This is a genomic window from Candidatus Neoehrlichia procyonis str. RAC413 (genome assembly GCF_000964795.1).
Lineage (GTDB): Bacteria > Pseudomonadota > Alphaproteobacteria > Rickettsiales > Anaplasmataceae > Neoehrlichia > Neoehrlichia procyonis.
Genome location: NZ_LANX01000001.1, coordinates 749,731 through 865,073, shown reverse-complemented (window position 1 = coordinate 865,073; position 115,343 = coordinate 749,731). Strand labels below are relative to the sequence as shown.

81 protein-coding genes and 5 tRNA genes (1 of these 86 running past the window's edge) are annotated in these 115,343 nt (G+C 28.1%); 44 read left to right on the top strand and 42 right to left on the bottom strand.

The window, feature by feature from the left end; all coding sequences use genetic code 11:
- From NLO413_RS03180 to NLO413_RS03170, 3 genes are all read left to right on the top strand, one after another.
- Positions 1-244, top strand: partial view of an MlaE family ABC transporter permease gene (locus tag NLO413_RS03180; protein WP_045809062.1) — the final stretch only. Its footprint begins 557 nt before the window's first position; the window shows 244 of its 801 coding nt (coding positions 558-801); its start codon lies beyond the left edge, outside the window; the stop codon is at positions 242-244.
- 4 nt (positions 245-248) lie between these two features.
- The gene (locus tag NLO413_RS03175) at positions 249-992 is read left to right on the top strand and encodes an ABC transporter ATP-binding protein (protein ID WP_045809061.1); all 744 of its coding nucleotides are present in this window, start codon (positions 249-251) and stop codon (positions 990-992) included.
- Positions 993-1,507: 515 nt separating this feature from the next.
- Positions 1,508-3,283, top strand: coding sequence for a hypothetical protein (locus NLO413_RS03170; RefSeq protein ID WP_198138898.1), 1,776 nt, complete (start codon positions 1,508-1,510; stop codon positions 3,281-3,283).
- A gap of 557 nt (positions 3,284-3,840) precedes the next feature.
- Here NLO413_RS03170 and NLO413_RS03165 read toward each other — a convergent pair.
- From NLO413_RS03165 to glnA, 3 genes are read right to left on the bottom strand one after another with little or no spacing between them, the layout of a single operon-like run.
- The gene (locus NLO413_RS03165; RefSeq protein WP_045809059.1) at positions 3,841-4,824 is read right to left on the bottom strand and encodes a polyprenyl synthetase family protein; all 984 of its coding nucleotides are present in this window, start codon (positions 4,822-4,824) and stop codon (positions 3,841-3,843) included.
- Between the two features lie 15 nt (positions 4,825-4,839).
- Positions 4,840-5,856, bottom strand: coding sequence for a phospho-N-acetylmuramoyl-pentapeptide-transferase (gene mraY, locus NLO413_RS03160; protein WP_045809058.1), 1,017 nt, complete (start codon positions 5,854-5,856; stop codon positions 4,840-4,842).
- Positions 5,857-7,275, bottom strand: a complete 1,419-nt coding sequence (gene glnA, locus NLO413_RS03155; RefSeq protein WP_045809057.1) for a type I glutamate--ammonia ligase — start codon at positions 7,273-7,275, stop codon at positions 5,857-5,859. It lies immediately after the preceding gene.
- 200 nt (positions 7,276-7,475) lie between these two features.
- Here glnA and NLO413_RS03150 point away from each other — a divergent pair.
- The 4 genes from NLO413_RS03150 (at position 7,476) to NLO413_RS03135 (ending at position 10,410) form a co-directional block, all read left to right on the top strand.
- Positions 7,476-7,548: transfer RNA gene (locus NLO413_RS03150), tRNA-Lys, on the top strand.
- A 21-nt stretch (positions 7,549-7,569) separates the two neighbouring features.
- Entirely contained in the window at positions 7,570-8,820 is a 1,251-nt protein-coding gene (tyrS, locus tag NLO413_RS03145; protein ID WP_045809056.1) for a tyrosine--tRNA ligase, read from the top strand.
- A 32-nt stretch (positions 8,821-8,852) separates the two neighbouring features.
- The gene (hemA, locus tag NLO413_RS03140; protein WP_045809055.1) at positions 8,853-10,064 is read left to right on the top strand and encodes a 5-aminolevulinate synthase; all 1,212 of its coding nucleotides are present in this window, start codon (positions 8,853-8,855) and stop codon (positions 10,062-10,064) included.
- A gap of 151 nt (positions 10,065-10,215) precedes the next feature.
- A complete protein-coding gene (locus NLO413_RS03135; RefSeq protein ID WP_045809054.1) occupies positions 10,216-10,410 on the top strand; it encodes a hypothetical protein in 195 nt (64 codons plus the stop codon).
- Between the two features lie 462 nt (positions 10,411-10,872).
- Here NLO413_RS03135 and NLO413_RS03130 read toward each other — a convergent pair whose 3' ends face one another.
- Positions 10,873-11,232, bottom strand: coding sequence for a YraN family protein (locus NLO413_RS03130; protein ID WP_052690383.1), 360 nt, complete (start codon positions 11,230-11,232; stop codon positions 10,873-10,875).
- Between the two features lie 66 nt (positions 11,233-11,298).
- Here NLO413_RS03130 and secF point away from each other — a divergent pair, with 66 nt between their 5' ends.
- Positions 11,299-12,204 carry a protein translocase subunit SecF gene (secF, locus tag NLO413_RS03125; RefSeq protein ID WP_045809052.1) on the top strand — a complete coding sequence of 302 codons (906 nt, stop codon included), beginning with the start codon at positions 11,299-11,301 and terminating at the stop codon, positions 12,202-12,204.
- A 41-nt stretch (positions 12,205-12,245) separates the two neighbouring features.
- Entirely contained in the window at positions 12,246-13,988 is a 1,743-nt protein-coding gene (gene mrdA, locus NLO413_RS03120; protein WP_045809051.1) for a penicillin-binding protein 2, read from the top strand.
- 903 nt (positions 13,989-14,891) lie between these two features.
- Here the strand turns inward: mrdA and NLO413_RS03115 are convergent.
- The 4 genes from NLO413_RS03115 to NLO413_RS03100 all read right to left on the bottom strand — a co-directional run bounded on the left by NLO413_RS03115 (position 14,892) and on the right by NLO413_RS03100 (position 18,668).
- Positions 14,892-14,963: transfer RNA gene (locus NLO413_RS03115), tRNA-Cys, on the bottom strand.
- A gap of 3 nt (positions 14,964-14,966) precedes the next feature.
- A complete protein-coding gene (locus NLO413_RS03110) occupies positions 14,967-15,869 on the bottom strand; it encodes a class I fructose-bisphosphate aldolase (RefSeq protein WP_045809050.1) in 903 nt (300 codons plus the stop codon).
- 249 nt (positions 15,870-16,118) lie between these two features.
- Positions 16,119-17,336, bottom strand: coding sequence for a pyruvate dehydrogenase complex dihydrolipoamide acetyltransferase (locus NLO413_RS03105; protein WP_045809049.1), 1,218 nt, complete (start codon positions 17,334-17,336; stop codon positions 16,119-16,121).
- Positions 17,337-18,326: 990 nt separating this feature from the next.
- Positions 18,327-18,668 (bottom strand): hypothetical protein, encoded by a 342-nt coding sequence (locus NLO413_RS03100; RefSeq protein WP_052690382.1) that lies wholly within the window; start codon positions 18,666-18,668, stop codon positions 18,327-18,329.
- 307 nt (positions 18,669-18,975) lie between these two features.
- Here NLO413_RS03100 and guaA point away from each other — a divergent pair, with 307 nt between their 5' ends.
- The 3 genes from guaA to gshA all read left to right on the top strand — a co-directional run bounded on the left by guaA (position 18,976) and on the right by gshA (position 23,514).
- Positions 18,976-20,541 (top strand): glutamine-hydrolyzing GMP synthase, encoded by a 1,566-nt coding sequence (gene guaA, locus NLO413_RS03095; RefSeq protein WP_045809048.1) that lies wholly within the window; start codon positions 18,976-18,978, stop codon positions 20,539-20,541.
- Positions 20,542-20,580: 39 nt separating this feature from the next.
- Positions 20,581-21,816, top strand: coding sequence for a citrate synthase (locus NLO413_RS03090; protein WP_045809047.1), 1,236 nt, complete (start codon positions 20,581-20,583; stop codon positions 21,814-21,816).
- A gap of 486 nt (positions 21,817-22,302) precedes the next feature.
- On the top strand, positions 22,303-23,514 hold the full coding sequence (gene gshA / locus NLO413_RS03085; protein WP_045809046.1) for a glutamate--cysteine ligase: 1,212 nt from the start codon (positions 22,303-22,305) through the stop codon (positions 23,512-23,514).
- A 758-nt stretch (positions 23,515-24,272) separates the two neighbouring features.
- Here the strand turns inward: gshA and holA are convergent.
- Entirely contained in the window at positions 24,273-25,295 is a 1,023-nt protein-coding gene (holA, locus tag NLO413_RS03080; protein WP_045809045.1) for a DNA polymerase III subunit delta, read from the bottom strand.
- Between the two features lie 263 nt (positions 25,296-25,558).
- Here holA and NLO413_RS03075 point away from each other — a divergent pair, with 263 nt between their 5' ends.
- From NLO413_RS03075 to smpB, 9 genes are all read left to right on the top strand, one after another.
- On the top strand, positions 25,559-26,782 hold the full coding sequence (locus NLO413_RS03075; RefSeq protein WP_045809044.1) for a lipoprotein-releasing ABC transporter permease subunit: 1,224 nt from the start codon (positions 25,559-25,561) through the stop codon (positions 26,780-26,782).
- Positions 26,783-26,789: 7 nt separating this feature from the next.
- Positions 26,790-27,545, top strand: coding sequence for an LITAF-like zinc ribbon domain-containing protein (locus NLO413_RS03070; protein ID WP_156965563.1), 756 nt, complete (start codon positions 26,790-26,792; stop codon positions 27,543-27,545).
- Positions 27,546-27,553: 8 nt separating this feature from the next.
- A complete protein-coding gene (locus NLO413_RS03065; protein ID WP_198138897.1) occupies positions 27,554-28,774 on the top strand; it encodes a hypothetical protein in 1,221 nt (406 codons plus the stop codon).
- Between the two features lie 52 nt (positions 28,775-28,826).
- A complete protein-coding gene (locus NLO413_RS03060; RefSeq protein WP_045809041.1) occupies positions 28,827-29,075 on the top strand; it encodes a DUF1467 family protein in 249 nt (82 codons plus the stop codon).
- A 672-nt stretch (positions 29,076-29,747) separates the two neighbouring features.
- Positions 29,748-30,299, top strand: a complete 552-nt coding sequence (atpH, locus tag NLO413_RS03055; protein ID WP_045809040.1) for an ATP synthase F1 subunit delta — start codon at positions 29,748-29,750, stop codon at positions 30,297-30,299.
- Between the two features lie 19 nt (positions 30,300-30,318).
- Positions 30,319-31,842: a F0F1 ATP synthase subunit alpha gene (gene atpA, locus NLO413_RS03050; RefSeq protein ID WP_045809039.1), complete on the top strand. Its 1,524-nt coding sequence runs from the start codon at positions 30,319-30,321 to the stop codon at positions 31,840-31,842.
- A gap of 20 nt (positions 31,843-31,862) precedes the next feature.
- Positions 31,863-32,363 carry a transcription elongation factor GreA gene (gene greA, locus NLO413_RS03045; protein ID WP_045809038.1) on the top strand — a complete coding sequence of 167 codons (501 nt, stop codon included), beginning with the start codon at positions 31,863-31,865 and terminating at the stop codon, positions 32,361-32,363.
- Positions 32,364-32,373: 10 nt separating this feature from the next.
- The gene (ribB, locus tag NLO413_RS03040; RefSeq protein WP_045809037.1) at positions 32,374-33,006 is read left to right on the top strand and encodes a 3,4-dihydroxy-2-butanone-4-phosphate synthase; all 633 of its coding nucleotides are present in this window, start codon (positions 32,374-32,376) and stop codon (positions 33,004-33,006) included.
- A gap of 2 nt (positions 33,007-33,008) precedes the next feature.
- Positions 33,009-33,452, top strand: coding sequence for an SsrA-binding protein SmpB (gene smpB / locus NLO413_RS03035; RefSeq protein ID WP_045809036.1), 444 nt, complete (start codon positions 33,009-33,011; stop codon positions 33,450-33,452).
- Between the two features lie 723 nt (positions 33,453-34,175).
- Here the strand turns inward: smpB and NLO413_RS03030 are convergent.
- Positions 34,176-36,635 carry a valine--tRNA ligase gene (locus NLO413_RS03030; protein ID WP_045809035.1) on the bottom strand — a complete coding sequence of 820 codons (2,460 nt, stop codon included), beginning with the start codon at positions 36,633-36,635 and terminating at the stop codon, positions 34,176-34,178.
- Between the two features lie 527 nt (positions 36,636-37,162).
- On the opposite strand from NLO413_RS03030, the gene NLO413_RS03025 reads away from it, so the two are divergent.
- A complete protein-coding gene (locus NLO413_RS03025; protein WP_045809034.1) occupies positions 37,163-39,076 on the top strand; it encodes a heme lyase CcmF/NrfE family subunit in 1,914 nt (637 codons plus the stop codon).
- Between the two features lie 544 nt (positions 39,077-39,620).
- Positions 39,621-40,445 carry a CAF17-like 4Fe-4S cluster assembly/insertion protein YgfZ gene (gene ygfZ, locus NLO413_RS03020; protein ID WP_052690380.1) on the top strand — a complete coding sequence of 275 codons (825 nt, stop codon included), beginning with the start codon at positions 39,621-39,623 and terminating at the stop codon, positions 40,443-40,445.
- A gap of 412 nt (positions 40,446-40,857) precedes the next feature.
- On the opposite strand, the gene purF is transcribed toward ygfZ, so the two are convergent.
- The 10 genes from purF to NLO413_RS02970 form a co-directional block, all read right to left on the bottom strand.
- Positions 40,858-42,249 (bottom strand): amidophosphoribosyltransferase, encoded by a 1,392-nt coding sequence (gene purF / locus NLO413_RS03015; protein ID WP_045809033.1) that lies wholly within the window; start codon positions 42,247-42,249, stop codon positions 40,858-40,860.
- 594 nt (positions 42,250-42,843) lie between these two features.
- Complete coding sequence (gene pth, locus NLO413_RS03010; RefSeq protein ID WP_045809032.1) at positions 42,844-43,398, bottom strand: aminoacyl-tRNA hydrolase; 555 nt, start codon at positions 43,396-43,398, stop codon at positions 42,844-42,846.
- Between the two features lie 10 nt (positions 43,399-43,408).
- Entirely contained in the window at positions 43,409-44,041 is a 633-nt protein-coding gene (locus NLO413_RS03005; RefSeq protein ID WP_045809031.1) for a 50S ribosomal protein L25/general stress protein Ctc, read from the bottom strand.
- A gap of 73 nt (positions 44,042-44,114) precedes the next feature.
- Positions 44,115-44,819 carry a ComF family protein gene (locus NLO413_RS03000; protein WP_232295911.1) on the bottom strand — a complete coding sequence of 235 codons (705 nt, stop codon included), beginning with the start codon at positions 44,817-44,819 and terminating at the stop codon, positions 44,115-44,117.
- A 611-nt stretch (positions 44,820-45,430) separates the two neighbouring features.
- Complete coding sequence (gene dapE, locus NLO413_RS02995) at positions 45,431-46,576, bottom strand: succinyl-diaminopimelate desuccinylase (RefSeq protein ID WP_084229814.1); 1,146 nt, start codon at positions 46,574-46,576, stop codon at positions 45,431-45,433.
- Between the two features lie 618 nt (positions 46,577-47,194).
- Complete coding sequence (locus NLO413_RS02990; RefSeq protein ID WP_045809029.1) at positions 47,195-48,901, bottom strand: cation:proton antiporter domain-containing protein; 1,707 nt, start codon at positions 48,899-48,901, stop codon at positions 47,195-47,197.
- Between the two features lies 1 nt (position 48,902).
- Positions 48,903-49,472 carry a thioredoxin family protein gene (locus NLO413_RS02985; protein WP_045809028.1) on the bottom strand — a complete coding sequence of 190 codons (570 nt, stop codon included), beginning with the start codon at positions 49,470-49,472 and terminating at the stop codon, positions 48,903-48,905.
- Positions 49,473-49,566: 94 nt separating this feature from the next.
- Positions 49,567-50,022, bottom strand: coding sequence for a protoporphyrinogen oxidase HemJ (gene hemJ, locus NLO413_RS02980; protein WP_084229812.1), 456 nt, complete (start codon positions 50,020-50,022; stop codon positions 49,567-49,569).
- Between the two features lie 730 nt (positions 50,023-50,752).
- The gene (locus NLO413_RS02975) at positions 50,753-51,793 is read right to left on the bottom strand and encodes a pyruvate dehydrogenase complex E1 component subunit beta (protein ID WP_269744835.1); all 1,041 of its coding nucleotides are present in this window, start codon (positions 51,791-51,793) and stop codon (positions 50,753-50,755) included.
- Between the two features lie 156 nt (positions 51,794-51,949).
- Positions 51,950-54,055, bottom strand: coding sequence for a hypothetical protein (locus NLO413_RS02970; RefSeq protein WP_045809025.1), 2,106 nt, complete (start codon positions 54,053-54,055; stop codon positions 51,950-51,952).
- Positions 54,056-54,311: 256 nt separating this feature from the next.
- Between NLO413_RS02970 and tldD the strand changes: the two genes are divergently transcribed.
- The gene (gene tldD, locus NLO413_RS02965; RefSeq protein ID WP_084229857.1) at positions 54,312-55,733 is read left to right on the top strand and encodes a metalloprotease TldD; all 1,422 of its coding nucleotides are present in this window, start codon (positions 54,312-54,314) and stop codon (positions 55,731-55,733) included.
- Positions 55,734-56,533: 800 nt separating this feature from the next.
- On the opposite strand, the gene ychF is transcribed toward tldD, so the two are convergent.
- The 3 genes from ychF to NLO413_RS02950 form a co-directional block, all read right to left on the bottom strand.
- Positions 56,534-57,625, bottom strand: a complete 1,092-nt coding sequence (ychF, locus tag NLO413_RS02960) for a redox-regulated ATPase YchF (protein WP_045809023.1) — start codon at positions 57,623-57,625, stop codon at positions 56,534-56,536.
- A gap of 63 nt (positions 57,626-57,688) precedes the next feature.
- Positions 57,689-58,201, bottom strand: coding sequence for a 2-C-methyl-D-erythritol 2,4-cyclodiphosphate synthase (gene ispF, locus NLO413_RS02955; RefSeq protein ID WP_045809022.1), 513 nt, complete (start codon positions 58,199-58,201; stop codon positions 57,689-57,691).
- Between the two features lie 510 nt (positions 58,202-58,711).
- Complete coding sequence (locus tag NLO413_RS02950; RefSeq protein WP_052690379.1) at positions 58,712-59,461, bottom strand: IspD/TarI family cytidylyltransferase; 750 nt, start codon at positions 59,459-59,461, stop codon at positions 58,712-58,714.
- A 430-nt stretch (positions 59,462-59,891) separates the two neighbouring features.
- On the opposite strand from NLO413_RS02950, the gene NLO413_RS02945 reads away from it, so the two are divergent.
- A complete protein-coding gene (locus tag NLO413_RS02945; protein WP_045809021.1) occupies positions 59,892-61,277 on the top strand; it encodes a hypothetical protein in 1,386 nt (461 codons plus the stop codon).
- A 316-nt stretch (positions 61,278-61,593) separates the two neighbouring features.
- Here NLO413_RS02945 and purE read toward each other — a convergent pair whose 3' ends face one another.
- Together purE and NLO413_RS02935 are read right to left on the bottom strand one after the other, a co-directional pair.
- Positions 61,594-62,097, bottom strand: coding sequence for a 5-(carboxyamino)imidazole ribonucleotide mutase (gene purE, locus NLO413_RS02940; RefSeq protein WP_045809020.1), 504 nt, complete (start codon positions 62,095-62,097; stop codon positions 61,594-61,596).
- Positions 62,081-62,647, bottom strand: coding sequence for a TlpA family protein disulfide reductase (locus NLO413_RS02935; protein ID WP_156965562.1), 567 nt, complete (start codon positions 62,645-62,647; stop codon positions 62,081-62,083). The genes purE and NLO413_RS02935 overlap by 17 nt, the downstream gene beginning before the upstream one ends.
- 99 nt (positions 62,648-62,746) lie before the next feature.
- Here NLO413_RS02935 and rodA point away from each other — a divergent pair, with 99 nt between their 5' ends.
- The 5 genes from rodA (at position 62,747) to NLO413_RS02915 (ending at position 65,435) form a co-directional block, all read left to right on the top strand.
- A complete protein-coding gene (gene rodA, locus NLO413_RS02930) occupies positions 62,747-63,850 on the top strand; it encodes a rod shape-determining protein RodA (RefSeq protein ID WP_045809019.1) in 1,104 nt (367 codons plus the stop codon).
- Positions 63,851-64,000: 150 nt separating this feature from the next.
- Positions 64,001-64,120, top strand: a complete 120-nt coding sequence (locus NLO413_RS04985; protein ID WP_084229810.1) for an FtsW/RodA/SpoVE family cell cycle protein — start codon at positions 64,001-64,003, stop codon at positions 64,118-64,120.
- Between the two features lie 353 nt (positions 64,121-64,473).
- On the top strand, positions 64,474-64,770 hold the full coding sequence (locus NLO413_RS02925; protein ID WP_045809018.1) for an integration host factor subunit alpha: 297 nt from the start codon (positions 64,474-64,476) through the stop codon (positions 64,768-64,770).
- Positions 64,770-65,132, top strand: a complete 363-nt coding sequence (locus tag NLO413_RS02920) for a MerR family transcriptional regulator (RefSeq protein ID WP_045809017.1) — start codon at positions 64,770-64,772, stop codon at positions 65,130-65,132. The genes NLO413_RS02925 and NLO413_RS02920 overlap by 1 nt, the downstream gene beginning before the upstream one ends.
- A 224-nt stretch (positions 65,133-65,356) precedes the next feature.
- Positions 65,357-65,435 (top strand) — tRNA-Pro (locus NLO413_RS02915).
- Between the two features lie 428 nt (positions 65,436-65,863).
- On the opposite strand, the gene NLO413_RS02910 is transcribed toward NLO413_RS02915, so the two are convergent.
- The 3 genes from NLO413_RS02910 to NLO413_RS02900 form a co-directional block, all read right to left on the bottom strand.
- Entirely contained in the window at positions 65,864-66,328 is a 465-nt protein-coding gene (locus tag NLO413_RS02910; protein WP_156965561.1) for a hypothetical protein, read from the bottom strand.
- A gap of 845 nt (positions 66,329-67,173) precedes the next feature.
- On the bottom strand, positions 67,174-67,815 hold the full coding sequence (locus NLO413_RS02905; protein ID WP_045809015.1) for a hypothetical protein: 642 nt from the start codon (positions 67,813-67,815) through the stop codon (positions 67,174-67,176).
- A 662-nt stretch (positions 67,816-68,477) separates the two neighbouring features.
- A complete protein-coding gene (locus tag NLO413_RS02900; protein ID WP_045809014.1) occupies positions 68,478-68,930 on the bottom strand; it encodes a hypothetical protein in 453 nt (150 codons plus the stop codon).
- 659 nt (positions 68,931-69,589) lie between these two features.
- On the opposite strand from NLO413_RS02900, the gene NLO413_RS04960 reads away from it, so the two are divergent.
- Positions 69,590-69,712, top strand: coding sequence for a hypothetical protein (locus NLO413_RS04960; protein ID WP_269744822.1), 123 nt, complete (start codon positions 69,590-69,592; stop codon positions 69,710-69,712).
- A 647-nt stretch (positions 69,713-70,359) separates the two neighbouring features.
- On the opposite strand, the gene NLO413_RS02895 is transcribed toward NLO413_RS04960, so the two are convergent.
- From NLO413_RS02895 to NLO413_RS02880, 4 genes are all read right to left on the bottom strand, one after another.
- Positions 70,360-70,785, bottom strand: a complete 426-nt coding sequence (locus NLO413_RS02895; RefSeq protein ID WP_045809013.1) for a hypothetical protein — start codon at positions 70,783-70,785, stop codon at positions 70,360-70,362.
- An 808-nt stretch (positions 70,786-71,593) separates the two neighbouring features.
- Positions 71,594-71,950 carry a hypothetical protein gene (locus tag NLO413_RS02890; RefSeq protein ID WP_045809012.1) on the bottom strand — a complete coding sequence of 119 codons (357 nt, stop codon included), beginning with the start codon at positions 71,948-71,950 and terminating at the stop codon, positions 71,594-71,596.
- Between the two features lie 813 nt (positions 71,951-72,763).
- Entirely contained in the window at positions 72,764-73,753 is a 990-nt protein-coding gene (locus NLO413_RS02885) for a hypothetical protein (protein ID WP_045809011.1), read from the bottom strand.
- Positions 73,754-74,427: 674 nt separating this feature from the next.
- Positions 74,428-74,799: a hypothetical protein gene (locus NLO413_RS02880; RefSeq protein WP_045809010.1), complete on the bottom strand. Its 372-nt coding sequence runs from the start codon at positions 74,797-74,799 to the stop codon at positions 74,428-74,430.
- 630 nt (positions 74,800-75,429) lie between these two features.
- Between NLO413_RS02880 and NLO413_RS02875 the strand changes: the two genes are divergently transcribed.
- Both NLO413_RS02875 and murC read left to right on the top strand, forming a co-directional pair.
- Positions 75,430-75,517 (top strand) — tRNA-Ser (locus tag NLO413_RS02875).
- Positions 75,518-75,539: 22 nt separating this feature from the next.
- Complete coding sequence (gene murC / locus NLO413_RS02870) at positions 75,540-76,937, top strand: UDP-N-acetylmuramate--L-alanine ligase (protein WP_045809386.1); 1,398 nt, start codon at positions 75,540-75,542, stop codon at positions 76,935-76,937.
- Between the two features lie 1,247 nt (positions 76,938-78,184).
- Here the strand turns inward: murC and trpS are convergent.
- The gene (trpS, locus tag NLO413_RS02865) at positions 78,185-79,177 is read right to left on the bottom strand and encodes a tryptophan--tRNA ligase (protein ID WP_045809009.1); all 993 of its coding nucleotides are present in this window, start codon (positions 79,175-79,177) and stop codon (positions 78,185-78,187) included.
- A gap of 2 nt (positions 79,178-79,179) precedes the next feature.
- Complete coding sequence (locus tag NLO413_RS02860; protein ID WP_084229808.1) at positions 79,180-79,848, bottom strand: nucleotide exchange factor GrpE; 669 nt, start codon at positions 79,846-79,848, stop codon at positions 79,180-79,182.
- Positions 79,849-79,941: 93 nt separating this feature from the next.
- Here NLO413_RS02860 and ribD point away from each other — a divergent pair, with 93 nt between their 5' ends.
- Both ribD and NLO413_RS02850 read left to right on the top strand, forming a co-directional pair.
- Entirely contained in the window at positions 79,942-81,015 is a 1,074-nt protein-coding gene (gene ribD / locus NLO413_RS02855; protein WP_045809008.1) for a bifunctional diaminohydroxyphosphoribosylaminopyrimidine deaminase/5-amino-6-(5-phosphoribosylamino)uracil reductase RibD, read from the top strand.
- Between the two features lie 685 nt (positions 81,016-81,700).
- Complete coding sequence (locus NLO413_RS02850) at positions 81,701-81,994, top strand: hypothetical protein (protein ID WP_045809007.1); 294 nt, start codon at positions 81,701-81,703, stop codon at positions 81,992-81,994.
- A 1,004-nt stretch (positions 81,995-82,998) separates the two neighbouring features.
- Here NLO413_RS02850 and NLO413_RS02845 read toward each other — a convergent pair.
- The 3 genes from NLO413_RS02845 to secG all read right to left on the bottom strand — a co-directional run bounded on the left by NLO413_RS02845 (position 82,999) and on the right by secG (position 88,211).
- Positions 82,999-85,212 (bottom strand): midas domain-containing protein, encoded by a 2,214-nt coding sequence (locus NLO413_RS02845; protein WP_045809006.1) that lies wholly within the window; start codon positions 85,210-85,212, stop codon positions 82,999-83,001.
- A 1,046-nt stretch (positions 85,213-86,258) separates the two neighbouring features.
- Complete coding sequence (locus NLO413_RS02840; protein ID WP_045809005.1) at positions 86,259-87,884, bottom strand: CTP synthase; 1,626 nt, start codon at positions 87,882-87,884, stop codon at positions 86,259-86,261.
- Between the two features lie 9 nt (positions 87,885-87,893).
- Entirely contained in the window at positions 87,894-88,211 is a 318-nt protein-coding gene (secG, locus tag NLO413_RS02835) for a preprotein translocase subunit SecG (protein ID WP_045809004.1), read from the bottom strand.
- Positions 88,212-88,907: 696 nt separating this feature from the next.
- On the opposite strand from secG, the gene NLO413_RS02830 reads away from it, so the two are divergent.
- On the top strand, positions 88,908-89,843 hold the full coding sequence (locus tag NLO413_RS02830) for a tyrosine recombinase (RefSeq protein ID WP_045809003.1): 936 nt from the start codon (positions 88,908-88,910) through the stop codon (positions 89,841-89,843).
- Positions 89,844-90,818: 975 nt separating this feature from the next.
- On the opposite strand, the gene NLO413_RS02825 is transcribed toward NLO413_RS02830, so the two are convergent.
- Positions 90,819-91,493 (bottom strand): ABC transporter ATP-binding protein, encoded by a 675-nt coding sequence (locus NLO413_RS02825; protein ID WP_045809002.1) that lies wholly within the window; start codon positions 91,491-91,493, stop codon positions 90,819-90,821.
- Between the two features lie 1,253 nt (positions 91,494-92,746).
- Between NLO413_RS02825 and NLO413_RS04905 the strand changes: the two genes are divergently transcribed.
- The 5 genes from NLO413_RS04905 to NLO413_RS02800 all read left to right on the top strand — a co-directional run bounded on the left by NLO413_RS04905 (position 92,747) and on the right by NLO413_RS02800 (position 105,079).
- Entirely contained in the window at positions 92,747-94,960 is a 2,214-nt protein-coding gene (locus NLO413_RS04905) for a hypothetical protein (protein ID WP_198138896.1), read from the top strand.
- A 1,096-nt stretch (positions 94,961-96,056) separates the two neighbouring features.
- Positions 96,057-98,300 carry an NADP-dependent malic enzyme gene (locus NLO413_RS02815; RefSeq protein WP_045809001.1) on the top strand — a complete coding sequence of 748 codons (2,244 nt, stop codon included), beginning with the start codon at positions 96,057-96,059 and terminating at the stop codon, positions 98,298-98,300.
- A gap of 94 nt (positions 98,301-98,394) precedes the next feature.
- Positions 98,395-101,013 (top strand): AsmA family protein, encoded by a 2,619-nt coding sequence (locus tag NLO413_RS02810; RefSeq protein ID WP_045809000.1) that lies wholly within the window; start codon positions 98,395-98,397, stop codon positions 101,011-101,013.
- Between the two features lie 339 nt (positions 101,014-101,352).
- Complete coding sequence (gene lnt / locus NLO413_RS02805) at positions 101,353-102,894, top strand: apolipoprotein N-acyltransferase (RefSeq protein WP_052690377.1); 1,542 nt, start codon at positions 101,353-101,355, stop codon at positions 102,892-102,894.
- 694 nt (positions 102,895-103,588) lie between these two features.
- The gene (locus NLO413_RS02800; protein WP_232295910.1) at positions 103,589-105,079 is read left to right on the top strand and encodes a proton-conducting transporter transmembrane domain-containing protein; all 1,491 of its coding nucleotides are present in this window, start codon (positions 103,589-103,591) and stop codon (positions 105,077-105,079) included.
- 516 nt (positions 105,080-105,595) lie between these two features.
- On the opposite strand, the gene NLO413_RS02795 is transcribed toward NLO413_RS02800, so the two are convergent.
- The 3 genes from NLO413_RS02795 to NLO413_RS02785 all read right to left on the bottom strand — a co-directional run bounded on the left by NLO413_RS02795 (position 105,596) and on the right by NLO413_RS02785 (position 106,907).
- Complete coding sequence (locus tag NLO413_RS02795; protein WP_045808998.1) at positions 105,596-105,901, bottom strand: hypothetical protein; 306 nt, start codon at positions 105,899-105,901, stop codon at positions 105,596-105,598.
- A 239-nt stretch (positions 105,902-106,140) separates the two neighbouring features.
- The gene (mlaD, locus tag NLO413_RS02790) at positions 106,141-106,593 is read right to left on the bottom strand and encodes an outer membrane lipid asymmetry maintenance protein MlaD (protein ID WP_045808997.1); all 453 of its coding nucleotides are present in this window, start codon (positions 106,591-106,593) and stop codon (positions 106,141-106,143) included.
- A 20-nt stretch (positions 106,594-106,613) separates the two neighbouring features.
- Positions 106,614-106,907: an NADH-ubiquinone oxidoreductase subunit NDUFA12 family protein gene (locus NLO413_RS02785; protein WP_045808996.1), complete on the bottom strand. Its 294-nt coding sequence runs from the start codon at positions 106,905-106,907 to the stop codon at positions 106,614-106,616.
- Positions 106,908-107,867: 960 nt separating this feature from the next.
- Here NLO413_RS02785 and nrdR point away from each other — a divergent pair.
- The gene (gene nrdR, locus NLO413_RS02780) at positions 107,868-108,329 is read left to right on the top strand and encodes a transcriptional regulator NrdR (protein ID WP_045808995.1); all 462 of its coding nucleotides are present in this window, start codon (positions 107,868-107,870) and stop codon (positions 108,327-108,329) included.
- Positions 108,330-108,408: 79 nt separating this feature from the next.
- Positions 108,409-108,481 (top strand) — tRNA-Ala (locus NLO413_RS02775).
- A 244-nt stretch (positions 108,482-108,725) separates the two neighbouring features.
- Here the strand turns inward: NLO413_RS02775 and NLO413_RS02770 are convergent.
- Entirely contained in the window at positions 108,726-110,657 is a 1,932-nt protein-coding gene (locus NLO413_RS02770) for a hypothetical protein (protein ID WP_045808994.1), read from the bottom strand.
- Positions 110,658-111,237: 580 nt separating this feature from the next.
- On the opposite strand from NLO413_RS02770, the gene NLO413_RS02765 reads away from it, so the two are divergent.
- Positions 111,238-115,002, top strand: a complete 3,765-nt coding sequence (locus tag NLO413_RS02765) for a hypothetical protein (RefSeq protein ID WP_045808993.1) — start codon at positions 111,238-111,240, stop codon at positions 115,000-115,002.
- Positions 115,003-115,343: the final 341 nt, after the last annotated feature.

Here is a 115,343-nt window from a genome sequence, read left to right as displayed (position 1 = left end):
TCTAGGTTATAGTCATGATATGTATGTAAAAGGAATAATGGATTTTGTACACATGAAGGATATAACTTTAGGACTAATAAAAGCATTATCATTTGGTTTTATAATATCGTTTATTGGATGTTATAGTGGTTATCATTGTAGTGGAGGTGCAAGAGGTGTTGGAGTTGCTACAACTTCAACAGTAGTTATGTCATCTATGCTTATTATTTTTTTAAACTATATTATCACTGTATTTTATTCATAATATTATGAGATATTCTATTTCTTTACTAGATTTACATGTTTCTTTTCAATCGCATTATGTATTAAGAGGTGTTAATCTTAATGTTTTTGAAGGAGAATCTATAGTTATTATAGGAGAGTCAGGGAGTGGGAAGTCGGTTTTAACTAAGGTAATGATAGGATTGATTGAGCCAACTTCTGGAAATGTAATAATAGATGGTATAGATATTAAAGATAAACAAAATTCAGCTAAAAGCTTTAGTGTTTTATTTCAGAATTGTGCATTATTTGACAGTTTAACTATATGGGAAAATATTGCTTTTAATTTTCGCCAAAGGTTAAAGATAGATAAAAAAGCTGCTAAGGAACTTGCAGTTTTTGGATTAGAGTTAGTGGGACTAAAGTCTGATATTGTAGACATGTACCCTATAGAATTGTCTGGTGGGATGAAAAAAAGAATAGCATTAGCTAGAGCAATTATTAGTGAACCTAAAATTATGATTTTTGATGAACCAACATCAGGGTTAGATCCTGTAATGTCGGAGGTAGTTACCAATATAATCATGCGTTGTCATAAAGAATTTAACTTAACAGTTGTAACTATTACGCATGATCTTAGTAGCGCATTTAAAATAGCGAATAGAATTGCCGTGTTATATGAAGGTAAGATTATCGCATGTGATACAGTTGCAGAGCTAAAAAATAGTAATAATCAGTATATAAGAAAACTGTTTAGTATTGTTGAAGATAATCTGCGTTTGATTAACTAAAAACAACTTTTAATTGAATAATACTATCGTGGTTACACTTTATATTAATGAAGTTTATGGCTGGTAAAATGTTACATAAAGATGAAGTAGATAGTAGAAGTAAATTTATATGAGAAGTTATACTATTCTTGATATTAGTAGCATGTAAAATAGTAGATAGAGTTACTGTGTTGTAGAATTGTTAATAATAAATTTTAGTTATAAATGTAAAGAGTATTAATTTTTATTATCGATATAAGTTACGTTAGTAATTTGTTAGTTAATATGCTTAAAGTATTCGATACATAACAATTTATATTTTTTTATAGTAAGTTGCTTTGTTTATATATAAGGTATTATAATGAATTAATTAAGTTAAGTTTTTAACTTTTTATATTATAGATAAATGTTTATGATGAGCAATATGTCATTATATAGTGCAAAGTTATAAAATTTTATGAAAGAGTATTAACATGTTAAGTTTTAATAATGTAACTAATGCTATAAGTTACGCACAAGAACGAATTGTGTCCGTAATGAGAAATAAGTCAATTATAGGTAAAATATATAAATACGATGTTTCTATAATCAACGATATCGATAAGATGAATGTTAGCGATATATTTCATATTATGGATCAAGGTACAATCTTGCATGAATTGTTTTGTGCGCTATATGTGTGTTTTGAAGATAATAGTGCATATAATGGGATGTTTAATATTATAAAAACACATTATTATAAGTTTAAGCAGTATGAAATATTAAAAACTAATAAAGCACATAATACATTAGATTATGAGAAAAATTCTTGTCAGAATAAGGATTTAGAAATACAAAGAAAATTTAAACAAGATCAAACAGGCTTTATACCTGTAGCCGAGTGTATATGTGATATTATATATGATAAGATTGTAAGAGCAATTAACAATAAAGAAATTAGTATAAATGCTGTAAATGATTTTTTATCATGCGAAGCTAGCATATTAGATAATCATGAAAAAGTTAGCTGTATTGATATTTTGAGCAGAGTATACATAAATTCTTGTTATAGTGATGATGTAGATAGTTATGTGTATTCTTTATGGAAAAACTTTTTATTGAAATTTGCTTTATATAAAATAGATGGTTATGGTAGAAATACTTTGCAATATGCAATTTTATTGTGTGATGAAAAAGATCAAGAAAGATGTATTGTAGAAATAATAAAACCTATTATTGATTATCATAAAGGTATAGAGTCAATACTTGACGAAGAAGGTAATAACATTATGCATTATGCTGTTGGTTATGCGTCGTGTAATTATAAGATAATACAATATATAGGAGAATCTTTTCCAGATTTAATAAATGTTGAAAATAATAAAGGAGATGTACCATTACATTTACTAGTTGCAATGATGCCAGTTTATATATTTTTGAATTCTTTCAAGGTTTTTCGTCAATTTTTTATGGTTAAAAAATTATATGATGCTTGTAAGGAGACGCATCATAGCAATGCACCCATTCGACAAATGATGCAAAAGGTTAGGGAATATAGCCTTATGATACAGCAAGTTAAACTTCAGGAACAAAAATTGAATATGCAAGTTTATGAGGCGTTTTTATTATTATTTAATAATACTTTATGTTGTCAAATAATGAAGCAGAGTATAATACAAGGGATGCTGATTTTCTACAAAGAAAGCTTAGATTGGCTAATGGATTATAAAAAATCAGGTAATTTGTTATGTGAAGAATATGGCAATGCAATAATGCAATTATTGAAAAATCATACTCATTCTTCAATTAATGCTCCTATATCAATTAATGAGTTTATTGACTATGCAGTACAAGACAAAAATTATGTACAGTTTATAACACATGGTATATCGGATAATTCTAAATCTTTATTAGATATTCAATTTTATAAACATACAAAAAAAATAAATAATATTATGATGAAGTACTATTCAACAATGAGTATACCATTTAAACAGTGTGATTATGCAAAGCAAATAATTTTTAAAAACTATAAAAATAATGTAAGGGGCCTTTTTATAGGTATGCTTATAATTCAGGGGGCTTTTTTCAGCATTTTTGTTGTATCACTTATACAAAAAAATAAAATGTTTGGCATGAGTTGTTTACCTTATAGACATGTAATGCTCTTTTTTGTTATGGTTGGGGCATGTATGATCACTACGAGTATTACATATTTAGAATATCAAAAGTGTAAGTATGAAATGCAAAGTATGATTATGAATATAAGTAATGATATTTACAATATTAATCTACAAAAACCTTGCATAACAGTGGAAAAAGATAGTGTATAAAAATGAACATGAGCTAATACAAATTTATATGAGCATATTTGTAGTATGGGAAATCATTTGCTAAATTTGTGTAAAATGGTACTAGTGATAAACAAGTAGTATTTTTAGGGTAATATATTAAAATTTTTTAGTAATAAACATAAGAAACAATAAATTTAGTACATTTATTATTTTGTTATGTAATATGTATGAATATTTTTGTTATATTAAAAAAAAAGATAAGAAAAGTATAGAAAGTATATATATTCTCATGGTAAATAATACATATACGGATGTGTGAGTACTTTGCATTTGTTACATGTAGTATATTAAATATAACAGTAACAGAGAGCTATATTATAAAGATGGCTACATATTCATAGCATTAGTGAGTGTTACGTAAGATAATTTTATTAATAAATAGATATCTCTTTATTAAATGTATTCTCATATAAGTAAATTATAAATAATAAATAGTAACGTTATTGTTACAATACTTATTATTTTAATATTTATCGAGGTACTTTTTGTTTTAATTGCTTATCTCATAGGAGAATATAAAATGTATATTTTTTATATTAAAATTGCCTATATACTATGCTATCAAGTAACTTTTGAAGTTGTAACTTACTTTGAGATTCACTAAAAATTTCTAAATTGTATTTTGCTTTATTTATGTAGGTTTGTGCAAGTTTGATAGATTCATGTATAGCATCATGAGCTTTAATATAGGTAAAAGCCTGTTCAAAATTTTTGTGTTTACTGGTTATGAGTTGATTCCAGAACTTTTTTTCTTCTTTCGTAGCATTTTTATATGCAATAATGATTGGTAAAGTTATTTTCCCTTCATAAAAATCATTTCCTTTGCTTTTCCCAAATTTATCGTTTTCTGCAGTGTAGTCAAGTATATCATCAACGATTTGAAACGATATACCAAGATTGTACCCAAAAGCTTTTAAAGCAAGTTGCTCTTTTTTAGTTGCATTGGATATTAAAGCAGCAGATTCACATGTGGCCGAAAATAAAGATGCTGTTTTTGTAGCGATTATTTCTATGTATTCTTCTTGTGTTATGTTAAAATTATTTTGGGTAAGCATTTGTTTTATTTCTCCAGTTATAATAGTACTAGATGTTTGGGATAAAATTGATAATAGTGGGAAACTATTACATAGTGTGATCCATTGAAATGCTGATGCAAGTAAAAAATCTCCGACTAAGATGCTTGCTTTATTTCCCCATATAAAATTTGATGTATGTACTCCTCTTCTAAGTTCACTTGAATCTATAACATCATCATGTAATAGTGTTGCATTATGTATAAATTCTATAGCAGCAGCAGTGTAGATTTTTGTTCTTTCGTGATAATTAAACATCTTACATATTGTAAACAGGATTATTGGACGTATGCGTTTACCACCAGATTGCATTAAGTGACATATAATATCAGTTATTAATGAGATTTCATTATGACTTTGACTTATCATTAAATCTTCCATGTGTTTAAGATCATCAATTACTTGCATTTTGAGGTTATTTAATGAATTGTGAAATTGATATATCATAGAGTGAACTGAATATTATGACGATAAATGAATAAAAAAGGTTAACGCGATGATTAAAAAAATAAATGAAATAATCCAGAATTTTACAACAATAGTTGATTCTTTAAATCCTTTCAGTTCAAAATGATGATGTAAAGGTGTCATTAAGAAAGCTTTTTTACCTTTTGTAATCTTGTAATATACTACCTGTACTATTACTGATAATGTTTCAATAACAAGTAATGCTGCTGCAATAGAGAAAATGAGCTCGTATTGTAGCATTACGCTGATTAATCCAAGAGCTCCTCCTATTGATAAGCTGCCTAAGTCTCCCATGAATATTTTTGCTGGAAATGTGTTAACCCATAAAAAGCTTAAAGAACTTCCTATAATTGCAGAGCAGAATATTAAAATGTTATTTATTTCTGTATGATTGCTTGTAAGATAGGCAACAACTCCTAAAAAAGCAAATAACATTATAGATGGGACTATTACTAGTCCGTCTAATCCATCAGTAAGATTGACTGCATTTGAAGTGCCTACAATAGTTGTGGTTACGAATGGTACATATAGATATCCTAAATTTACTAGTGTACTAGATAAAAGATGGGTGTGCGTAAAATTTTTAGTTGTTAACCCTGTTATTATTATGCCTATAAGTGCAATTAAAAATTGAAAAATTAGCTTTGTTTTTACTTTTAGGCCGTGAGAATTTTTTTTTTTTATTTTTAACCAATCATCTATACCACCTAATATGGCAAATGTAACAAATACAAATAATATTACCCATATATCGTAACTTGTTAATTTACAAAATAGCAGGGTTGAAATGATACTTGGCATTACAATAATTAAGCCACCCATAGTTGGGGTATTTTTTTTAATTAGTAAATGTTCTTTGGGGCCATCATTACGTATAGGCTGTCCATTTTTTTGTAGTTTTTGTAAAATACTGATGATGCACGGTAATGTAATAAATCCTATGCATAAAGATATCAGTAGGCAAGTCAAACAATAAGTTATGTTTGTAGTTATCGCTAAATACGAGAACATTTATAGACTATAATAATTAATAAACTCTATAGGATGTGGGTAAGAATATAATTCCTGGGCTTCTATTGTTTTAAGCTTAATATATGAGTCAATCTGTTCATTCGTAAATACATTGCCCTCTAATAGGAATTCTCTATTATTATCAAGGTGTAATAAAGATTCTTCTAGAGAGTTAGCAACAGATGGAAATGCTGATAACTCTGCTTTATCTAAAGTATATAAATTTTTTTCAATAGCTACTCCCGGATCTATTTTATTTTTTATACCATAAAGTCCTGCCATCAATTGTGATGCAAAGCATAAATATGGATTAGCTAAAGGGTCAGGAAAACGTACCTCAATTCTTTTAGCTTCCATATTACAGTTAGGCACGTGGGGAATACGAATAGCAGCTGATCGATTCTCGTAAGAATATACTAGGCAAATAGGTGCTTCAAAGTGCGGTACTAGCCTTTTGTAACTGTTTGTTGATGGATTAGTAAATGCATTAATAGCTTTTCCATATTTGATAATTCCACCTATATAGTGAAGGCATGTCTCAGATAGACTACCATCCTTATTAACGAATATATTTACACCATTTTTCCACAAAGATTGATGGCAATGCATACCGCTTCCATTATCATTATGTACTGGTTTTGGCATAAAAGTTGCAGTTTTATTATAGGAGCTTGCAACATTACGTACAATGTATTTACATTTTTGTACGTTGTCAGCACTTAATACAAGCTCATCATATTGGAATCCTACTTCACATTGAGATGTAGCCACCTCATGATGATGTAGCAAAGGTATCATTCCAATTTCGCTAAGCATTGTTAGTACTTCTGAACGTATATCATGTAGAGCATCAATGGGAGGAACAGGAATATATCCACTTTTAGGTTTTTGATGATGGCCATGATTATTGTAAAATTTTTTGTTGTCACTAGAGGAAATGTTACTTTCTGAAGATTGTAGCTTGAAATATGCTTGGTAAGCGTTTATGTTAAATTTTACATCATCAAACACAAAGAATTCCATTTCTGGTCCAAAATAGCATTTATCTGCAATAGATGTAGAAAGCAAATATTGAGAAGCCTTTTTTGCAGTATATCGTGGGTCTTTAGAGTATTCTAATTGATTATGTGTATTGATAACGTTGCAAATTATAACTATGGTTGACTGTGCACAAAAGGGATCAACAAAAGAAGTTGTTACATCTGGAAGAAGTATCATATCAGATTTTTCTATAGATTGCCATCCAGCAATTGATGAGCTATCAAAATTAATACCTGAAGATAATGTTAAAACATCTAATGAACAAGTACTGCGTGTTATATGGTGCCACTTGCCTAATAAGTCTGAAAATCTTAAATCAACGAACTTGATAGAGTGCTTATCTATGTAATTTAAAAAATCCTCTATCGAAAGAAACATAATGGTTTACCAAGTAGTATTGTTAGCAGAAGTGTATCAAGTTTCATAATGCTCCGCAATATTAGAATGTACTGTATAGTAATTATTTTGGTAAAATAATAAACATTTGGTAGGAGTTTGTTGTTGTTTGTGTGGAAAAAATCTTTACTTTGCTTAATAAAGAGTTTATCTTTAAAGGGTAGTTCATTCTGTTGTTATAAGATCCCGTAGCTCAGTCGGTAGAGCAATTGACTTTTAATCAATGTGTCGCGCGTTCGATTCGCGCCGGGATCACTTTGTATAATCTGTACGATCATGAAAGTTAAATCTGACTTTTTAAATTTATTATGTACACGTAAATATTTGTATCAGTCTACTAATTTATTAGCATTAGATCACTTGATGCACTCAGAGAAAATACATGCATATGTAGGATTTGATTGTACAGCTAAGGGGTTACATATTGGCAGTTTGATACAAATTATGATTTTAAGGCATTTGCAAAAGTTTGGGCACAAACCAATAATTTTGCTAGGAGGCGGTACAACAAAAATTGGGGATCCTTCAGGTAAAGATAAAACTAGAACAATGTTATCGTCTTCTGAAATTTTAAATAACATGCAGGGTATACGCAAGACTATTAAAAAATTTATTGACTGTGATTCATGTGAAAAGTCTTCAGCAATTATAGTAGATAACTCTGAATGGCTAGATGATATGAATTATATTAAATTTTTATGCGATATAGGCAGTAAATTTTCTGTTAATGTTATGATGAATTTTGAGAGTGTTAAAACACGGCTTGAAAGAAAACAAAATTTGAGCTTCTTAGAATTTAATTATATGTTGCTTCAGGCTTATGATTTTGTTGAACTGCATAGAAGATATAATTGTATGTTACAAATAGGAGGTTCAGATCAATGGGGTAACATTGTAAGTGGGGTAGATTTGGGAAGGAAATTAAAATTACCTGAACTTTTTGGTATTACTACATGTTTATTGTTGACATCTTCAGGTAAGAAGATGGGTAAAACAGCAACGGGTGCAGTATGGCTTGATGAAGAAATGTACAGTCCTTATGATTACTGGCAGTACTTTCGTAATATACATGATGAGGATGTTGGTCGTTTTTTACGTTTTTTTACGGAATTGTCGGATAGTGATATAAAAGAGCTTGAAAGCTTAAGTGTGAAAGAGATTAACTCAGTAAAAAAGATATTGGCTACAGAAGCTACAAAGATATGTCATGGAGCTGAGGTAGCTAGTTGTGTTGCTGATTCTGCAGTTAAGATATTTGAGCACAATGACGATACATTGCTTCCGGTTATACAGATAAGTAAAGAAGACATAGTTTCAGGTATGTCTATAATTAAGTTATTGCAACTTTGTGGTATTGCAACAAGTAATAATAGAGCACGTAAATTAATAAATGATAGAGGATGTAAAATTAATGGAATTGTTGTGGAAGATTGTGCCCAGATGTTGTACATTGATCAATTCTATGCAAAAGGATATGTAAAGTTATCCTCTGGAAAGAAGCGTCATTTAAAAATAGTAGTAAAATGATAACTAAATAAAAGTAGTTTTGGAAGTGTAATATGATAGATTATGAAAAAATATTTTGCGATAAAATTATAAATATAAAAGCTGAAGGTAGGTATAGGGAATTTACTGGATTCTCACGGATTTCTGGACAATTTCCTTATGCTGTTGAGTACCAAATGGATAATAAAGTTACCCTTTGGTGTAGCAATGATTATTTAGGTATGAGTCAGAATAAGGAAGTAGTATCTGCTGTCAAAAATTTAGATGTTAATATAGGTGCAGGGGGTACACGAAATATTGCTGGTACTACAAAAGAAGTTATAGAGCTGGAAGAATCGTTAGCAGATTTGCATAATAAACCTTCGGCTTTAACATTTGTTTGCGGTTATGTAGCTAACCAGACAACTATTAGCACATTGCTTTCTATTATTCCTAATATTGTAGTATTTTCGGATGAAAAAAATCATTCTTCTATGATAGAAGGTATTAGGTTTGGAAATAGGGTAAAGTATATATTTAGACACAATGATACTGAACATTTAGAGGATTTATTAAAATCTGTTGATATATCTCTTCCTAAGATTATTATATTTGAGTCTCTATATTCCATGGATGGGGATATTGCTCCTATAAAGGAAATTTGTGATCTAGCTGATAAATATAATGCAATGACTTATTTAGATGAAGTACATGCTGTAGGTATTTATGGCAAACGTGGAGGTGGAATATCAGAACGTGAAGGATTACAAGACAGGCTTACAATTATTCAAGGTACCCTTTCTAAAGCCTTTGGCGTAATGGGAGGTTATATAGCGGCTTCAAGGAATTTAGTAGATGTTATTAGAAGTTTTGCTCCTGGTTTTATTTTTACAACAGCAATATCTCCATTGATTGCTTCATCTGCTAGAGCAAGTGTAGAATATTTAAAGGTAAGTAATGTTGAAAGAAAAAAACATTATGAGGTTGTGAAAAAAGTTAAGTCTGCCCTTTTTAGTGCTGGGATTGACTTCTTATATACTGATACACATATCATACCAATTATTGTAGGAGATGCATTAACATGTAAGAATATTTCTACTGCTTTATTGAAAGATTATCAGATATATATTCAGTCAATTAATTACCCAACTGTTCCTATAGGGACTGAAAGGCTTAGAATTACTCCAACTCCGTGTCATACTGATCAAATGATAGAAAAGTTAATAGAAAGTTTGCTCAGTGTTTTACATAAGTTTTCTGTACATTTGATTAAGAATTATGCTTGAGATTCTTTAATGAAGTATATTTATAATGAATTGTATACTTTAAAATTTTAGGAGATCCAGGCAATTTTGGCCTGAATGATTAAATCTATTCTTATAGTTTTGGAATTAGTTTCCTGATTGTATTGTATGATTTAATGCTATATAATTAAGAGTGGAAGATATTTTACTACTTTATGAAAAAGTAGTATTAGATTATGTGTTCAATAAATTGATTATTATTGAAAAATTTATTGATTGTAATTCATATGAAGCATCTTTAGTAATTATAATTCTGTATGGTGAGATGATCTTAATTATAAAAAGTCCCACTTTTTCTATAGATGTGGAAATGCTTAAGGTTATTTAACTTCATAGTATTGTGGTTGATTAAAATAAAAAGTTAGAGAAGGGGTGGAGAATGTGTATTTAAGATATGTGTCTATTGAAAAGTATGGCATGAATCATATACAATATTATTAATTATATTACTAAAAGTACAAGAATTGCATAAATTAATAATTATCTAATATATAAAACTAATTATGTAAGAGAAACTGTGACTTACAGATTTTTCATATTTATAATACTTTTGAATACATACTAATATTAACAGGTTTGTTTTAGTCAGCATGGTTGCTAGCGGTTATATGACTCTTATACTACGATTCAGAACATATATTGTATGTTTATAGTTTTTATTACTTGTAGAATTAAATTTTGTAAATGAATATATTTTAGCATTGAGGACTAGTAATATTAATAGTGTATTACTCTAAAATAGTAAATTGTGTAGTGTAGGTTAATCTATAATGTATAAAATATGTGCGGTTTAATTCTTGTTTTCTGTCCAGGCATTTATAATATGTATAGGTTTGTGTTGTAATGATACAAAGCATGCATCAAATCTTATTTGATAAGCATTGAACTTTGGATAGTAATAGATAAAATGTCTAGCAGTTTTTATAATTGCGTGACGTTGCCTATAAGTTATAGGTATGCCTGCACAGGAAATAATGCTGGTTTTTACTTCTATAAATATTAGGATATTTTTTTTAACTGCAATAATATCTATTTCTCCTAAAGGGCACCTGTATCTGTGCTTTACTATGGTATATAGTTTTAGTTTCAGAAATAATATTATGACGATTTCTCCTATATATCCAATTGTATATGGTTTTATTAAGCTCATGATATTTTACTTGAGTGAGCTGCTTAAATAACATAAAATAAGGCTTTGTAAACTTAATTTTGAATTGTGGCTCTACGTATCATTTCTGATAGTACGAACATTGATTTTGTTAGATATAGTACTTATGCACTTTTTTGTAGTGCTATGCTATTATTATTTGCTATTACTATTGTCCTCTTTAGAGGAATACATATAGGAACAGATTTTGCTGGAGGTATGGTTATTGATTTACGTATAGAAAATGAAAATGTTACTTTAGGAGATCTAAGGAGTATTTTACAAAAAAATGGGTTAAATGGTTTTTCTATACAAGAATTAAATAGTAATAATAAGGAATTTTTGTTGAATTTTAAGAGTTTTGATGATTCAAATGGTTCAGAGATAGTTTTACAAGTTAAAGAAGCGCTTAAAAATATTTCAGGTAATGTAATATATAGAAAAATAGACTATGTTGGTCCGCAAGTAGGGCATGAACAAATTATTGAAGGGATTTGTGCTTTGATATGTTCCTTATTAGGTATGTTTTTATATTTGTGTTGCAGATTTAAATGGCAATTTGCTGTTGGAGGAGTTGTAGCATTGATTCATGACGTTGTTTTAACTTTGGGCATGATTAGTGTTGTTGGTATTGAATTTAACTTGACGTCAACTGCAGGTTTATTAATGATAGTAGGATACTCAATCAATGATTCTGTAGTGATTTATGATAGAATACGAGAACTAGTAAGAACATCTCAGCATAGTAAAAATTTGCATGATATTATAAATATTAGTATTAATTCTACATTATCACGAACTATATTAACTTCAGGTACTACTTTATTAGCTACTGTACCGTTAGTTCTATTATGTAAAGATTCAGTAAGGGATTTAAGTATTATAATATTTTTTGGTATTACAGTTGGTACTTATTCTTCGATTTTTATCTCAGTAACTCCATTTATGAGGAGTTTACAAAAAGAATATAAATAGAGTGCTTTAATTGGTGGAATTGTATTCATATTTAATACAAAATGAAAAATAGGATTATAAAAAAACTATATAATCGTAGGATAATTATACTTATGGGGTTGCAGTTAGTAACGGTTTCTGTATTAACATCACGGTTATACTATCTCCAGATTGTTAAAAGAAATAAATATCAAATTTTATCAGATAATAATAGGATTAGAGAAACATTTCTTTTGCCAATAAGAGGTAAAATTCTTGATAGAAATAATGTAGAATTAGCAACAAATAAGTTATTGTATAAGGTGTTATGTGAGATTCAATGTGTTAAAGATGTTGATGGTTTATTGGTGGAGTTGTTAAAGCTTACTAATAAGCCTATCAAATCAGAGCTAATTCATCAGATGAAAAATAATAAAGCTAATATTATTACAATTTATGAAGAGATTGATTGGTATGAGTTATCTAAAATAGAATTTAATATAGAAAAGTTATCTGGTGTATATGTAGTGCCTTTCTATAAACGTTATTATCCTTTTAGCAATGATTGTGCACATATTATTGGATATATTAAAAATATACAAGGTAGTGATTATAATCAATACAATGAAATTAGAATGGGGGTTACCGGAATAGAATATACCGATGATAATAGATTAAAAGGTGCTCTTGGATTTGTGAAGCATGAGGTTAATGCAAAAAGGAAAATAGTACGTGAGTTATCACGAATTGAAAGTATTTCTGGTAATAATGTTAAGTTGACATTGGATATTTTATTACAAAAAACAATATCTCAAATGTTAAATGGTAATAACGGTGCTGTTGTAGTGCTAGAGATTGAGACTGGTAATGTACTGGCGTTATGTAGCTCACCATCTTATGATAATAATATGTTCATTAATGGACTATCTTATAAGTCTTGGAATAAGATTAACAGTAATCATTCTCTTCCATTGATAAATCGTGCTATTGCTTTACAGACTGAACCTGCTTCTACTTTTAAAATTATTACTGCTCTTGCAGCTTTAAAGGATAATGTTATTGATGTTAATAAGAAAATTTTGTGTACAGGAAGTTTATTTGTTGGAGGTAGAGAATTTCATTGCTGGAATCATAGAGGTCATGGATGGATAAATATGAGAGATGCGATAGCTTCATCATGTAATGTTTATTTTTTTACTATTGCACAATATATTAACATTGAAATAATATCTAATATTGCTACAACATTTGGATTTGCACAAATGTTTAATACGGGATTACTAGAGGAAGTTATGGGTATTGTACCTGATAAAGGTTGGCGAGAAAGTAATTTGTCGACTGCATGGAAACTAGGAGATACTTTAAATATAGTAATAGGTCACGGTTATTTGTTGGTAACACCTTTGCAATTAGCAATAATGATAGCTAGAGTAGCGAGTGGAAGAAAGGTTATACCAGTATTTCACTATGATAAGAAATATCAAAAATTTCTTCAACTTGATGTTAATAATGAACATTTACGTTTTGTACAAAATGCTTTGTTTAAAGTTGTGAACTCTTCAATAGGAACTGCGTCAAAATATTTACGAAGAGCAGGTGTGCCAATATTGATTACAGCTTCTGGGAAAACTGGTAGTGTTCAAGTATCAAATATAAAAAGTGATGTAAAAAAAAGGGATCATGGGATATTTGTTGGTTATGCGCCGTTTAATTCTCCTAAGTATGCAGTTTCAGTATTTATGGAGCATACAGGAGGTGCAGGTAAATCTACAGTATTAGCTCAAAACGTTTTTAATTACATGCTAGTACATGGATTCTTTGATTAGAAAAGCGTTGTTATTGTATTGTCTGCGTAAAACTAAAGAGCATGTGAAAAATATTAAGATCTTGCTAATAGTTATATTAAGTTGAATTTAAATTTTCACTAAAATAACAATGTAATTTTAGTGAAAATTTTGGATATGTACTATCACAGTTTGTTATGCTTATGTTTAAAGATTATTGTAATATCGTTAATATTTGAGTGTTATAATCATAACATTCAAACATTTTGTTAATTATAGTATATATTTAAGCAATAGTATTGTTAGTGCATTGCATGTTATTACTAGTAGGTACTTTTTATAAGTATTGTACTTGATAATTGAGTATTAGAATTTTTTATTAGTACGAAAAAGGTATGTATTTATAAATAATCTACTTTTCTTTTTATTTTGCATTAATTGTTGTATTTCAAATTTATTGTAATTGATTGTAGCTGACTTATAAATTGAATGTGTTTTATATAGTATTTTAACATAAAAATATATATTTTAAGTTTGAGTTGTGAAAGAAATTAAGGAATGACCATAGGGCTGTAGACTATTTTAGCTATATAAAAAGTAATATTAAATTTTTTGTTATTTAGTAAAGTTTTGCTTTATGAAACATATTTATCATGTGTTAATCAAGATCTTAAACATGAATCTACAAATTTTAGTCTAAATCTGCTTGTATATTAGCTAGATATTTAGTGATTTTTTATATTTTTATTTTAAGGATTTTATAAATTACATAGAAATATAAACAATAAATACCTAATTTATTTACTTTTTATATAAATAATGAGATAGCTAATTTTTTGAAGAAAGCTGCTTTTGTTACTTATCACATGATATAACATTTTTCGTTTTAGAGAGAGTGATTAAGATTATTTGATTGATTTTATTATACTTACGAAAAAAAAGGAGAGGCCGGGACCGGAATTGAACCGGTATAAAAGGATTTGCAGTCCTCTGCATAAGCCACTCTGCCACCCAGCCTTATTATCCATTATAAATTTTTACTATATTGTCTACCATTGAAATAGCATCTTTTTTTGTTCTTTGAAAAGAATTACGACCTATAATCGAACCATCTCCTTGTCCATATTTTATTGCTTGGCACTCCTTATATAAGCTATCATCGTTTTTTACTTCTCCACCTGAAAATATTACTATTCTCTTACCATTAAAACAGGATTTCTTAACATATGCAACTCTTTGTGATAGAGAGGAAATATCACAGTTAATACTTTCTTTCTCAATATGACTTGTTGGTAGCTTGACTTTTATGATGTTTGCACCAAGCAATGCAGCAATATGAGCACCATATGCAATTATATCAACTGCAGTTTCACCTGCTTTTGAGATATCTCCTCCGCGTGGATATGACCATATAACGACTGCTAAACCATAAGATTTAGCTTCATGTATTAGGCTCTTTGCTTTACATATCATTGACAAGAAATGATGCGAACCTGGATATATTGTAAGACCTATTGCTACGCATCCTAATCGTAAAGCATCATGGACTGAAGCAGTAATCACTTGAGTAGGATGACTATCTTTTGGTAAAAGAGCACTAGAGCTATTTAATTTTAAAATAAGGGGTATAGACCCTGCATAGGTAGATGCTCCACATTCTAACATACCAATAGGTGCAGCATATGCACTGAATCCACATTCGATTGCTAACTGAAAATGGTAATATGGGTCATAAGAATCAGGATTTTGACTAAAACTTTTTGTAGGACCATGTTCAAATCCCTGATCGACAGGTAATATTATAAGTTTTCCACTATTTCCAAGTTTTCCATGAAGTAACATTCGTGCAAGATTAGTTTTTACCCCAGGATTTTCACTATCATAAAAGCCTAAAATAGATTTAACTTTATTACTTAATTCCACAATAAACTTACCCAAGTATAGAAACTAGCATGTAATTGAATGAGTAACTTACCCACTCTATAGTTTAACAAATTTTTTATTTACTACAAGTATAAAACTATAGTAAATATACAGAACTTATTATAACTCAGAGAGGAGGGTTCTTTTTTACTTTTAAAATGTGTTGTATCTTTTTCCTATGATATTGTGTATATAGGTAGTTAAACTTAATGCATAATAACATTAATTAACTACTTACTAAAAATGTTCTTATATGAACATTGTAATAGGATTTTCTATATAATTTTTAAAACAATTAAAGAACTTTGCAGCTAATACTCCATCAATTACCCTATGATCAATTGATAATGTAACAGTCATAACATTTGCAATAATGATATTACTATCTATAACAACGGGTTGCTGCTTTGATTGTCCTACTGCCATAATACATGATTGAGGAGGGTTGATAATTGCTATAAATTCTTTTATTTCAAACATGCCAAGATTAGATATAGTTATACTGCCTCCTTGAAATTCTTTAAGCTGTAACCTACCATTTCTTGCCTTTGCAATTAAGGCTTTTGCTTCGTGTGATATTTCAGATAAAGATTTCTTATCGGCATTAGTAACTATAGGTGTAATTAATCCTCCATCATCTGTAGATACAGCAAATGATACATCAATATTTGTGTGTTGTAGTATTTTATCATTTATCCATGATACGTTTATACTAGGAAATTTCTTTATACTTAGAGCTGTAGCTTTTATTATGAAATCATTAACAGTGATTTTATTGTTAATGTCTATGTTGTTAACTTCAGCTTTAAGTTTTAGTAAATTGTTAACGTTGCAATCTATTTTTAAGTAAAAGTGGGGTATTGTTTGTTTAGACTCTGCTAACCTATGTGCAATAACTTGCCTTGTATTGCTAACTTCGATAAAGTAGCTGGTAACGTCATTATTACGTGTACAATTCTGATAATTTTGTATTGCTTCTAAAACATCTGCTTTTATTATTCTGTTATAAGGACCCGTACCTTGCTTTATCGTACTAAGATCAATAGAAGATTCATAGGCAATTTTTTTTGCTAAAGGGCTTGCTTTAATTCTTGTTTGTTGCTGCCTTGTATTATTGGCTAAATTATCAGTATTTATTGTAGAAATATTTGGTTCACTAGAGACATGAGGATGATTTGTTAATGATTCTTGCTTATAAGATTTTATTAATTGTAGATCATTGTCATCAATACCGACAAGAGCAATTAACTGATTTACAGGCACATTCTTACTACCTTCTTGTGATAGTATGATTCCAATTATTCCATCTTCATCAGCATATTCAAATTCCATCACTGCTTTATCGGTTTCAATGTCAGCTATAACTTCTCCTGCCTTAACTGTGTCGCCTTCCTTCTTGTACCATTTTACTATGGATCCACTTTTCATAGTAGGGGATAATGCTGGCATGAGTATTTCTATTGGCATGTCACATTTTTAATGTATTAATAAAAAGTTCTTTACATTATTAAGAGCTTTATGTCAATTGTAATCGTAAAGCAATTCAGAATATGATTAAGATATTGATAATAACTGATAAAAAAGCTGTAATACATAATTTTGTACTTATCAGTTTTTATGATTGGCTTTGGATATCATGCAAGAGGTTATTTGTGTATTAGTACTATATACACTACTATATGGGTGGTAAAGTTATCATGATATTTTAGATTTTGTAAATTATCACGGCTATGATATTTAGAAAAATGATTTTGTTGTAAAAAATAATATTGGTAATGTTGGTATATTTTTGGAATAAGATATATGAACTATATTTCAGTGTATAATGTCTTTTTATGGCCTTGTACTTTGTAAAGCTTATAGTGGATGATTAACTTATTAAGGTAGTATATTTACATACATGATTGTAGTGATATGCCTGATTAAATAAAAAACCCAATGATAAATACAAATATTGGGGATCTATTATTTACTGTATCATAGATGTTCTAGTTTTGAATACACTGTATGTAGTTTATGTACAGAACTCTGATTAATAAAAATGCTCAAGAATAAGGTTGTAAATAGGTTATGAAGAATTTAACACAAAAGTAATATCTGCATATATATGTTATATTTAATGGTTATTATGGAAAATAATTATTAAAGTGATAAATATGGCTGACTTATGGTCTTTCTTAGATACTTTTTAAAACAAGATTAAAAATCATATAAACTAAAAGTTGGTAAGAGTGATAAAGAATATGTGCATATGAGAATAGTAGTATTGTGATAAATGGGTGGAATTGTTTTATAGATTGCTTTTATTATGGAATGCTAAAAACCTGTATTTTTATAGAATTTAAATAATACCTAAAGTACATTTCGGCAGTTTATATTTTTCTTGTATTTGTAAGAGTTCTTGTTTAACTAAAAATGTAAATGTTTAATGTAAATTAACCCTATAATGTTTATTTCTCAATGAGAAGCATTAATAATTTTTTGTATATGTGGCAACATTATTTTCATAAATTTTTTTGTTAGATCTTCTTGTAAATTATCAGGTAATCTTTTTTCTTGTGATGCAACGTCTATTAATGGTAGTAATACTTGGTTTAATTCTGGGATCACATCTTGAATTTCTTTTTTCATCAAATTTCTCATATTTTGATCTATTATATCTCCGCATTCATCTTCTATACATTTGATAACATTGTCTATATCTTGATCTGTAGGTTGATTTTCTTGGGACGTTGCATGTGTGGTTTTAGAGGTTTGATTTTTTGCATTTTTAGAAATATGTGATGATTCGGGATACATATTATACCTTACTTTAACTATGATGTTATTGTATCGTGTATTTATTAATAAATTATGATTTGTTCAGGGTGAATTGTTATAAATGTTAGCTAAATAATGTTAGCAAAATATTAAAGATAGTAATTTAAATTAAGTAGTTTTGCTGTGTTAGTAGTTTTATTAATAAAACTTTACATTATTATGTATATGCAGTATCACTCATAAAAAAACTTTACTAGCTAAATGTCTAGGATATTGTTACATTTTGCGTGTTTTCTTATTAGTATGTTGCTGCAAATTGTAAAAGGCCAAATTTATAAGGTGTTGTATGTCTAAAATAGCTATCATCGACTTTGGTTCGCAAGTAACACAATTAATAGCAAGGAGAATAAGGGAACTAAATGTTTATTCTGAAATTTTCTCTTATGATGATAATATTAATATAAAAGATTTTAGTGCTTTTATTTTGTCCGGTGGACCAGGATCAGTGCGTAATATATTGGAAATACCTAAAATTGTTTTGGATATACTTGCACTAAATCAAAAGACATGTGTTCCAGTATTAGGAATATGCTATGGTGTGCAAATTTTGGGGTTATGCTTTAATTCTTTAGTAGTGTCTGGTTATAGAGAATTTGGAAGAGTACAGCTTAGAATTGTTAAAGAATCAATGATTATAAAAGGAGTATGGGCTCCTAATGATAAAGTGGATGTATGGATGAGTCATTCAGATAGTTTATCAACTATTCCTCAAGGGTTTGAAGTAATTGCTTATAGTGTTTCTAATGATGTAATAGCAATGATTAGTAATGAAGAACGTAAAATTTATGGTATGCAATTTCACCCCGAGGTTACTCATACATGTAATGGTATGAAGTTGTTTGATAATTTTTTAAATATTGCTCAATGTAACAGAAATTGGACAATATCATCTTTCTTTCAAAAACAGATGAACACTATTAGAGATAATGTTGGAGATAAAAAAGTAATTGCTGCGATTAGTGGAGGCGTGGATTCAAGTGTAGCTGCAGTATTGTTGCATAAAGCTATTAAAGACCAGTTGCATTGTGTTTTTATAGATAATGGATTACTACGTAAAAATGAAAGTATAAAAGTAAGGGATATTTTTACTAATAAACTTAACATACCAATATGTTTTTTGGATGAATCGGAATTGTTTTTAAGTAGATTAAGTGGAGTAGTTTATCCTGAGGAGAAGCGTAAAATTATAGGAAATACGTTTATTGAAGTCTTTGAATTATATGCAAAGAAGTTAAATAATGTAAGTTTTTTAATGCAAGGTACAATTTATCCTGATGTAATAGAATCAGGTACTGCAAAAGGTGTGAAGATAAAATCACATCATAATGTTGGAGGGTTACCTGAAAAAATGAATTTTTCACTTATTGAACCTTTAAGATATTTATTTAAAGATGAAGTTAGGTTATTGGGTGAAACACTTGGAATTCCAAATGAAATATTGAAAAAGCACCCGTTTCCTGGTCCAGGATTATCGGTGAGGATAATAGGGGAAGTAACTTGTGAAAAAGTGCGTATTCTTCAAGAAATAGATGATATTTACATTAATCTTATGACAGAATATGGATTATATGATTGTATATGGCAGGCTTTTGCTGTGTTGTTGCCATTAAAAACCGTTGGTGTTATGGGTGATAGTAGAACTTATGGCTATATTTGTGCATTAAGAGCTGTTACTTCAAGTGATGGTATGACTGCAAATAGTTTTCCTTTTGATGAAAATGACAGTAATAAGTTAAAATTTTGTGATTTTTTACAAAAAGTTAGTAATGCTATTGTAAATAATGTAGAAGAAGTAAATAGAGTAACGTACGATATAACATCAAAACCTCCATCAACAATTGAATGGGAATAACTTCGCTTTTTAATATGTCATGATTATATTAGGTATTGTATGGTTAAAAAAGCAGTATTAAGTTTGGATGATGAACAGGTAGAACTACAAGTATTGCATGGTAGTTATGGACCAGATGTGTTGGATATAAGTTCTTTATATAGGAGTTGTAAAGTTTTTGCCTATGATCCAGGCTTTATGTCAACTGCTGCTTGTGTGTCTAAAATTACTTTTATTAATGGTGAAGAAGGTATATTGCGATATAGAGGCTATAATATTGAACATTTAGTAAATATGCAACATAGTTTTTTAGAAATTGCATATTTATTATTTTATGGTGCTTTACCTAATAAGGATGAGTTTGAGGATTTCTCTTCTAATGTTATAAAAGAATACTCTATACCTCAACAAGTGTGTGATGTCGTACAGTCTTTTCCAAGAGATTCACATCCTATGGCTATTTTAAATGCATGCTTTGCTGCATTATCAGCATATTATCATGGTTCAGAAATAGTGAACGACTGTTTAAAGTGTGCTACTTTATCAATTGCTAAAGTGCCTAGTATTATAGCTACAATTTATAGACATGTAGTTAATAAAAGTATTGTTTTATCTCATAAAAATTTAAGTTATAGCAATAATTTTGCCAGTATGATGTTTTTGGATTTTGATGATGATGAAGTAAATAATGTTATCGCTAGAGCTTTAGATATTATATTTATTTTACATGCAGATCATGAACAAAATGCATCTACGGCTGCTGTAAGGCTTTCAGGATCTGCAGGTGGAAATTTGTTTGCTTGTCTTAGTGCTGGTGTTGTAACTTTATGGGGACCAGCTCATGGTGGTGCAAATGAAGCAGTTGTTAAAATGTTGATAGAAATAGGTGATCCCAAAAATGTGCAACAGTTTATCCAAAATGTTAAGGATAAAAAAAGTAGATTAATGGGTTTTGGCCATAGGATATATAAAAATTATGATCCAAGAGCGCGTATTATGCAGGATATATGTAATAAAGTTTTAGAAAGTTTGAGGATTAATGATCCACTTCTAGAAGTAGCATTGCAGTTAGAGTCTATAGCTTTGAAGGATGATTATTTTCTTGAAAGAAAATTATATCCTAATATAGACTTTTATTCTGGTCTTATTCTTAAAGCAATAGGTATACCTATAAATATGTTTACAACATTATTTGCATTAGCTAGAACTGCTGGATGGTCAGCGCAATGGTGCGAAATGAAAAGTGATAATAATAATAAAATATGTAGGCCGCGCCAATTATATACAGGAATGTAAATACTTTAACGTATTTGTGATTGCAATAAACAAATACATTTTATAATGAATGATTTTTGCTATATTAATATGGGCAATATTGTGCATGTTTAATAGTATTAACGGGTATTTCTTAAAATTAATAGACGTAACTATTTGTAGTATACTTATATTTTTATTTTAGTAATTATTTGGTTTTTACATTTTGGCTAGTAGGTATTTGTTGAGTTATTTAATACTTGACATAATTTCAATTTGTGAGTACCGAAATATGACATAAATTAAGTTAGTAATGCGCATTATAAATTATATAGAATGCGTGATAGTATATAAAATTTTTATAGTTATTAAGTTATTATTTATATTCTGTAATGTACTTATTAATTTGTTGCATTAGAGTCTTTATTTTTGCTAGACTGCTTATGTTAAGATGTTAATGTAATATTACTGTTTGTTACTGTGTTGCTTTATATGGGTTGTTAAAATTGTTGTTGTAGATAAATATTAATGCTTGATAAAATATTAGAAAGTGTGCTTGCAAGGTATGAGCGGGAAATAGAAAATTGGTTTTCGGAGAAATTTTTATGTTATCCACCAATTTTAAATACTTCTGTTGATTTACGAAATTCAGGATATAAAATTGCTCCTATTGATACCAACATTTTTCCTGCAGGGTATAATAACTTTAATACTAAATCAAAAAATTATGCTGCAAATTTGTTACGTAAGTATTTACTTAAGTATGATAATTGTAAAAAGATATTAATTATTGCAGAAGAATGTACACGAAATTTAAAATATATAGATAATATTATTGCACTTAAAAATATAGTAAATATTGCTGGATTTTATGCTGTAGTAGGAATGTGTAATATAGGTCATGATATTCAGGTTAATTCTTCTGCAGGAAAGATCTTAAATGTTCAATGTATTGTTAATCAAACAGGGATAATTCAAACTAATTGTGGGTTTGTTCCGGATTTAGTTTTAATAAATAGTGATATGACAAATGGTATACCTGATGTTTTGCAAAATTTGTCGTATCAGTATGTAATGCCATCATTGTGTTTAGGGTGGTTTTGGAGACGTAAATCAAGACACTTTAGTATTTATAAAGCTATATCTTTAGAGTTTTGTAAAGAATTTGGTATAGATCATTGGTTGATTTATGCATTATTTGCAAGTTATGAAAATTTGTGTTTTTTTAATAGCCAAGATATAGAAAATATTGCTAATGGGGTTGAGAATTTAATATCTAAAATTAAGGAAAAGTTTTTACTTTATAGCATTAAAGAATTACCGTATGTTTTTGTTAAGGCTAATAATGGTACATATGGTATGGGTATTATTACTGCCTATGGAGGAGATGATATATTTAATCTTAATAAAAAAAATCGTAATAAAATGCGGAAAATCAAAGGCGGTAAAATTGTTAACAGCGTACTTATTCAGGAAGGTATATTAACTATTGATCGATTTAATGATTATGTATCTGAACCGTTAATATATTATATAGGAGAAGATCCTGTATGTTGTTTATATCGTTATAATACAAAAAAAGACATATTTTCTAATTTGAATTCTTCCGGTTGCTGTTTTATTGATATAGGTTATCAAATGGTAAAAGAAAAAAGGAAAATTTGGTATTTGGTAAGTAAACTTGCAGTTTTATCAGCAGCAATTGAAATGTATGAATATGAAAAGGATATGGCAATATGAAAGTAGTATTGTGCTGGAAAGTATTCAAAAAAAAAGTGAATGCACAAGCCTGTATTGAATGATTGGCTTTATGGTAAGTGTTTTATAACTTCTACAAGTTTTTTAAATAATAAGTATTGTTATATGTTTTTAAGCTATTGTAAAATTTTATGATATTACAGATTAGCATTTTCTAATAGTAGAATTGTTATGGTAAGTTTGTATAGTAACTATTTATTATGCTGATATTGACTTTGTTATATAGTTTTCAGTCGCTGCTACAACAAAAGTTTGTTTAATATAAATTATGGTTCTTTTTGCAGAGAAGAAACTTTAGCTTGATATCTATATTAGAAATGGCAGTATATTTATAAATTTGAACAGTAAATTGGTAGTGTATTAATTTGTGTAATTTTACTAGACATAAGTTGATTTTGTAATATTTAATATAAAGTTAATGCTGTGTTCTTAATTCCAATGTGATAAGCTTAATTAATATGAGAAGGTTTTTAATGTTGGGTAGATTATTCCTAGCTAATATTTTATATATACATACTGTGTAACTGATTTTGATTATTATTGCTGTTGATATTTAACAAAGAATTATAATGGATAGGTAAATTGGGTAGTTACCATTAACTTATTAAATATCAGAGAAAAAAAGTGCTATTTACTTTTTAAGTATGGTAACATCATGGTAGTTACAAAAAAGAATTCTTTATTGTAATGTTATGATAGTGATTATAAGATTGCTATGACGCTTATTTTTGAATGTTAATTTAATTTTTACTAATAACAGTGGAATTAATTATGGTTGTCATGTAATACTTAAAAATAGTTTTTTGGATTGACTCAGATTTCTTGCATTGTATTTCTATCTCTAATAGTTTATTGAGTATATCATTAATATTTTGATATTTAATTATGGTAAGATGTTTTTTTACTGTTGGTATTAGCTTGAAAAATATAGGGGGATATATTTCTTGAATGGCTTTATGTACTGATTGACCGCTTTGTACTTGTCTCGATAGGTGTTCTAATTGCATGAAATACTTTGCTATAACTCTAGTTAGAGTTATAGGTGTAAACTTACTTTGTAGTAGCAGATCAGTAATTTGAATAAAGTTGGGAATGTTTTTTTCAACTATAGAAATGTATAAGCTTTCTAGTGTGGGATTTAATTCTGTGGAAAGGCTTTTATTTATATCTTCAATAGTAAGTTTTTTTTTATTTCCAATGTATAGCAAAAGTTTGTTAAGTTGTGATAATATTTCTGATTCATTATTATAGAAGTATTTGTAAATGTATTGTATTACAGTGTTGTCATATTCTATTTTATTTGTGGATAAAAAATCTTTAATAATATAATCAAGGTTTTTATTGTCATTTTTATAGCATCCTATAGATGCTGAATCAATGGAATTATTGTAATAAGTTTTTAATGGAGATGGATTTGATAGTTCTCCAGCTATAATTATTATATAATTTTGTTCAGAATTATTTTGATTGATAATATTTTTAAGTTCTTCATTAAAGGGTTCTTTTGCATTTGTAATAATGAGCAATTGTTTAGTATAAAACATTGGTATTGTTGTTAAGTTTAAGAGTAATAGCTCAGGATTTTTGTTAATTGTTGTGAATTCTATTTTGGTTATTGCATAATCATTATTACTATTAATATGATTAACTATTTTTTTAGTGTAAATATTAATTTTACAGTTATCATTGCCATACAGTAGTACTTTACAAAACATTTTTGGATTACGTAAAAAATTCTGTAACTTTGATGGAACAATTTTCATTTTTATTACTGTTATTTTTTAATACTGGAGAATAGCTATATGACTATATATAATAAACTTTATTGTGCTTATAATTACCCTATCATAAATTCTATCCTATATACATAAAATTACACTGTAAAATTTTTTTTGTGCTACACTAAAATTTGTAGTTTTGCCATGTAGATAATTTTCATTTTATTATAATTGATGCATACTTTTATATGAATTGCTACTTTTTTTTAATCATGATATAAGTAAACTTTATAAAATTGCTTGTAGAAGTGTCCTTAAGACTAGAATTAACGTTAGCATTGCGGTATTTACGAGCAAAAAATAGATATTGGTTTTGTTCGATGGTTACTATGCTCTCAGTTTTGGGTATAGCATTAGGTGTAGCTGCATTAATTGTTGTTATGTCAGTAATGCACGGGTTCTCTACACAGTTGTTAAATAGTATTTTGGGTATGAATGGGCATATTACTGTTTATTGTGACGGTGATGATTATCGTAGTGTTGCTAATTCTATTAAAAACATTGAAGCTGTAACAGCAGTAATCCCTATAACTGAAAATCAAGTAATGATTCAATCAAATAATAAAGTTTTAGGAGCTGTAGTAAGAGGTATTGATCAACAGGATATAATAAATAAAAAAGTTCTTTTTAATAGCATAGTAGATGGAAGTGTAGATAAATTTAATCAAGGGGTAATACTTGGTGCAAGATTGGCAGAAAACTTACAAGTGAAATATGGAGATAGTGTTACTATAATTTCACCAGATGGTTTTATGACAATCTTAGGATCAATTCCAAGGGTAAAAACATATAAAGTAGTAGGATTGTTTGATATAGGGATGTATGAGTATGATAATACATTTATATATATGCCTATAAAATTTTCACAAATTTTATTTAAATATGGCAATAAAGTTAGGTATATTGAGGTGTTTTTGAAAGACGTAAATAAGTCTTCGGAAATATTAAAGTTAATACAGAATAAAGTCAATTATAAGCTTGAAGATTGGAAAATACAACAAGGACAATATTTTCGTGCATTACAAATTGAAAGTAATGTGATGTTTTTAATATTAACGCTAATAGTAGTTGTTGCAGCATTTAATATTATTTCTAGTATTTCAATTTTAGTACAAGATAAGAAGCAAGCTATTGCAATTATGCGAACTATGGGTGCAAGTAGATGGTGTATAATGAGAATATTTTGTATATGTGGTACTCTAATAGGAGTAGTGGGTACGGTAATTGGCTGTATGATGGGTATTGGATTTTCCTTAAATATTAATAGAATAAGAATATTTTTTGAAAGTGTAACACATAGTAGTCTTTTTGATCCTATAGTGTATTTTTTAAGCAGTATCCCTTCGGAGTTGTTAATGGAAGATGTGGTACGCATTTCTGCATTAGCTATAGGTATTGCTTTTATTATAGCGATACCTCCTTCTTTAAAAGCTGCATATCAAGATCCAGTAAATATTTTAAAATATGAATAGGGCTTTAATGACGAGATATACATGGATATGGTGTATAATATTATGCACTTTTTCTTTTTGGTTTGGAGCTATTATTTTTTATTTACTAGACATCAAGAAGGATTTGAACATTTATAATCAGCACTGTATGCAGTTGTTTGATAAATTTGATGCAAAGGTTATGAATAGTGAAGCAATGATATTATCAAAAATAGACAAAATTAGAATGTCAATTGCCAAGAATAATTTGGTTGTAGGTAAAGATGGCTGCGTAAAGGAAAAATGCCTGTCAAAATTATTATTATCTGTTATAGATCTAAGAGAGTCGTTCTTTAATAGTACTTTAACAAAAAATAAAATTTATACAGTTAAGCAAATTTTACAAGAAATTGATGATCATGATATTGAAAGTGCAATAAATACAATAGAGGAGTTGCTTAATAAAGAAATTAGCACTTTTATTAAATTAAAAGGATCTTTTAAAATTATAATTAATAATTATCATTATAAAAATGCTAGTTCATTTGAAAAACTTTTATCAAAATGGATTTTGATTAAGAATAACAATAATAAATTATGGAAAAACTTAACAAAGTTGGAGTTTTATATCAGTAATAATTACTGGACTGATGCATTGGATTTTGCAAAAAGAGAATTACATTCCTTTCATGACTTACAGTTATGGATTACTCAACTTGAAGATTTAGTGATTATTGAAAAGAGTATATCAGTAATATATAATCAGCTTTTAAAACATATTATTGCAGCTTCTGGTAATACATGACTACTTGTATGTTAATTTTAATTATTGCTATTGTTGCAGGATTATGCTCCGTAAATTATGAAGGAATGTTTTGCAAAATAGAATGCCTTGGCTATAGCATTGAATTGAATATAGTAGTTATGCTATTTCTATTAAGTATTGTTATATTTTTATTGATTATATTAGCACGTATCATTACATATATTGTTTTGCGTGTATATAATATAAAAGTATATTTTTTGCACAAAGAAATAGATTCCTTTATAACTGGGAGTTCATATTTATGTTTTGGTGAAAGTCATGAAGTTAAAAGGTATGTAAAAAAATTTAAAGGTTTTAGCAATAAATTTAATATATTTAAGGCCTGCTTATATTTTAAAATAGGGGAATATGAGGAGGCAGAAAAATATTTTGCATTGGCACCTCAAGCTTCTCTTAATAAGTTTCTAGGGTTGTTATTATTGGGTTTTGTAAAAAAAGAAAAAAGTAAATATTGCCAATTACAACTTTTAAAAAAACTTAACCAAGTTTTTATTAAACAATTTTGGTCAGTGATTTTTAGAATAGAAATTTGTTGTATTGAAAAAAAGTGGTGTGCTGCAATAGTAGAGTTAAAGTATGCCATAAAATCTCATGTATTATTACCATATGATGCTGCAAGAATGCTAGCAGTGGTAGGTTATGCCGCAGCTGATCAATGTTATCGTAATGAAAAATATAGAGAGGGATTAAAAATTTTAAATGATGTAGAAAGTAAGTGTGTTAAAGATTTATTTATTACTATTTTAAAGGCAAAATTATACATAAAAATTGATAATAAACAAAAAGCTATAAATTTGCTTGAACATCAGTATAAAGTTAGTGCACATAAGCATGTGGCTATACTTTATTTGGAGGTATCTGATGATAAAAATCAAGCTACTGATATATTATATAAGATATCTCCAAATTATTACTTTAGTAAATATTTGATGGTACAAAAATCAATAAACTTACGGCAATATAATGTTGCCTTGCAGTATTTAAATGATGCGCTAAATAAATATAAGTACATATCTTTTTATTTGCTAATGATTAAATTACGCTTAAATTTGCATGATGATTATAAGGAATCTTTATGGTGTTTTGAGAATCTGAAAAACGCTATACCTGATCTGCATTGGCGTTGTACTGTGTGTAATTGTTCGGTATCGGAATGGTATTATGAGTGTAGTTACTGTCAAGCTTTTGATTCGATTAAGTGGATGTAGTTTAGTAATATAAGTTGTGTTTTGAATTGAATATGTAAGAATATATATTGTTATGGCTATAAATATTGCTGTATTTTTTGTAATAGCATGGTGGATTATCTTTTTTATAATTTTACCTATTAAAGTGAAAATAGATGAGAATTTGCCAGTAGGATTAGCAAGTGGTAGTCCTGCAAAGGCTTATTTATTAATAAAAGTTGTTATTGCTACAATTGTTGCTATACTCCTAGCCGTACTGTACTATTATTGTCGAATTAATGGATATATTAATTTAGAATATTTATATAATTGGGTGCCGTGATATAGTACTTTATAAAATTTCAACAAAATAAAATAGGATATTTAAGTGAATGATGTGAGACTAATGTTAATTGTAGCTAAGTATTTTATAAAAAATTTGCAAGATGAAATAGATATGTAATCATTTTAGGACAAAGCGTTTACTACTGAAACACCTACATCTTTAAGCCCTGATACCTTATATGCATTATGATCAAATTCTACAGCATATAATGAGTTATTATAACTTCTGCAGTATAGACAACTTCTCAAAAAGCAGTGTATTGAATTAATTTTCAATATTTATTGGTGTTTAACATGATTTTGTAAGGTGGTGGTAATAAGATGAAGATAAGAATATCTGTAATACAGATGCTCAGATATATAGTTGTTACTACGAATAGCTTTTATTTGTAAACACAAGATATTTGTATGTAATTGAACTAATTGTGTGATTTAAGATGTATTTTATTGGATTAATTATGTGCTAAAGTATATGTTATAGTTAAAATATAAGTCGTCTGTAACATTATGAGATATGTTACTTAAGTTATAATATGGTTATTTGTAAATTTTAGGAGATATGTAAGTTGAATATAATTGAATTACATAGGTATATTATAAGGAATACAAAATTCTTGACTATATTATGGTGAAGTGTATAATCCTTTAGCTGTTTATACTGCTAAGTATTATGAATCAACGGAGTTCTTGTTACGTAGTTTTTTGTTATGCGAAGGTATTATTTGATTTATCTCAAAGTAATATTGATAAAATGTGTAATGATGTAAAGGTTATTACTGAAGTTATTAAAGTTGATAAGGTATACTCGTTTTTAATAAGCCCAATTGTATCAGTGGATGATAAAAGTGCTGTTTTTAATGCAGTAAGGGATTATTTAGAGAAAGTGTTGCTGGATTTTCTATGTGTAGTAATGGAAAATAGGCGATTTCCTTTGTTATTAGCAATATTTGAACAGTTTTTTGTTTTAGTAAAGCAATATAAAAAAAGATTTGATGTAGAAATAACGTCACCTTATTTATTATCAAAAAAGGAGGTTAGTGGCATTATTGATGTTTTGAAAACTAAATATGGTACAGTTGAAAATATTATTAATAATGTGAATCCTGAAATTTTAGGTGGTTTTATTGTTAGAGTAGGCTTTAATGTAATAGATGTTTCATTAAATAACTATTTACAAAATTTGTCAGAAATAAGTAAAATTACTATATGTAGCGTTGGTTAATATTTTTTAGGTGAAAGTAATGAACATTGTGTCATCAGGGGAAGTATTACGTATTATTAAAGAAAAAGTTGAAAATTTTAGCAATCCTATAAAAGAAGAAAGCATAGGTGAAGTTATATCAGTGAAAGATGGTATAGCTGTAGTTTATGGATTGGAGAAAGCAAAATTTAGTGAAGTGGTAATATTTAATAACGGAACTAAAGGAGTAATATTAAGTTTAGAATATGATACTGCTAGTGTAGTAATTTTCGATGATGATAGAAATATTAAGGAAGGGGACATTGTTAAGTGTACTAATTCTTTGATGGATGTTCCAGTAGGATTTGAAATGTTAGGAAGAGTTGTTGATCCACTGGGAAATCCTATAGATGGTGAGGGGGATATAAATTTTAGTGAAAGACTTCCTGTAGAAGCTAAGGCACCTGGTATAATTGATAGACAACCTGTAACTGAACCTTTGCAAACAGGTGTAAAAACCATAGATATGTTGATTCCAATAGGAAGGGGACAACGTGAATTAATTATAGGCGATAGAAAAACTGGGAAAACATCTATTGCAATAGATGCTATTATTAATCAAAAAGCTATTAATGATGCAGTCAGTGAAGATGAAAAATTGTATTGTATATATGTTGCTATAGGGCAAAAAAATTCTTCAATAGCTAGAGTAGTTAATAAACTTAAAGAAAGTGGAGCAATGAACTATACAACAGTTGTTGCTGCTGGAGCTGCTGATCATGTACCTATTCAATATTTAGCTCCATATTCTGCTTGTGCAATGGGAGAGTTTTTTCGCGATAGAGGAATGCATTGCTTAATTGTATATGATGATTTATCAAAGCATGCTGTTGCATATAGACAGATGTCGTTATTGTTAAGGCGTCCTCCTGGTCGAGAAGCATATCCTGGAGATGTTTTTTATATTCATTCGCGATTATTAGAAAGAGCTGCGAAAATGTCTAATGATAAAGGTGGTGGTTCTTTGACGGCACTGCCTATTATTGAAACACAGGCAGGTGATGTATCTGCTTATATTCCCACGAATGTTATTTCAATAACTGATGGGCAAATTTTTCTTGAGTCTGAGCTTTTTTATAAAGGGATTCGTCCGGCTGTTAATGTTGGACTATCTGTTTCAAGAGTTGGTTCTGCTGCACAAATAAAATCTGTCAAGCAAGTTGCTGGTTCTGTAAAATTAAGTTTAGCTCAATATCGTGAATTAGAAGATTTTGCGAAGTTTGGTTCTGACTTAGATTCTCATTCACAAAAAATGTTAGAAAGAGGAAAGGTAATGATGGAGTTGCTGAAGCAGCCACAGTATTCTCCTTTGTCTATTGAAGAGCAAATCGCTGTTATTTTTGTTGGTATTAATGGATGTTTTGATGGTGTAACAATAAGTGATATTGGTAAAATTGCACAAAGATTTTTGAGTGAATTACGGCTTAATTACAAAGATGTTCTAGGTGGCTTGTCAAAAAGTATAACTGATGATATAAAGAATAAGTTGTTAGAAATTATAAGGAGTTTTACTTGCGTTTTTTAGTAGGTTAAGGTAGATAAATTATGGCTGATTATATTACTACAAGATTTCCTATTACAAAGAAAGGCTTTGAAAAGCTGGAATCAGAATTGGAGTTATTAAAAAGTGAAAGGCCTAAGATTATAAAGTCTATTTCTGATGCTAGGGAGTTAGGTGATCTTTCTGAAAATGCAGAGTATCATGCTGCACGTGAAAGACAAGGGTTAATAGAAAGTAAAATAATGGAATTGGAATCAAAAAAATCTAGAGCTGAAGTGATAGATGCATCAGAGTTATCAGGTGATACAGTTATGTTTGGAGCAACTGTAACGCTTTCTATGTGTAATGAAGATAATGATATTGTTAGTGTTACTAAATATCAAATAGTTGGAGAGTATGAAGCTGATGTATCAAAAAATATGATTTCTATTAAATCTCCTTTAACTATGTCTCTTTTAGGAAAAAAGAAAGGTGATATTGTGGAGGTGAAAACTCCTAAAGGTGACTATAAAATGTATAAAATTATGAATATAGAATTTATTTAGAAGGTCATTAATGAGTGTTAACAATTTAGAAAATTATATTTCTTTTGTTGACCACGTTATAGAAGATGCTGCCAATGGTAAGTCTTTTATTTTGATGGATGATGAAAATAGAGAAAATGAAGGTGACTTAGTTATTTTGGCAGAGAAGGTAAACTGTGAAGCAGTTAATATGATGATACAATATGGTAGTGGTATTGTATGTTTAGCTATGACAGAGTATTATAGGAAAAAGCTTAACTTGGATTTTATGCCTCGTACTAATGTTAGCGATAATTGTGCTGCGTTTACTACTTCTATAGATTCTAGATATGGAATTACTACTGGAGTATCTGCTCAAGATAGAGTTACTACGATATTGACAGCTATACGTGAAGGTGCTACAAATGATGATTTAGTAACACCAGGGCATGTTTTTCCGATTATTGCAAAAAAAGGTGGGGTACTTGAAAGGCCAGGACATACAGAAGCAAGCGTTGAAATTGCAAGATTATCTAAATGTGCAGAAGCAGCAGTCGTATGTGAGCTTATGAATCCGGATGGTACAATGTCAAAGTTTTTTGAAATTGTAGATTTTGCTTGTAAACATAATATTAAAATTTTAACAATTAGTAAGCTGATTGAGTATTTGAATTCAAGTTGTTAAATATGGAAGTAATAGTAGAAAATCGTAAAGCAAGGTTTAATTATTTTATTATACAAGAATTTGATGCTGGTGTGGTTTTGATAGGTAGCGAAGTAAAGTCTCTTCGTCAAAGAAAAGTAAGTATTACTGAAGCTTACGTTGTCGAAAAGAATATGGAGCTATGGTTACATGGATTACATATTTCGGAATATAATCGTTCAAGTTATCGTAATCATAGTCCATTGAGGCCGCGAAAATTACTTCTTCGTAAAAAGCAAATTTATAAAATAGCGGGTAATCTTAAAGCTTCAGGGTTAACAGTAGTACCGCTGTTAATATTTTTTAATGATAAAGGCTTGGTAAAAATTAAAATTGCTATTGTAAAAGGTAAAAAACTTTATGATAAAAGAGAAGTAATCAAAGAGAGGGATTGGAGTAGAGAGAAGAGTAGAATCATGCGTAGTTAGTTTATACAATTTATATTATAGTAAGGTTGGTAAGTATATTTGTGTGTGAGGTATATTTACTTTGTAAGTGTTTTTATGAAATTTCCTAATTAAAACTATAAATACTATTTTTGATAGAGAATGGATTTTTGAGTTTAGAGTTGTACGTATTTTGGATTGAACATATTGTTGTAAGCTAAGTGAAAAATTCCAGATTTTTGAAACTGGGTTAACGTTTATTACTAAGCTGTGGAATGCAAGTAAATTCGTTTCTATATTTATTTGTATTACCATAGTCTTAACATAACATATGTAACAGAACCAATGGATAAATGGATACTATCAAAACTATACAAAGTAATATTAAATACAACACAACAACTTATTAACTGCTTTTAATATTGTTGAAGAATTTTTCTGAAAAGATTTTTGTAATAATTATTGAGAGTCACAAAAGAAAGAGAGCATACGGTCAAGATGTTAACTCTCACAAAAAATATCACAGAGTAATAAAAAGATATACAGAATTAGCTTATATGTTGTACATTTTTAAGTGACACGTTCAACATAAAGAAGGAATTATATAATATCATAGGTGATGAGTGTGATGATAAATTAAAATTTTTGGATATAATTTTTTTATACAAAAATTTTGTACGTAAAAGATTTGGTTATTAATAAGTATAATGATAATTATAAATTTTTATGATAATTTGCTATGTTATATCATAAATGTATTTTACATTATGTAAAAGTTGCAGAAACACTTAAAGTAGTATTTTGTAAGGAATGTAAGGTAGTATTATACAGTACATTATTTGCGTTACATACATATTTTAAGTCTTTAGTGAATGATTCAGAAAAAAGAGAAGAATCTTGGCAGTTGACTGTCAGTGTATCTATTTGATATTTAACAGAAACTTTCATATCGGATTTGAGCTTTCTTACTTGATCTAGTATTTCTATAAATTTATTTCCTAGTTGTTCATATAGCGTATCATGTAAGCTTGCTTCTTTAATAGGCCAGTTGTTTTGATCATGAACGGAACCGCATTGATAGAGATTACTATAAATTTCTTCTGTGATATATGGGATAAATGGTGCTAATAGTTTAAGTAAGGTTTTAAGTGTGTAAGATAAAGTATGAATAGCACTTAAATTTTCTTGTGAGGTAACATCTTTGCCATATGCTCTTTTTTTTGTGAGCTCTAAATAATTATTACAAAAATCTTTCCAGAAAAATTCTTCAACAGTATTCAATGCGAGACAATATTCAAAGCAGTTAAGTTGTTGTGTTGTATTTAGTATTACTTTGTATAGTTTTGATAGTATCCATTTATCCATTGGTTCTGTTACATATGTTATGTTGGGATTTTGGTAATGCGAAATAAATATAGAGACGAATTTACTTGCATTCCACAGCTTAGTAATAAAACGTTGCCCAGTTTTAATAACGTCATGAGAAAATGCTGTATCTGTTCCAAGTTTAGAATTTGCTGCCCAGTATCTTACTGCGTCGGCACCATATGTATTTAATATATTGTATGGATTTATGGTATTTCCTTTTGATTTACTCATTTTTGTTTTATCTTCTGCTAAACACCATCCACTAATCATGATATTTTTCCATGGAATATCATTATTATGATGGTAAGATTTTAATATAGTATAAAATGCCCAAGAACGTATAATTTCATGGCTTTGAGTTCTTAAATTTGCAGGAAATAAAAAAGGTAAGCTGTTTATATTTTGTAATTTTTTTTTGTCAATGCATTTGACATGAAACTGTGGAGAGAGTGAACTGGTGGCCCAGGTATCCATTACGTCAGTTTCTGCTTCTATTTCATCTTTACTGTATCCATATGGAAGATCTATTGTTGGATTTACTGGTAAATCTTGAATGTTTGGGATAATGATTTTTCCTAGCTCGTCTGCTCGTTTAGAATACCATACAGGGAATGGTACCCCAAAGTATCGTTGACGTGATATACACCAGTCCCAATTTAAACTATCTACCCATATTTTTATACGTTTACTCATAGATTCAGGATACCAATTAATTTTTTGAATTTTTTTTAGTATCTCATTTTTATAATCTAGTGTTTTTATGAACCACTGATAATTGAGTAAAATTTCAATAGGAGTTCCTGATCTTTCTGCACATTTAACGTTATGTACGATTGGTTGCTGAGAAATAAGTAGATTATGCCGTAGTAAGAATTCTATTGTTGCTTTACGGGCGCTAATAATAGATAAATTATTAATTGCTTGGACAAAGGCATGTGCTTTTTCTGTAGATGCATGTAAATTGTGAATTTTTCCCACCTTGTTGATTATGATCTTAGTATCTAATTTATGAGTTTGCCACCAGTAAACATCCATTTCGTCACCAAATGTACAGCACATAACCAATCCTGTTCCCTTATCTATTTTTACCTTATTATCTGGTAGAATTTTTACTTTATTTTCAAAAATAGGTACTATAGCATATTGTCCATTTAAGTGGGTATACCTATGATCTTTGGGATTAAAAAATATTGCTACACATGCTGGTATAAGTTCTGGGCGTGTAGTTGCAATATTGATTGTTTCTCCACTTTCTGTTTTAAAATTAATTATGTTCATAAAAGATGAAACTTCTTTGTCTTCAATTTCTGCTTGCGCAATTGCTGTGTGATCTACTGTATCCCAAAAAATGGGTTGTAATTTTCTATATAATTTATTTTTTTCATATAAGTCAATGAAGGATATTTGTGATAGTGTTTGAATATCTTTGCTAATGGTATGATACTCTAATTCCCAATCGTAACTGATACCTAAGGATTGAAATAGTTGTTTAAATTGACATCTAAAATCATAAGAAACTTGTTGGCACATTTTAATAAAGTCTTTTCTTTCAAGATCTTTTGCTCTTACTTTTTTAGTTTTTTCAACTAATCTTTCTGTAGGCAACCCATTGTCATCAAATCCTATAGGATAAAATACATCTTTTCCTGTCATACGTTGATATCGTGCTATAAAATCGGTATGACAGTAACTAAACACATGTCCTATGTGTAGTTGACCTGATATTGTAGGGGGAGGAGTGTCAATCACAAAATTGTTATTTTGAGAATTTTTCCATTTATATAATTGTGTATTTTTCCAAAGAGTATTAAATTTTTCTTCTATAGCTTTAAATGAGTATTTATCACGTAGTTGCATATATTTAATTTTATTTTATTAATGAAGTATAGAAAATAGTCATTAGTGATGCAATAACTTTGTAATAGTAACAAAAGATGTATTTATTACTAATTGGTATTAGTTATTTTTTTTTGAGATGTTTAATTTTAATGTGGTATTTATTTTATAAATAGTTGTATTTTGTTAAAGTTTGATGAGTTCTTACAAACAAAAATTTTATTGTAATATAATAAGTGTTTAGTAAGTAATAATCTTAAGTTTATGATGTTTAGTTGTTATTTTAAGCATGTACTGGTATACTAATTATGTAATTGATAAAATTAATTATTTATTCAAATTTTGTAATTAATGGCCCAGGTTATAATTATTTGGTGAATTGTTTTGCTAAATATTTTGTTATAAATTTGTAGAGTGTTGTTTATAGAATTTTCTTAATACTTGATTAGTGTCATAAGGTATTTTGCTCTATGTTGTTAGATAATAACAATTGTTACTGTACTGATGGATATAGCTTATATTTTTTTAACAGCTGAACGTAGTAGTTTATGTTAAATTTTGTAGATAGTGTTGTAAATTTACCATTATTAGCAACGTGTATATTATCTGCAGTTTATCCAGCTGCTTCGTATTTATCATTTACTTTTAGTAAGATATTTACATATGCAATTTTTTTTTTAGTTAGCTTTGCTGTAGGCTTATTAATTTATGTTCATGTAACAGATAATTTTTCTTTTTGTAATGTTTACTATAATTCTTATATAACTAAACCCTTAATATATAAAATATGTGGTGTATGGGGTAACTATGAGGGTTCGATTTTACTATGGCTTTGGATGCTAAGTGCACATGCATTATTATTGGAATTGTTGTTAAAGCCAGAAGATTTAAAGAGAGTTGCTATATCAATACAGCACCTATTGTATTGTGGGTTCTCATTATTTGTGATGATAACATCTAATCCATTTACTAGAATGATAACAACTGAACTTGATGGATTAGGGTTTAATCCTATGTTGCAGGATATAGGATTAGCTGTACATCCTCCTATATTGTTTTTTGGATATGTTGGATTTAGTACAGTTTTTTCTATAACATTGTCTAGTATTATGGTACAAAAAAAACCTCAAGAATGGGTGCGTATAGTAAATCCTTGGGTATTAATTTCATGGTCTTTTTTAACTTGCGGTATTGCTTTAGGAAGCTGGTGGGCATATAGAGAATTAGGATGGGGAGGATTTTGGTTTTGGGATCCTGTTGAAAATTCTTCACTAATGCCATGGTTATTAGGAATAGCATTAATACATATAATATCTTTAGTTAAAAAATTTAATATATGTTGTAGTTTTGCATTTTTGTTATCGATACTTACATTTGGGGTTAGTTTAATTGGTACATTTTTGATACGTTCTGGAATTTTAGTTTCTGTCCATACTTTTGCAAATGATCCAGAGCGAGGAATATATATATTAATATTGATAGGTATTATTGTAAGTGCAAGTATTATAATATTGATGGTTTTTTTTAAAAAACCAGAGGAGAGCTGCTGTTTCTCTTATGTTTCAAAGATTACTGCGATAATGATAAATAATATATTATTCTTTACGGCCTTTGTTGTGGTATTTGTTGGTACTATATATCCTGTTATTTTAGAATTATTAACAGGTGAAGTCATTTCGGTAGGTTCCCAATACTATAATATGATTTTTAGCGGGTTAGTTATTGTATTATTATTGTTAATGGTTTTTGTCTTAGAGTTAAGCTGGCAGGGAAATGATAGTGTAAAAATAAACCTTAAATATTTTTTGATAATTTTTATGATATTGCTTTTAATCTTTTTTAAAGGTGTTGTTGTTTCTATATTGTTACTATCGGTATTGTTGATTATATCTTCTTTAAAAGATTATAGTATTAAAATTAAATTATTTAAAGTGTCTTTGGATGAGTCTGTAAAGTTGGCTATATCTTTGAACGGCAGATATTATGCAATGCTTATCTCTCACATGGGATTTTCTATCCTAATATTAGGAGCAATATGCTCTACGGTTTTTCAAGAAACTAAAGAACAATATATGAGAGAAAATAGCCGTGTAGGCATTCATGGCTTTGAGATTATTTTATCAAAACTTTCTCTTATTAAGCAAGCTAATTATGAAGCAGTTAGAGGATTATTTCTTATAAAAGATAATGATAAATTAATAGGTAAATTACTGCCCGAGAATAGATTTTATATGGTTGAGAGAACTAGGAATACTGAGAGTAGTGTATATCATAATTTTTTATCAGATATTTATATAATAGTAGGTGATATAGATGTACATAAAGGTATTGCTGTAAAGATATATTATAAACCTTATATTAACTTGATATGGATCGGGGTTTGTATGATAGTACTTGGTGGAACGATTATAGGAGTTGTTACTTTTAAAAAAAAAGCCTCTAATATTACAGTTAGTACATAGAAATGTAATATGATAGAAGATTTGTATATAATGCGTTATATTAATGGATAGTTTGTAGGCAATGGTATAGTGACTCGCTACTTTAATAGCGAGTTTATTGTAAACATAATATGAATATTACAGCTTAGATGTTTATTATATGCTGTAGTAATTGCGGTATTTATAAATTTAGTGCTATAGCTACATGATATTAGCAAAAGGAATTGTAATGAAATATTACTATTTTTTATATATTTGTAGTTTAGTTATTATGTTGTACAAGAACGTAAATGTTTAAAACAGGTAGATGTTGTTGTAATTAAGACCTGCTTATGTGAGGATAATGTATTTTACACACTTTATCATGGTAATATAATTGCATAATAAGCAGGAATGTGCCATAATTTTTGTTGTTTTAAAGGTATGTTTTATATATTAGTATCGAATTATTTTTATTTCTGTTACAATATCTTGATGGCCTGGTTCAGGAATAATTTAAGGTATTGAGTGCTTATTAACTTTATTAATAAGGTACACACCTAAAATAATTATTGAGGTATTGATTGTGAAGTTTACTACATTATTGAGTCGTAGTATAATAAAAATTTCTGGTCCTGATGCTAAGCAATTTCTTAACAGCATAATTACAAATAATATATTTAAGGTTAATGCAAGGAACTCTATTTATTCTTTGCTATTAACTCCTCAGGGAAGATATATGTATGATTTTTTTGTAGTACAAAAAGAAGACGATTTATTGTTGGAGTGTGATAGTGCAGATAAAAATGACCTTATAACACAGCTTATGCTATATAGATTACATAAAAAAGTAAAAATTCGAGATTGTTCTAGAGAGTATAAAGTTGGTATAATAATAGATTCTGAAGAAGGTCATTGCGGAAAAACTTATATTACGGATGGGTTAATATTTATTAATGATCCTAGGAATGCTAATATAGGAACGCGTGTTATTATGCCTATATTAAAAAACGTATGGTATCAAGATATAGGTTTACAAGAATATGAAATACTAAAGATACAACATACAATACCAGATTGTAATAGGGATATGAAAAAGAAAAGATCTTTTCCTTTGCATTTTAGGATGGATGAGCTTAATGCTATTGATTTTAACAAAGGATGTTACATAGGACAGGAAGTAGTTGCACGTATGTATCGTGCTGGTGCTAAACAAAAGACTTATACGATTACCTCTTCAGATAAATTACCTACAGACGTAAAAGAAGTGTTTTTTCAGAATGAATTGATAGGTGAATTGTTATTTAGTATACAAAATATAGGATTATGTATATTGCAAACTGATAAAATAGTAGATCAACAAAGAATTATGAAAGTTGGTAATGTTGAAGTGAATATATATAAAAACTGATTTTATGTTAATTAAATTGGAAATAGTAAATGTTTTATTGATTTTTTATGAAAATAAATTATTTTAATTTCATGTAAACATTAAGTTTGAGTTGTTTGTAGAGATAGTACTAAGTTTCATTAATGTTAGAAAGTTCTACTTGATTTTAATATATTGTATTATGAAGTTGCAGTTATATTTTATTATAAAATACGGTCTTATAAAGATAAGTAAGAACTTATATCTGTTATCGCAGGTACTTGGTTGTATTTATAAATATTGTGGTTTTTCTAAAAAAGTGTTTAGTTAATTCTTTATTTTCTAAATGTAAATATGTAACTTTGTTAAAGATATTTGTAATTTTATATTATTTTGTAAGTTTGTTGTTTTTTATAATATGTTGTGAATATATTTAAAATTTTAATCTTTTGTATTATTTTCCTATAGGATAATAGCCAGTGAAACATGCATCACAGTACTGAGGATTTTGAGTATTACGGTGTGTATTGCGAATTGCTTTGTATAATCCGTTTATACTAAGAAATGCTAAACTATCGCACTGTAAAATTTCTACTAGCTCAGTTATTGAAAAATTATTTGCTATAAGCTTTGATTCATCAGGTGTATCTATACCGTAGAAGCAGGAATATTTAGTAGGAGGACTAGATATTCGTAAGTGTATATGTTTTGCTCCTGCATTTCTTAGTAAGGATATTATACTTTTTAATGTTGTACCGCGTACAATACTGTCGTCTATTAGTATTATATTTTTATTCTTTAATATAGCAGAATTTGCACTGTGTTTGAGTTTAGCACTCATGTTACGTATTTGAACAGTAGGCTGTATGAATGTACGACCTATGTAGTGACTTCTGATCATTCCAAATTCAAAAGGAATTTTTGTATGTGATGAATAACCTATTGCTGCTGGTATGCCAGAATCTGGAACAGGTACTATCATATCAATGTTATTTGGTGGGGGATTTTCAATTGCTAGTTCTATTCCAATGTTCTTGCGAGTTTCATATATTGATCGGTTTTCCATTATGCTATCGGGACGAGCAAAATATATGTATTCAAATATACAAAAGCTTGGTTTATTATACTGTAGGGGAAATAGACTTGTAATTTTATTGTCTTTATTAATAATAATTAACTCTCCAGGATTGATATCTCTGACTGCATTAAACCCGATTATATCAAGAGCACAAGTTTCTGATGCTAAGGCATAAGATTTTTTACAAATTCCTAGTGTTAGTGGTCTTATTCCTGCGGGATCTCTTATTCCTATTAGTGTATTTTTTGTCATGATTACTAAAGAATATGCTCCTTTTATTTGTTTTAGAGCAAATATTATACTGTTGACAAGAGTATCTTCATTACTTGTAGCGACTAGATGTACAATCACTTCTGTATCTATTTCTGATGAAAATTTACAGCCTTGCTCAATAAGATTATGACGTATTTTCTTTGCATTGATTAGATTTCCATTATGAGCTATTGCTAATTTACCGAACTTGCAATTTGCAACTATAGGTTGCATTTTGGTTTTATCACTGCTTGTAGAGTAACGAACGTGTCCTATTGATAAGGTTCCTGGTAAAGCATCTATAGCGTTTGTTTTGTTAAGTATGTCATTAACATAACCGTGTGAATGATATGTATGTAAATCATTATTATCTGATTCATCAGATGTAACAATTCCAAAGGATTCTTGTCCTCTGTGCTGTAATGCGTGCAAGCCTAATATACAATTTAATCCTGCATGGCGGTTATTTTTTATTGCAAATACCCCACATTCTTCGTATATTTCATTAAATTGCATAACTTTTCAGTTCAATATCTATATTAATAGTGTGGCATACATGTAATTTATGTGATAGATCTTGAAAATAGAAAAAAGATTTATCATTACATACAATATATTAACACATTTTAATGTTGATTATATCATTAAAATAAGGTTCGATATAATAAAAGTGAATAATGTATAGGAAAACTATACAATAAAAAATTTATTATCTGTTTTTGTACTTTTAAATTCTTTGTATTTGGAAGTTTATATGGTAATTATAATATGTTATTAACTATGTTTAATCTTGCGATATTATTGAATTTAGTGTAACTATAGGATGTACAATTGTGTTATTCTTTATAAATTATTAAATACTAAGATAGTTTATTGTATTATGGTGTTCTTGCTTTATTTAATATAATGAAAAATGTGATATTAAGATAAAGTAATGAAATTTATATCATATTGTTATATTTTTAAAGTGTTTATTATATTGCTTACAATTCTATATGGTAGCGCTACTGTAGTGTTATAATCACCCGGTAAATACGTTTGATGTTTAATTTTAATGTGCCATGTTAAATTTAGAATCAAAAATATTAATGCAAAGACATAGGATTGTGACTATATTAACAAACTTTGTACAAATTGAAATTTATCATCTGTGAGTAATAGGTAGATATGTTGTGAAATATTATGAGCCATATTTCTCACTTCATTTATGTTATGAAAATTAGATAAAACATAATATTCAAGCTTCATTGGATGATTTGGTTTACCAATACCAAATCTTACTCTCCAATAATCTTGACCAATTGTTTGGGTAATTGATTGTAATCCGTTATGTCCTGCACTGCTACCTCCCTTTTTAAGTTTTATTTTGCCAAATTGTATATCAGCTTCATCATGGAAAATGATAACATTATCAAGTGTAATTTTATATATGTTTACAATTTGAGCAACAGACTTGCCGGAATTGTTCATAAATGTTTGAGGCTTTAGTAACATTACTTTATGTGTCCCTATATTGCTGATTGACAATAAAGCATCGTGTTTTTTACAGAACTGAGGAAAACTGAAATAATCTGCTATAGCATCAACTATTATGAAACCAACGTTATGACGCGTTGACTCATATTTTGCACCAGGATTACCAAGTCCTACTAATAAAGTGAACATAATATAAAAATTACTTGCTTTCTGATGTACTATCAGTGGTACTAGTTTCAGAATCTTTTTCGTCTTGTTCAATTTCTGCACTAGATATTGTAACTATAGCAGAATCTTCTTCTTTCATTATTACTGTTACTGCATCAGGAAGATTTAAATCGCTGACATGAATTGAATGTCCTACAGCCAAATCAGATAAATCTATTTCTATTGCTTGAGGAATTGCTTGAGGAGAACACTTTAGAGATAAAGTACGATGCAATATATTTAAAGTTCCACCACGTTTTACACCTATACACTTATGTTCATTAAGTAGCGATATAGGAACATCTACTTTAACTTCTGTATTTTTACCAACAAATTGAAAATCAACATGCTGAATAATATCACTTACTGGATGTTTTTGTATATCTCTTAGTAAAACATATTCTTTGATGTTATCAATTTCTAATTCTATTAAATGTGTAGTTAAAGAAAATAATCTACATTTACTTAAAAAATCCTTATAAGGCAGGCTTATACTGATAGGATTACGTCCTTTACCATATATAACTGCTGGAATCATACCATTTCTTCTAAGAGCGCGAGAAGGACCTGTACCAATACTTAAACGTGTATATGCATTAATTTTTATTATGTTTTGCTCTATCATTAAATATCCTTAAAATTAAGCTATGTAATTTACTGCTATAATAACTTAATATTATTATAATATAAAGGTATTTTTATGTACGCAAGGTTCTACTTAATGTTAATGCTTTAACCTCTTTTGCTCCAGATTCAATAAGTTTTTTAGCACATGTTTGAATTGTAATGCCGGTTGTTACTACGTCGTCAACGAGTAATATCTTTTTTCCTTGAATGGCATTTATGTTATTGATTTTAAAAGACTTTTTTATAGTTTGTCTTCGCATGTTGATTGATAGATTATATAAAGGAGTTGTATGATATATTCTTTTTAATGCAAATAATTCTACAGGTAATTTACAAAGTTTACTTATACTGTTAGCTAATAAGGCAGCTTGATTGTATTTTCTGTAAAGTAATTTTCTTTTATGTAATGGGATTGGAACAATAATATCTGTTTCTGGAAATAAATAATGACCTTTTGTATACATCCATTTAGCATACGTTTTTATATGGTATAAATCGTCGAAGAATTTAAAATTTAATATTATATTTTTACTATATTGATTATAAGCAAACACAGATTCTAAATTTGTAATGTATGATTTGCCAAGTGAACATTTGGTACATACTTTTATATTATTCTGTAGAGAAGTGCCACAGGTTGTACAGTAATTATCATTTAAAAAATCAATAGCGTTTTCACATATATTGCATAAACTATTTTTACTATGAGCAATGTTACATCTACAATTAATACAAGTTTGTGGGAAAATTAAGTCTATAATTTTACTAAGAATCAATGCTTAATATCCTTGTACTAATGTTATATTTATAACATTGATGAACTTTTTTTGAAATAAAATTTCTAATATTATACTACTGATAGAGTGATATTATTATAGAATATAATAGGAATATTATGCACGTTGTTATATCTTATATAATATTTATATATTAGATTGTATGGGAACTGTGTTTTCTTGACTTCATATTGACATGTAAATTAGAGAATAAGAGTTATACTGTACGTTTATTATATGTTTAGTTAATCTGTATATTTGTGTAATTGATAAAAATTATTATATTTTCTTTTTATCAATATTGATATGCTCTGCTAGTTAAATAATATATAGGAGAAAGGGCTATTTCAGGATTCTTATTGTAACATGAATTTAACGTAAGGTACGTAAGATAGCTAGTTACTTATGTTTTTAGAATATCGTATTATGACATTATTTAAGATATAGGGAAGTTTAATTTTTAGCGAAGCATGTTTTTATTTATTCATTAAGTTTTATACAATAATCAACATAGTTTACGTAAATATTACACTGCTTATGTGTCCTACTGAATTATTGATACTTAGGTTAAGTGGGTATAAAAAAGAAGACTTTAACGTCATGTTAGATAATTAACATGTATTGTTATGCATTGAGAAAAATCTTTCTATAAAATTTTTATAAATTGTGGATAATAAGATAATATCTGATACTGGAGCACTTTCGTTAATTTTATGTGCGGTTTTGTTAAGTAATCCAAGTTCAGCTACAGTACAAAAATTTTTGATAAATCTTGCATCTGAAGTGCCACCGGAAGTACTTAATACTACTTCTTGGTCTGTAGTTTCTTTAATAACGGATACTAAGGCATGTGTATACTTATTAGGGTTGCTAATAAAAGGTTCAGCAGATAATTTGTAAGATAGAGAGTATTTTTTTGTAATGCTAGAACAAATATCATCTATTATTTTAAAAATAGATTGAGCGCTATGTTGATTGTTAAAACGAATATTAAAATGTGCTGTAACTGAATCTGGAATAATGTTAGTTATTGTATTTTTTGTATTAATATCTGTGATTTCACAATGCGAGGGTTGAAAATATTCATTTCCATGATCGAGATGTATATTTTTTATTTTATGAATAATATATATTATATCATTTATAGCATTATGTGCAAATTGTGGATAAGCAACATGTCCTTGAATACCGTGACATGTAAGGTGAAAAGTAATAGAACCGCGACGACCTATTTTTATGGTATCACCTACTTGTAAATTACTTGTAGGTTCGCCAACAATACAAAAGTCTATTTTTTTATTATTTTGTGTCATCCATTGTAATACTGCTGGTGTTCCATATTCGTATTCTGTACCTTCTTCATTGCCGGTAATAATGAAGCTTATAGAACCATTTGTTATTTTATAATTTAGTGCTGCAGATATAAAAGCGCATATTGCTGCTTTCATATCAACAACACCACGTCCATACAATACATTATTATGTATGGTTGCAGAAAAAGGGCTAAAGGACCATTTTTGTAAATTACCTACAGGTACAACATCTGTGTGTCCTGCAAAGCATAGATTGGGAGAAGTATTACCTAATTGTGCATATAGATTTTTAACTTGTATATTATCATTTCCATAATTTAACATATTGCAAGTGAATCCATGATTTTCTAATACTTTAGATATAAAATTAATTGCATCGCTACAATCTGGTGTAATACTTGGAAAAGAAATTAACTTGCGTGACAGCGTTATAGGATCATACATAAACAAATAATTTTTGTAGGTGATTGGCATAATATATGTTTTTTTTTTATATGTAAAGTTTATAGAAATTGTGATATGTGATTCTACATTTAGGTTCCTTATGATTTGTAGGAATTTTAGTTAGTACTTTTTATGGGATATGTTGTTTATTTTTGTTAGAGTATATATAAAGCTCTTAGATATTGTATATTAACTATTTAACCGTGTATATAGCCTTAAAGCTTTTAAACAATATTATATAATTGATATTTTTATAATAGGAGATTATAAGTAGGTGTAAAAGTTTATAATATATATTTTTACTATTGTTAAATAGAAGCTACTAGTTTATATATGGAATGAGACGGCAATATGAGTATTATACGCTGTTTTTGATACAGCAATGTATTGTAGTTGTTGAATTGACGTGTAGTATAGAAGATTATCAAAAAAACTTTGTATGGTTTGTTTAGTACTTATTTTAGTGAAGTATTAATATTTAAGTTGTAGCTAGCTTGATTTATGTGTAAAATTCTTGTATGGATATAGTATTTTTATAAAGTAAGTTGCCTAACTAATAAAATGTGAAACTATATTGTCTTATTTTTATAAATAAATATTTTTAAGATATAAAATAAGTTATTCTTCAGTATGTTTTTTTGTAATAAAGTATCCGCCAGTTCTAAAATTATTTTTAAGTGATGATATAGCATTAGCACTAAATCCGCTAATACCTAAAGCAACTGCACCTAATTGTAATCCAGTTTCACATGTTTCAGGAATTAAATAATGTGCTCCAAGGTCCTGATAGGTTTCAGCATTTGTAAGATCAGGAAGCCGTACCGCGATTATAATATTAGGAAAATTTTTAGCAACTAAAGATATTATTTTTTTTGTGGTTACATCATTGTTAATTGCTATTATGATTATTTTTGCACGCGATATACCCATTGATTCCAAGGTACTTAATTTTGTTAAATTACCAAGGTATACAGGAAAGCCCTCATCTCTTCCATTTTTTACAACATGTGGCTGAATATCGGATGCAATGTAATGCACTTGTTCTGCTGTTAATACTCTTGCAACCATACGTCCTACTCTTCCAAAACCTACTACTACTACATGCTGATCTAAGTCTTGTGTGTCTAATAATAACTCTTGAGATGAGAAAGAAATCTTATTTTTATTTATAAGATGTGATATCCAGTCTCCTAATGTAGCAAGTAAAGGAGTGAAAGCCATTGTTATAGTAGTAATCATCATTAAGATTTGTGCTAAATCACTTGATAGTACATTTTTTTCTGCTGCAAGACCAAATAAAATAAATGCAAACTCACCACCTTGAGATAATAACAATCCTGCTTTTATTGCTGATGCTATTTGAAAACGGAAAAATTTACATAATATGAAAATTATTGAAGACTTAATAATAATTAACAAAAAAGATAATAATATGATAATTGATAATTTGCTTATTAATAGTGTGATGTTGATTGACATTCCTACAGTCATGAAAAAGAGTCCAAGTAGTAGTTTTTTAAATGGCAATACAACTTGTTCAACATCGTACCTATATTCTGTTTCTGCAACAAGGAGTCCAGAAACAAAAGCTCCTAGTGCCATAGAAAGATTAAAGTTTTCTGTAATAAATGCTGCACCTAAAACGATTAAAAGAGTTGTAGCAATGAAAATTTCAGAGCTTTTAATTGATGCAATTGTGCTAAACAAAGGCCTGAGTAATAATCTGCCAGTAATAAAAATCAAAGCTAAAGCGACCCCAGCTTTTAATACTGAATATAATAACATTATTGTTATACTATTTTTAGATTCTCCGGCTAATAGAGGTAGCATTACAATTAGTGGTACTACTGCAAAATCTTGTAACAGTAATACCGCAATAGATAACCTACCAATTTGCGATGCTTGATGCCCTTTTTCTTGTAGTACTTGTAAGACAATTGCTGTTGAAGATAGTGCTAAAGCTCCGCCTATTACTACTGAACCTTTATAATCTATGTTAAACATACGTGCAATGCCCCATATTATTACAGCAGAGACTATTACTTGTAATGTTCCAAATCCAAAAACGTGTATACGCATTGCAATCAATCTATCGAATGTTAGTTCAATGCCTATTAAAAATAGTAGGAATACAACACCAAATTCTGCAAGGTTGTTAATGATAGCAGAGGATTCTATTAGGTGAAATCCATGAGATCCAATAATAGTACCGGCAACAAAGTATCCAAGAACAGGACTAATATTCAATTTCCAAAACACTACTACAATTATAACAGCAGCAGAAAGTAATATTATTATATCTAATAAATACTTAGTATCATGCATATTATTTATTGAAAGAATACCACTTTATTGAACAACCAATGCTTGGCTTTTGTTGTTTAGGTGCTTTTCCGGTTTCAGAAATGAACTTTATAGCATCAAATAAATCACTGTTTTTATTATTAGATTCTGCTGCATTTGTATTAGTAGCATCAAATCTCCCTCTATAACGTAATTCAAGCTGACTATTGAATCCGAAAAAATCAGGTGTACATACAGCACCATAACTTTTTGCCACTGATTGTGTTTCGTCAATCAGATATGGAAAAGAAAAATTATTTTCTTTAGCAAATTTAATCATATTATCATAAGAATCTTCTGGGTATGATATAAAGTCATTTGGCATTATAGCTACAGAACTAACATTGTAGTCATTAATGAGCTTTGTAACATCCCGTACTAACCTACTAATGATAGATTTTACGTAAGGGCAATGGTTACAAATAAACATTATTAGCAAGGCACTTCCTTTATGACATTTACTAAGATTATAAAATTGACCATCTATAGATTTCAAATAAAAATCCCTTGCAGTAAACTGCAAATCCACACTAGGAGTATTAAGTGCAACCATGAATTTTTCTCTTGGAAAACATGAAAACAACCCTACCTCATTGTAGAATACAGAGTATTGTAAAGTCAAATAATATTTTTATAAACTTATTTTACTAGCGGAAGGGCTTAACTACTACCATTATAACAATAATAATTATTATTAATGTTATAATTTCATTTATTATTTTAAAATATAAAGCATTTTTTGTGTTTTTGTCATAATAAAAATTTTGATAATGTTTAGCAAGTATCATATGGATTATTAACATTAACATTATAAAGGTCATTTTAATTTTGAACCATGTTGTATTATATGCTTCTGTAGTAATGGTAAGTACTATGCCAAAGAATACGCTACAAATCATTGCTGGATTGATAATAATTTTTAATAATCTATGTTCCATTACTTTAAGCATGTTGCTTCGATTAGAATTGTATGGCACATTAGCATGATAAACATAAAGTCTTGGTAAATACAACATACCAGACATCCACATAATTACTGATATAACGTGAAAAGCTTCAATCCAGCGGTGATATTGTGATATATAAAGGATTATTTCATACATTGTTTTGCCTTTGCAACATAATTAATTATTATATAATGTGAATCTAAAGATAGTAATTATTTTATTAGTTACGTTATAAAATATGAGACTAAATAAAGTTATAAGTTGCACCTTATATTATACGAGTATAGAAAAAGAAATATACATGTTTAAAATTAAGTACTTATACGTATGATTGTAAAAAAGTATCGCTTATAAGCAATGAATGTAGTAATTAAGTGCTTGATATTTTTCTACTTCAGATTCATTAATTAAAATATTGTAAGATATTGTATTTACAAATTTATCAGCGAGAAGAAAAAACAATTTATGAAGATTACAAGATGATGTGTTAAAATATTTTAAAATTTTCTAAGGATATAGAAGAAAATTTCAGAATAAAATATAAAGAATTATATAATTATTCAATAAGTTCAATTAATCTGTAACAGCATTTGCTTCATAATAATATTTATAATTATGAAATCATTAGTTAATTTATTATGAGAATAATAATAGGTAGTAACATATATTAAGGTTATATCAATTTTTTGTGTTATATAGCATATTATTTTTGCATATAGTGATTTAAGTATTCTAAAAGTGATCTCTTTTTATAAAGATCACTTGGATAGTGTAACTATTGTTAGCATATGGAACAAGGTAAATGTAATAGCATATGCATTATCTTTTTATAGTCTTCTTTTTTGCATTTTAATTAGTAGATATATATTATGTTTATCTACTTCAATTATATGTAATAGTTGTTATTACGAGTACATAAGCTAAGCGCTGCTTCAACTATATCATTAACTTGTGGTAATGCAAGTTGTTCTAGGTTTTCAGCATATGGTAATGGAACGTCTTTTCCGGTAATTCTTAGCAACGGGGCATCCAGGTAATCAAAAGCATGTTCCATTATTAATGCTGCGATTTCAGCACCAATTCCCGCAAATGGCCACCCTTCCTCTATGGTAATAATTCTATTGGTCTTTTTTACAGAATCTAATATTGTATTGGTATCAAGAGGGCGTAAAGTCCTTAAATCTATTACTTCTGCACTTATACCTTTTTCACTTAGTAACTTTACTGCGTCTAATGCGTTTTTAACTTGTAAAGAGAATGTTACGATAGTAATATCATTTCCTTGGTTAATTACAGATGCTTTTCCTATTTCAGTAAAATAATTTTTTTCAAGTACTTCATCTAAAACTTGGTGTTGGTGTCCGTATGCTATTTCATTTTCTAAAAATATTACAGGATTTGGATCTCTAATTGCTGATTTTAGTAGTCCTTTACAGTCTGCAGCAAAGTAAGGCGATATAACTTTTAACCCTGGAATATGTGCATACCAAGAAGCATAACATTGAGAATGTTGAGCCCCCACACCAGCAGCAGCACCGTTTGGTCCCCGAAAAACAATAGGGCAACTTAACGCTCCACCAGACATATAGTAAGTTTTTGCTGCAGAGTTTATAATTTGATCTATTGCTTGCATAGCAAAATTAAAAGTCATAAATTCTATTATAGGTTTTAATCCAGAAAATGCTGCTCCTACACCTAGTCCTGCAAAACCATGCTCAGTAATAGGTGTATCTATAACTCTGTTTGGACCAAACTTTTGTAATAGATTTTGTGTAACCTTATATGCACCCTGATATTCACCTACTTCTTCTCCCATTATGAATACTGTGCTATCATGCTCCATTTCTTCTTCAATAGCACTACATAATGCTTCTCTTACAGTTATAGTGTTCATGTACTCCCTAGAATTTACTGAAGGATATTTTATAAGAAAAAATTTATATTGCAAGCATATTAAAAGCGATACATTTTAAATGGGAGGCTTGTCTTTTTTTATAGTAGTAAAAAAAGCTGATACCCTATGTAAAAGTCATATAATGCGTATATTTACTTAATATTTATGTATTTGTGAAATATTATTTACTTACGGGTTGTTGAATATTTGAGTTTCTGGTGCGAAGTACATTGTAAAAGGACTTACATCTGAAAGAGCATTTGGAGAAGAGCATTTTTGATGTGAATGATTTTCTATATATTGCATTATTTGTATTGTGATAATTGATAATGATATTAGTAATACTGATCCTAATGCAACAGCTATATCAACAAGTGTTCTCTGGGTGATGTGAATATAGCTAATCCTTACATAACTATAATACAAAATATCTGCTAATGCAACTGTGAAAATAAAAGCACTAGCTATAGTATTAGCTTGACTAAGCTGTGGTAACTTAGATAGTAACTTATTTTTACTGCTACTTGCTTTTTTTGCTGTATTTGATGAAGTACTTTTCATTGTAAGTTGGCTATTTTGATTTTGTGCCAGTGAAGTACTTTGTAATGTACTTGGTTGCGTGTCTATGGGATGATATGTATGAGTATTGCCACCTAATAAGGGTTGTTTATTTTTTTGATTTAGTACCGGTAAATTACTTTGCAATGTGCTTGGTTGCGTGTCTGTGGGATGATATGTACGAATATTGCTATCTAATAATGGGTAGCCCTTTTTTTGATTTAGTGCAGATAAAGTATTTTGCGATGCGCCTGTTTGTGGGTCTGTGAGATGAGATGTATAAGTATTACCATCTAATGCAGTTGCAGTATCTTTTGGAAGATTATTAGGTTTTTGGTGCTGTTTTAATAAGGTGCATTCATCAGCATGTTGTCCTAGTATATCTTCTGTATCTGTAGAATTATCATCCTTTAATGTGAGTGCAATGCTAATGAGTTCCTCATGTGATTGATTTTGTGTGGTATATTTGACTTGCTGAACAGCAGTACTTTGTGGTTTTATGTTAGAAGTTATAGCTTTGTCTGTAATTTTTATTGTGAATTTAAAATTTTGTATAATATATAACACTTGTGTATTGTGTATTTCTTGAAGTTTTTGAGAACCTTGGGTACAAGAGTTTATAATAAATGCTGCAATAGTTTTTTTGTTGGAAAATGTGAATTTATTATTTGATGATAAAATTTGAAATTGCATATCGTAATAATTTGAAAAGCTATTTAAAAGTAAATTTAGGTATGTGTCCAATTGGGAAAATAAATTTGACTCTACATTATTATATTGAGCAAGGGATATGCAAAACTCATGTTTATCATTAGAGTTAGTACTGTTGTTTAATGTAAAAGGTAATATATCACCAAAATGCTGTAAGTGTTTAGTATCTACTTCATGAAATGTTAAAGAATTTGACACATATTGTGTTTGTGTAACTATGTTTGGGATATGTGTATTTTCTTTGTCAGTCATTATACATACATTAATTGTATTTTGTGATGGAATAATATAGCTGTTAAATATAAAAGCTGTGTTGTAGGTATTTGTGTGTATATTACTGTTGGGGTTAATAGTATTGTATGCTTGTAATATTTGATATAGTTGTAAATTGCGAACTATGTAATCTGTATTAAAATGCTTTATATATTGAAGAGCATTTTGTATTAATAAAGGATGTATCTCAACAGTAAGTGTAAATATTACTTCTTTATTTTGTAATATATTGAAAAGTTGATGAAAAGCGTTAGTATGCTGTAATATGATATGTGACTTACTTATTATACTACTAGATTTTTGCGAGGTGCAGGCAATTATTTGATCTATTGGTATTGGTTCTGTTTTTAATTCTAAGTTGTATGTATGTGATAATGTTACTATGATATGAGGTAACATACCAGATGTATCTATATTATTTAAACTATTTAATGTATATATAGATTTATGCACACTTGGTAGTATAAAAATTGGAATAATGTATAAGTTGAACAAGTCATTAACTTTTTTTATTATAGTACAGCTTTCCGTATGTGGAATAGTCTGGTTTGTGTTACATGTATATACAATACTTAAGAATTCTTCTGCATGATAAGTGTTAACATTATGATGATGACTTAGTTTGAAATTATATAATTTGTTTTGTATATGTGATTTATGTTGTAATTTTAATAAAATGTTTTTTATAAGGGTGTTTTGAGTAAGTTCTTTCGTAATTGAGGATTCACCGGAATAAATAGTTGATAGATTCATAATAAGAGTTAATAGATTAATATAATACTGTAACTAATTTATACTTTTTAAGATAAATCGTAAAGTAGTTTTTTTTTTATATCATGTGTCCAAAAAAAGATTTGAACTTTCATGGTCATAAAAATACTAGCACCTGAAGCTAGTACGTATACCAATTTCACCATTCGGGGTTGGGTTTATAGGAACTTTATAATTGATTGTTAAAAAGCACCTATTATACTTGTTTAATATACAATAAAAGAGTATAAATATGGAAATGTTTGATGTAGATAATATATTATTTGATTCTTATTCGGTAAATTTAAACAGTATTTATGATATTGTAAAAGATGCTTTGTACAAGTCAGATGGAGGGGAGTTATTTTTAGAATTATGTCAGTCAGAAACTATAGGTATTGAAAATGGCACTATAAAAAATGCTGATTTTAATGTTCGTAAGGGATTTGGATTTAGATCTTTTTATGATGGTATTACTTCTTTTGTATGTTCTTCTGAAATAAGTGAAATAGAAATAAAAAAAGCAGCGAAAATAATAAATTCTATGAAGTTTAATAACACAAATAATAAAGTTATTTTAAATAAACCTGGCTTAACGTTATATTCTGATGTTAATCCTATTAGTACAATGTCTTTTAATGATAAAGTTACACTTTTGCAAAATGTTGATAGTTATTTGCATAGTAAAAGTCAATACGTAAAACAAGTTAGGGCTTCTGTTAGTGCCCAATGGCAAGTTGTACAAATTATTAAACAAGATGGTACTAAGGTTAGTGACGTAAGACCACTTGTTAGGTTTAATGTCTATGTTCTTTTGGAAAAGGGTAATAGAAAAGAATGTGGCAGTGCCGGACATGGTGGAAGGTCAAGCTATGCTGATTTTATTACAGAGAAAAAATGGCAAGAAATTGCTGATGAAGCACTACGTCAATCTTTAGTAAATTTAGAGGCTATTTCTGCACCTGCTGGTGAAATGGTTGTAGTATTGGGCCCAGGATTTCCAGGTGTTTTATTACATGAAGCGGTAGGTCATGGTCTAGAAGGTGATTTTAATCGTAAAAAAGTTTCTGCTTTTTCAGAGTCTATAGGTAAGCAAGTTGCAGCTAAAGGTATTACAGTAGTTGATAATGGCACAATGGAAAAGTGTAGAGGTTCTATTAGTATAGATGATGAAGGTAATCCATCGAGCTATAATGTATTGATAGAAGATGGTATTTTATTGTCGTATATGCAGGATGATATGAATGCTAAGCTTATGGGTACTGTTTCTACAGGTAATGGTAGACGACAAGGTTATCAAAATGTAGTAATGCCTCGTATGACAAACACGTATATGCTTTCGGGTAATTATAATGCAGATGAGATTATTACAAGTGTTAAAAAGGGACTTTATGCTGTAAATTTTGGTGGAGGACAAGTTGATATAACATCAGGTCAGTTTGTTTTTTCAGCGTCGGAAAGTTATTTAATAGAGAATGGTAAAATAACTTATCCTGTAAAGGGAGCTACATTGATAGGAAGTGGTCCTGATATTTTGACAAAAGTGTCAATGGTTGGAAATGATTTAAAACTTGATCCTGGAGTGGGTACTTGCTCTAAAAATGGGCAAGATATTCCTGTAGGTGTTGGTCAACCTACAATAAAAATAGATTTAATTACAGTAGGTGGTACAGAGGTATAAGAGGATAATGCTGACCTTAAGTGTGATTGAATGTTCATGTGACTGTGAAAATCTTTTGCATGTATAATTCTGCTTTGCAAATAGTATGTTTTATAATGATAAATTAAAATTTAGGTAGGTTTAAGAAGAAAATAAGTTAAATGTTTACATATTATTTTGCTTGCTAGAAAAATCATTGATTAAATGTAGTTAGTTATTTTATGTAGAGTATGGATTGAACAATACTATGTACAATATGTTATGTATAAATTGTTGTAACTTGAGTATTGAATGTTATATTGTATTTTTGTATGTAGTAAAGGTACACTTAATATTGTGGAAAGTAGTAAGCAATTATAAGTGGGCATTTTTGTGGTATTTTTTTAATGTATCCATTTTATTTTTTAAGGGGTTCTGTGCTAGAAATGTTTAGTTACTTAATGAATAAGAAACATTTTTCTATTGTAAAAAAATGCTGAGCTCTATTATGAGTGGTTTTACGTAATAAAAGATTTTTAATCAGGTTTGTTTTTAAGTATGTGGAATAGCTGTTGTTAATTTAATGAATGTTATTTACTGATTAACTTATTGGAAATTTGGATCTTAAATTTAGTAACTATTTGTTGCTTCAAAATAGTAAAGACATAGATAATTGTATTGTGCAATAACATTGTAACTATACACTAACTATTGAAATGTATGTAATTTAAGAAGTACATAATTATGGGAATGGTACTTTGTTGTGCTATTTTACAGTTTTTTCTTTACTAAAAACAAAATAAGACTATACGTAAATTTGCACTTATTGTTATGCGTGAAACTTATTTATTAACTCTGAAATGTATTATATCTCCGTCTTGCACTATGTATTCCCTTCCTTCTAACCTTACTTTTCCGGCTTCTCTGCATCCTATCACTCCATTATATTTTACGTAATCATGAAAGCTTATAGTTTCTGCTTTTATAAACCCTTTCTCAAAATCAGTATGAATAACACCTGCCGCTTTGTCCGCAGTTGTACATTGTTTAATTGACCATGCTCTTGCTTCTTTGGGTCCAATAGTAAAAAAAGTAATCATGTTGAGTAATTTATAGATAGTTTTTATTACAGTGTTGAGCGCAGATTCTTGAAGACCAAATTCAGAAAGAAAAATCTGCTTTTCTTCTTCAGTATCAAGTGTTGATATTTCAGTTTCAAGTTTTGCTGATATACAACAAACTTGATTATTGTTTGCTTCGGCCATTACTTTGACTTTTTTTGAGAAGTCATTGCCATGTGCTACATTAATATCTTCAACATTACAAACATACATTAGAGGTTTTGTAGTAATTAATTGTAATTGTTGTAATTCATTATAGTCAATGTTTGTAGCACTCTTTGCAAGTTTTCCATTTTCCAAAACCTTTAGTACTTCTAGTATAATATTCAGTTTTTTTTGTGATTCTTTATTTGATTTAACAGCTTTTTCTATAGCTGGTAAACGTCTTTTTAGGCTTTCGATATCAGCCAAAATTAATTCTATTTCAATAATTTCTGCATCATGTATGGGATCTACAATTTTATGAACATGAGTAATATTGTTATCTTGAAAACATCTTAACACATGGATGATAGCATCAACTTCTCTTATATGTCCTAAAAATTTATTTCCTAGTCCTTCGCCTTTGTTAGCACCACTAACTAACCCTGCAATATCTACAAACTCAACTTGATGAAATATAATTTTTTGGGATTGAGCAATAGAGGCTAATACCTTTAGCCTATCATCATGTATTATTGCTTTTCCTATATTTGGTTCTATTGTGCAAAAAGGATAGTTAGCTACTTCAGCTAACATAGTTTGTGTAAGTGCATTAAATAATGTTGATTTACCAACGTTGGGTAATCCAACTATACCGCAGTTTAATCCCATGTATGTATATTATATTAAAAACGATTATTTATATCATTAATTGATATATAATGATACTATAATCTATGTAATTAGTGTACAGCCAACTATAGCTTGTGCAGCGATACCTTTTTCTTTTCCTATAAAACCTAATTTTTCAGTTGTAACTGCTTTTATGTTAATTGCATTGAGGTCTATTTTTAGTAGATTTGCTAGGTATTTTTTCATTTGCAATGCATAAGGCATGATTTTTGGTTGTTGGCAGATAATAATAATATCAATATTTGAGATAATATATCCTTTGTCTTTAGCTTTTTTTTGTGCCTCTAGTAAAAATATGCTGGAATTTATTTTATATAGTTTTGGGTTTGTATTTGGAAAATGCTGTCCTATACTGCCACATCCTATACATCCTAAAATGGCATCTGTTAATACATGTATTCCTAAATCACCGTCCGAATGTGCATTAATTTTTTTATTATGATGTATTTTTACTCCACATATAGTAATAAATTGCTCATTTGCATCATCTGTATTAATTAATTGATGAACGTCATACCCGATTCCTACTCTAAAAAGAGGTTTATTATTAAGCATAAGTTTGTATAAAAGTGAATGGTAATTGTATTATTGTAATTGTTATTACTGTACAATAATTATGTATATAGATGAAGTTTTTTATGTATTTGTATAATTTGGTAAATTTATAATTTATTTTATATTATTCTTTTACTTAAAGTTAAAGAGATAAATTATTATTGCTAGTAACAAGAAAATTATTTTAGGTAATTTACCTTAAAAATATATATTTGTATAATTAATGCCTTTCTTTTAGCAAGGCTAATAGTTTTAGTATTAAAATTATTATGCATTATTGTACAATAATATATATGTTAAGAAACGGTAGCTTTATATATACGTTGATCTAAGTATTGTAAGGTGCAATATTTTTTATTAAAATTTAAAATAAACAATAGTTAAGTTGGATGTATTAATTAAGTTGTAGGTTTAGTTGTTAATGTTTTTATTGTATGTATAACTAGCATGATATTTCATTAGCTGATTTATGAGGCCTACCTAAATAGGCATGGGTTATTAGTGATTTTGCTACAAGAGAATATTATTTTGAATGTACATTCTTGCTTTGTATAAGTCCTCAGAAGTAGTAATCTTTATGTTGTGATAATAACCATCAACTGTTGTTACGGTAACATTAGTAGTATTATATTCTAGTAGTATAGATGTATCATCAGTAAAGTCTTGATACGGGTCTATTCTATATGCTAATTCATGACAAGTTAATATATTTTGATATTTGTAGGCTTGGGGGGTTTGTATAATTTTAGTAGAATCTCTATCAATATTACTATTACTTGTTATGATGTTGTTATGTACTGTTTTAATAGTTTCATTTATTGATAATGTTGGTACAGCTCCTATATATTGGTCTAGCATTTTTATAAGGTTACCCAATAAATCATGGGTTATAAATGGGCGGCATGCATCATGTATAAGTACAAAATCAGGTTTAATATGTGCTATACTTTGCAATCCTAACCTGGCGGAATCTTGTCTTCTATTCCCGCCGTATACAGGTAATAAAAGTTTTTTGCTGACAATATCAGAAACAACACTATTATATAGGTTTTCATGCTCTTTTTTAATGACAACTTGTATATAATCAATATTGGGATGGTTAAGCACATTATTTATTGTATGATAGAGCACTGAATAATTATCAAGTAAGTTATATTGTTTGGGTAAAGCAGCATGACACCTATTACCTGTGCCTGCAGCAACAATGATTATAGCAACTGCTGCCATTTGTTTTACTCTATGAGGGGAATTATAAGGCATATATCTTAATGCTATCAAATAATAAGTTTATTATCAATAACATATTAATATATTTATGTAGAGTTTTTACATAGATGTATCCATATGGTTATAGATATCAGTATTTAAGTAGTGTTGTTTTACACATGATAAATGTTAGTTTATTTTCAATTATGAGTTGTTATGTTATATTGCTAATTTTACTTAGTTTATTAATATAAAAAATAGGTTATTGATAATTGTTTTGTTGTATTCTGTACTTAAGATGTTTTAATATAATTTCTTGATTTATGGTTAATTATTTACTACACTTCAAGATTGAGCTTTAGATGTAAAAATACTAAACTACGGTATTTATTTTGGTATATATCAAATATATATCAAAAACTGTAGATAAATCCATACATTAATTTAATATTTTATGGAGTAATGAAGGGGAAGGAGTTGTTATATGTTGACTGCTAATGAAGTAGAGGATTGTAATGGAGGATTGTTGCAAGAACGGAAAATGCGTGATTTATATTCAGTTCGTTTTTTCTTTATAACAAAGTCATTGCTATTTTTTCTTTCTATAATACTGAGTGCTGCTATTTCTATAATAGTAAGCAATGAGTTTTTATTAAGATCAGTTTTTTTGCAAGGAATAGGGACTGGTTTAAAAGGGATAGGGACTGGTTTAAAGAGTATTCTTTATGCTAATAATATTCCTGTAATGGTGAAAATATCTTTGTGTATTGTTATGCCAGTGATTTTATTATCTTTGTGTTTGATTTATTTTATGGTCAAGTGTAGAGGTATAAATGAAGAGATTATTAAGAGTTACGGTGGTACTTTATTGAGTAATCAATTGATTGTTGATGATGCTTTGTCAAAACTACGTGTAAAGGTTATAAGACAAGAACAAGATTTTCAAAATCTAAGAGAAGAGCTTCTTAATGCATTAGCTGTAAAGCAAAAAGTGATAGAAAATTTTTTTTCATTTACATCTAGTCAAGTAGATGAACAGAGGTGTGCTATTGAAAAAAATAACGAGCACTTTCTTGTGATTAGTGAGATGCTAAAAGATAGTTGTAGAAGCATTGAGAAATATTTAACAGCTAGTAATGCTGTAATTAATGATGATGTAAGTAGTATGCAAAATTTACTAGATAAGTTGAATGTTATGGCCAGTTCTCAAGTACAAAATTGTATTAAAGAACTTGTATCATTTAATGCACAACGTGTACAGAGTTTAGTGATATTTAACGAAATGGGTACACAATTAAGGTATCCTATGCATAAAGCTTGTTTTTTATTAAAACATTTAGTGAAAGATTTTTCTAGTGTATTGGACGTATATAATAAGCAAGAAATAAAAGCGAAAACTTTTTTTGAATTAACATTTAGTAAAAATGATCTGCTGTCTCAGGCAGTACATGGTTCTACAGCTTTATTGTGTCGTATTTCGTATTATATTAAGAAATTAGAGCAAGAAGGATGCAATGTTTGTGCTAAGGTTGAAATATTAGAATCTTGTATAAAGGCAATGTGCGAGTTTAAATATAAAGGTGAAATTGGAAGAAAATTATGGCCACTTATAGATGCCGATTATGTTATAAGTCCGGAACATAAATTTAAGTTTCAGTATTATCTCAGTTATGGTATCGATGAAATATGTTGCTATACACAATTAATGTTAGCTATTATTAAGTTAGGAAAATTATGTGATAAAATTAGAGAAGATTCTCAAGAGATACACGATCTGCAGAAAAATGTATGTGAAATTTTACATATAAAGGATATTGAATCAATTGCTAATAGTAAACAAAGCAACATAAAAAGAAGATTAAGTTGTTAGTTTTATGTACTTCTATAAATATATATATCCTGTAGGTGATATTGCTAAAGATGGGGGGAGGAAAGTTATATTAGGCATTTAGTGAAGTTACTTGTGTAATATTTAGGATGTTGTGTGCTGATTCAAGATTGAATAAACATGTAATATATTTTAAATATACTTATGTTTGTTAACATATAGATATTATTATAATTTGTATAAGATAGAGACAATTTTTAAAGAAGTATATGCACATGTAATTTATTTGTAATAAAACTTTACTGCTAAAATTGTGTAACAAAATGTATTACGAAAGTATTAATGAAATATATGTCTGTTAGTAATTTGTAGATGGAGATTCAGTGATAGAAGATGACAGATTATTTTTCCATTGCATGAGCTTATTAGCAATTGTATTATTGCTTATCCCTAAAATAGATGCTGCCATTAACGCGGCATTTGTTGCTCCAGAAGGTCCTATGGCCATTGTTGCTACAGGAATACCTTTAGGCATTTGAACAATAGATAACAAGCTATCTATTCCATTTAAAAACTCACTTTTTATAGGGACACCTATTACTGGGATTGTAGTGAGTGATGCTACCATTCCTGGTAGGTGAGCAGCACCTCCTGCTCCAGCTATAATAACTTTTAGTCCTATATTTTGTGCTGATTTTGCAAAATTATAAAGTCTGTCTGGTGTTCTATGTGCAGATACTATAAGAGTTATAAATGTAATATTTAGCTCTTCTAGCATTGATACCGCATTACTCATTGTTGGGAAATCTGACTGACTTCCCATTATTATTGCAATGTCCTTACCTTTAGCGCAATTGATCATATTGTTGTTTATTTGTAATTTTTTCTATATATGTATTCATTTTATTTATATTAGTGATATTTGTTATAGGGGCATTGTTGTTACTAAGAATTGCAATGTAAGGTATTTTCCCGTTAAAGTATATTCCTTTACTCATTAATGCATGCAGTAACTTATTTACGTAGCTGGGCGTCACGTTATAAGGAATGAAGTTTATTTTTTTTTGTTCTTGTAGAAAAGATATAAGTTTATTTTTATTTTCATCTAGCGATATCATTATAGGGGTAATTTTTTTATTATTTTTGAGAGTTTTGTTAATCTCTGGAATTTTTTGTATACAGCTTTTACACCAGGATGTGTATAACGTTAAAAGAGTAATGTCTGAATTCATATGTGACATTAACTTAAAAAGAGATTCATCAGAGTTAATTTCCTGTACTGTTATAGGAGGACTTTTAGTGATTGCTACGTGGAATGAAAAATTATTTATTGCCAATAATACAATAATTGATGTAATACAAAAGAAGATAACGAAGTACTTGTTGCTGATTATATTGATAATTTGTTTCATTTTTAGCTATTATGTTAACATGTTACTTATTATGAAGCCTAAAAGAAAGACTGACAAGATTTTTTACTATAATATCACTACTTAATTAATGTTTTTGTAATGAAAATTTATAAAGTTGTTGTACAACATTTACCAAAAATTAACTATCTTTTAATAGTTAATGTGGTGTTATTATTTTTAATAGGTATTAGCATACAATATTCTGCTTCTGGCGGGAAATGGGCACCTTTTGCAAGCCATCAATTAAGTATTTTTATATTATCATTGCCGTTGGTGGTAGTAGTATCGATGATAAGATTGGAGTGGTATATTAAGTACGCATATTGCATATATGTATTAGCTTTGTTGTTATTGTTGATGATTCATATGTGTGGGATTTCAGTAATGGGAGCAACGAGGTGGATTAGATTTGGTGGTTTGAATATCCAGCCATCTGAGTTTGCAAAAATTGCCTTAATACTTGTACTTGCTCGATATTTTCATGATAAAAATTTTTACCAACTAATGGAATTAAAAAACATTATGGTATGTATGGCGATTATTTTACCACTTATGTTATTAGTTTTAAAACAACCTAATCTTGGTACTGCTAGTATAATGTTTGCAATGTCATTATTAGTTATGTCTGTTGTCGTTAATAGTCAGTATTTAGTGTATTTTTTTGTTATGTGCATAGTTGTCTCACCTATTATGTGGAATTCTCTTCATTTTTATCAGAAAAGTAGAATCATATCTTTTTTCAGTCCTGAAAAAGATCCTTTAGGTGCTGGGTATAATACATTACAGTCACAAATAGCAATAGGCTCTGGAGGGATATATGGGAAAGGGCTTGTTAATGGTAGTCAAGCACAATTAAATTTTTTACCGGAGAAACAAACAGATTTTGTATTTACAGTATTTAGTGAAGAGTGGGGATTTGTTGGTGTTATTATATTATTTATGTTATACAGTCTTCTTGTTAATACGGGATTGTATATAGCTTTATGTGCTAAAAATGTTTTTCATAAATTGGTATCTGTAGGTATATCTATGTTTTTTTTTCTACACTTTGTAATTAACATAGGAATGGTTACGGGGATGTTACCAATTGTTGGTGTACCATTACCTTTTTTATCGTATGGAGGGAGTGTTACATTAACAAGTATGATATTAGTGGGCATGTTGTTGTCTATACATGCGAGTAATAAGTCGAGTTATACATAGACTTTATACTTTTTTTCAAATAATAATGTAAAATAAATGACTTTTGTTATACGAGATTGTATATAGCTTTATGTGCTAAAAATGTTTTTCATAAATTGGTATCTGTAGGTATATCTATGTTTTTTTCTACACTTTGTAATTAACATAGGAATGGTTACGGGGATGTTACCAATTGTTGGTGTACCATTACCTTTTTTATCGTATGGAGGGGAGTGTTACATTAACAAGTATGATATTAGTGGGTATATTGTTGTCTATACATGCGAGTAATAAGTCGAGCTATACATAGACTTTATACTTTTTTCAAATAATAATGTAAAATAAATGACTTTTGTTATACGAGATTGTATATAGCTTTATGTGCTAAAAATGTTTTCATAAGTTAGTATCTTTAGATATATCTGTGTTTTTTTCTACACTTTATAGTTAGCATAGTAATTATGGGGGATGTTACCAATTGTTGGTATGTATAATTACCTTTTATCGTATGGAGGAGCATGCATTAATAATGGTAGGTATGTTGTTGTCTATAACATGTGAGTAATAAGTTGAACTATATATAGACTTGATACTTTTTGCAAATAATGTAAAATGTATGACTTAGATTAGTGATTTATAAATATATGACTCAGACTCTTACGAAAGCAAAAATTGCAGAAGTCATTAATAAGGAAATAGGGTTATCTCGAGAGGATTCTTTATCAATTGTTGGGGAAATTTTGGATGAAATGGTATCATCGTTAACAAAAGAACACGTACTTAAAATTTCTTCTTTTGGTACTTTTAAAGTATATAAAAAAAAAGAACGTATTGGTCGCAATCCAAAAACTTTAGAAAATTTTATAATTAAAGAACATAATACAATCTCATTTTATCCTTCTATACTTGTGAAACAATTCATTAATTCTGATGAATCATAATGAAAGAAAGCTTATCTGATGATATAACTTTATGTAAAGAGTATAAAAAGAAGCTTTATACAATAGGGGAAGTTGCAAGAATGATAGGTGTTGAACAATCTGTATTAAGGTTTTGGGAAGAAAAATTTTGTCAAATTAATCCTATTAAACGTAGAGGGCGAAGATTATATGATCAAAATAATATAGAGTTGATAAAAAAAGTTAAATATTTATTATATGATAGCGGATATACTGTTAAAGGTGTTCAACGAAAACTAAAAACACTTAATGATGGTGAAAATATGATATATGAAAAACAAGTTTTACTGACTTTATTGAGAGATATGATAAAATTAAGAGATTCTTTGTTAAAGAAAATTTGATGAGACGCTATAATGCTTAACTTAGCATTATTATTTAAATAGCTAAAGTTTATTGTTGTAGCATAGCTGGTTTAATAATTTTAAATGGCTGTGAAATTTAGGGGGAAATAATAATTCTGTATTTGTTAGTTGTATAATGAATTACTTAGGTAGCAATTATGTTAAAAATAAACTTTGTTACCCTTGCTAGAAATATAGTAAAATTAAAATTTTTTTTAAAAGAGCGGAATGTAGCGCAGCTTGGGTTAGCGCGTCAGTCTGGGGGACTGGAGGTCGTGGGTTCGAATCCCATCATTCCGACCAAAATGTATTATTTGTATTATAGTTTTTAAGCTTGATGGCATATTAGTTATGGGAATTATTTTATATATATTTTTATTTGAGTGTTTTTTTAGTTATTGTATAGTATATTATCTTCTAGATGAACGACCTTGTAAAAATGTAAGCATGCACTACTTTGATTAGTATTTATATAAGATGTGTTGTAGGTAGATTACATAGTTAAAATCAATGTAGGCTTTAAATAATATAGTGTGAAAATATATAAGCTTAATGGTATTATTACAAATATTTATATAATTATTTTGTAAAGTGTTAATAATAAAATGGTGCCAATTGTAAATTGGCTATAAAATAACTTTTATAGTATTTTCAGCTACGGATCTGTTTTCCGTATCTGTATTTTGATATATCATAATGTGTATTAACGATTGTAGCTATTTTGTATTGTATTAGTTTGTAGTGTTAAACATCTCTGGAAAAATTTCTCTTAATTTTTGAGATTTCATTGATATATATGATCCATTATCAGATATGCCTAGAGGATTAGTATGTTCATGATCATATTGTAAGTTGTTTGTATTGGATAATATAATGTCTACATCAAAAGACTTATTGCTTGTATCTATAGTACCTGTAATATTTGCATCATTAAAAGTTAATGTGTGATTGTAAAAATTAATGTCTACTTGTGTAGGAGCATCTGCATTATTAAATATGGCAATGGTATGAGGGTCATGCATTCTGTAATTACAATACTTAACTATAGTACTGAAATCAGGATTTTGAACTGTAAAATCACTATTGTTAATATGTATGTTACTTACATCAATGTTTTTTAGATGTACATGGGCATGTATTTGTGCTATTGATTCGCCTAAATTCTGACAGTTACATTCAGGTGATAGCATAGTCATTTGTAAATATCCATATAATAACATCTTTTTTAAAGAGTAAGGATAAGTAAAAGGTTTTAAATTTATGTGAAAATGTAATTCTTTTTTTAAGGAATGGGAGTCATGATATATTGAGTTTTAATAACGAAAGAAGAATTATGAAATGTATATGCTAATTGTTTTTAATAAGAATGTTAAGTAGCTTTTATGTTTTAATGCTAAGATTTATAGAATTGATAATATTTTCTTAATTGTGCTTAAGTGTAAATATTATGCTGAATAGTATAAAGCATATGATTTTCTTAAGACAATATGATGAAGTTAATTTTATGGAGTGTCAGATTTATATAATGTGTTTAAATAAAATTTGTAAAGGTTTGTGAAGATTTTTATAGTAAGTTATGCTGTTGATAATTTAAGTTTTTTATCACAAATTATGTTTTTAGTAAGCCTGATATATCAAATATTTTTTTCATTTATGGGCGATGGTTACAGAGGATTTATTAATATGAGCTGTTTGTACGTTATATTATGAAATTATCAAAATGTATGTATTGAGTTAATCGTTTGGAAATTTGCTTAAAAAGCGATAGTTTTTTGTTTATGGTTGTATCTATATTCTTGAATTTAAGTGTTTGTTTAGTAGCATTGTTTTTTAAAATAGTTTTTATGAGAAGATTTGAATCTTTGGATTGGTCGTGTATCGTATTTTTATTCAATTTTTTTGAATGTATTAAATTATTATAGCAACTATATAATGAGCTACGGTTTTTTTTAAACCGTAGCTGTAAGAAATTTTTACATTAATCTGAAGAGTTTATTGTGTTAATATTCTCTTCTTTTAATTATGATAATTTAGTTTTTGATTACTTTATATTAGTTTGACTTTCATTATTTTGTATAATTTTAGTGTTGGTGTTAGGGTGTAGTACTGTTTCTAATTGTTGATTAATAGTAGTATGTGTGTGTGCCAAATCAAGTTCTGTATTGTGACCAAGTTCTCTATGATCATCATCATCATTAAGATGTGTTATTTCGTGAGATTCTTGTGTATTAATATTAAAGTAGTCAGGTTCTATTTTACTAATTGTTAACTGTAAATTGTTGAAATCAATTTCTGTATTGTCAGAGATAATAGATTTATATAATTGCATACTTTCTTTAGGGTTAAATTTGAATTCAGAATAAAAAGTTTTATCTTGCAGATTTATATCACTTAATTCTACAACTGCATTTCTAATAGTTAGTAAGTGGTGCATATTATCATCGTGAAAGTCAATACGAATATCTACAGTACCTTTACTATAAATGTTGTTAAATGTAATGTTAAACTTATCATTGTGAATTTGGTAAGCAGTACTATTAATTGTAAGGTGATCGAAATTGATATCTTGTAGAAAAAGTTCTCCATACATAGATAACATAGTGTTATTATCTGATGTGTGTTGAGAATTATTGTCAAGATTGTGTATTTGATTATGATAAGATGTAGGCTGTAAATCAACCATATTAATATCCTTTGTTATTTTAAACATAAATATATAGATGTAAGATGTTAAGTTTTAATGAAATTATGATTAAATCTTTTATAATGTGAAAATATGTCAATTAATCCTAAATTTTATAGGAGTTTTTTTAGAAGTGTGGATTGTACATAAGAACTGTAGGTTATTTTTGAATTGTATATGGTAATTAGCAAATTATATATATGTTTTAGTGTTGCACATCTTTTGAAAGGCTTTATATATCCAATATAAGATTTGTGAGTTTATCAAAAAGGCAGCTTTTATTGGTATGCTATTATAGCCTTATTACAATATATTTGATATAATTTATAATTAAATAATTTAATATTCTTTTTCATTTTGTAATATGTGAAATAGATAACTTAGAGATTACTAAAAAATATAAATGATCATAGTGAGTTATTTTTTAAGCATAAATAATGTTGTGTGTAACTGTTGATGTATTAACAGTTAATAATTGTTTTTTAAAAAGTACCTTTTGTAGAGTTTCAAGATAAATCGTTTAAAAATGAGTGTTGTTTTGATTTCACGAAAACATTTTTGGTAACATCTTATATAGATTTATATAAACAATGTATACGTGTTTAATAGCATTGATGCTTTTTATAGCTACGGTTATAGGCCGTAGCTATATAGATCTTAGGCTAAAAAGAGAAAGTGTAGTCTATTGTAATATGTGATGAATGATATGGTATGCTTATTTTTTCAATAAAAGGTTTTTCATCAAATTTATAATCTTGTGTAGGTAGTTCAACTTCAGCATAGAGGTAATTTTCGTGTAAATCTAGTATGCATGTTAACATTTTGACATTATCAAGAGTTATTTTATGATCATCAAATAAAATCCTAACATTTGCACTTTGATTATTTGATGTAAATATTATATCATCTGATAAAGACTCTTGTAGGTTTTGTGGGTTATCGAATACGATATAAAGATCTTTATTTTGAAATTCGTACTGGTAGTTATTAATGCTTATTTGCTCGAGGTCTATGTTGTCCAGGAATATGTCAGCATATAGCTTGTTGGTGGGGCTAATTTTGGTATTAATTTCATGTTTATGTGACTCAAAATTTGAGTGCTGTGAATCCGTCATGTCTATTACCATTTATATAAAAAAATAAAGATATAATGCTCATACATTAAATTTGAATTAATTAACTTCTTAATTTGTGGTTTTATAAGTGTGTAGCTATAAATATATTTATATTTTAAAGGAAAAGTAATTTTTGTATATGATTTGTAATATGTATGTTTTTGATTTTGTTAAATTTTGTGAAAATACTTATATAAGTGTAAGATATGTTTATGATAATCATTTTTACACTTTTATTGTATAGATAAGTTTTCTATTAAATTGTGTTTCTGTGAGGCATATGCTTACATAATTTAGAAATGTTCTATCTTTGAAGTTATTGGATGTTTAAATTTATGAAAGAAAAGTATATTGTTATCGTATTTTATATTTTTGATATAACTTAAAATTAAGGGGGAGGGGTGTTGGAAAAAACTACTTCATTATAAAATATGTTACTAACAGCCTTACTATTTTTTAATAAATAAGCTCTTTTATATAATCTTGTGTCGAGAATTAATCATGAAATGGTATAGTTGTTAAAATCATAATAATATTTATATGCTGTTATTTAGTATTTATATATGCTTTATAATATAAAGCATATTTTATTATTGATATAATGGTTACTTTAATAAATACCTGTAGATATGTAATGGATTTTTAGGGTTTGTGATAATATGTTTTTAGCGTACTTGATAAATGATAATTTGGTTGGTAACTATAAATCAGCTATTGTATATAGTGATAAAAAGCTGAGCAAGGGTAAATTTGCATGTATAAGCTTATCAACAAGCTTATAATAAACATAATCAATTTTGAATGTAATATATGTACTGAAATTAGGATATGATAAAAGTACATATAGTGAATGTTAATGTTTTTGTTGAAATAAAATAATGCACTACATATTTAAGTTTCGAGAGCAATATAAATACGGTATAATAATGTTTTGATGAATGTATTTAATGTCTAAGGTAGACGAAAAGTAGTAATATTATTTACTATAAAAATTAGGTGGCAATTGTATTAAAAAAGTTTTGAAACAAGTTTTTATTCTTGAGTTATTGTTAGTAGTAAAGTAAGTAACTATTTATAGATATAAATTGATATTGTTAAATTATTTTGTAAAGATATTTGTGATAGTTTTTATGTATAAAATTTAGTTGATGATATAAAATTATGTCTAGATTGCTGCATTATGAAATATCTTGTATAAAATATATTATATAAGCTTTACACTGGTTATAAGGCGACTCTCTATTATTCAAATCTTATATACTTAATATACCTTACTGTAGGTATAATATTTACTGCTTAAATTATGAGTAATGAAAAGGTCTATTATTAATCATTCATTATAAATAGTATCAGTAAAGAAGAATAAAATAAGCTACGGGTTTGGTCCCGTAGCTATTTTAATTATTGTATCATTTTTACATTGAATACATTAATTAATTGGTGGCTGTTGAAATGGAAAAACGTTCATAGCTGTGACTGTTATGTATGAACCATGATCTAGTTGTTGTATGTTTGTGGTAAAATGTGATCTATCATACTGTAAATCTTGTGGTTTTACTAAGAATTCAGCATTATAATATTTATTGCTTACATCTATTTTGCTGCTTATAACATTTGCATCTTTTATAGTTAATGTGTGATTATTCATTTCAACATTAATATTTGAATTTTTGTCATCATACATGTTATTGAATTCAATGTTTGCATTTTCGCTGTTAACTTTTAAATTGTTATTTTCAATATTAGCATAATTAATATTTTGCATGTGCATGCCAACATATAGGTAATTTATTGAAATATCTGTATCTTGAGAGTTGTCAGGAGAATTGTGAAATAGAGATTGTGAATCAATCATACCATACCTTTTATTTAAAAGATGAAGGTATAAAGAATAAATCTTAAATTTCAATAAAGATATGCTATAAGTATGGAATGAAATGCTAGAAAACAGGATACAAAAGCTCTATATACCATATGGTGTTATTATTATAAAATGAGATGTGAAAGTTATTGTTTGAATTTATAATTACACACTTATTTAATTTCAAATTGCTTAATTCAGTATTTTTTTATCAATGTTTTGATTTATATGAGCGTTAAAATATATATGCTTATGTTATTTCTTAAGCATGTAGCATAAAAACATTAGTGTTTGCAATGTAGTTGGCTATTTTCTGTATAGTAGTAAGTAAGTAGGGTTATTATGCTGACTAGAAGAAGTGATATTATGTTAGATTTGATTTTACGAAAGTAGTAGAAAAATCAAGAGATAATTCTATATTTATATGTACAATATGTTCATACAAGAGTTTGTTTTAGTATGTTATTGTCCTAATTTATAGTACTTAATATATATCAAGTTTTTTAGTGAAGTAAAATTGCTAACCTATTGCTTTTGTTGTAAATGTTGCAACAACTGTACTTTGCATAGATATCTATAATTTAGTTCTTCACTATCACCACAAGCTTTCTAACTAACTATGTTTAATTCTATAGTACAATAAGTGAGTGTAAAAAAATGTTATAATAACTTATTCATTAAATAATAATACGGTAACATTTCTTAATGCTATTACTTTAGTAATAGCAAAAAGTTGTTTTTTATAGGTGTACAGTACTAATTAAAGTCATTAAATGTTAATCAATATGCCTCTGCAGATATATTACTTATTTACATGTATTGTAAAATCTTGTGATGTGAATGTGTTAATAACATTATCAATTTCTATATCTGTAGCATCTGGAACAGAAAAGCTAATGTCTATTTGTTTATTGTAGCTATTAAAATCTAATTGCATTAGGTTAATTTTTACGTTGTAAAAATCTGCAAAATAGTTCTCATAACCGCTACCAGCTGAAATACTTTTTATTGTTAACATATTATAGTCAGGTGCATCACCTCTAGATGAATGTTTATGAGATTCAATGGTAGTGTTTCCGCTAGTGACAGTAAAGCCATCTTCACTAACGTGAAAATTACTTAAGTCAACATCATTCATATGTACTGTAAAATCAATCATGTATGCAACCTTAGAAAACTAATTATAGATAATTATATGTTATTAAGTGTATGTAAACAAGCTAAATTTTTAGATAATATGTTTATATTATTAATATATTTTAATAAAATTTTTTATAGCTCGAAAAAAAAATCATCATAATTTTTTGATTATGTTAATAGTGTTTATTATTGCCAACTACATACACTGTGTAATTTCCTTCCTATATAGGGTTGTCACTAGTAATACCAGAAGTATAAAAGTATGGTACGTAAGACTAGTATGTAAATTTTTAGAAATAAAATTTAATTGATTAGCGTATGTATTGCCAAATATAATAAATGATGATTATTTTTTATCATGCATTGCGATTAGATTTTGCTAGTATAATATTAGCAATAGTGATTGCATACCCATAAGTTTCTGATATTATAATTAACATTATAACATTATTTATATACTTTAGGGTTTATTATGTGAGTACCTTAGAAACTATGTTGTTATAAATCATTAATATATAAAAGTTAAGTTTCATTAGGTTTGTGTTAAAGTCATAATCCTTTTGAGATAATGGATTATATTAGTGTAATCATTATTATTAATATTATATAACGCTACTAATGATTAAATCTTGACAAATTGCTTGAATAACTACTGAAATAAATAAAGAAGTGGAGCAAATATAATTATTTATATTTATTTTTATGCGGATTAACAGATATTTAATATGAAAGCGTAAATTCTTATTATAAGACGTAATTAATATTAACAACTTAAGATTGATACTCAACTAAGAACTTTATATGATACAGTATAATGTGTTTCTTAATATGGTTAGATATTAGCCAATGATGGTTTTTTGAAAGCACGGAGATTTAATTGTTCAATACTTATATCAGCTAATGAATGAGTGCTTGGTTGTTTAAGACTTGCTGCATCATCTAGAAAACTGTAATTTAATTGTTGAGCATCAATACTTGTTACATTATTTAAAGAACTAGTGCTTGGTTGTTTAAGATTTTCTGCATCATCTAGAAAACTATAATTTAAACTTGTTACATTGTTCAAAGAACTAACGCTTGGTTGTTTGAGATTTGCTGCATCATCTAGTAATCTATAATTTGATTGCTTAGCAATACTTTCTGTGTTAACCAGTGAATTGCAGCTTAATTTTTTAGTATTTGAATTATAGTTACTTACATATATATTGCAATCGTGTGATTCAAATTTTTTGGTTACATTATAAATGTTTTGAGCTGTAGATTTTTGTATATGAAAACTAACGTTTATGTTATCAAGGCTCTTGCTTATTTGTTTAATATTGGCATGGCGAAAATATGTATAAACATTATTTTGTTTTATTACTAAATTATTGACGTATTTATCAAGTAAAATTTTGATCTCTTTATTGCTAATAATAACCTGCGAACTAGTGACAATAAAATTTGAAACATGTTGCATGTTTACTATAAGATCTTGGGTATTAGTAGTTAAAGAATTGTGACTTAATTGTTTAGTATTTACATTACGATAGTTCACGTAAATATTATGATTATCTGACTGGCACTCTTTTATAATATTATTAAGCAATTTATGGTTGTAGTTTTGTATGTAAAAATTAATATTTACGTTATCGAGGTTCTGAATTAATTGTTCAGCTTTAACATTTTTAAAATACCAGGAAAAGTTATTGGTTGTTGTTGCTAAAGTTTTATTATCTGCATTAAATTGCACAGTTATATTGTCATTGGCAATAGAAATATTTTTATCAGTACAAATGTTACGTAAGTCAACACGTTGCATGTTAAATATAAGATCTATCATATAAATGACCATTTTTAAAAATAAAATTTATGATATATCTTAATAATATATTTTCCATATGTAAAGTTTATTATCTACTTTATTTCAATTTTAAAGTATAAATCATGGCATAACAGTTGTGTGATTAAAAAATTAATATATTTTATGCTAAATCTATCATATCAGTAATTTTTATTGAAAACTGAATTTTATGGTAAGTTATATACTACATAATAAATATAAAAAAGTATACTTTTATTAGGAAATAAGATTTATCATTGAATAATTTAGTATGTGTAGCTGCTTAATTAGTTTGTGATAATAGCCTTTTTTCATATAGTTTATGGTGTTATTAATTAACTACTATCAAAACGCTATTAGGATATAGATTTTTAGTAATAACTATGATAAGAAAGAGCTTGTCTATATTACTTCTGCTACTATTTGTTAACATAGAGTATTATGGTTATGAATTCTCAAATTAGATTAAAACTTATATGGAGAAAGTTATGCACAAGTAATTATTTATATGATATAGCTACTTAATTGTTCAATTTTTAATCATGAAACCTGATTATAATAGTGCATTGCCTAGAATATATGTTGTTATGAATGTATGGCAGCAATATTACACTAACTTGTGATATGTACGAACATATATGTTATAATTAATTATAAGTAACTTTAAGAACTGCTTAGTAGCTGTGTGTATGTGCTGTAAAACCATGTGGATTCAACTGATCACATCTTACATTATACAGTTTTTGGCTTGCATATAAATTGCAAGCTTGTGACCTAAATGGTTTAATAATGTTATTAACATTTTTAGCTTTATAACCTTCCATATGGAAACTAGCATATAGTTGTTGATTATGGAAACCTATATCTAATTGTTCAATCTTGACATTGTTAAAATGCTGTAAATAATTATTTTTTTTTATTAGTAAATGATGGAGATGTTCATTGTATTCGATAACAATGCTGTCACTGGAAATAACAACGTGATTTTTATTTAGTTGAAGACTTTCTAATTTAACATACATCATACTTACTTTAAGATTGGTCATATAGGTAACTCTATTTTATACACTCTTAGTATTATAGGGAAGTTGTGTGTAAAAGTCAATATTTTTACAAAATATGCAGAAACTAATGGCTATGGCAATTTTAGTCATGTTTGTATTAATGATTTTTTAGAGCTTTAGATGTGCTATAATATTGTTATAGTTAATGAATTTCATTTGTAATATAGCATATGTAATATAGCATAAAATATAATTTTTTTTGATATAGGTAATAAATTAATCCACTTAGCTTACGGCATTTTATGTTTATGTGAGTATTTGAAATGAGAGCTATTATAATTCTTATTTCTTCACACAATTATATCAGAATAGTACAATAATTCATAAATTAGTGTTTCTTGTGCCTCAGGAAGAGTCAATAAAAGTAAATGAGTGTAGAATTTAGTTCTATAACTTTAATACATTATTGATAATATTTGATATGTGAAATTTAGGGAATAATAGCAAGTAATTTTATGAGTTATCGGCAGTATATTGATGTTTTATCTGTTTTTACTATAGAGCTATCCAAATATTGAGACTGTAACGTGAAGTTAGGTAAGTAAATTTTATAAGTAAAATAACACTGAGAAGTATATTGCGTATTTTTAAGGATTATGTTACAAGTAAAGTGGACGGATGGCCGAGTGGTTTAAGGCACCAGTCTTGAAAACTGACGTACGTTAATAGCGTACCGTGGGTTCGAATCCCACTCCGTCCGCATGTATTATTATAAGATAAATATGCTTTCGGACATTTTCTCTTCTTGTACAGTATTTCACTTTATTGGCATTGGTGGTATTGGTATGAGCGCTTTAGCCCAGCTTGTACATGGTTATGGTTATATAGTACAAGGCAGTGATGTTAATGTTAATAACAATACTGAAAGGTTAAAAAAAAAAGGTATTGTTATTTTTACTGGTCATCATCATAGCTATGTAAAGGATGCTCATGTTGTAGTTTATTCTAGTGCAATCCAGGATAATAATGTTGAACTTTATTCAGCTATTCTGTCTTGTAAAATTGTTTTACACAGAGTGGATTTACTATTATATTTTTTGCGCTTGAAGCGTTCTATATGTGTTGTTGGTTCACACGGAAAAACAACTACTACAGGTTTAATATCATCTATTTTTGAATGTGCTAATATGGATCCTACGGTACTAATAGGAGGTATAGCAAATAGTTATAATAATAATGTAAAAATTGGTAAAGGAGATTGGCTAATTGTTGAAATTGATGAATCTGATGGAAAGATGATCAATGCTTCATGTGAAATAGCAGTTATTACAAATGTTGATTTGGAACATATTGATTATTATGAGAATTATAATGCTATAGAGGATGCCTTTATTAAATTTTTAAAAGGTGTATCTAATACAGGATTTGTTGTATTGCCGGATGATATAAACATTAAAGGGTTAGAAGATATTAATTGTAACAAAGTTAATTATGGGGGTTCTTTGAATAATCATGTTTATGCTTCTAATATACGACAGGAACGTAATGTTATTGTTTTTGATGTTACAATAGCTTTTGGTATACAACGTGGACTGTATACAGATATACAATTACCTATTATAGGTAATCATAATGTTAGAAATGCTACTGCTGCAATATCAGTTGCTGTAAAGTTGGATATCTCAATTAAAGATGTCATAAAAGGAATAGAAAGCTTTTCTGGTGTTAAAAGAAGATTTTCTTTGATTGAAGAGATAAAAGGCGTAAAATTTATTGATGATTATGCTCATCATCCTACTGAAATAGAAGCTTCTTTATTATCAGCATCTTGTATTGCGCAAAGAAAAGTTATAGGTATTATACAACCTCATAGGTTTACACGTGTTAAATATTTTTTTAGTGACTTTGTTTATGTTTTTACAAAATTTGATTATGTTATTTTGACAAATGTATATTCAGCAGGTGAAGAGGAAATATTACATTGTAGCAGTAGCGATTTGGTAAGAGTGACAAAAGAGCAGGGATTTTATAATATTGTGCTTATCGACACTTCTGATGCAATAGCAGAAATGTTAAGTGTTATTACTCAGGCAGGTGATGTAGTTATTTCTATGGGTGCAGGTAATATTACAAATATTTTTTATAATGTTATACAAAAGTTGAAAGTTTTTTATACTTAAACGTATAATTTGTTTAATATTTGATATGTGAAGTTGTTATTTAGTCCTATAGGATGATGTGAGCAAGTTTCTTGTTATTATAAATAAATTTTGTACAGTAGATTTATTACAATGCTATGTAGGTTATATCATAAATGTTTTTTATGGTGTAGTGTAAGAGTTAAAAGCTTTTTGTCTTTAAAAAGTGTATTTACTTTGAATAGAGGAAAAATATAAAATTGCTTTTATGGTATAAAGGTTATATGGCATAACAGCGAATTATATTTAAGTGTGAACTTTGGTTATAAATAATAAGCGTGTATAATGTTCTTTTGTTTTGGTCTTTTTAATTGTGCTAATAGGTAATACGTACTAATACAATGCTGTATTGATGAAATTACAAAAGAAGCTACAAAGAATAAATATTAAGTGTAATTAAACTTATGTCATTATGAAAAGGGTAACATTTTTAATGTTTATATATAGAATCATACAGTTATATAGAACCCATAAGAATAATATTACCATATCGCTATAATTATTTGTAGTTTTTACACGTATTTTTTTATAGCCTTGCAGGCTTTTTAATATTTTACGTAGTATATGTTTGATTGTTTATTATTTTGAAATCGATTTTATTAGAATATATATAAAGGATTGGTGTAAAAAATAATAAGATTTTTTGATTATATATATTTTAGTTGTGAAAAGAAAACATATAGTTCAAGTTTGAGAATTAGTAGTAATTTTTCAACATGTAGAACAAATCGTGATAAATATAGGGGGGGGGGAATATGGTATCTAACTTTGCAATTGTTTTTATATTTATTTGCATTAAGAATTAACGGTCTGTTACCATTTCTATTGTGATGTGAAATATAATGTTATTACATAGGTGTATTTAGTATAGTATACACTATTTATAAACTTAAGCGTTTGGTAAAATAATATAATTTTGTATGGCGTTATAGCTTCTAAAAAAATATGTTAGTTTTTTTGTGTGTGATGTCAATTATTGTTCAGTGTTTTGTAGAGACGTGCTGTTGATGTATATGTAACTTTTATTAAATGCAATAAGTATAGGCATTACTAAGTGATTTATGGTTATTTTATTTGATGTTAAGTTTGTATAATGATTGTAACGTAATTACTAGAAGTATTTAGTATTGCTGTAACGGCTTATATCAAGCAAGATATGTCTATACATTATGTAACTGATGCACTAGGTTATGATTTTTACTTAAAGTATAGTACAAATGTATCCAATTTTATGTAAAGAGGCCAATGATATGCTTAATTTCTTTCATATGTGTGTGTGCAATGGATTTTGCTTGCTCATTTCCATTATTTAATATTATTTTAAGATAAGATGTTTCATTAAGCAACTCTTTAATTTTTTTTCTGATAGGGCTAATTGTATGAATTAGTAAGTCTGATAATAAGTTTTTAAATTGTTTTGTACTATAATTGCTAATTGTACTGCAAAGTTTTTCTTTTGATGTATTAGTTAAAATTGAATATATATTAATTAAGTTATTGATTTCTGGTCTACTTTGTAAAGTGTGAAATTCAAATCCTAACGTAGAATCAGTGATGGCCTTTGTGATTTTACGTAATATTATATCATCTTCATCATCAAGGTTAATACGAGAATAATCAGATACTTCAGATTTGCTCATTTTTTTTAAACCGTTTCTCAGACTCATAATTCTTGCTGTGTTACTATGAATTATAGGTAACGGTATTTGAAAATACTCTATATCGTATAGAGCATTAAACGCTTTTGCAATAGTTTTTGCTAATTCTAAATGTTGTTGTTGATCATTGCCTACAGGTACGAAATTTGTTTTGTATAATAAAATATCAGCGGCCATTAACACTGGATAACTGTATAATCCTAGAGAACTTACATTTTGCCTTTTGTCTTTGAATTGAGTCATTCTATTAAGCCATCCAAGAGGTGTTATGCAACTTAGTAACCAACATAATTCTGTATGTTCAGATACGCAAGATTGGACAAAAATTATTGCATTATTGGGATTTATGCCACATGCTAGATATGTAGCAAGAAGTTTCATGTTATTAGATAAAAGATTTTCACTTGCATATTTTTTTGATGTTATTGCATGCAAGTCAGCTATACAGAAAAAGCAAGAATAAGAATTTTGTATTTGTACCCAATTATGTATTGCACCTAAATAATTACCTAAATGAACATTACCACTTGGCTGTATACCTGATAGAGCTATGGGTAAACTCACAATTATTCCTCTTGACTAGCTCTTGAAATGATTACTGATGCTGGACGTACTAATTTTGCTTTAAGAGTATACCCAGCTTGTATGACCTGTACAATAGTGCCAGGAGGGGTATCATCATTTACTATTTGTGATATAGCTTTATGAAATTGAGGGTTGAACTTTTCTCCTAAGGGATATATTCTCTTTATATCATGACGCTCTAAAGTATTGATTAATTCCTTCCATGTCATAGAAATACCTTCATGAATGCTATCGCCTTCTTTTAAGTTTTGCATAGCGGTTTCAAGGTTGTCACAGGATATTAAGATTTCACGTGTAAAATTAGACATTGCACGATCAACTGCATCATCAATATTTTGCTTCATAAGACGTTTTATATTTTCCTTATCTGCAACTGCAAGATGAAACTGAGATTTTACATGCTCTAATTGAGATTTTAATTGTTCTAATTCTGCTAAACTTTCTTCATATACTTTATTAGGCTTTTTGTTGATACTTGCTGTGAATTTTTTAGTTTCTTTATGATCTTTTAGATGGCCTTGAGCGGGTTTATTATTATGTATTTCATCATTTTTAGATACTTGCGTATTGTTAATGGTATCACTGTGAGTGTTCTCATTACGAGTAGTATCATTAGTGTCTGCATTATTTTTAGAGGTTTCTATAGACATAACTTTAAAACTTTTTATACATGAATTTAGAGAGAATATAGTAACATTACATAAAAATATCAAGAGCTAAAACATTGTATAGAGTATTTCATTATGGATGATGATGAAAAATTTATGTTGATGGCATTACGTCTTGCAAGTCGTGGTCTAGGGAATGTATATCCTAATCCTGCAGTAGGGTGTGTTATAGTGAATTCTGGCATGATTGTGGGAAGAGGTTGGACTCAAGAGGGTGGAAGACCACATGCTGAAATAATGGCTATTCGTAATGCAGGATCTTTGTCGCAAGGTGCAACAGTATATGTTACTTTAGAGCCATGTTGTCATTATGGTAATACAGGGCCTTGTACTTTGGAATTGATAAATGCTGGTATTAGTAAGATTGTTATAGCGAGTCAGGATCCTGATGAGCGAGTATCAGGGAAAGGAATAAAAATACTTCAAAAAGCAGGATTGGAAGTATTGTATGGTGTGATGCGTGCACAAGCAGATAAAATGAATATAGGATTTATCTATAGCAAAGTAAAAAACAGGCCTTTTGTTACAGTAAAAATAGCTACTACTTTAGACGGAAAAATAGCTTTACCTAATAAACAAAATAAGTGGATTACCAATCAATTGACAAGAACGTGGGTACACAAACAACGTGCTATATATGATGCAATAATGGTAGGAAGTAATACTGTAGTTTTAGATAATCCAATGTTAGATTGCAGGCTTTCTGGGCTTGAAAAATATTCACCTATAAGAGTAATAATTGATAGATCTGGTAAGCTTAATTACAATTATAACATAATTAAAACTGCTAGCATTATACCAACTTATATACTTACTGATCATAACGTTGACGTAAAGTTGAAGCATGTAAAATATTTATTAGTACAAAGTGATGATTTTTTTGTAAATGCCATGAAGAAGCTTGTTGATATAGGCATAACTAGGTTATTTGTAGAAGGTGGTGGTATTTTAATTACTGAACTATTAAAGAGAAAATTAGTTGATCAATTATTATGGTGTAGGACTAATAAAATATTTGGTAATGAAGGTGTTTCATCGCTTAATAACTTAGATGTTGCAAACTTATTTCATAATTATGGGCTTAAAAAAATAAATACGTTAACTTTTGGGGAAGATACAGTTGATATTTTGGATGTTATAATAGAATAACATGAATAAATGCAAAATGTTAATACAAATATTATTACTTATCTTGTTTGTTAAGTATTGTGGTAGCATTTTGGCTAGTGGGCTTATATTAGTTGTTATAGCTAGCAAATTACTTTAATGAATACATGCTATTTATATTAAATAATCTTTTAATATTTATACGAGTTATAAAACGTACTAATTTTATAAGTAAAATATAGCTAGAGAATAAAATACTTATGAATAGAGATAAATTGTATATCAAGTAGTATATCTCTTATAGAGGTTATGCGTGCTCTTTAAGTAATAAATTTTTAAAAATATATAAAATGTAAGGGTATTTAGTGAGTAAAAGTGGGTTATGTATAAAGTACATATTATTTGATATATAGATTATAATAAGCGAATAAGCAGTATTAGTTTGGTGTGATGAGTTGATGTTTTTGCACTATTTGCAATAACTTTTTATGATAAACATTTATAATGATCATTAGTGCAAAGAGTGTAAGTTTTGTTATACAGAGGTCATGAGAAGGTTGGTTAATGTATTTTATAAAGTCATGTGATTTGAATAGATAGGAAGAGAATTATCTAAGACATTGTGGCTTACGTATGCTATTGTATTAAGTGTATTCTATTTAAAAATTGCAATCTTAATTTTTTAGTAGTAAAATATAAGCTAGGTTTATACTTTGGAGTATAGTTTATGAGTGATGATAATACTGATTTAGTTAGAAAAGATATGGTAGCTGATTTGAAATTAGATACAAGCGATAATCAGTTATCTATTGAAAGTAAGGGATGCCCATGTGATCATGGTCATGTTTTGTATGTTGTGCATCATTTTGTTCCTATGATATATGGGCTAAGTGATAGTAATGATGTTATGTCTGAAGATGTGCAGCATAGTTCAGCTATTGGGGAAGTGCATGAAAATAGTGATGAATCATCTCAGGTATTGCCTTTGATAGGGAGTACTGATACTGTTTCCGTTATATGAAAAAATAAAAAAAAACTTTGTTGTTGTAGGATTGCTTGCTTCTTTCATATTAGATTGGTGATTGACTTTCTATTGTGTTAAAGCTAGTTTATGTTTAAATATTTATAGTGCTGTAAATTAAATTACTGCTGAAAGAAGCAAGAGGTTTTATCATGACTAGTATTGATTTCTTTAGTGAAGCATGGTTATTTTGTATAAGCAATTGAGTACAGTTAAATTAAGTTAATATTAATTGTGTGTTGTACTTAGTGTAATCTTTGCAAAGTGGTATTTGTTTTTAAGTTCAACATAAGGACTAATTCGGTATTTTTTCCAATAAAATTAATAGCAACTATATATTAGAATGCATAATCATAAGTGACATATGATTATTTTATGTATGATATAAGGTTGGTTTCACTTTTTGATGTATAAATTATTGCTTATGTAGTAATGTGATTGTACTATGAGCAGTAAAGTTGTATCCAATGTATTGGAGAAAGATGGTACAATTGTCAATTGTTAGGTAACATAATTTATTATTTAAGCAGGATTTATTATTGTAAGCAGGATAGGAAAGTATAAACTTTGTGATATCTTATTTAAATAATACAAGAGTGATAAGTGTCAAGTGCTGTTTGCATTAGCTATTTAGTAGTGACCAAAATGTAATAATATTGCTAACATTGATTATTATTTTAATGTAAACAAAATATTTTCATGGATCAAGGGATGATTAAGGTTACTATAATAAATTTTTTGTTTACTGACTTATACATGCGGTATTATATTGTTGCTATTTGTGTAAATTGTAACTATGCATCTTTATGAATAATATGACGTAATGTAAAGGTGCTGTATTATTAGAGATATACAGCGTTAATTAAGAAATATCAATCAAAAACAATCTTCTGGCATTTATATATTTAAAATAAGTAAATAGTTATTTATAAACATAAAAACATAACTTACAGGATGGCAAGGACAAAGTCCTGCCATCATAGCTGTTATTAATGTGAGCTTTTTTATACAATAACAATATCTGAAGTAGCCTGTGGTATACCATCATTTATGTTTGTGCTAAAACTATCGCTTTGGCTTAAATCACTTTTTTCAGGATAACCTTCAAGGGTTAGAATTTCTTGTTGAAGAACATCTGTTTCTAATGCATCAGCGGCAAGTAGAGTTTGCTCATTACCACCACTGTCCTCTAAAAATACACTGTCGTTAGTAGTTATTTTTACATTGGAACTTTCTAAGGTAGCTGTTGATACTACTTCGTCAGAAGGAAGTGATAGAGTATCTACTAGCTCAGTATCACTTTGTTCCAAAGTTTCAGATTGAGAACTCTCGGTGATGTCAGGGGTACTTGAGATAGTTGTTTGATCCTGATCAGTTGGCGATTGTATATTATCATTAGTATCTGTTGCAGTTTCACCAATACTCTGCTCATCAGAAGTAGTTATAGATGTATTTACTGGTTCAATGCTACTTTGTTCTGAATTGTTGTTTGTACTGGTATCAGATATGCTACTACTTATGCCATTAAGATTATCGTTTTGTTTTAAATCACTTTCTTCAGGGTGACCTTGGGTTAGAATTTCTTGTTGAAGAACATCTGTTTCTAATGCATCAGCGGCAAGTAGAGTTTGCTCATTACCACCACTGTCCTCTAAAAATACACTGTCATTAGTAGTTACTTTTACATTGGAACTTTCTAAGGTAGCTGTTGATGCTACTTCGTCAGAAGGAAGTGATAGAGTATCTACTAGCTCAGTATCATTTTGTTCCAAAGTTTCAGATTGAGAACTTTCGGTGATGTCAGGGGTACCTGAAATAATTGTTTGATCCTGATCAGTTGGCGATTGTATATTATCGTTAGTATCTGTTGCAGTTTCACCAATACTCTGTTCATCAGAAGTAAGTATAGATTGAGTATTTACTGGTTCAGTGCTACTTTGTTCTGAATTGTTATTTGTACTTGTATCAGATATGCTACTACTTATGCCATTAAGATTATCGTTTTGTTTTAAATCACTTTCTTCAGAGTGATTGTCAGGGGTTAGAGTTGTTTGAAGAATACCTTCTTCTAATGTATCTTCGGAGGTAGGTAGAGTTTGCTCATCACCACTGTGCTCTAAAGTACTATTTTCGGATTTATGGCTTTTGCTAATGCTGGGAGTACTTGAAATCATTGAGTGAGCCTGATCAATTATAGATTCTGTATTATATACAAAAAATACATTATCATCAGTGGTCATTATAGATACTGTATCATTTACATTGGAACTTTCTGAGGCATCTGTCGATACTGCTTCGTCAGAAGTAGGTGATTGAGTATTTACTAGCTCAGTATCACTTTGTTCCAAAGTTTCAGATTGAGAACTTTCGGTGATGTCAGGGGTACCTGAGATAGTTGTTTGATCCTGATTAGTTGGCGATTGTATATTATCGTTAGTATCTGTTATAGTTTTATTAATACTCTGCTCATCAGAAGTAGGTGATTGAGTATCTACTAGTTCAGTATCACTTTGTTCCAAAGTTTCAGATTGAGAACTTTCGGTGATGTTAGGGGTACCTGAGATAGTTGTTTGATCCTGATCAGTTGGCGATTGTATATTATCGTTAGTATCTGTTGTAGTTTTATTAATACTCTGCTCATCAGAAGTAGGTAGTTGAATATCTACTGACTCAGTATCACTTTGTTCCAAAGTTTCAGATTGAGAACTTTCATTGATGTTAGAAATACTTGAGATAGTTGCTTGATCCTGATCAGTTGGCGATTGCATATTATCGTTAGTATCTGTTGCAGTTTTATTAATACTCTGCTCATCAGAAGTAGGTAGTTGAATATCTACTGACTCAGTATCATTTTGTTCCGAAGTTTCAGATTGAGGGCTTTCGTTAATGTTAGAGGTACTTGAGATAATTGTTTGATCCTGATCAGTTGAAGATTGTATATTATCATGAATATCTGTTGCAGTTTCACCAATACTCTGTTCATCAGAAGTAGGTATAGATTGAGTATTTACTGGTTCAGTGCTACTTTGTTCTGAATTGTTGTTTTTGCTCATATCAGATATACTTGATTTATTTTGATTAATAGGGGATTTTGTGCTATTTGAAGCTGTAACGTTCTTATTCTGTGACCATAGCAATGATTCATCACGCAGTACTGGATCTATGAATTGTTTTATAAACCCAAACAACAATGATTTTGTATTAGTATTATTACTCATACTAGCACCCTTTATTTTAGATTAATTAAAAAATGATATACTCAAATAATATACATAGCAAGGTAATAGTATATTATCTACAAGAGAAAATAATTATAATTAAATTACTGTTAACTCTGGTGTAATATGCTATAGCCCTACGTAATATTTTAAGTATTCTAAAATGTGAACTATGATATGAAGTTGTATTTATTGTAGTTTAACTTTCATCACTACGTAGTGAAGCAAATGAGAAAAAAGCTTATATATGCTATAATGGCAACTTTTTGTGCTTAAAAAGTTATAGTTGTAGACTTCCTTGATTATATGTATCAATAGTAATAATAGTTAATTTAGTTATTAGTGTTAGGTGTATAATTAGAGAACATGCTTTTTTTAATGGGTCAGCTGAGATTAATGGTAGTATGATGTGTGCGATTTTCAATAATGAAAGAATTCTCTGGTATATTTATGTGTATAAATTATAGATTAGATGCGCTGTAATATATTTTACTTACCAATTATTTACTACACATACATAGTTAATGTTCTTGTATTTTGAGGAGTAGGTTATAATTACTTTTTTATGGTTTTAAAATGCTTAGAATGTTGAAAAAGTTGTAACAATTTGAAATTCAAATTTGTTTATTATAAATGTATGTTACACTCAGTAATTTCGAAAATTAAAAAGTAACATAAATTTGATACTGTTGTGTGCTAAATGTTATGTGTGTAACACTAATGTGACAGTAATACACAGCATGTTTGTATACCATTAGATTGTTTAGTATTTTGTTAGGTATGTTGATATTATTTATGGTATATTGGCCGGTAAATAGTTGATAGTATTTATGTATCATAATAAAATACTATGCAAATTTATAATGTGCAATGTTACTTAAGAATATCATGTAATTTTTTATAATTAGGTTGAATTTGAATATTAGATTGTCATAATAGATAAGTTGAAATCTTTTTTAACCACATACTTTTTATTGTGAGTAACTCATAGTAAAATTGATATAGATACTTGTTATAATCTTTTAGCTATTCACAAAAATGTTATTTTAAGAATTTTTATTCTGCTTTAAAATAAGAGCATCACGGATAAAGTGATAAAAAAGAGGATGTGGGGTAAATGGGCTAGATTTAAATTCTGGATGAAATTGTACTCCGATAAACCATGGATGATGAGGTAGTTCTATTACTTCCATAATTTTTTCATCTTCTGAGATACCAGTAAAAGTTAAACCATGCTTTTGTAAAATATTTACATATTTAAGATTAACACTATATCTATGTCTTTGCCTTTCTTGAATTATTAATTTTTTATATATAGATGCAATTTTAGAGTTAGGAGTAAGGTGACAAGTATAAGATCCTAGTCTCATGTTACCACTCATATGATGTTGATTATTTTGGTGTACCTTTGGCAACTCTTCTATTACAGGATTTTTGCAGTTAAGATCAAACTCTGTAGAATTTACATTCTCTAATTTTGCAACTTGTATTGCGAATTCTATGATTGCGAGCTGCATTCCCATGCATATACCTAAAAATGGAATGTTATTTATGCGTGCATGAGTTATAGCAAATAATTTACCCTCAGAGCCATCATCTCCAAATCCTCCCGGAATCAAGATGGCATGTATATTGTCAAAATCTGATATTTGAGTTGGTGCTCGTGCATTTATCCATTTTATAGATAATTTTACTTTATTATATATAGCTGCATGCTCTAGAGCTTCTATAAGAGATTTATATGCGTCAAGTAATTTTATGTATTTGCCTACAATTGCAATATTTAATGTTTCGTGAGATGATGCTATTGTATTTAATATATTATGCCACTGCATTAATTGTGGTTCAGGGGTATTGATGCTGAAATGTTGTAGTATTTGAGTATCAAGCTTGTAGTTATAGTATGAAAGTGGTAACTTGTATATATTTTTTACGTCGAGTGCAGGTATGATATTTGAAGGTAGTACATTACAAAAATTTGCTATTTTATTGCTTTGTTCTTGCGATAATGGCATTTTACTACGATATAGAATTATGTTTGGTTGTATGCCAATAGAGCTTAATTCTTTAACAGAATGTTGTGTTGGTTTAGTTTTTAGTTCTTTTGTAGCATTAATATATGGTACTAAGGTTAAGTGTACAAATATAGTTTTATCTTTACCTAGCTTGTATCCGATTTGTCTTATTGATTCGAGGAACGGTTGACTTTCAATATCTCCAACAGTTCCTCCTATTTCACAAATAATAAAATCTGCGTTTTGATCATTATATAGAATAAAAGAATTAATTAAATCTGTTACATGAGGTATTACTTGTACAGTTTGTCCTAAATAATCTCCACGTCTTTCTTTAGTTAGTAGCTGGTGGTATACTTTTCCGGCTGTTATGCTGTCATTCTTTGTAGCATTAATGCCAGTAAAGCGTTCGTAGTGACCTAAATCAAGATCAGTTTCAGCTCCGTCATCAGTAATAAAGACCTCCCCATGTTGTATTGGGCTCATTGTTCCTGGATCAATGTTAAGGTATGGGTCTAACTTTCTTAGACAAATTTTAAATCCACGTGCTTGAAGTAATGCACCAATTGTTGCTGCTGCTAATCCTTTTCCTAAAGAAGAGACAACTCCTCCAGTAATAAAGATAAAGCGTGCAGAAGAAGATCCTTTATTTAACATGTAACTTTATTAATAAAATGGAACTTTTTCTTCATTATTATCGGGAGTTTTGTTTGATTTTTTAACACTGGCTTCATTAGTAATGGAGTTTTCATGTAACGATTTAGAACTGATTCCAACTAGAAGCAACGTATTTATGATGAATGCAGCTGCAACAACCCCTGTAAGCTTGCTAGTAAAGCTTGATGAAGAACTTTTCGTAAATATTGATCCTAAATTATACTGTGAGCTACTAAAACTACTCAGACTGTCAGATTCAGGAGGTTGTAATAACACTAAAACTACTAATAAGAAAACTAAAAGTATTTGTATAATTGTTAATAACATGCTTACTTACTAAGTATAAATAACTTATCAAAGGCTATATTATTTATGAAGTTGAGTCAAGGGTTGTTGATGATATATAGTTTTTATCATCAAATAAATGTAACAATATTACTGTTGAGTGAGTCATTACTCATATATATAATGTTTTTTTAGTTATGTAAATAATAGAATTTTAATTAATATGATGAAAAGAAATATTGTGAAGATTTGCGCGTAAACTAGTATTGAATCTTAATAGTTAAGATTTTGCCTTTTATTAGTAAAATAATAACAATAAGCAAGTATGAACTGTGATAAAGCTATTTTTATATACAATATAAACTACTTATTTATATGTAAATTTGTAGTGCAATGTAGTTATATAATAATTTTTGATTAACGTAAAGTGGTAAGCCTTATGTTGAGAATTTATTGTAAAATTTTTAGTGTTGACTTTAGTATTGTTATACGCTAGTGCGACTTTCTATGTAGAACATTACGGTTGACTACTAGTAATTAAAAGTGCATACTGGTAACAGTTGTAATTTTTCCTTTTTATAATGAAGATTAATCTTAAATACAAAAAGAAAATGTTATTGGTTATTATAATAATGGTATTATGCTTGCTTGTATATTATAAGATATCCAATAATGCAAGTTTTATATCTACAAAAGTGCAGAAGGAAATAAATATAAGTTTAATCGATAAACCAGTAAATGAATAATCAATATTTTCTAGATATCTTTTTTGAGTCGTTGATTGCTGAGAAGTATGTGTCTTTTAATACTTACAAAAGTTATAAAGTTGATTTGCTTGGTTTATGTAAATTTTTGGATGATAATAAATTAAACATTACTAATGCTAGTGTTGAATCATTGCGTTTATATGTAAGATTTTTGTACAATAAAAAATATAGAGCTAGTTCTATTGCAAGGAAGATCTCTGCAATCAAAAGCTTGTATAAATTCTTATACAGTGATCGTACAATAAATTACAATCCTGCAATGTATCTTGATACATTAAAAATATCTTCTTCACTTCCTAAAATATTAAGTGTTGATGAAATTGGAAAGTTACTTAAAACTGCTGGAAGTGATGATTCTCCGGAAGGAAAAAGAATGAATGCAATAATTAATATATTGTATTCTTCGGGTATTAGAGTATCTGAACTTACACATCTTGGTTTTTATGAAATAGATTCAGTACTGAAAGAGCAGCATTCAGAAGTTAAGTATTTGATTATTAGAGGTAAATCTGGTAAAGAGAGGTTAGTCTTATTAAATGCTACTGCAGTTGATAGTATTAAGGAATATGTAAAAATACGAAAATTGTTTATTACAAAAAAAAATGTAGATTCTCAATGGTTATTTCCAGGTGCGAAATTTGATCAATGTATTACTAGACAAAGAATTGGTCAATTGCTTAAAGAATTAGCAAATAAGTCTGGAATGGACTCAGATATAGTATCACCTCATAAAGTTAGACACTCTTTTGCTACACACTTATTGAATAATGGATCTAATATTGTTTTTATACAAAAGATGTTAGGACACTCTAATTTATCTACAACGCAAATTTATACCTATGTTGCTAATGACAGATTGAGAGATGTGTTGCTAAAATATCATCCGTTAGCGAAAAATATAAAATAGCTTTTAAATTTTAGGTTTTGCTAAAGATTCGTTATAAAAATACATTTTATATGCATCTTAATTATGACGAGATACATAAGAGGTTGCACTTATAGTTATAGTAATGATGATTGTCTTTTATATTTGTTAGTTACTTGTTATAAGATCTTTATTGCGTGTTATAGTTTACGTAGCAAGATATCTTTATTTTTTAGTAAAATATATATACATTTTATGATATGTAGTGATATATTTAAAGTTTTTGATTGTAATCTAAAAAATTGTTTATTGATAAAAGTAACTTTAAATATAAAACAAAAAATTACTTATAAATGTGTTAATGTTTTTAAAAGCATGGTACAGTAATTGTATATTTTAAATCAAAAAATTGTTTGCTATACAATGTGTTTATTATTATATATGCAGAATGTTAAAATGCTGTATTAGCTTTGTATTGTTATGAGGATAATATGAACTATTATCAATATTTATTTTTTACGTGAGTAAATAATATTATATGTGGTTTAATGCTATAGCAATAATCTAAGAAGTATTGGTAAACTAAGTAAAGTTACAACTATTAAATAATATATACATGAGATTATTTATATTTTTTTATCGTTCAATTAACAATGATGTAATTTATTTAAATAATAAGATAATGCACAATAAATAAAGAATATGTAATTTAATTACTTTCTAAGCCTTAATACTAATGTATAATTTATAATATTGGCCTATCTATTTTACCAAATTGATAATGACAAAGAATATTTTCCTTGGTTGTTATTTGTTATAAGTAAGATACGTACTTGATTATTTTACAAAGTGTTCAGATAAGTTTCTTAAGACTTATCAGACCTTATATATGGCTAGAATAATAAAATTACTACTTTATGTAGTTTGCATTAATAATGTTGTTGAGTAGTGTAATTTATGCATTTTCTACTGTGATATTATATTGATTTGTAAAAATTAATATGGGAAAAATATGATCTATCTTATTATATGGGTTGTATGAGATTTTAAATGTATAATAGAATCAGCGCTTTGCGCTAATTTATGATTATGAGTAACAATTAGGGCAGAGATATTTTTTTCCTTTACGTATTTGTGAAGTAAGGAAAAAACAGTTGCTGAAGTTTTTGGGTCTAAGCTTCCAGTAGGTTCATCAGCGAGTAATAATAATGGGCAATTAACCAATCCTCTAGCTATAGCTACTCTTTGTCTTTCTCCACCGGAAAGACTTGATATTAAAAATTTTTGTTTATTATATAAACCTACTTGTTCTAGAATAGAGCAAGCATTTTTTTTTGCGATAGGAAAACTGTAACCTTTTATTAGTTGAGGTAACATAACATTTTCTAATACAGAAAGTTCTTGTAATAGATGGTGAAATTGATAAACAAATCCTAATAAATTACGTCGTAAGAGCGTTTTTTTTTTGTTGTTTGCTGTTGAGCATTCAATATTGTTAATAATTACCTTTCCTGATGTTGGACTATCAAGAAGTCCTGCAATTTGTAATAACGTACTTTTACCTGATCCTGATGCTCCAATTAAGGCAATCATCTGCCCATGTGTAATGTTTATATTAGCATTTAATAGTACAGGTACTGAATTATTGGGGCCATAATGCTTGTTTATAGAGATAAGTTGCAATATATACACATTTCTAAATTAGAATATTACGGAATTTGAAGTATAAGTTATTTACTAATAATATGCAATTTAAACAGCAAAGGTAATTATTGTATTGATAATTAATATAGTTTGTACTTTATAGAATATGAACATTATCACTATGTTATGATTATCAATAAAAAGAACTTTTAATGAGATTTTAGTCCGATATATATTTATAATAATAGTGAGTTTAACATATATAACAAATTGCATATTATTAGTAAATAATTGTTTGTAGTTAATAGAGGGGTGGATTGATATGATGAATGTAAACGTATATATTGATCATATCAATTATACTATAATCCCATTTGAATATATGTAAAAGAGGTATACATATTTAATATATAACGCACGCATGCTATACACATTTGTTTGAGGAAAAATATTAGGTAAATGTAATCTGCGTATGAAATAGTATATTTAGTATTAATTATTTTTAATAGTAAGAATTATGGGGCTAATATTACTTATTTTCCTTAGCTAAATTGTGTGTTAATAAATTTCTTGGCATTTTTAGTATTAACCTTATTTATTGGACTTAATGAATGATTTTTTTTAAAATAGCCATTTTTGGTTGGATACTAAATTATTTTGTACAACTAATTTAAGCTAAGTACTAGCTTATTTAAAGTATATTTGTGTCATGAGTTAGAGTGTGAAGTTAATAGTTAAATTTTGTACAGATGGGTCTGGCAAGATGTAATTAATGATTTTATGAACTTGGTAATAAATATAATAGTTTAAGTGAATCTTAGTATGGGAATTATCATATAATTTGAAACTAGAATGCAAAATAAATAAGGTTTATAGAGCTGTAAAATTTAAGCAATTTTTTTTGTATAACAAGAATTTGATATATTAATTACATGTTGTAAGCTTGTATTTATTGTCTAACTATGCTTCATAACAGTTGACTATTATGTACAACATATTTGTGTTTTATAGTTTTAATCAACACAAAATAGCTTTTTAAAGAGAATATTTCTTTTTAGCAGTAATTGGAGATTGTGTAATTAAATTATATGTATACATTAACATATTAATAACTTGTAATAATATGAGTTCAATGTTAATATAGTTATAATTAAAATATTAAAAATATATATTGGAATTTTGAGTAAAAGTTATATATTTTTAACAATAAAAGTTAATTTCTTAATTACATAGATATAAAACTTAATGTTATCTTTTTTGTGTAAAATTAATTTTAGCTAAAATATTGTGTGGTATTAACAGTGAAAGTTGATGGAAAGGAATTACAAATTTTAAATATACAAGTGCTAAGTGAACAAATCAAAAAAATACAATCTTTTTTTCAACCTTGTACTATACAATTTTATAATAATGTTCCTGAGTATGTTGATAATTTAATAAAAAGAGGTGTTAAACGTTATCACGTAAATATGTATCAGGATGCTATTGTAAAGTTGCGTGATGCAAAGGAAGCATTAATTTGTTATAATATTATTAATAAAGAAAATATTAAAAATATTACTTTTAAGAGTATAGATTTCTATATTGCTAAGTGTTATTTAGAGCAAGGTGAATACTGTAAAGCAAAAATTCTTTTAGAAGCATGCTTTGATGAATATGTAAGTTGTGGTTTTTTTGATATTCATAGTTCTTTTCATGTTAATAGTATAAGAGAATTTTCCAGTATTGAAGATTTTCCATGTGCCGAAAATGCAGCAAATTTTCTAGCATATATTTATTGGAGATTAGGGGAGGTATATAAGAAAATTCGGGAAAAGGAAGTTATTATAAAATCTAATAATGCCACTTACCTTGATAGATTAAGTGCTAATCTATTGTTAGGTGCTATTTACCAGTTTTTTTATACATATTATACATCTAAAATTGATATTGAGCATAATCAGCAAATGCATGTAGGTAAGCATGTGGGGTTAGAATATTTATTTAAAAGTATAAAATGTTATAACGATGCTTATGAGTTAGAGCAAGGTCCTTTAGATAAAGATGCATATATTGTTGAGCAACGTGAAGTAGGGGTGTCTTGTAAAAGAAAACTAGGTACGCATAATTTACAGCAATGTGTTGCTATAATAGCACATGATCCTATGACAAAAAAAACAGCCCTTGGTCATTTTGATAGATTTTCTCTTCCACAATCCATTACTGATAATATATTAAGTAATTTTGTGTATGGTACAAAGATAAACTTATATTTAGTAGGTGCAAGGCATTATTACAATATCGTAAGTATGGATAATGTACGCAAAATATTAACAGAAATAATAAGAGTAGATAAACTTTGGGATATAGACATAAAGGGTGCAGATATATTATATAAAATGGATTTAAAGACAGGTCAAAAAATTAATATTCCTTCAGCTATTGTATTTGATCCTAATACTGGTATTTTATCTCATGCTATTCCTACGATGTATGATGGGTATTATAGTAGTAGGTTTGTAAAATTTTTGATGTTTGCTGAGGAAAATCAAGTTATAGATGGCGCTTGTCCAATGACGGTTACTAATTTTGATAATTTGCAAGATGTTAGGTTTACCTTTGAAGAACGAACAGCTCTTATGTCATTATTTGTAAAAACTATTAATATACAGTGCTATGGTCAACGAGCTTGGTCCTCTAGATTAAATAAATGTCCTTATCTTAAAGTAGCGATAAGTGTTTTTCCTATATCTTTTATTATATCTTCGTTAAAAAGAAAAAATAATGCTAGTTCATATGTGAAATATAGTGCTAATGATTGTGAAATGTATGATTTATTGAATGGTTCACATATTTATGAGAAGTCTTTTTTAGAAGTATTATTATTTTTTAGTGAAGGCGTACCTATAGTTAAGGTGGTACCTCAGTTATTTAAATTTTTTAGTGATCATTTAAAGAGAAAGCCGTCTCATGCTAATGATCAAAGTGAGATTGACTCAAAACGTAATAAGCTTGTTACAAATAGTGGGCTTTTTATAAATAAAAAAATTGCACTAATAAATGAGCATGTATGTATAGAAAATGCTTTAAGTTTAAAAAATGATAAAAATGTACACAATAGTATAAATTATATTAAATCTTCTAATATTAGCGAAATATTTGAACAAAAAACTATTGTAAATAAAGAAATAAAAGAGGAGTTATCTTTTTATAAAAGTCAAACAAAAGGTACATTACAATTTTATAATGATACAAATTGTACACGTAAAGTCCCCTTAGAGCATGAAACTTGTCAAAATGATAATAATGAGGGGGGGGGGAGTTTATTAAGAGAAAGCTTGCAGCGTAGTCAAAAAACCTCATTAAATTATAATACATTAAAGACAATAAACGACAATATGAAATTTGTGTGTAAAAATGATGCAAATTTATCTCAAGATATAACTAGTAAAACATTAGTAGAGCAGCATACGAGAAATATTGAGTTAATTTCAATATCTTCTTGTATGTGTAATACTAAAGTTCAGAATATTTAGAAAAGTTATTAGTAAGAAATTTATATAAACATTTATTTATTCTTATAAGTTATTTAACCATTATTTATGTTAGAACATTATTTACAGATTGAGTTCTTTTAAGTTATCTAAAAGTGTTTGTTTGTAATATTTAACAGTCTCTGAGATTATGGTTGTGCTGTGTTACATATGATATTAAAACTATGATAGTAAGTTAATTTATGTAGAATTATTTTTATGTATTGTGTGGTTTTACCATATGAAGCTTAAGTATATGTGTGTAAATAACTATAAAAGTTGAACATACTAAGTTTTATGGTGCTATTATATAAATAACTGCGGTGGTTGTTTATATTGGGGTTATTTATAAGGTTTGATGAGCTTTATGGTGCTTTGTAAGATAATCAAGTTATATGTCTGATATTTTGTTGTATATACTGAAATATTGATGGTGTCTAATTTGATTATAAAGATAGAATAATTTTTTTGTCTTATTAGTCTAATATAATGGATAAAGCAATAGTATGTTTAAGGTTAGTATATATAGTTTAAATGGTTATATTAGCGATCTTATTAAGATATAGAAAGTAAATCAATGGGGTTTTGTACATAATCCTATTACTTAATAAATTACACTATTATTAGTTGATCTATAAAAGATATATATATCATTAGGTTCTTAATGTTGAATGTTCTTTTATTAGTATTTAGTGTAAGCCATATATAATGTTACTTATTATGTGGTCAATGTATGCTTTATAATTTATATTTTTACTATCTATAAATATGGGTTAATGATTGATGAAAAGGTGTGTTATAAGTTTATAACTGGCTGTTATTTTTAGAATGAGTTGATTTTGTCATTATAGCAGTGAGATTGTTTACTGTTTCATCGATGTTAAGGAAAATAAGTATAGAAACTTTATAACTATTTTTTTAAGTAATATTTAAGAAGTTTGATTATAAGTTGCTATGTGAGAAGTTTAATAGTGATTATTTTTGTTATTTTAAAAGGATATTGTTTTTATTTTGATGACTTTTGCATATTTAGCTATTGCTAGCTGTGTAGGAAAAGGTTATTTATGTTACATCTTTTATGTATTTAGAGTAGTAACTTATGGAGAAAGATAGAGAAGCTCTTAGATTTCATTCTAAATATGGTAAACCTGGAAAAGTTTCTTTACTTCCCACAAAACCTTTAGTGACGCAGCAAGATCTATCATTGGCTTATTCTCCTGGTGTTGCTGTTCCATGTTTAGAGATAGCCTCTCGCCCTAGTGCAGTATATGAATATACTGCAAAAGGTAATTATGTTGCAGTTATTTCTAATGGGACTGCTGTTTTAGGTCTTGGTAATATAGGTCCATTAGCATCTAAACCAGTAATGGAAGGTAAGGCTGTTTTATTTAAGAGATTTGCTGATATAGATGCAATTGATATAGAAGTTAATACTGAAAATGTTGAAGAATTTATCAATGCAGTTAAGTATTTAGGATTAAGTTGGGGAGGAATAAATTTAGAAGACATAAAGGCTCCAGAATGTTTCATTATTGAAGAAGAACTAAGTAAATTGATGGACATTCCAGTATTTCATGATGATCAACATGGTACTGCCATTATCATTTTAGCTGGTATTATTAATGCTCTTGATATTACTGGTAAAAGCTTTTCTAATGTCAAAATAGTTGTTAATGGTGCAGGTGCTGCTGGAATTGCATGTGTTGAAATGCTAAAGTGTGTGGGTGTGCCTAATGATAATATAGTATTGTGTGATCAAAATGGAGTTATATATAAGGGTAGGCAACTTGGGGTTAATCCATGGAAGATGAAGCATGCTGTTGATACAAACGATAGAACCTTAAAAGATGCTATGATTGGTGCAGATATATTTATTGGATTGTCTGTGCGGGATGTGTTAAATCGTGAAATGTTATTGTCTATGAACAAGCATCCTATAATTTTTGCTTTAGCAAATCCTGATCCTGAAGTGAATCCTAATTTTGTTAGAGAAGTTCTTCCTGATGCAATTATAGCAACTGGTAGGTCAGATTATAATAATCAAATTAATAATGTTATGGGGTTTCCATATATTTTTCGTGGTGCTTTGGATGTACATGCAACATCAGTTAATTATGAGATGAAAATTGCTGCATCAAATGCTATTGCTATGTTAGCTAGAGAAATTGTGAGCGATGAGGTATTAGATGCTTATGGCGGTCGTAAAATGATTTATGGCAAAGAATATATCATTCCTACGCCTTTTGATCCAAGATTAATTACTGTAGTATCTCCAGCAGTTGCTAAGGCTGCAATTGAATCAGGAGTTGCAAGAAAAGGTATAGAAAATTGGGATGAGTATACTAAAGAGCTAAGTTGTAGGATATCTTCAACAGCTAACACTTTAAATTTAATATATGGTTCTGTTAGAAGTAATCCAAAAAAGATCATCTTTTCAGAAGGTGAAGAAGATAAAGTTATTAGAGCTGCTTTACAATGGTATAGTAACGGGTATGGTATTCCGATATTAGTGGGTCGTACTGATAAAGTTATGAAAGGTCTTAATAATATTGGTATAAAAGAAAAGCCAGAAGGTATTATTATAGCAAATGCAGCAATATCAAATCGTAATGATGAATACATAAATTACATGTATAATAAACTACAAAGAAAAGGTTATTTGTATCGTAGTTGTATACGTGATGTAAAAACTGATCGTAATATTTTTGCTGCATGTATGTTAGCTTGTGGTGACGGAGATGCTTTAATAACTGGTATAACAAGGGGCTATACTGATTCATTGTGTGACATACAAAAAATTATAAGTTCACAAGAAATAGTTTTTGGATTATCAATTGTAATGTTAAAGAATCGTACAATATTTATTGCAGATACTGCAATTAATAAGTGTCCTACTTCTGAACAATTGGTAAGTATAGCAATTAAATCTGCTGCTAAGGCTAAACAAATGGGGCATGATCCAAAAGTTGGGTTTATTTCTTTTTCAAATTTTGGTAGTCATTGTCAAGAAGAATCTAGGAAAATAAAAGAGTGTATGAATATTATTAGTAAACGTAATGTTAATTTTGAATATGATGGTGAAATATCGGTTGATGTGGCTCTTAATCCTCAATTATTGTCTTTGTATCCGTTTTGTCGTCTTACTGGTTCAGCTAATGTTTTAATTATGCCTAACCTTGATAGTGCTAGTATATCTTCAAAATTGTTGCAGGAAGCTGGTAATGTATCAGTTATTGGACCTATTTTGATGGGTATGGAAAAATCTGTGCAAATTGTTCAAATGTCGGCTTCAGTATCTGAAATTCTTAATCTTGCTATCTTATCAACATTGGCAGATAATTAGTTTTTATTTTAAAATTTGCATTTTTTGCATTTCTTTTTATACCTTGTTAAGAATATTTAGTGTAAAAAATTAAGGATGCATTTTTGGTATATTGATGAAGTTTGTGGTATATTTGTGCTGTACTATTTTTGTTTTAGTACTAGGTTTATTAGCGTTGCCTCTTGTAATTGATTGGAATGTGTATTTTGGACCTTATATATTTAAACAATTAGAAAAAATAAATAATACAAGCGTAAAAATAGTTGGTGAATTTAGTGGTAGTTTTATATTTCCAAAAATTATAGTACGTAACTTATACATGGAGTATGACACAAATTTGTCTGGAAAAGCGGATGTTGTATTAGTTGATAAATTAGAATTAGACGTATCCTTTGTATCACTAATTTCTTTTTCTCCAAAAATTAAATCTATAACAGCTTATGGGTTAAAGTCTACAATCGATGGGTTGAAAAATACTCTGTCATTAAAAAGTAATAATAGTGTTAGATCAATTAGTATTATTGATAGTGTTATTAATACTAGTAGTGATGGCTCTTCTTTTAATAATAAAGTTGTTACTATTTATAATAGTACCATTAAATCTACAAAGGACAGGATAATAGTTAATGCATTATTGCAAATGGGAAAGAGTGATTATCAACTAACTTCTTATATGTATATGAACAAAAAAGGTCGTATTAGTAAAGCTAATATAGCTATGAAGTCTAATGTTACTAAATTAACGTTGTTAAGTGATGATAAGGCTGATAATACAGACAAATTTAGTGGCTTACTAACAATTGAATCAAGTAATTTTTCAGAATTTATTAACGATATCTCGGAAACAAAAAAGACCTCCATATTTTCTTTTATTACTTCACAAGAAAAATTTCATTTATCTGCAAATGTTTTAATTGAGGATTCAAAATTTAATTTTAATGATGTAAAAATTGTTTCAAAAAGTATAGAAGGTGATGCCAATATTCAGTGTAATAGTTACTCATCTTGTATGACAGATATTAATCTTACAAAAATTGATGTTGATAGTTTAACTTCTAGTAATGGTGATTTATATTACGAGTATGGAAAATCATCGCAAATATTGGATCATTTTAATATATTTATTTCTGATTCATCTCAAATAAAAGTCAATGCGACAGTAAAAGATTTAAAATATAATAACAGAATAATTCATGACTTATTAATTGATATTATTATATTAGATGGTAAGATAAGTGTGAATAAATTTCAAGCAAAGCTTCCCGGAAATAATAATAGACTTTATGTTTATGGTGATGCTGTTAGTTCTAATGTAGTTTCTAAATTTAATGGAATGATTAAAATTTATGGGGATGATTTGGATGTTTTGATACAGTGGTTAATGCCATTTGAGGCGCATAAAGAAAGTAAAAATAATAAATTTATACTGCATAGTAATTTATATATAGCTCCGCGTATATTTTCGCTTACAAACATAAAAATGATAACAAGTAACATTGGAAATATGAAAGGAGACTTAAAAATCAAGTATGGGAGAAATAAGGGAAATGTTATTGGAAATATAAATGTTAAAGATTTTGATTGTGGCTACTATAATATGATTCGAGATTTTAACATTGAAGAAAATGTAATGTCATTAAAGTGGCTAAAGACATTGGGCTATAATGTTAAAATGGATGTTAGGTTTAGTGATATTTTGCTAAAACACAATACTACTGTAAAAGAGTTAAATTTTTTTGCTAATATTGCTAATAAAAAAATGAGCATAGAAAGAATACAATTTTCTGATGAATATGGATCTAATTTACAGGGATTTATGAGGGCTGTAATTTCTTCACATGATGTACGACCAAAAATATTATTACGTTTACAAGGTAGTAAATATGATAGTAACTTTATCAAATTACCGAAAATAATTAACGCGTTAATAGATAATGATAAAGTTATGCAAATTAAGTGGTCCAGTGATAAAATAAATTTTTTTGGATTAGATAATGTGGATGGTAGTATTGATATTAACGTAAAGCAGATAGTTTTTCAGAAAAATAGTATTAAAGATTTTCTGTTTTCTTCAGATCTGAGAGATGGATTGATGTCTATTAAAAAATTAAAATTTGAAGTAGATGAGGGAAATGTTGAGATTAATGGAAATGTAGGTATGGGCGATATACCGTCATTGTCAGCAGTGTTATCAATATCTAATATGCGGTTACAACATATAGTGCAGGGATTACATGTAACTGGTGTACAGGGTAATATTAGCCTTAGCGGTAGTTTAAAGACACAAGGTAAGAATTTGGTTGAATGGGCAGATGCATTAGATGGTAAAATAGAATTTATTGCTAGAGGTGTTAATATTAGTGACGTTAACTTTAATTTTTTTATCAAAAATTTATTTACAGTTCGCAGTAAATCTGATGTTGCGTCATTAGTAAAGGTATCTTTGTATAATGATAGTACTTTATTCAGTGCTGTGAGTGGTAAATCTGATGTTAAAAAAGGAACAGCTTTTTCTTCTATAGAATTTCAAATTGATAATGCAGTTGGTGTTATGTCGGCGAATTTTTCATTTGTACAGTTTTCAGTTATATCATTGTGTAGATTCTTCTTCGTACCACCAGGTGGGACATCTGCTGTAAATATAGATATGGATTTGCAAGGCTATATATGGCAACCTAAGATAACATTTAATATTGATAGCTTGTATGATTTAGCTCGCGATTATATTAATTGATATAATTGTATTTTTGGAAAGTTGCCACTGTTGTAACTAATTTCTTAGTTAAGCTAATTATATTATTGGTAATTAGGTTAATATGTAAGAAAGCTGCTTGTTCAAGGTTATAACGTAGTGGGTTTGTGTAAATTTTTTATATAAAAATATGTATTTTACATTAATCTATAACTTTAATTTATGTTATTGCAATAAATAGGTATAATATAATATTCTAAAAATGATATAAGAACCTGGAGCAAAGTATTAATTGAAGTATCCTTGAAATACAATATACTTTTGTATTATGTATTTTACAGCGTAGCTAATAATTTAAATCATTAATAAACGTATATAAGTATGTTACCTTATTTTGATAATAGTCATAATCGTACGTTATCAATGTTACTTGGAGTAATATGTACTTTGTCTATGCCGCCATTTTATAATTTTATAGGAATGGTTGTTTCTTTTTCTGGTTTTTATGTAATTTTAAAATATGTTAAAAATATTAAACAAGCTTTTCTTGTAGGATGGTGGTTTGGGTTTGGATACTTTTGTACAGGATTATATTGGTTAATTTTCCCATTATTGATTAAACCCGAGTTTTTTGGATATCTTGTTCCCTTTGCATTAATGGGGATACCTTTTATTTTATCTTCAAGTTTTGCAATATCTGCAGCTGTTATCTACTGGTTAGATGAGTGTAATTTATTTGGTGTAATAATTTATGCTTTAATGTTTACTATTGCTAATTGGGTATTAGAAGTCTTTTTTGGATTTCCATGGAATCTTTTTGCTTATGCGTGGTCTTTTTCAATAGAAATGTTACAAGCTGTGTCTATTGTTGGAACTTATGGTATGGTGTTTTTAGCAGTATTTTGTAGTGCTAGTATTGGTGCTTATATTTGTGATAAAAATAAAGTAGCTTGTGTTATATCTTTAATTTTAATAGTAAGTATGGGTTTTTATGGACAATTGCGGTTACAAGCAAAACAATCTTATGATGAAAATGTCTCTTTACGTATAGTGCAAGCAAACATTGATGTTAAAAAAATTCTTTTAGGAGATAAAGATATTTTATGTAATCACTTACGTCTAACGAATAAATTTAGTAAATACAAAATAATGTATACTATATGGCCTGAGAGTTCGATTTCTGATCCGGTTATTGAAAATAATATAGCATTTTGTGATAATCTAAAAAAACTCGAAACAGATTTTGTTATTGCTGGTGGATTAAGGGTGCATGTTGATAAGTACAGTAATAATGTACTATATTATAATAGTTTATTTGTTGTTGATAAGAGTGGTAAAGTAGTATCTTATTATGACAAGCGTCATTTAGTGCCTTTTGGAGAATATATTCCTTTTTTTAAACTTTTATCATGGATTATACCTAGTGCTGTTACCGGTAATTTTACTTCTGGCTCTGATGAAAATTCAATTATATCCTTGGATAATACTCCAAAGTTTGCACCATTGATTTGTTATGAATGCATATTTCCTAGTGAAGTTGTTGAACGATATCAGGATGCAAAGTGGTTAATTAATATTACAAATGATTCATGGTATGGTATTAGTTCACAGCCATATCAGCATTTTGAATTTAGCAGAATGAGAAGCATAGAAGGTGGAATTCCGGTAATAAGGGCTGCAAATAGCGGTATTTCTGCTGTTATTGATAGTTATGGTAGAATCGAGAAAATGCTGCCTTCTATGGCTGTGGGAATTATTGATACATATTTACCATTACATATTAATGGTGGTACAGTATATTCTCGCTATGTGTATCCGTATCGGATACTTAAAATAGTTGTAATTGTTATGCTTGTGTTTTGTGTTTTTAGAAAGTTACGAGTGTTGCATAAAGAAAGTATTGATACTAGTAAAATTTATTAATACTGAAGAATATATTTAAATAATTGTTTGTTAGTGATTTTCTAGAATATATTGTTTTAACTTAGTAACAATATTAATGTCTAACTATGTTTAATATTATAAAGTTTTTTTTATTAACAGTGATAATCATTAGGATGAGTGTATTTTAATATTTTGTAGTTTTTGTTGTAATTAATATGAGTGATGTTCTGTTTTTTAATAGTTAAGAGTTGTAATTGATTATGTAAGATATGTCCTAACATTGCTAGTGGTGTTTTTGAATAACAGTTAATTTTTGTTTATATTATGGTGCCTTTTTATAAAGTTAGTTAACTAATGATAGTTTTGATAAAGAGCTAATAAAAACACATAATTTGTATAATATTAAAGTTACTTTTTAATGGGGTGGTGAAATAAAAAATGATTTCTACCCTATATATTTTTATCATACAGAAAATATATTATTGTATTTTTATGCTTTGAATTTGTAGTAAAATAATGGTGAATAATTATGTTAAATTAATTGTTGTCCGTTAATGTAAAATAAGTATGATAAAGTCACTATTGATTCTCTTGTTGTGATTTATATGATGTATTAGAATATAAGATGGAGTGAGAAATTAGCTATTAATAATTTTGTGATCTGCTATAGGTAATTTTATTTAGTGCAAATTATTAATATATAGTATCTACTTTTATAATTTGGGAAAAATGTGTGATAGATTTAATAAGTAATAATTTACCTGTTTTCCAGGTTATTTTGCCATTAATTATGGCAGTATTATGTTCCATATTGAAAAAAAATAATTTTGTACAGGTAATAATAATAGGGACAGTATTTATATCTTTATTTATTTCGTGTATGTTATTTTGGCAAGTTTATAATGGTAGTGTGATTCTTTATAATGTAGGAAGATGGCCATCTTCCTATGGAATAGAGCTTAAGGTAGATTTACTCAGTGCTACTGTGCTTGTTTTAGTTAATTTTATTGCTATTATGAGTGTATTTTATGGTATTAACCCAAATAAACAAGAAATACATAATAGTAAAATACCAGGATTTTATTCTTTATTCTTACTTTCCTTAGGAGGTTTGTTAGGTATTTTAGTAGCAAATGACGTTTTTAATATTTATGTTTTTTTAGAAATATCGTCAATTTCATCATATGTATTAGTAGCAATGGGAAGAAATAAACTATCGTTAATAGCAGCGTTTGAGTACCTAATTATTGGTACAATAGGAGCAACATTTTATTTGATAGGTATAGGTTTTTTGTATTCTGTAACTGGTGTATTAAACGTACATGATCTTTGTATTGCACTGCAAGGGGTACATGCAAATAAAGCAGTGCACATTGGTATATTATTTATAATTTTAGGGTTGTCTATAAAAATAGCTTTGTTTCCATTTCATAGTTGGTTAATTAAATCTTATAGTAATGCTCCCATTTTTATTGCTGTTTTTTTTTCTGGAACTACAACAAAAGTAATGGTGTACCTTCTTATAAGGTTTACGTATAGTATCTTTGGTACGTATTTGACATTTGTGGATTTACCTTTTGGGTATGTATTGTTAATTTGTGCTTTTTGTGCAATTGTTATTGCTTCAATTCTTGCAATTAATAGTAATAGTCTGCAAAAGGTTTTTGCTTATTCAAGTGTTGCTAATATAGGATATATAATTTTTGCTATTACTATTAATACTCATGCTGGGATTTTAGCAGCTATAATTTTCATTATTAATCATAGTTTGGTGAAATCTGCAATGTTCATGGTCATTGGTAACATTGTGTATTCTTGTGGATTTAAGAATGTTAGTGAATTAACTAATATTAGTAAAATTATGCCAGGAGTTGCAGTAGTATTTACTATTTTATCTTTGAATTTATTGGGTATTCCGCCCACATTAGGGTTTGTGGCAAAGTGGTATATAGTTGATGCTGTAATAAAGTCAAAAATGTGGATAGGTATAGGGATATTAGTTATTGGTTCTATAGGAGCCATAATTTATATATGGAGAATAATAGAAAAATTATATTTTAACACGGAAGTGGAAAGTGCTAATAGTAACTTATCTGCTAAAATTCCTAAAGTAATGACGTTGTGCGTTTGGCTCATGATGTTGATTATTATGATTATGGGTGTTTACCCTATGTTTTTAATTTCATTATCTAAAAAAATAGCATATACGCTTCTTATACATTAGCATTGATGCAGAGTTTGATGAATAGAATATACATAGTTTTTATTACTGTATTATGTATTGATATTTTTATAATAACATTGATACTATTTAAAATTTTTAGATAATTTGTGGGATACGTAATGTATCTATATATAGGGAAATATTTCTGATAATTGAAAGGTTTTATTTCTTAATTTTATCCTGTATATTTGATTAACACACTTAGGAAAATTTTTGATAAGCTTATTTAAAAATTTAAATCTACTACTTTAAAATTATATATTAAAGGGATACTTTGTTTTTTACTATGCTTACATAACATCTAGAAACTTTCTATATTTTGCAAAAACTATTACTTTGAAATATATAAGATTATAGCATAAATAACTTTCCATCATTCAAATGACTATAATTGTTTGGTCAGATATTACATTGTATTAAGCCTGACATAAAAGTAAGGTTTTATAAAAGAAAAGTTATTTTTTACAGATATAGTTTAAGTATATGGTTGAGTTAATAAATCCAGCTTATTATTTCTTATCTTGTTTTGCCTTTTTGTGTGTGTGCTGGGAAAACTGATTCAATATTAGAGATATTACGCTTTGAACGACTAGGATGAATTTCTTGTTTTACAGGAACAGCTGCTCTTTTATATGAAGAACTTGCCATGTTATTATAACCTGTGTATGAATTATTTTTTTTGGAAGTATTTTTTTTACACTTATTACTATAATAGTTTACTAAGTATATTAGCAGCTTATATAATGCTATACTGAATATAACTAAAAGGAAAAATTTTAACCCTACTGATAACAACACTGCAGAATTAGCTGATGTTATCATAAATATGAACCACGTTGTACTGTTAATAGCATATTATGATATATCCTTATATTATTGTTGAACATTTGAGTATTATATTTATACTTATAGTAAAGAACTTTTATACAACTTTTACTGAAGGCAATAAACCTGATATTTGTGATGAATTTTGTCATATTACTGTAAATGGTTACTATTAATGTATAAAATTGTATAACAAAAAATAAATACTTTTTTTAATAACTCAAGCATAAAACAATTTATTTTAATGCTAAGGTTATAAGTTTTTCCAGTATTATATTTATATCTAATCCTGCATTGGTATTGTGTATAAAACTTCCGTTTAATATTACATTATCACTTGATCCAGGAATGATATCAATATATTTTTTTCCTAGTAAATTTTCGTATGCAATAGAAGCTGAACTATCAATTGGTAGAGAAATATTTTTTTGTATACACATTTCTACAATAAGACTGTAGTCTTTTTGTAAATATAGCGAAGCAACGGTTCCTATTTTAATGCCAGATAATTTTACATCATTTTCTGTGCTTATTCCATTAGCATTTGCAAAAGATGCTTTTATTGTATAGCAATTGTTACGTATTTTGCTTTTTAAAGGTAGTGTATTAAAAGCAAAGATACCAATAACGATTGCAATTATTGATACAGCAAAGCCTGCAAGAATTTCTATAAGGTTAGATTTGTACATAATGTACCCTCTAGCTTGTACTATAATAATATATTAAAAAAGTGAGGATGATAAGCATATTTTGTGCCAGTTAAATTTGGGCAATGCTTATGATTACAAATTGTTAATGATGGAGGATATTTACAGTCAGTATAATGCAGCCAAATATGCCATTCTGCTGGAACTGTTGTTGGATCTACTTTTTTGTTATACAGCACTAATCTCTTTTCAACATTATTAACAGTAATTTTATAATATACATTGCCAAATTCATCAGTACCAATAATCTGCTTTTTCCGTCTTATAAAAAATCTTAATTTATTAAAAAATAACATATTTTTTTTAAAGATGCTTACCTACGCTCTCATTATAAAGCTGAAAAAATAAAATACAATTACTAAAGAGATTATTTAAAAGTTTGAAAAGTGATTTTTATAAATATAAGTTAGTAATTGGCATATTGACAACATGTGGAGTGTGTATCTTGGTAAGTTGTAAAATACATGTATACAGTGATACAATTTTTACTTGATTATTGTGGATAAAAATATGTTAAAAAAATTTGTAGAAAGTCTTTTATTGAGAAGATAGTATAATTTTCACTATAGTAGTATATTGCACACTTGAAATAGGAATTTGCATTTTAAAATTTATAATTTTATATTTTATTTGGTGTCTTATAGTATGTAGTATAAGGCTTATTTTATGAAGAGATCTTGTTTATTTAGCCAAATTAATGCGAATTTATTTATGGAATAATGCTGTTTTAATGTTGTGGTTCTGTATAGGATATGATTTTTATGTAGTAAGCAATAGTAAAGCAAAAAATTTTGGTGGCTTATTTTCTATTTATTATTTGTAAATATTTTGTCATTTGTTGTTTTATTTATTAAATATGATGGATTAAGGGTTGAATCTGTTTGTATATTATAAAAGTTTTGTTTTTAGCTTCTTATAGTAAGTATTGTTTACTAAGCAAGCAATAATTATTTACATAGGTACATCTGGTACTGTAGTATATAATTAAAGTGCAATGTATGGTAATTACTGTACAAATATAAAAAATACAAAGGCAGGATTTGTATAAAGCTTGTTTTGTTACTATTGTTTATTACTAGATTTATATATTGAGTATGTGTGTAAGTAATTTGTGTTGTATTTTGATATTCTAAAGTAAAAATATTATATTAATGGGAGCATTTTAGCACTATCTGTTCAAGTACAATTGCGATGGATTAATAAAGGTATTGCTGTTAAATTAAGGGGTTATGTCTTAAAGGTCTGGGTTTAAATATATGAAATGTCCATTTTGCAATAATATTCATACTAATGTTAGAGACTCAAGACCTTCAGATGATGATATGATTATAAGAAGGCGTAGAACATGTAATGTATGTAATGCTAGATTTACAACTATAGAAGAATTGCTTCTTAAACCAATAAAGGTAATCAAGAAGAATGGTAGTGTTGAAGTGTTTAGTAAGCAAAAATTACTGTCTTCTATTTTGATAGCTACAAAAAAACGTCCTATTAGTCATGATCAAATAAATATGGTGGTGAATAATATATTTTATCAGTTAGAAGCGTCAAAAGAAAGTTTTGTTTCAACACATATTATTGGAAAAATGGTTATGGATAATATTTTTTCTTTAGATAAAGTTGCATATATAAGATTTGCATCTGTATATATGAACTTTAATGATACTAATGATTTTAGTGATATTGTAACTAAGATTATTAATAGAAGGAATATATAGCAACTTCGCTTTTGTTTTTATATATTTTTCTTGAATTCGTAATTTGCTTATGATAGCTTGTAGTATGCAAGTTTGTGTTGGGGGTATAGCTTAGCTGGTAGAGCGTCTGCTTTGCACGCAGAAGGTCAGCGGTTCGACTCCGCTTACCTCCACGTTTTAGTTAGGATTGTTACTTTTTATTGTAAAAAGTTAGTTTGTTTATGATTAAGCATTGAATTTTACTGTTGCACATTATGTTCTAAGTACATAATGCTGTTTTTATTTTATATTTATACTATTAAAAAATTAATTCACTATGTGCTTATTATTAATGTAATGTGGGTAATTAAAAATAGGTATTTTCTATCTTTACTATAATGCAAAAATTAAAATTTGTTTTGTGTATTTAAGTAAAAATTATACTATAGGGCAAAACATTGTCTCCAGGTTGCTAATGCTACCAAAATCGTTGTTGTTGATAAAGATATGGTTATTACTATCTATATGAGAGTCCTTAATGATAGATCCTTCATTTTCACATGGTAGGTTTTTCACTATGTAGTTAAATAACGTCATAACATCATTATATGTGTATTCTTGTTTTTCATATTTATTTATAGCATTGGTATAAAAAGTACTTATTTCGTCATAACTTGCTTTTATTATTAGCTCATGTGAATTGTTATCAAGGCGTTTACCTAATAATATGTTATGAGTATCTTTATTATGATGATTTATTGTGTTTGATGTTATATTATAATGCTTTTCTTCATTTGCATGATCTTTAAAAGTATGTGACTGTTCTGTTGTCATATTGTTGGTTATTAGTGTAGGATTATAATTACTTTCAGTATTGTTCTGTACATTTTGGTTATTGTAATGTGCATGTGTTATACTATTAGATTGAAGATTAGTGTTATTAGTGGATGAGAGCATATCATTAAGTGTGTTGTTTTCTAATGTGCTATTGGATGTATTGTTAGATAAGTTGTTAATTATATTGTTGTTAGGTGTATTATAATATAGTTGGTCATTTGTTGATGAATAATTTGGAGGTAAGTACGTTTTTAAATTATTTGATAATAGCGTTGTCAAAGGTTCAATATTTGATATTTTTGTATTATTTATTAATAAATATGACTCAGCATCATGATTATTATTTGATGATGTTACATATATAGGATCAAGAAGAATTAATTTTTTTATAACTACATTGGCATCAAGTTGCTTATCAAAACTAATGTCCATGATTTTTGAATTATCTTCTCTTAAATGACAAAAGTATAATCCATTGAAAAATATATGATCAGTATCATAAAAAGAAGTTAGAGGAATTTCTGTGTTTTCTAGTGCTATATTTACTTTACTTACTGTGCCATGATAATAATTGTCAATTTCTTTTCCCTTTGTTATTTTGAATGTAAATTTTCCTTGTATTTGTATATTGTCATGATCTTGAATTGGTGACTCTATTAAATTAACTTGTTTTAGTATTTTAATAGCAAATTCATCATCTATGATTGTATTGCCTTCCTGCTCATTAGAAAAGTAAAATTGACCATTATCTACAATTAGATAAATAGGATTATCCATTAAAGCGGCATTCTCTGCTGTAAGTAATAAGTTTGCATCTACGTATGGTGGAGCATATATTTTTAAAAGCGGGTCGTTATCTTCATCAATATATTGAAAATCTGCATTAATGTATCGAAAATAGTATGGATAATCTTTAGCATGTGTATTATTGTCACGTGCAAAAAAAGCAGCTTCATTATTAAGTATACCTATAGATTGACTAGGATCAAGATGATTTTGTTCATTGTATAGAGGTAACTTAAAAATATGTACGGAAGTTTCTGTAGAATTGTTGAGTTTACTAAGAAAAAAAGATGGGAGATTTTCTCTATTTTGATTATAGTACTCTTCTAAATTAATATTTTGTTTTAATATTGGTATAATATTTGCAATATTAATATTGTCAGGGATATTAGATGGGTTATTTGTTGAAGGCTTTATTTCTAAATCTTGCTCTTCATTGGATGTTTGAATAAGATCTTCTTTGTTAAATGTTTTACCATTAATGTCACATAATGATAATGAGTACGTATTATTATTTTGTATTACTTTTAAGAATTGATAGTTGGGAGGTATTCTTAAGGCATAACTATTATTAAAATCAGTATAAAATAGTGTGTTTGTATTTTTTTTATAAGAATAGTATGAAGTAGGAAAAGTAAGGGAATTATTGTTATGGTCTGTAACATACGCCTCATAGTTATTTTTGTTATTAAGGTAATTGCCCATTTCTATTTGCATTAGTTTTTTAGTATAGGGATTGAATGTATTCATTGTATTACCTGAGATTAGAAATCAGGGATAATATGTATAAAATATTAAGAAATAGTTAATAGTGTTTATATGGAGATTTTTACTATAACATAGATATGAGGTTAAAGAGAGTACCTGAATTTAATGTCGTATCATGTGTTTGTGCTTTATTAGATATCGAAAATTATTATATTTATTATAGGTTACTTTTGTCTGTTATGTATAGCACAGTTTTTACTTTATCTATAGGATAATAGCAGTGTTTATGCTATTTATTTATATATGATGTTAAAATAGTTTAATGTTATTTATTGTATAAGCCTGGCTACCGTATTGTATTTATTTTTTGTATAATTTTATAATTATTGTTTTGTGTAATTATATTTTAAAATATCTATTGGATATTATTTTTGATGATGGCCATAGGAGAGTAATTTTATTGTATGTGTAGTTATTAACAGATACCTTGATTTAAGATAAGATTTACTTAATATTTCATTTATTATTATTAATTTATATTGGAAATTTATTAATTTTTTTATTGACTTGCTGTAAGTTTTATGATTTATTTCGCAGCTCATTTTTAAGTCAAGGTAAATTTATGAAAAATACCAATATAATACACATAAAAGGCGTACGAGATAATGAGAACAAAGTAGCAGGACTGCCTTTATACAATAACTTAGTTAATAATAACGACGATATTCATGGGGAATGTGTCTCTGATCATAACACTTTAGAGAAGCAAGAATTTGATTACAAATATACGGTCCAAAATGGTTTAATGACACAGTTAGGGTTAAGGGTTAATCTTTTTTCTACAATTCCAATGAGTGAGTCATATAGAGCAAGAGCAGAACTTGAAGTACAAGATGCAGTGAAGTTTTTTCATGATAAATTTCCTTTAGCGGATTCAAAGTCGGTAAAGGATATTAATATGTTTGTTTTTGAAAATTCTGATCAATTTCGCAATAAAACAGATGCTTATCATGTGCATTTGAATCCTTTGGCAGGAGGTATTGCATGGCATGAAGGTCATCATGGTCAACAAGCTTATACTTCATATGTGTTTAAATCTGGAAGTAGTATTTTAAATTTACAACATGAAATTGCTCATATTTTAACATGGGAAGCAACAGATCAATCATATTTAAATAGCATATTGTTAGAAGGTATTTCTGAATATATTCAAAATGCAAAAAGTGGTAAATACGATGTTAACGAAGATGATAATGGTATTGTAAGATTTGATACTATGGAAAAAATAGATAGTATTGTAAATATTTTACATGAAAGACATAACTTGAAGGTATTAGACCTAGATGCGATAATGGATGTTATTAGCAGTGAATCTAGTAAAGCAAATAGTTTAAAAGATAACATCACACTTCATGAATACAATGGATTAAAGTATGATTTAGGGTACGTGCTTGTAAAGTTTATGCAAGATCGTCATCCATCAGAACTTGGAGAATATTTTGCTAGTCTAAAAAAGCATGGATATTATGATTTTGATATAAAAAATTATAGCGAAGAATTTAATCACTGGATGAAAGATAATATAACTAAGGGGTTTTTTGAAAAATACAACATTCTGAAAGTTGAGAAAGGTGATTTTATAGGTACTGGTAATGTTATAATTAATAACGAGGTACAAAATATAAAATATTTTGATGCTAATATTAAAGATTATTTAGGTAATGATGTTGGAAGTTTTTCTCCTGTAAAAGTTTATTCTATAGGTAGTACATTAAGAATAGAGAATGCTAATACTTATGATACCATGAATATACGTGAAGAATATCATTTTATAAAATTAGCACAATTTGACGGGAAGAATAAGTATGTATGTTGTGATGAACAAGGTAATTTATATACTGAATCTTTGGACTATAAAATATCAATAGGAAGAATTATTAGTAAATACGATAGTGAATTCAAGAAAGAGTTTGATATATTTAGAAAGGTTCAGCGTTCTGATAATGTTGATGAAGTAAAAGCTGCAGATATGGAGTATATAAAGGCTGTGGATAAAAAAATAAGTAATATTCTACATTGTGAGAATGATTCTGATGCTAATCTAAGAAAAATACTAGTTAACTTTACATATATAGATACACATCAGATTAGAGGTGCTAATGGGATAGATATTGATCTATTGATATCTAGAAATCCAGATGAAATATTTTCTATGAAAAGTGATGGTGATGGTAATATCAGCGCAGTATCGATTTATATGAATGATAATAAGGTAGGGGAAATATTGACAGAATGTGGAACATTTGCTCAGTATGTTCTAAGCAATAATAATGAAATTACACAATTTCAAGCATATGATATTACACATAGTATATCTATTTCAAAGTTTGATCAAGTAGCTATTGCAGTAACAATGGATCAATATGGTAAAAAGGAGCTTAGTATTTTAGATAACAGCAAAATAGGAAGTGATAAGGTAGTTTTTATAGAGGCAAATAAATTTTTTAAACCTGATATTCGTAACATAAATGATGTTAATAATTTAATTGTATCGAAAAATGTAAAAATTGATGATTATGAAGATCGTGCAAATTATCGTGATTCTGAAAAATATCTTATTAGAAAGGGGGATATAGCTGATAATAAAGGTACTGATAGAACAGATGATGATACACATTTTGCACAGGTAACTAAAGGTGATGAAGTATTGGTAAAGCTTAAAAGTATAGGATTTTATATTTCTGAAGAAATGGTTGATGAAAATGGTATGATAGATCAGTCAGCGTTATTTATTCATGATCATGTTGCAGGTAAATTTTTTCAACTTCCTGGAAGTGTTACTCATTTAAAATTGGTAACTATTAATAATGAAAGGGTGCTAGTGCCTTCGACTTCAGATGGTAATGAGAATCCTAAAGGAATGCCTGTAGATATAGGTAATTATAGGTATATAGATCCTATCTTTGCTCATGAATATGTAAAGGAAGATTATTCACATGAACATGTTAATATAGGATTGATAAATTTTGATAAATATGTTGATGGAACTTTGTTTAAAGTACAGTATGATGTGGACGACTATTCAATCATGAGGAATGATGCGGGCGAGATAATAAGAAATGTGCCTTATCAGAAGTATTATACAAAAGTAAAACTACTACATGATGATAGAGAAATAGGTATGCTATCTAATAGATTTGATAAATTTGAAGGGGATGTGATGATTTCTGCAGACCTAAATTATAGCTATACAGATTTTCTTGCTTCTGTACATTATCAAGAGGTAGATTTACATAAAGATGATGATGGTATTGTTACTTTAAGGTTTGTTGGAGAGACAGGTCATGAAGATACAGGTTATAGTAATTATTCTTCAGCTCGCCATAGAATTGACAAAAACACTGATGGATACCAACATATGGAAGAAAATAATGCATATATGCAGGAAAAGCAGAGAAAAGCTAATGAGGAAGCTTATAGGGAGAAGAAGCTAAATGACTATAAGCAGGACGCCAATATTCAAGATAGTGTACAACAAAAGACTGATAATTCAGGGGTTAGTGATCAACAGTCGGGTACCGCATTACAGGTAAGTAGTCAATCTACTTATCAAGACGGTAAAACGAATTCTGAAAATGAGTATCAAAAAAGCCTTTCTTTTTCTATTACACCTAAGCACACTACTGATAGTGATGGTAATGTTGTTAATACGTTAATCTTCTTTATTATTGATAAAGTGGCAGGTAAGTTTTATCAACTACCTGATGCTATTACTCATATGAAATTGACAACAATATCAGATGGACAAAAAAGATTAGTATTGTGTACTTCTGATGGAGAAGAAAATCCTGAAGGAATGCCTGTAGATATAGGTAATTATAAGTATATAGATTCTACGTTTGTACATTCTTATGAGACAGCACAAGATGTAACGTTGTTAGATGTAGGTTTAGCAAATTTAAATAAGTATAATGATGGAGTTCTTTTTAGAATACATAGTGATGATCAATATCCTGCAAAGGTGCAATTGCTTCATGATACAGATGGAAAAATAGGAGTGTTACCTTTTCATCTTGATAGGTTTCAAAATATACGTGTAAAACCTTATGAAGGGGCTAGTGCCATTGAAAATAAAAAAATGACCAGTGATACTGTAGGTCATAATGGCTATAATGATAATTTATTAATAGATAATCACAGGTTCTCTTATAATTTTGACAATAAAGATCATAATGTCATGCATGAAAATCAGCTACTTGCTCAACAGGCAGTAAGTAATTTGCATGTACAACAAGATTCTAACGTAAACCCTAATTATGAGTATAGTTATATAGGTATTATGCCGGAAATAAAAAGTAGCAATGATTTTTCTGATTTAATAATATAGATGATGAATTAACTTTATCATATAGGTAGCCAATCATAATACTTTATAATGAGTGGCTACTTTATATATATAACATAACAAATATAGTGTTCATTATATATCAAATATTTCAATAATAAAGAGCAAAGAACAATATTTTTATGCTGTGAAATATAGATTTATAGTTGTGTTTTTAGTGATTAAAAATTATCTTATTTGTATTGTTTAATAAAAAGTAAGTTGAATATAACCTATATACAAGGATATATTAAAATTGTGATTGCTTACTCCAATGGTATGTTATAAGTGTTCTATTATATCTGTTATGAAGATCTTTACTAATTCTTCAATTAACTTACAAT

What these genes read in the sequence shown, in the direction of transcription:
- NLO413_RS03175 (WP_045809061.1), top strand. Translation starts at nt 249, where the DNA reads ATGAGATATTCTATTTCTTTACTAGATTTACATGTTTCTTTTCAATCG.
- NLO413_RS03170 (WP_198138898.1), top strand. Translation starts at nt 1,508, where the DNA reads ATGAGAAATAAGTCAATTATAGGTAAAATATATAAATACGATGTTTCT.
- NLO413_RS03165 (WP_045809059.1), bottom strand. Translation starts at nt 4,824, where the DNA reads ATGATATATCAATTTCACAATTCATTAAATAACCTCAAAATGCAAGTA.
- mraY (WP_045809058.1), bottom strand. Translation starts at nt 5,856, where the DNA reads ATGTTCTCGTATTTAGCGATAACTACAAACATAACTTATTGTTTGACT.
- glnA (WP_045809057.1), bottom strand. Translation starts at nt 7,275, where the DNA reads ATGTTTCTTTCGATAGAGGATTTTTTAAATTACATAGATAAGCACTCT.
- tyrS (WP_045809056.1), top strand. Translation starts at nt 7,570, where the DNA reads ATGAAAGTTAAATCTGACTTTTTAAATTTATTATGTACACGTAAATAT.
- hemA (WP_045809055.1), top strand. Translation starts at nt 8,853, where the DNA reads ATGATAGATTATGAAAAAATATTTTGCGATAAAATTATAAATATAAAA.
- NLO413_RS03130 (WP_052690383.1), bottom strand. Translation starts at nt 11,232, where the DNA reads ATGAGCTTAATAAAACCATATACAATTGGATATATAGGAGAAATCGTC.
- mrdA (WP_045809051.1), top strand. Translation starts at nt 12,246, where the DNA reads ATGAAAAATAGGATTATAAAAAAACTATATAATCGTAGGATAATTATA.
- NLO413_RS03105 (WP_045809049.1), bottom strand. Translation starts at nt 17,336, where the DNA reads ATGCCAATAGAAATACTCATGCCAGCATTATCCCCTACTATGAAAAGT.
- NLO413_RS03100 (WP_052690382.1), bottom strand. Translation starts at nt 18,668, where the DNA reads ATGTATCCCGAATCATCACATATTTCTAAAAATGCAAAAAATCAAACC.
- guaA (WP_045809048.1), top strand. Translation starts at nt 18,976, where the DNA reads ATGTCTAAAATAGCTATCATCGACTTTGGTTCGCAAGTAACACAATTA.
- NLO413_RS03090 (WP_045809047.1), top strand. Translation starts at nt 20,581, where the DNA reads ATGGTTAAAAAAGCAGTATTAAGTTTGGATGATGAACAGGTAGAACTA.
- gshA (WP_045809046.1), top strand. Translation starts at nt 22,303, where the DNA reads ATGCTTGATAAAATATTAGAAAGTGTGCTTGCAAGGTATGAGCGGGAA.
- holA (WP_045809045.1), bottom strand. Translation starts at nt 25,295, where the DNA reads ATGAAAATTGTTCCATCAAAGTTACAGAATTTTTTACGTAATCCAAAA.
- NLO413_RS03070 (WP_156965563.1), top strand. Translation starts at nt 26,790, where the DNA reads ATGACGAGATATACATGGATATGGTGTATAATATTATGCACTTTTTCT.
- NLO413_RS03065 (WP_198138897.1), top strand. Translation starts at nt 27,554, where the DNA reads ATGTTAATTTTAATTATTGCTATTGTTGCAGGATTATGCTCCGTAAAT.
- NLO413_RS03060 (WP_045809041.1), top strand. Translation starts at nt 28,827, where the DNA reads ATGGCTATAAATATTGCTGTATTTTTTGTAATAGCATGGTGGATTATC.
- atpH (WP_045809040.1), top strand. Translation starts at nt 29,748, where the DNA reads ATGAATCAACGGAGTTCTTGTTACGTAGTTTTTTGTTATGCGAAGGTA.
- atpA (WP_045809039.1), top strand. Translation starts at nt 30,319, where the DNA reads ATGAACATTGTGTCATCAGGGGAAGTATTACGTATTATTAAAGAAAAA.
- greA (WP_045809038.1), top strand. Translation starts at nt 31,863, where the DNA reads ATGGCTGATTATATTACTACAAGATTTCCTATTACAAAGAAAGGCTTT.
- ribB (WP_045809037.1), top strand. Translation starts at nt 32,374, where the DNA reads ATGAGTGTTAACAATTTAGAAAATTATATTTCTTTTGTTGACCACGTT.
- smpB (WP_045809036.1), top strand. Translation starts at nt 33,009, where the DNA reads ATGGAAGTAATAGTAGAAAATCGTAAAGCAAGGTTTAATTATTTTATT.
- NLO413_RS03030 (WP_045809035.1), bottom strand. Translation starts at nt 36,635, where the DNA reads ATGCAACTACGTGATAAATACTCATTTAAAGCTATAGAAGAAAAATTT.
- NLO413_RS03025 (WP_045809034.1), top strand. Translation starts at nt 37,163, where the DNA reads ATGTTAAATTTTGTAGATAGTGTTGTAAATTTACCATTATTAGCAACG.
- purF (WP_045809033.1), bottom strand. Translation starts at nt 42,249, where the DNA reads ATGCAATTTAATGAAATATACGAAGAATGTGGGGTATTTGCAATAAAA.
- pth (WP_045809032.1), bottom strand. Translation starts at nt 43,398, where the DNA reads ATGTTCACTTTATTAGTAGGACTTGGTAATCCTGGTGCAAAATATGAG.
- NLO413_RS03005 (WP_045809031.1), bottom strand. Translation starts at nt 44,041, where the DNA reads ATGATAGAGCAAAACATAATAAAAATTAATGCATATACACGTTTAAGT.
- dapE (WP_084229814.1), bottom strand. Translation starts at nt 46,576, where the DNA reads ATGTATGATCCTATAACGCTGTCACGCAAGTTAATTTCTTTTCCAAGT.
- NLO413_RS02990 (WP_045809029.1), bottom strand. Translation starts at nt 48,901, where the DNA reads ATGCATGATACTAAGTATTTATTAGATATAATAATATTACTTTCTGCT.
- NLO413_RS02985 (WP_045809028.1), bottom strand. Translation starts at nt 49,472, where the DNA reads ATGGTTGCACTTAATACTCCTAGTGTGGATTTGCAGTTTACTGCAAGG.
- hemJ (WP_084229812.1), bottom strand. Translation starts at nt 50,022, where the DNA reads ATGTATGAAATAATCCTTTATATATCACAATATCACCGCTGGATTGAA.
- NLO413_RS02970 (WP_045809025.1), bottom strand. Translation starts at nt 54,055, where the DNA reads ATGAATCTATCAACTATTTATTCCGGTGAATCCTCAATTACGAAAGAA.
- tldD (WP_084229857.1), top strand. Translation starts at nt 54,312, where the DNA reads ATGTTTGATGTAGATAATATATTATTTGATTCTTATTCGGTAAATTTA.
- ychF (WP_045809023.1), bottom strand. Translation starts at nt 57,625, where the DNA reads ATGGGATTAAACTGCGGTATAGTTGGATTACCCAACGTTGGTAAATCA.
- ispF (WP_045809022.1), bottom strand. Translation starts at nt 58,201, where the DNA reads ATGCTTAATAATAAACCTCTTTTTAGAGTAGGAATCGGGTATGACGTT.
- NLO413_RS02950 (WP_052690379.1), bottom strand. Translation starts at nt 59,461, where the DNA reads ATGCCTTATAATTCCCCTCATAGAGTAAAACAAATGGCAGCAGTTGCT.
- NLO413_RS02945 (WP_045809021.1), top strand. Translation starts at nt 59,892, where the DNA reads ATGTTGACTGCTAATGAAGTAGAGGATTGTAATGGAGGATTGTTGCAA.
- purE (WP_045809020.1), bottom strand. Translation starts at nt 62,097, where the DNA reads ATGATCAATTGCGCTAAAGGTAAGGACATTGCAATAATAATGGGAAGT.
- NLO413_RS02935 (WP_156965562.1), bottom strand. Translation starts at nt 62,647, where the DNA reads ATGAAACAAATTATCAATATAATCAGCAACAAGTACTTCGTTATCTTC.
- rodA (WP_045809019.1), top strand. Translation starts at nt 62,747, where the DNA reads ATGAAAATTTATAAAGTTGTTGTACAACATTTACCAAAAATTAACTAT.
- NLO413_RS04985 (WP_084229810.1), top strand. Translation starts at nt 64,001, where the DNA reads ATGGTTACGGGGATGTTACCAATTGTTGGTGTACCATTACCTTTTTTA.
- NLO413_RS02925 (WP_045809018.1), top strand. Translation starts at nt 64,474, where the DNA reads ATGACTCAGACTCTTACGAAAGCAAAAATTGCAGAAGTCATTAATAAG.
- NLO413_RS02920 (WP_045809017.1), top strand. Translation starts at nt 64,770, where the DNA reads ATGAAAGAAAGCTTATCTGATGATATAACTTTATGTAAAGAGTATAAA.
- NLO413_RS02910 (WP_156965561.1), bottom strand. Translation starts at nt 66,328, where the DNA reads ATGACTATGCTATCACCTGAATGTAACTGTCAGAATTTAGGCGAATCA.
- NLO413_RS02905 (WP_045809015.1), bottom strand. Translation starts at nt 67,815, where the DNA reads ATGGTTGATTTACAGCCTACATCTTATCATAATCAAATACACAATCTT.
- NLO413_RS02900 (WP_045809014.1), bottom strand. Translation starts at nt 68,930, where the DNA reads ATGACGGATTCACAGCACTCAAATTTTGAGTCACATAAACATGAAATT.
- NLO413_RS04960 (WP_269744822.1), top strand. Translation starts at nt 69,590, where the DNA reads ATGTTTTTAGCGTACTTGATAAATGATAATTTGGTTGGTAACTATAAA.
- NLO413_RS02895 (WP_045809013.1), bottom strand. Translation starts at nt 70,785, where the DNA reads ATGATTGATTCACAATCTCTATTTCACAATTCTCCTGACAACTCTCAA.
- NLO413_RS02890 (WP_045809012.1), bottom strand. Translation starts at nt 71,950, where the DNA reads ATGATTGATTTTACAGTACATATGAATGATGTTGACTTAAGTAATTTT.
- NLO413_RS02885 (WP_045809011.1), bottom strand. Translation starts at nt 73,753, where the DNA reads ATGATAGATCTTATATTTAACATGCAACGTGTTGACTTACGTAACATT.
- NLO413_RS02880 (WP_045809010.1), bottom strand. Translation starts at nt 74,799, where the DNA reads ATGACCAATCTTAAAGTAAGTATGATGTATGTTAAATTAGAAAGTCTT.
- murC (WP_045809386.1), top strand. Translation starts at nt 75,540, where the DNA reads ATGCTTTCGGACATTTTCTCTTCTTGTACAGTATTTCACTTTATTGGC.
- NLO413_RS02860 (WP_084229808.1), bottom strand. Translation starts at nt 79,848, where the DNA reads ATGTCTATAGAAACCTCTAAAAATAATGCAGACACTAATGATACTACT.
- ribD (WP_045809008.1), top strand. Translation starts at nt 79,942, where the DNA reads ATGGATGATGATGAAAAATTTATGTTGATGGCATTACGTCTTGCAAGT.
- NLO413_RS02850 (WP_045809007.1), top strand. Translation starts at nt 81,701, where the DNA reads ATGAGTGATGATAATACTGATTTAGTTAGAAAAGATATGGTAGCTGAT.
- NLO413_RS02845 (WP_045809006.1), bottom strand. Translation starts at nt 85,212, where the DNA reads ATGAGTAATAATACTAATACAAAATCATTGTTGTTTGGGTTTATAAAA.
- NLO413_RS02840 (WP_045809005.1), bottom strand. Translation starts at nt 87,884, where the DNA reads ATGTTAAATAAAGGATCTTCTTCTGCACGCTTTATCTTTATTACTGGA.
- secG (WP_045809004.1), bottom strand. Translation starts at nt 88,211, where the DNA reads ATGTTATTAACAATTATACAAATACTTTTAGTTTTCTTATTAGTAGTT.
- NLO413_RS02830 (WP_045809003.1), top strand. Translation starts at nt 88,908, where the DNA reads ATGAATAATCAATATTTTCTAGATATCTTTTTTGAGTCGTTGATTGCT.
- NLO413_RS02815 (WP_045809001.1), top strand. Translation starts at nt 96,057, where the DNA reads ATGGAGAAAGATAGAGAAGCTCTTAGATTTCATTCTAAATATGGTAAA.
- NLO413_RS02810 (WP_045809000.1), top strand. Translation starts at nt 98,395, where the DNA reads ATGAAGTTTGTGGTATATTTGTGCTGTACTATTTTTGTTTTAGTACTA.
- lnt (WP_052690377.1), top strand. Translation starts at nt 101,353, where the DNA reads ATGTTACCTTATTTTGATAATAGTCATAATCGTACGTTATCAATGTTA.
- NLO413_RS02795 (WP_045808998.1), bottom strand. Translation starts at nt 105,901, where the DNA reads ATGATAACATCAGCTAATTCTGCAGTGTTGTTATCAGTAGGGTTAAAA.
- mlaD (WP_045808997.1), bottom strand. Translation starts at nt 106,593, where the DNA reads ATGTACAAATCTAACCTTATAGAAATTCTTGCAGGCTTTGCTGTATCA.
- NLO413_RS02785 (WP_045808996.1), bottom strand. Translation starts at nt 106,907, where the DNA reads ATGTTATTTTTTAATAAATTAAGATTTTTTATAAGACGGAAAAAGCAG.
- nrdR (WP_045808995.1), top strand. Translation starts at nt 107,868, where the DNA reads ATGAAATGTCCATTTTGCAATAATATTCATACTAATGTTAGAGACTCA.
- NLO413_RS02770 (WP_045808994.1), bottom strand. Translation starts at nt 110,657, where the DNA reads ATGAATACATTCAATCCCTATACTAAAAAACTAATGCAAATAGAAATG.
- NLO413_RS02765 (WP_045808993.1), top strand. Translation starts at nt 111,238, where the DNA reads ATGAAAAATACCAATATAATACACATAAAAGGCGTACGAGATAATGAG.